Annotated in this window: 86 protein-coding genes and 1 tRNA gene (2 of these 87 cut by a window edge); 45 read left to right on the top strand and 42 right to left on the bottom strand. The window is 30.0% G+C overall.

From position 1 onward, the window contains the following. The 7 genes from MKD41_RS10845 to MKD41_RS10875 form a co-directional block, all read left to right on the top strand. Positions 1-605, top strand: the 3' portion of a protein-coding gene (locus tag MKD41_RS10845; RefSeq protein WP_240225751.1) for a GLPGLI family protein. Its footprint begins 136 nt before the window's first position; the window shows 605 of its 741 coding nt (coding positions 137-741); its start codon lies beyond the left edge, outside the window; the stop codon is at positions 603-605. Positions 606-615: 10 nt separating this feature from the next. Then, on the top strand, positions 616-3,279 hold the full coding sequence (locus tag MKD41_RS10850) for a TonB-dependent receptor (RefSeq protein ID WP_240242316.1): 2,664 nt from the start codon (positions 616-618) through the stop codon (positions 3,277-3,279). A gap of 36 nt (positions 3,280-3,315) precedes the next feature. Next, on the top strand, positions 3,316-4,548 hold the full coding sequence (locus MKD41_RS10855; RefSeq protein WP_240242317.1) for a 3-deoxy-D-manno-octulosonic acid transferase: 1,233 nt from the start codon (positions 3,316-3,318) through the stop codon (positions 4,546-4,548). Beyond that, positions 4,545-5,180 carry a Crp/Fnr family transcriptional regulator gene (locus tag MKD41_RS10860; RefSeq protein ID WP_240225754.1) on the top strand — a complete coding sequence of 212 codons (636 nt, stop codon included), beginning with the start codon at positions 4,545-4,547 and terminating at the stop codon, positions 5,178-5,180. The genes MKD41_RS10855 and MKD41_RS10860 overlap by 4 nt, the downstream gene beginning before the upstream one ends. Before the next feature lie 63 nt (positions 5,181-5,243). Continuing rightward, positions 5,244-5,801: a YeeE/YedE family protein gene (locus MKD41_RS10865; RefSeq protein WP_240228880.1), complete on the top strand. Its 558-nt coding sequence runs from the start codon at positions 5,244-5,246 to the stop codon at positions 5,799-5,801. A gap of 4 nt (positions 5,802-5,805) precedes the next feature. Beyond that, on the top strand, positions 5,806-6,219 hold the full coding sequence (locus MKD41_RS10870; protein WP_240242318.1) for a DUF6691 family protein: 414 nt from the start codon (positions 5,806-5,808) through the stop codon (positions 6,217-6,219). Between the two features lie 181 nt (positions 6,220-6,400). Continuing rightward, the gene (locus MKD41_RS10875; RefSeq protein ID WP_240242319.1) at positions 6,401-8,170 is read left to right on the top strand and encodes a MutS-related protein; all 1,770 of its coding nucleotides are present in this window, start codon (positions 6,401-6,403) and stop codon (positions 8,168-8,170) included. A 72-nt stretch (positions 8,171-8,242) separates the two neighbouring features. Here the strand turns inward: MKD41_RS10875 and MKD41_RS10880 are convergent, their stop codons facing one another. Next, positions 8,243-10,705: a DUF5686 and carboxypeptidase regulatory-like domain-containing protein gene (locus MKD41_RS10880; protein WP_240242320.1), complete on the bottom strand. Its 2,463-nt coding sequence runs from the start codon at positions 10,703-10,705 to the stop codon at positions 8,243-8,245. Between the two features lie 172 nt (positions 10,706-10,877). Here MKD41_RS10880 and MKD41_RS10885 point away from each other — a divergent pair, with 172 nt between their 5' ends. Then, on the top strand, positions 10,878-11,153 hold the full coding sequence (locus MKD41_RS10885) for a DUF3817 domain-containing protein (RefSeq protein WP_240242321.1): 276 nt from the start codon (positions 10,878-10,880) through the stop codon (positions 11,151-11,153). A gap of 49 nt (positions 11,154-11,202) precedes the next feature. On the opposite strand, the gene MKD41_RS10890 is transcribed toward MKD41_RS10885, so the two are convergent. The 5 genes from MKD41_RS10890 to MKD41_RS10910 all read right to left on the bottom strand — a co-directional run bounded on the left by MKD41_RS10890 (position 11,203) and on the right by MKD41_RS10910 (position 14,808). Next, positions 11,203-12,099, bottom strand: a complete 897-nt coding sequence (locus tag MKD41_RS10890) for a DUF3078 domain-containing protein (protein WP_240242322.1) — start codon at positions 12,097-12,099, stop codon at positions 11,203-11,205. Between the two features lie 215 nt (positions 12,100-12,314). After that, positions 12,315-13,409: a CNNM domain-containing protein gene (locus MKD41_RS10895; RefSeq protein ID WP_240242323.1), complete on the bottom strand. Its 1,095-nt coding sequence runs from the start codon at positions 13,407-13,409 to the stop codon at positions 12,315-12,317. Positions 13,410-13,498: 89 nt separating this feature from the next. Beyond that, positions 13,499-14,014 (bottom strand): DUF2480 family protein, encoded by a 516-nt coding sequence (locus tag MKD41_RS10900; protein ID WP_240242324.1) that lies wholly within the window; start codon positions 14,012-14,014, stop codon positions 13,499-13,501. Then, positions 14,014-14,334: a DUF59 domain-containing protein gene (locus tag MKD41_RS10905; RefSeq protein WP_240242325.1), complete on the bottom strand. Its 321-nt coding sequence runs from the start codon at positions 14,332-14,334 to the stop codon at positions 14,014-14,016. Before MKD41_RS10905 ends, MKD41_RS10900 begins: the two co-directional genes overlap by 1 nt. A 51-nt stretch (positions 14,335-14,385) precedes the next feature. Then, positions 14,386-14,808: a SufE family protein gene (locus tag MKD41_RS10910; protein WP_240242326.1), complete on the bottom strand. Its 423-nt coding sequence runs from the start codon at positions 14,806-14,808 to the stop codon at positions 14,386-14,388. 170 nt (positions 14,809-14,978) lie between these two features. Between MKD41_RS10910 and MKD41_RS10915 the strand changes: the two genes are divergently transcribed. The 5 genes from MKD41_RS10915 (at position 14,979) to MKD41_RS10935 (ending at position 22,572) form a co-directional block, all read left to right on the top strand. After that, entirely contained in the window at positions 14,979-15,905 is a 927-nt protein-coding gene (locus MKD41_RS10915) for a PfkB family carbohydrate kinase (RefSeq protein ID WP_240242327.1), read from the top strand. A 68-nt stretch (positions 15,906-15,973) separates the two neighbouring features. Then, a complete protein-coding gene (locus MKD41_RS10920) occupies positions 15,974-17,875 on the top strand; it encodes an amidophosphoribosyltransferase (RefSeq protein WP_240242328.1) in 1,902 nt (633 codons plus the stop codon). Between the two features lie 244 nt (positions 17,876-18,119). Further along, a complete protein-coding gene (locus MKD41_RS10925; RefSeq protein WP_240242329.1) occupies positions 18,120-18,980 on the top strand; it encodes an MBL fold metallo-hydrolase in 861 nt (286 codons plus the stop codon). Between the two features lie 14 nt (positions 18,981-18,994). Then, the gene (locus MKD41_RS10930; protein WP_240242330.1) at positions 18,995-20,635 is read left to right on the top strand and encodes a S8 family peptidase; all 1,641 of its coding nucleotides are present in this window, start codon (positions 18,995-18,997) and stop codon (positions 20,633-20,635) included. 101 nt (positions 20,636-20,736) lie between these two features. Then, positions 20,737-22,572: a M1 family metallopeptidase gene (locus MKD41_RS10935; RefSeq protein ID WP_240242331.1), complete on the top strand. Its 1,836-nt coding sequence runs from the start codon at positions 20,737-20,739 to the stop codon at positions 22,570-22,572. Between the two features lie 91 nt (positions 22,573-22,663). Here the strand turns inward: MKD41_RS10935 and MKD41_RS10940 are convergent, their stop codons facing one another. From MKD41_RS10940 to MKD41_RS10955, 4 genes are all read right to left on the bottom strand, one after another. Then, positions 22,664-22,873, bottom strand: coding sequence for a YwbE family protein (locus MKD41_RS10940; protein ID WP_441328192.1), 210 nt, complete (start codon positions 22,871-22,873; stop codon positions 22,664-22,666). 22 nt (positions 22,874-22,895) lie between these two features. Beyond that, the gene (locus MKD41_RS10945) at positions 22,896-23,612 is read right to left on the bottom strand and encodes a 3'-5' exonuclease (RefSeq protein ID WP_240242332.1); all 717 of its coding nucleotides are present in this window, start codon (positions 23,610-23,612) and stop codon (positions 22,896-22,898) included. 79 nt (positions 23,613-23,691) lie between these two features. Then, positions 23,692-24,411, bottom strand: a complete 720-nt coding sequence (locus MKD41_RS10950) for a T9SS type A sorting domain-containing protein (RefSeq protein ID WP_240242333.1) — start codon at positions 24,409-24,411, stop codon at positions 23,692-23,694. 288 nt (positions 24,412-24,699) lie between these two features. Further along, complete coding sequence (locus MKD41_RS10955) at positions 24,700-26,334, bottom strand: lamin tail domain-containing protein (RefSeq protein ID WP_240242334.1); 1,635 nt, start codon at positions 26,332-26,334, stop codon at positions 24,700-24,702. Between the two features lie 469 nt (positions 26,335-26,803). Here MKD41_RS10955 and MKD41_RS10960 point away from each other — a divergent pair, with 469 nt between their 5' ends. Next, on the top strand, positions 26,804-27,499 hold the full coding sequence (locus MKD41_RS10960) for a response regulator transcription factor (protein WP_240242335.1): 696 nt from the start codon (positions 26,804-26,806) through the stop codon (positions 27,497-27,499). Continuing rightward, positions 27,489-28,535 carry a sensor histidine kinase gene (locus MKD41_RS10965; RefSeq protein WP_240242336.1) on the top strand — a complete coding sequence of 349 codons (1,047 nt, stop codon included), beginning with the start codon at positions 27,489-27,491 and terminating at the stop codon, positions 28,533-28,535. Before MKD41_RS10960 ends, MKD41_RS10965 begins: the two co-directional genes overlap by 11 nt. Before the next feature lie 132 nt (positions 28,536-28,667). Here MKD41_RS10965 and purD read toward each other — a convergent pair whose 3' ends face one another. From purD to rnpA, 4 genes are all read right to left on the bottom strand, one after another. After that, on the bottom strand, positions 28,668-29,939 hold the full coding sequence (purD, locus tag MKD41_RS10970; protein WP_240242337.1) for a phosphoribosylamine--glycine ligase: 1,272 nt from the start codon (positions 29,937-29,939) through the stop codon (positions 28,668-28,670). Positions 29,940-29,974: 35 nt separating this feature from the next. Then, on the bottom strand, positions 29,975-31,663 hold the full coding sequence (locus MKD41_RS10975) for a DUF6909 family protein (protein ID WP_240242338.1): 1,689 nt from the start codon (positions 31,661-31,663) through the stop codon (positions 29,975-29,977). Positions 31,664-31,784: 121 nt separating this feature from the next. Continuing rightward, entirely contained in the window at positions 31,785-33,422 is a 1,638-nt protein-coding gene (locus MKD41_RS10980; RefSeq protein WP_240242339.1) for a S41 family peptidase, read from the bottom strand. A gap of 72 nt (positions 33,423-33,494) precedes the next feature. Continuing rightward, positions 33,495-33,905 carry a ribonuclease P protein component gene (rnpA, locus tag MKD41_RS10985; protein ID WP_240242340.1) on the bottom strand — a complete coding sequence of 137 codons (411 nt, stop codon included), beginning with the start codon at positions 33,903-33,905 and terminating at the stop codon, positions 33,495-33,497. A gap of 152 nt (positions 33,906-34,057) precedes the next feature. Here rnpA and MKD41_RS10990 point away from each other — a divergent pair, with 152 nt between their 5' ends. Next, entirely contained in the window at positions 34,058-35,236 is a 1,179-nt protein-coding gene (locus MKD41_RS10990) for an acyl-CoA dehydrogenase family protein (RefSeq protein ID WP_240242341.1), read from the top strand. Positions 35,237-35,459: 223 nt separating this feature from the next. Here the strand turns inward: MKD41_RS10990 and MKD41_RS10995 are convergent, their stop codons facing one another. Then, positions 35,460-36,437: a LuxE/PaaK family acyltransferase gene (locus MKD41_RS10995; protein WP_240242342.1), complete on the bottom strand. Its 978-nt coding sequence runs from the start codon at positions 36,435-36,437 to the stop codon at positions 35,460-35,462. Between the two features lie 88 nt (positions 36,438-36,525). Between MKD41_RS10995 and MKD41_RS11000 the strand changes: the two genes are divergently transcribed. From MKD41_RS11000 to amaB, 3 genes are all read left to right on the top strand, one after another. Further along, a complete protein-coding gene (locus tag MKD41_RS11000; RefSeq protein WP_240242343.1) occupies positions 36,526-37,062 on the top strand; it encodes an RNA polymerase sigma factor in 537 nt (178 codons plus the stop codon). 14 nt (positions 37,063-37,076) lie between these two features. Continuing rightward, a complete protein-coding gene (locus tag MKD41_RS11005) occupies positions 37,077-38,291 on the top strand; it encodes an outer membrane beta-barrel protein (RefSeq protein WP_240242344.1) in 1,215 nt (404 codons plus the stop codon). A gap of 130 nt (positions 38,292-38,421) precedes the next feature. Continuing rightward, positions 38,422-39,975, top strand: a complete 1,554-nt coding sequence (gene amaB / locus MKD41_RS11010) for an L-piperidine-6-carboxylate dehydrogenase (protein WP_240242345.1) — start codon at positions 38,422-38,424, stop codon at positions 39,973-39,975. Between the two features lie 114 nt (positions 39,976-40,089). Here amaB and MKD41_RS11015 read toward each other — a convergent pair whose 3' ends face one another. Genes MKD41_RS11015 through MKD41_RS11025 form a run of 3 tightly spaced genes read right to left on the bottom strand, consistent with a single transcriptional unit; the run spans position 40,090 to position 43,683 of the window. Continuing rightward, positions 40,090-41,919: a GNAT family N-acyltransferase gene (locus tag MKD41_RS11015; protein WP_240242346.1), complete on the bottom strand. Its 1,830-nt coding sequence runs from the start codon at positions 41,917-41,919 to the stop codon at positions 40,090-40,092. A 38-nt stretch (positions 41,920-41,957) separates the two neighbouring features. Next, positions 41,958-43,205 carry an aspartate kinase gene (locus tag MKD41_RS11020; protein ID WP_240242347.1) on the bottom strand — a complete coding sequence of 416 codons (1,248 nt, stop codon included), beginning with the start codon at positions 43,203-43,205 and terminating at the stop codon, positions 41,958-41,960. Position 43,206: 1 nt separating this feature from the next. Further along, the gene (locus MKD41_RS11025; protein WP_240242348.1) at positions 43,207-43,683 is read right to left on the bottom strand and encodes a GNAT family N-acetyltransferase; all 477 of its coding nucleotides are present in this window, start codon (positions 43,681-43,683) and stop codon (positions 43,207-43,209) included. Between the two features lie 124 nt (positions 43,684-43,807). On the opposite strand from MKD41_RS11025, the gene fbp reads away from it, so the two are divergent. After that, positions 43,808-44,830 carry a class 1 fructose-bisphosphatase gene (gene fbp / locus MKD41_RS11030; RefSeq protein WP_240242349.1) on the top strand — a complete coding sequence of 341 codons (1,023 nt, stop codon included), beginning with the start codon at positions 43,808-43,810 and terminating at the stop codon, positions 44,828-44,830. Between the two features lie 159 nt (positions 44,831-44,989). Next, positions 44,990-45,598, top strand: coding sequence for a superoxide dismutase (locus MKD41_RS11035; RefSeq protein WP_240242350.1), 609 nt, complete (start codon positions 44,990-44,992; stop codon positions 45,596-45,598). 58 nt (positions 45,599-45,656) lie between these two features. Here MKD41_RS11035 and MKD41_RS11040 read toward each other — a convergent pair. Continuing rightward, positions 45,657-45,727: transfer RNA gene (locus tag MKD41_RS11040), tRNA-Cys, on the bottom strand. 285 nt (positions 45,728-46,012) lie between these two features. Further along, the gene (folB, locus tag MKD41_RS11045) at positions 46,013-46,372 is read right to left on the bottom strand and encodes a dihydroneopterin aldolase (RefSeq protein WP_240242351.1); all 360 of its coding nucleotides are present in this window, start codon (positions 46,370-46,372) and stop codon (positions 46,013-46,015) included. 311 nt (positions 46,373-46,683) lie between these two features. On the opposite strand from folB, the gene MKD41_RS11050 reads away from it, so the two are divergent. Continuing rightward, positions 46,684-48,363: a glutamine--tRNA ligase/YqeY domain fusion protein gene (locus MKD41_RS11050; protein WP_240242352.1), complete on the top strand. Its 1,680-nt coding sequence runs from the start codon at positions 46,684-46,686 to the stop codon at positions 48,361-48,363. A 173-nt stretch (positions 48,364-48,536) separates the two neighbouring features. Next, positions 48,537-48,896 carry a YraN family protein gene (locus tag MKD41_RS11055; protein ID WP_240242353.1) on the top strand — a complete coding sequence of 120 codons (360 nt, stop codon included), beginning with the start codon at positions 48,537-48,539 and terminating at the stop codon, positions 48,894-48,896. A gap of 7 nt (positions 48,897-48,903) precedes the next feature. Here MKD41_RS11055 and MKD41_RS11060 read toward each other — a convergent pair whose 3' ends face one another. After that, positions 48,904-49,278 carry an acyl-CoA thioesterase gene (locus tag MKD41_RS11060; protein ID WP_240242354.1) on the bottom strand — a complete coding sequence of 125 codons (375 nt, stop codon included), beginning with the start codon at positions 49,276-49,278 and terminating at the stop codon, positions 48,904-48,906. A gap of 95 nt (positions 49,279-49,373) precedes the next feature. Here MKD41_RS11060 and MKD41_RS11065 point away from each other — a divergent pair, with 95 nt between their 5' ends. Continuing rightward, positions 49,374-49,781 (top strand): DUF134 domain-containing protein, encoded by a 408-nt coding sequence (locus tag MKD41_RS11065; protein WP_240242355.1) that lies wholly within the window; start codon positions 49,374-49,376, stop codon positions 49,779-49,781. A gap of 25 nt (positions 49,782-49,806) precedes the next feature. Then, positions 49,807-50,181: a NifB/NifX family molybdenum-iron cluster-binding protein gene (locus MKD41_RS11070; protein ID WP_240242356.1), complete on the top strand. Its 375-nt coding sequence runs from the start codon at positions 49,807-49,809 to the stop codon at positions 50,179-50,181. A gap of 85 nt (positions 50,182-50,266) precedes the next feature. On the opposite strand, the gene MKD41_RS11075 is transcribed toward MKD41_RS11070, so the two are convergent. Continuing rightward, entirely contained in the window at positions 50,267-51,616 is a 1,350-nt protein-coding gene (locus MKD41_RS11075; protein ID WP_240242357.1) for a TlpA family protein disulfide reductase, read from the bottom strand. 163 nt (positions 51,617-51,779) lie between these two features. Further along, on the bottom strand, positions 51,780-52,139 hold the full coding sequence (locus MKD41_RS11080) for a hypothetical protein (RefSeq protein ID WP_240242358.1): 360 nt from the start codon (positions 52,137-52,139) through the stop codon (positions 51,780-51,782). A 64-nt stretch (positions 52,140-52,203) separates the two neighbouring features. On the opposite strand from MKD41_RS11080, the gene MKD41_RS11085 reads away from it, so the two are divergent. Both MKD41_RS11085 and MKD41_RS11090 read left to right on the top strand, forming a co-directional pair. After that, positions 52,204-52,713, top strand: coding sequence for a CvpA family protein (locus MKD41_RS11085; RefSeq protein ID WP_240242359.1), 510 nt, complete (start codon positions 52,204-52,206; stop codon positions 52,711-52,713). Between the two features lie 59 nt (positions 52,714-52,772). Continuing rightward, positions 52,773-53,891, top strand: a complete 1,119-nt coding sequence (locus tag MKD41_RS11090; protein WP_240242360.1) for a TlpA family protein disulfide reductase — start codon at positions 52,773-52,775, stop codon at positions 53,889-53,891. A gap of 140 nt (positions 53,892-54,031) precedes the next feature. Here MKD41_RS11090 and MKD41_RS11095 read toward each other — a convergent pair whose 3' ends face one another. The 5 genes from MKD41_RS11095 to MKD41_RS11115 form a co-directional block, all read right to left on the bottom strand. After that, positions 54,032-55,630, bottom strand: coding sequence for an OmpA family protein (locus MKD41_RS11095; RefSeq protein ID WP_240242361.1), 1,599 nt, complete (start codon positions 55,628-55,630; stop codon positions 54,032-54,034). 18 nt (positions 55,631-55,648) lie between these two features. Beyond that, positions 55,649-56,551 (bottom strand): PorP/SprF family type IX secretion system membrane protein, encoded by a 903-nt coding sequence (locus MKD41_RS11100; RefSeq protein WP_240242362.1) that lies wholly within the window; start codon positions 56,549-56,551, stop codon positions 55,649-55,651. 68 nt (positions 56,552-56,619) lie between these two features. Further along, complete coding sequence (locus MKD41_RS11105) at positions 56,620-68,946, bottom strand: gliding motility-associated C-terminal domain-containing protein (protein WP_240242363.1); 12,327 nt, start codon at positions 68,944-68,946, stop codon at positions 56,620-56,622. Positions 68,947-69,071: 125 nt separating this feature from the next. Next, on the bottom strand, positions 69,072-69,926 hold the full coding sequence (locus MKD41_RS11110) for a hypothetical protein (protein ID WP_240242364.1): 855 nt from the start codon (positions 69,924-69,926) through the stop codon (positions 69,072-69,074). Positions 69,927-70,377: 451 nt separating this feature from the next. Beyond that, complete coding sequence (locus MKD41_RS11115) at positions 70,378-71,715, bottom strand: serine hydrolase domain-containing protein (protein ID WP_240242365.1); 1,338 nt, start codon at positions 71,713-71,715, stop codon at positions 70,378-70,380. 104 nt (positions 71,716-71,819) lie between these two features. On the opposite strand from MKD41_RS11115, the gene MKD41_RS11120 reads away from it, so the two are divergent. The 7 genes from MKD41_RS11120 (at position 71,820) to MKD41_RS11150 (ending at position 78,681) form a co-directional block, all read left to right on the top strand. Continuing rightward, complete coding sequence (locus MKD41_RS11120) at positions 71,820-72,434, top strand: TetR/AcrR family transcriptional regulator (protein WP_240242366.1); 615 nt, start codon at positions 71,820-71,822, stop codon at positions 72,432-72,434. A gap of 4 nt (positions 72,435-72,438) precedes the next feature. After that, positions 72,439-73,695: a TolC family protein gene (locus MKD41_RS11125; protein WP_240242367.1), complete on the top strand. Its 1,257-nt coding sequence runs from the start codon at positions 72,439-72,441 to the stop codon at positions 73,693-73,695. Between the two features lie 2 nt (positions 73,696-73,697). After that, the gene (locus MKD41_RS11130; protein WP_240242368.1) at positions 73,698-74,585 is read left to right on the top strand and encodes an HlyD family secretion protein; all 888 of its coding nucleotides are present in this window, start codon (positions 73,698-73,700) and stop codon (positions 74,583-74,585) included. A gap of 16 nt (positions 74,586-74,601) precedes the next feature. After that, entirely contained in the window at positions 74,602-75,504 is a 903-nt protein-coding gene (locus MKD41_RS11135; protein WP_240242369.1) for an ABC transporter ATP-binding protein, read from the top strand. Positions 75,505-75,629: 125 nt separating this feature from the next. Further along, on the top strand, positions 75,630-76,355 hold the full coding sequence (locus MKD41_RS11140) for an ABC transporter ATP-binding protein (protein ID WP_240225810.1): 726 nt from the start codon (positions 75,630-75,632) through the stop codon (positions 76,353-76,355). Between the two features lie 22 nt (positions 76,356-76,377). Next, positions 76,378-77,484 carry an ABC transporter permease gene (locus MKD41_RS11145; RefSeq protein WP_240242370.1) on the top strand — a complete coding sequence of 369 codons (1,107 nt, stop codon included), beginning with the start codon at positions 76,378-76,380 and terminating at the stop codon, positions 77,482-77,484. Positions 77,485-77,559: 75 nt separating this feature from the next. Next, complete coding sequence (locus MKD41_RS11150) at positions 77,560-78,681, top strand: ABC transporter permease (RefSeq protein ID WP_240242371.1); 1,122 nt, start codon at positions 77,560-77,562, stop codon at positions 78,679-78,681. On the opposite strand, the gene MKD41_RS11155 is transcribed toward MKD41_RS11150, so the two are convergent. Continuing rightward, a complete protein-coding gene (locus MKD41_RS11155; RefSeq protein ID WP_240242372.1) occupies positions 78,678-79,676 on the bottom strand; it encodes a metal-dependent hydrolase in 999 nt (332 codons plus the stop codon). The two genes, MKD41_RS11150 and MKD41_RS11155, sit on opposite strands and share 4 nt — an antisense overlap. A gap of 295 nt (positions 79,677-79,971) precedes the next feature. Here MKD41_RS11155 and MKD41_RS11160 point away from each other — a divergent pair, with 295 nt between their 5' ends. Next, positions 79,972-81,186, top strand: a complete 1,215-nt coding sequence (locus tag MKD41_RS11160) for an aminotransferase class V-fold PLP-dependent enzyme (protein WP_305852411.1) — start codon at positions 79,972-79,974, stop codon at positions 81,184-81,186. 230 nt (positions 81,187-81,416) lie between these two features. Here the strand turns inward: MKD41_RS11160 and MKD41_RS11165 are convergent, their stop codons facing one another. Both MKD41_RS11165 and purN read right to left on the bottom strand, forming a co-directional pair. Beyond that, on the bottom strand, positions 81,417-82,049 hold the full coding sequence (locus MKD41_RS11165) for a ribonuclease H1 domain-containing protein (protein ID WP_240242373.1): 633 nt from the start codon (positions 82,047-82,049) through the stop codon (positions 81,417-81,419). 4 nt (positions 82,050-82,053) lie between these two features. After that, positions 82,054-82,620: a phosphoribosylglycinamide formyltransferase gene (gene purN, locus MKD41_RS11170; RefSeq protein WP_240242374.1), complete on the bottom strand. Its 567-nt coding sequence runs from the start codon at positions 82,618-82,620 to the stop codon at positions 82,054-82,056. A 223-nt stretch (positions 82,621-82,843) separates the two neighbouring features. On the opposite strand from purN, the gene MKD41_RS11175 reads away from it, so the two are divergent. The 5 genes from MKD41_RS11175 (at position 82,844) to pyk (ending at position 87,099) form a co-directional block, all read left to right on the top strand. Further along, entirely contained in the window at positions 82,844-83,080 is a 237-nt protein-coding gene (locus MKD41_RS11175; RefSeq protein ID WP_134248150.1) for an acyl carrier protein, read from the top strand. A gap of 6 nt (positions 83,081-83,086) precedes the next feature. Further along, positions 83,087-84,337, top strand: a complete 1,251-nt coding sequence (gene fabF, locus MKD41_RS11180) for a beta-ketoacyl-ACP synthase II (protein ID WP_240242375.1) — start codon at positions 83,087-83,089, stop codon at positions 84,335-84,337. A 12-nt stretch (positions 84,338-84,349) separates the two neighbouring features. Then, entirely contained in the window at positions 84,350-85,096 is a 747-nt protein-coding gene (rnc, locus tag MKD41_RS11185) for a ribonuclease III (protein ID WP_240242376.1), read from the top strand. Positions 85,097-85,201: 105 nt separating this feature from the next. Next, positions 85,202-85,657: an IPExxxVDY family protein gene (locus tag MKD41_RS11190; RefSeq protein ID WP_240242377.1), complete on the top strand. Its 456-nt coding sequence runs from the start codon at positions 85,202-85,204 to the stop codon at positions 85,655-85,657. A gap of 2 nt (positions 85,658-85,659) precedes the next feature. Beyond that, on the top strand, positions 85,660-87,099 hold the full coding sequence (gene pyk, locus MKD41_RS11195) for a pyruvate kinase (protein WP_240242378.1): 1,440 nt from the start codon (positions 85,660-85,662) through the stop codon (positions 87,097-87,099). 2 nt (positions 87,100-87,101) lie between these two features. Here pyk and MKD41_RS11200 read toward each other — a convergent pair whose 3' ends face one another. Both MKD41_RS11200 and MKD41_RS11205 read right to left on the bottom strand, forming a co-directional pair. Continuing rightward, positions 87,102-88,220 (bottom strand): DUF2891 domain-containing protein, encoded by a 1,119-nt coding sequence (locus tag MKD41_RS11200; protein WP_240242379.1) that lies wholly within the window; start codon positions 88,218-88,220, stop codon positions 87,102-87,104. A 2-nt stretch (positions 88,221-88,222) separates the two neighbouring features. Next, the gene (locus tag MKD41_RS11205; RefSeq protein WP_240242380.1) at positions 88,223-90,529 is read right to left on the bottom strand and encodes a M28 family peptidase; all 2,307 of its coding nucleotides are present in this window, start codon (positions 90,527-90,529) and stop codon (positions 88,223-88,225) included. A gap of 158 nt (positions 90,530-90,687) precedes the next feature. Here MKD41_RS11205 and MKD41_RS11210 point away from each other — a divergent pair, with 158 nt between their 5' ends. The 3 genes from MKD41_RS11210 to MKD41_RS11220 all read left to right on the top strand — a co-directional run bounded on the left by MKD41_RS11210 (position 90,688) and on the right by MKD41_RS11220 (position 96,672). Beyond that, positions 90,688-92,103, top strand: a complete 1,416-nt coding sequence (locus MKD41_RS11210) for an alkaline phosphatase (protein WP_240242381.1) — start codon at positions 90,688-90,690, stop codon at positions 92,101-92,103. Between the two features lie 257 nt (positions 92,104-92,360). Then, positions 92,361-94,418 carry a methionine--tRNA ligase gene (gene metG / locus MKD41_RS11215; protein WP_240242382.1) on the top strand — a complete coding sequence of 686 codons (2,058 nt, stop codon included), beginning with the start codon at positions 92,361-92,363 and terminating at the stop codon, positions 94,416-94,418. Positions 94,419-94,548: 130 nt separating this feature from the next. Next, positions 94,549-96,672 carry a Tex family protein gene (locus MKD41_RS11220; RefSeq protein ID WP_240242383.1) on the top strand — a complete coding sequence of 708 codons (2,124 nt, stop codon included), beginning with the start codon at positions 94,549-94,551 and terminating at the stop codon, positions 96,670-96,672. A gap of 8 nt (positions 96,673-96,680) precedes the next feature. On the opposite strand, the gene MKD41_RS11225 is transcribed toward MKD41_RS11220, so the two are convergent. The 9 genes from MKD41_RS11225 to MKD41_RS11265 all read right to left on the bottom strand — a co-directional run bounded on the left by MKD41_RS11225 (position 96,681) and on the right by MKD41_RS11265 (position 114,150). Further along, a complete protein-coding gene (locus tag MKD41_RS11225; protein ID WP_240242384.1) occupies positions 96,681-99,134 on the bottom strand; it encodes a TonB-dependent receptor plug domain-containing protein in 2,454 nt (817 codons plus the stop codon). Positions 99,135-99,136: 2 nt separating this feature from the next. Further along, positions 99,137-99,853 (bottom strand): DNA repair protein RecO, encoded by a 717-nt coding sequence (gene recO / locus MKD41_RS11230; RefSeq protein WP_240242385.1) that lies wholly within the window; start codon positions 99,851-99,853, stop codon positions 99,137-99,139. A 2-nt stretch (positions 99,854-99,855) separates the two neighbouring features. Beyond that, positions 99,856-102,132, bottom strand: coding sequence for a type IX secretion system anionic LPS delivery protein PorZ (gene porZ, locus MKD41_RS11235; protein ID WP_240242386.1), 2,277 nt, complete (start codon positions 102,130-102,132; stop codon positions 99,856-99,858). Positions 102,133-102,459: 327 nt separating this feature from the next. Continuing rightward, a complete protein-coding gene (locus tag MKD41_RS11240; protein ID WP_240242387.1) occupies positions 102,460-103,785 on the bottom strand; it encodes a sensor histidine kinase in 1,326 nt (441 codons plus the stop codon). A gap of 3 nt (positions 103,786-103,788) precedes the next feature. Next, positions 103,789-104,526 carry a LytR/AlgR family response regulator transcription factor gene (locus MKD41_RS11245; RefSeq protein WP_240242388.1) on the bottom strand — a complete coding sequence of 246 codons (738 nt, stop codon included), beginning with the start codon at positions 104,524-104,526 and terminating at the stop codon, positions 103,789-103,791. 65 nt (positions 104,527-104,591) lie between these two features. Then, positions 104,592-106,907 (bottom strand): penicillin-binding protein 1C, encoded by a 2,316-nt coding sequence (pbpC, locus tag MKD41_RS11250; protein WP_240242389.1) that lies wholly within the window; start codon positions 106,905-106,907, stop codon positions 104,592-104,594. 179 nt (positions 106,908-107,086) lie between these two features. Beyond that, positions 107,087-112,621 carry an alpha-2-macroglobulin family protein gene (locus MKD41_RS11255; protein WP_240242390.1) on the bottom strand — a complete coding sequence of 1,845 codons (5,535 nt, stop codon included), beginning with the start codon at positions 112,619-112,621 and terminating at the stop codon, positions 107,087-107,089. Between the two features lie 88 nt (positions 112,622-112,709). Next, complete coding sequence (gene trhA / locus MKD41_RS11260; protein WP_240242391.1) at positions 112,710-113,366, bottom strand: PAQR family membrane homeostasis protein TrhA; 657 nt, start codon at positions 113,364-113,366, stop codon at positions 112,710-112,712. 25 nt (positions 113,367-113,391) lie between these two features. Beyond that, positions 113,392-114,150, bottom strand: a complete 759-nt coding sequence (locus MKD41_RS11265) for a lysophospholipid acyltransferase family protein (protein ID WP_240242392.1) — start codon at positions 114,148-114,150, stop codon at positions 113,392-113,394. 139 nt (positions 114,151-114,289) lie between these two features. On the opposite strand from MKD41_RS11265, the gene MKD41_RS11270 reads away from it, so the two are divergent. Together MKD41_RS11270 and trpS are read left to right on the top strand one after the other, a co-directional pair. After that, positions 114,290-114,523, top strand: a complete 234-nt coding sequence (locus tag MKD41_RS11270; protein ID WP_240242393.1) for a GlsB/YeaQ/YmgE family stress response membrane protein — start codon at positions 114,290-114,292, stop codon at positions 114,521-114,523. Between the two features lie 89 nt (positions 114,524-114,612). After that, positions 114,613-115,343, top strand: partial view of a tryptophan--tRNA ligase gene (gene trpS, locus MKD41_RS11275; RefSeq protein ID WP_240242394.1) — the 5' portion only. 238 nt of this gene lie beyond the right edge of the window; 731 of the gene's 969 nt are visible here — the first part of the coding sequence; it begins with the start codon at positions 114,613-114,615; its stop codon lies beyond the right edge, outside the window.

A 115,343-nucleotide genomic window follows, 5' to 3' on the forward strand; every position in this document is an offset into this window, starting at 1 on the left:
ACTATGTAAAAAACCTTGCTAAGCAAATGGCACAAAACATTGCTAAAATTGAAGTTGAATTAAAGTTTTTAAATGAAGAATCTATTTTTAAGGGTATTGAAAATATAGATATATCTGATATTGAATATGAATCAATTATGGGAATGATTTTTTCAAATGGGGTTAAGTATACAAATTTAGAAACTAAAGAAACTTTATGGCAAAAAGAGGCATATGGTCAAAAGGTATTGCTAAAAAGTAGCTTGGATTCTCTAAAATGGGTGCTTGTGAATGAAACAAAACAAATAGGTGAATTCTTTTGCCATAAAGCAACCACTACTAGAACGGTTATTAACTCTAAAGGAACTTTTCATCATCTTATTGTAGCTTGGTATTGCCCTGAATTACCTATTAGATTTGGACCAGCTGGATATGGAAATTTACCAGGATTAATTATTAAGCTAACTGAACAAACTGCTATATTTAATTTAAGAGAATTAGTTTTAAATTCAAAAGAAAAAATTGTAATTAAAAAACCAAGCAAGGGAGAGTTAATGACAGAGAAAGAGCTATTAAATATAGGTTTTGACAGAACAAATAAGTTTAAAAAGTCTTTAAGAAACTAATTTTTACTTTATGAAAAAAGTTTTGCTTTTTCTACTATTTACTCAATTTGTTACAGCACAAGAAATTATAATTAAAGGAGTAGTAACAGATTCAATTGCACCATTAGCTTATGCTAGCATAATAGCAAAACCACTTATAAATAGTATTAATATGTCTTTTGCAATAAGCGACGAAAAGGGCAAATTTAAGTTAACTTTAATTAAAAATATAGATTATGTTATTACAGCTAGTTACTTAGGTTATAAATCTCAAAGTATAGAATTAAATTCAAATGACACTAAGGTTTTAAGTTTTATTTTAAGTGAAACTGAACAAAAACTAAATGAAATTGTAATTGTACAAGAAGTACCAATTGAAGTAAAAGAAGACACAATAACTTACAATGTAAAAAAATTTATAACAGGTAAAGAACGAAAGTTAAAAAATATTTTAAAAAAACTTCCAGGAATTGAAATTGACAAAAACGGAGGTGTTATTGTGAACGGAAAAAAAGTTAGTAAAGTACTTGTAGAGAATAAGAAGTTTTTTGGAGGAAGTAGTACAAAGTTAGCAATAGAAAATATACCAGCAAATGTAATAAATAAAATTGAAATTATTGATAATTATAATGATATTGCATTTTTAAAAGGAGTTGTTGAAAGTAATGAATTAGCAATGAATGTAAAATTAAAAGAAGACAAAAAAAAGTTTGTATTTGGTGATGTAGATGCTGGAAAAGGAAGTGAAAACCACTATTTAACTCATGCTGGTTTGTTTTATTACAGTCCAAAAACCAATATAAACTTTATAGGGGACATTAATAATATTGGAAAAAAGTTTTTTAGTTTTAGAGATTATTTAAGTTTTGAGAATGCTTCATCAAAAGTATTAAGAGATGAAAGTTCCATATATAATACATCAAGCAGTAATTTTTCAACATTTTTAAATAATCAAAAGGCATTTAAAAATGATAACAAGTTTTCAGCATTTAATTTTGTAAAGAGTATTTCAAAAAAAATTGATTTTTTAGGTTATGCTATTTTTTCAAATTCAAAAATACAAGACAAAATTGATAATTTTAATAAATACTTTTATGATAAAAATGTATTTAATGAATCTATAATAAAAAATAAACATCTAAATAATAGTCTAGGAATATTAAAATTTTCAGTTGATTATAGAGTAAATAATTTAGAACAAATTTATATTAATTCACAGTATAAATATTCCAAAAATAAAAGTGATGCTATACTATTATCTATTGTTAATTCCAAAACTCAAAATGTAGAAACCAAAATTAGGGAAGATATTAACTCTATGAATCATGATATTGAATGGCATAAAAAGATAAATAAAAATAATACTTTTTCTTTTGGTTTTAATTATGATTATAATAAAAGTACACCAAAAACTCAATGGATTACTAATAAATCAATTTTTCAACAATTGATTCCGTTATTTGAAGCTGATATTTATAATATTTTTCAAGATAAAATATCTGTTAACAATAAATATACATCTGTTATAAAGCACTATTTATTACTGTCTAAAAGAAGTCAATTAACAACAACTATTGGAAATAAATATTTAAATGAAAAATTTAAAGTTGATGAATATCAGGAAATAGATGGTATTATTAACAGTTTTAATTTAGCAGGATTTGGCAATGATATTTATTTTAGTTTAAATGATTTTTACACAGGTTTACAATTCAAGTATAAAAAAGGAGGTATTCTAGCAAAAATTGAGGTTTATTCACATTTTTACGATTTAAGACTTAACCAAGAAATAAAACAAAAAGAAAATAAAGTAGTACTTTCTCCAAACTTATTGTTGAAATATTCTTTTAACAAATCAGAACATTTAAATTTAAGATATCAAAAACATAGCATATTTTTAAATTCTTCAAAATATGCTAATAATTTTAGTTTATTAAGCTATAACACTGTTTTTAAAGGTAATCCTGATTTGTTACATAACTCTATTTATCATACTGCTCGTCTATGGTATACAAAATTTAGTTTATATAATAATATTATAATGAATGGAAGTATTAGTTATAATAAGAAAGTAAACAATATAAAAAATGAAATTCAGTCTTCTAGTATTGAAAGTTATTTAATGCCTATTATAATAAACACTCCAGAAGAAAGCTGGAATACTTCAATAGATATATACAAAATTATTAAAAAGATAAAAATTAGATCAAAAGGTTATATCAATGTTTCAAATTATCAACAAAAAATTAATGATGCTTTTGTGAAAAATGAGAATATTTCAAAACGATTAGATATTAGTGTTAGTACAATTTTTGATAATTATCCTAATATAGAAATTGGAATAAAAAAATCTATAAATAACTTCAGCATAAGTAAACAAAAAAACTCTTTCCACACTAATAATCTTTATTTTGACTTTGGTTATAATTTTTTGAAAGGGTTTGTTTTTAAAACTGATTATTCAAAAAATATTTATAAAAGTAAAAATAAGGAATTTGAAAACACTAGTGAAGAAGCTAATATTTCATTATTTTATAATAAAGAAGATAGCCCGTTAGGTTTTGAAATTAAAATTTCAAATTTATTTAATGCAAAATATCAATCTAATACCTTCTTTTCTGATTTTTTAATATCTGAGTCAAGAGCATATCTATTACCTAAGATTTATATGTTTACGCTTTCTTATAAAATTTAACCATAGTTTAAGACACTTTTGTACATTTGTTGTCTTATGCATTTTTTATACAACATACTTATTTTTAAAGCCAGTTTAATACTAAAAGTACTGGCGCTTTTCAATAAAAAAATAAAACTTTTTGTTGAAGGACGAAAACAAACTTTTAGCCTTCTTAAAAATAATATTTCACCTTCAGATATCATAATTTGGATGCATTGCGCATCACTTGGAGAATTTGAACAAGGCAGACCAATTTTAGAAAAAATAAAGGAAAAACACCCAACAAAAAAATTGGTATTAACATTTTTTTCGCCATCTGGTTACGAGATTAGAAAAAATTATAACGGAGCAGATGTTGTCTGTTACTTACCTTTAGATTCTAAAAAAAATTCTAAAATATTTTTAGATATTGTGCATCCAGAAACTGCCATTTTTGTGAAATATGAGTTTTGGCCAAACCTATTAAAAGAATTAAAAACTAGAAATATTAATACCATTTTAATTTCAGGTATTTTTAGAGAAAACCAAGCATTTTTTAAATGGTATGGCGGTTTTATGAGAAAAGCATTACAAACGTTCTCATACTTTTTTGTACAAGATAAATTATCTGAAAATTTATTAAAAGGTATACATCTAAACAATGTAATTGCTTGCGGAGATACGCGTTTCGATAGAGTTTACGAAATTACAAAACAAGACAACACACTAGATTTTATTTCAGAATTCAAAAATAACAACTACACTCTAGTTGCCGGTAGTACTTGGAAAGATGATGAGGAGTTCTTAGTTGATTACATAAATAACAAGGCTTCAGAACAAGAAAAATTTATAATTGCACCTCATAATATCAATTCAAAAGACATTGAAGAATTAAAAAATTCTATTTCAAAAAAGGTGGTGTTATTTTCAGAAAAAGAAGGAAAAAACCTACAAGAATATCAAGTTTTTATTATTGACACTATTGGTATTTTAACAAAGGTGTATAGCTATGCTAACATTGCTTATGTTGGTGGAGGATATACCAAATCTGGAGTTCATAATGTATTAGAACCTGCTACTTTTGGTTTACCCATTATTATAGGTCCTAATTATAGTAAATTTATTGAAGTAAAAGAACTAGTTGCAAAAGAGGCTTGTTTTTCAATAAATAATTCTCAAAAATTATCCGTACTTTTAAACAGTTTTTTTATTGAAAAAAATAAAAGATTAGAAGCAAGTTCAAAAGCATTAGAATATGTGATAGACAAAACAGGAGCTTCAGTAAAAATTTTAAATTACTTAAAATGATTAGAGAAAAATTAGAAAACTATTATTCGTTTGTTTTTGAGAAAGAGTTAATAGATGAAATTGAACAGGTAGGCATCTACAAAAAATTACGAGAAAACGAATTATTAGTTGATTTAGGTGATCAAATGAAAGGTGTTCCACTATTGTTAGATGGTGCTATAAAAATTGTACGAGAAGATAAAAAAGGTGAAGAAATATTGTTGTATTTTTTAGAAAAAGGAGACACCTGTGCCAGTTCTTTTGCAAGTGCTATTTCAAACGGTAAATGTGGCATTAGAGCTATTGCCGAAAAAGAATCTGAAATAATTTTTCTTCCTACCCAAAAACTAGATGATTGGTTGGTAAAATACAAAAGTTGGAGGAATTTTGTAATTGATAGCTACAACATCCGTCTAAATGAAATGATGGAAACTATAGACACCTTAGCATTTATGAAAATGGATGAGCGTTTATATAAATACCTAAAAGATAAAGCTCAAATAATGCGTGAAACCACTCTAAATACAACACACCAAGATATTGCTTATGATATGCATACCTCTCGTGTAGTAATTTCTAGATTGTTAAAACAGCTAGAAAATGAAGGAAAAATAAAATTACATAGAAATAAAATTGAAATTTTAGAATTCTAAAACAAAACTTAAATATACCGTATAACTCTTATACTTTTACATTACTAACTAATTAAATTAATGATGGAATTTATTTCACAGCCATGGGCCTGGTATGTTGCTGGGCCTGTTATTGCACTAATAATGTTTTTACTGTACTACTTTGGAGAACGTTTTGGGGTTTCTTCAAATTTAGAAACTTTTTGTTCTATAGGTGGTGCTGGAAAATTTGTTGACTATTTTAAAGTCGACTGGAAAAAAAACTCTTGGAACTTAGTTTTTGTTGCTGGAGGAATTACTGGTGGTTTTATTGCCACACAGTGGCTTACCCCTTCAGATACAGTTAATCTTAACCCACAAACAATACAAGATTTAGCTGATATTGGCATAAAAAATGCAGGCTCCTCCTATTTACCTGATGAGATTTTTAGCATAGACACTTTACTAACTCTTAAAGGCTTTATAATACTACTAATTGCAGGTGTTTTGGTGGGTTTTGGAGCACGTTGGGCTGGCGGTTGTACTTCTGGACATGCAATTGTTGGTTTAAGCAATTTAGAACTACCTTCTTTAATCTCGGTAATCGGATTTTTTATTGGAGGTTTAATTATGACTTGGCTAATTTTACCATTAATATTTTAAAGAAATGAAGTATATAAAGTTTTTTTTAATTGGAATACTATTTGGTATTGTAATGAGTAAAGCAGAAATAATTTCGTGGTATAGAATCTACGAAATGTTTAAATTTCAATCGTTTCATATGTATGGAGTTATTGGATCTGCTATTGTTTTAGGAATGTTATGTATGTTCTTATTCAAAAAGAAAATAATTAAAACATTTGAAGGGAATGAAATTTATATTGCTCCAAAAAAATTAGGAATATATCGTAATTTATTTGGCGGAATATTATTTGGATTAGGCTGGGCATTAGCTGGTGCTTGTCCAGGACCAATGTTTGTTCTTATAGGAAAAGGAGTGGTTTCTATTTTAGTTGTTATTTTTGGAGCTACACTTGGAGCATTTCTTTATGGGTATTTTAAAAATAGACTACCACATTAATCTAAATAAATTCATAAATTTTATAATACTTTAAAAATTACAAGTAAAAACTTTAATATTGAAGATTTTAATCCGAATTTTGAAAAAAGAAATTATAAGTTACACTAGTACCTTTAAACTAAAATATAAATTTCAACAGCTTTCTATTTATAGATTGATTAGCGAAATTAACAATTACTAAATGCAGCATCCTCAAGAATTTTACAACAATCAAAAAGCTATTTTTGAACAGAAATCAAAAAACTTAAAAAAGAAACTTTCAATTTCTAGTTTAATACGATTTATAACTTTTTTAAGTATTATTTTAGGAATTTACCTTTTTTTTGGAAATAGTTCAGCAATTTTATTAGTTGTAGGTATTGGCGTAATTCTATTTATATATTTGGTGCTAAAACACAGCAAACTACAATACAATTATAACTTAAACAAAACCCTAATATCTATTAATAAAACAGAATTAGATGTTTTAAATAGAAATTATTTTGACTTAGATGACGGAACTGAATTTATAAATCCTAAACATGCCTATAGTTACGATATAGATTTATTTGGAAAAGGTTCCTTTTTTCAATATTGTAATAGAACCGTAACAATTGAAGGTAAACATAAATTGTTTTCAGAATTAACTTCAAACAATATTTCAGCAATTGATAAAAAGCAAACTGGAATTAAAGAATTAAGTGAAAAACCAAAGTGGAGACAACACTTTTCTGCAATTGCAAGTTTGGTAAAAGTAGAGCATCCAGCTAAAGAAATTGTAAGTTGGATTCATAATTACAAACCCGTTTTTCCTTCATTTTTAGCATATCTACCCATAGTTTTTTCTTTTTTATCTGTAGCGTTAATTGTTGCCTTGGCACTCCAACTAATTCCTGAAATATTACTTTTATTATGGCTTTTTGTTGGTTTAGGAATTTCTGGTTTTTATGTAAAAAAGGTAAATGAATTATCTAGAAATACAGACAATGCAAAAGATACATTTAAACAATATCATAAATTATTAAATGAAATTGAAAATACCACTTTCACTTCAGAAATTTTAAAATCTAAGCAATTAAAAATTCAAACTGAAACAAAAAAAGCATCTGACATTTTTAAAAAATACTCAAAATTATTAGATGCCTTAGACCAACGAAATAATGTTATTATTGCAGTACTTGGAAATGGGTTTTTCCTAAGAGATTTACATCAAGTTTATAAAATTGAAAAGTGGATTGAAACTTATAAAGATAAAGTAGAACAATGGTTTGATGTAATTGCTTTTTTCGATGCTCAAAACTCATTAGCAAACTTTGCTTTTAACCATCCAAATTATGTGTTTCCTGAAATTAAAAATAACGGTGAAGTTATAAAAGCAACAAATTTAGGACATACTTTATTAAAAGAAAAACAACGAGTTGACAATAATTTCACCATTAAAAATCAACAATTTTTTATAATAACAGGTGCAAATATGGCAGGGAAAAGTACTTTTTTAAGAACGGTTTCCTTATCTATTGTTATGGCAAATATTGGTTTACCTGTTTGTGCTGAACATTTTGAATACAGCCCAATAAAACTAATAACTAGTATGCGTACATCAGATTCTTTAGTTGAAGATGAATCGTATTTCTTTTCAGAATTAAAACGTTTAAAATTTATTGTTGATGAAATTAAAAACGACGATTATTTTATAATTTTAGATGAAATTTTAAAAGGAACAAATAGCACAGATAAAGCTATTGGATCTAAAAAGTTTGTTGAAAAATTAGTAGCTTCAAATTCAACAGGAATTATTGCAACGCACGATTTAAGTTTGTGTGAAATTGAACAAGAATTAACTGAGGTTAAAAACTACTATTTTGATGCCGAAATTATAAATGACGAGCTGAATTTTGATTACCAATTAAAAAACGGCATTTGTAAAAATATGAATGCTTCATTTTTACTAAAAAAGATGCAAATAATTTAATTTTTAAGAATATAAATTCACACAAGCTTCATCATCTTTAAAATATATATTTTACAATTAATAGTAAAAAAACTAAAACGTCAATCCGAAAACAAGTCCGTTTTGAGAAACACCGTTGTAATTAGATTTTACATAATCTAAACGTAGAAAACGTAGTTTTCCAATGCCAATATTACCCAATCCAACGGATAGTTCAGAATATGGTTTTTTGTCTTTTCTAATCAAGGTTTTTGCACCTAAAATAAACTCAAATCTTAATTTATTTAACAAGGGTAATTTATTTAATAAATAGCCACTAAAATTATGTTCTGCGTGAAATTCTGCATACGATTGATTAGTGCTAAAATTATAGTAAGGCATTAAATTAAACGCATTTGTATAATCGTAATTCATGTTTACATGTGTTTGATTTCCATTAAAATGTTTGTAATCTACAAAAGCAATATCATCGGCTTCAAAAAAAGTTCCAGCTTTTATATTGTAGCTAAAAGTACCTTTATTATCAATGTCGAAACGCTGTTGAATTCGTGCACTTATTTCTCCAAAGTTATAAGCATCTTCACTTGAAGCAAAATTCTGATTGTACATTAATGTTAATGAAGGGTAATCTGAATTATACGTATTAATTTTTCTGTTTGGATACGAAATATATTTTTGTCCAAATCTAATTATTGCAGTAGTTGAAAATTGATATACATTATGTTCTTCAAAAGAAGGGATTCCTTTGTTATTTTCATTTAAAGGATCGTTAGAAGTGTATACTTTTTCTTTATCGTTTAGCAACACATAATCTGTTGTATTCACCAAAGGAGATCGTTTTTCGTAACTTAATGTACTTTGCATTCTAATGCCATTTGATAACTCATCAGAAAAAAGAATTTTAACAAAAGTATTATCGTAATATTTAGCATAATTTTCTTCAAAAAATAAGGTACTTACTGAGTTTACAATACCAGAAATAGGCTCACTTTGGTTAAATTGTGTTACTTTTTTCCCTCCAGATATTTGTAAATATGGTTTTGAAATACTGTTAAATAGATAACTAATATTAGCAGTTGCTCGTAGTTTTTCATCAGACAATCCATAATTAACATTGGCTCTTGCCGAAAAACTAGAACCGACTTCTTTATCACTCGTATAATAGGAAATATTCATTGAAGGATTCCAACCTTGAACCGTATTAAAACTTGTACCTAACAATACAGAGGAAAAATTTAAATACTGATTTTTATAGGTGTTTTTATAAGAATAGCCCATTAAAACATCTGCAATTTTAAATTTATTATCCTTTTTATCTATGGAATCTAAGTATGATTTAGATTTTTTCAACACCTGAATGCTGTCTTTTATTTTGTAATCTTTAATTTCTTCTTTAGTTAAAATTATTGGTCTTGCGGTATCCCAATACAGCGAATCTTTTTTATTTGAATTTTCAACAAAAGATAGAATTTCGTTATTAAATTCGTTTTCCTTAAACTGTGGGTTAAAATTATAATTGCTGTATGCTGTACTAATTTGTCCGTCAACATTAATACCTAACATTCCAAATTTAAAATAGATTTGTTGCGAAATTAACGGCCAAAAATTTGTGTTTTTATCGTACGAATAAATGTGTTTTAAATTCAATTCTTCAATCATAGGTTGTCCCATTTGAGCGCCAGTAACGGTTAAATTAATTCCGTATATTGCCCAATCGTCCTCAACAATATATATAATTCCAGAAAATGCATTATCTGTTTTCTTTTTTGGAGTTACTTCAATCTTATTGATTAAATGCGAACCTTCATAAAAAGTTCCAACTAGTTTATACGTGTAATAATTAAGAGCGTATGATGCTATTGGAGAAATTACTTTACTTTCTAAATCAATGGTGTTTTTATAAAAATTAAAATTGACTTCTGAAGCTTGATTAAAACTAAAACCACTATTATTTCCACTAACTTTTGAGGCTAAAATCTTTTCTTTAAACAAATTAGGTTGCTTAAAAGATATTTTTGAAACTGTTTCAGACAAATAAACCACGCCACTTCTAGTTGAATCTAAACCTCCACCTAAATCACCAACTTTTTGTCCAAATATTTTGTCTGGAGCATTTTTAATTCTAAAAATTCCTTTTGAATAAAAATCGCTTGTGTAAGCGGTTATTTTATTTAAATAGCGCTTTCTATTTTCAATGGTATTTTTAATAATTCTAATGGCTGGATTTTCTTTTAAACTAATTGTAACTTCATTTAATTGAATGCTTTCTTCATTTAAAATAACATCTAATTGAAAAGGTAAAGTATTAATTTCAATTTCTTTTTTTAATGTAACATACCCTAAATATTGAAAAACAACCGTGTAATTTCCTTTATCTAAAACTGGAAGCTCGTACAAACCTTGCTCGTTACTCGATGTTCCAATACTTGTATTTTCTAGATATACACTTACAAAAGGGAGCGTTTCATTTTTAATATTTTTAATGGTTCCTTTAACTTGTGCAGAAAGTTGCATAGTAACAAAAGTTAAAAATACAAGTGTAATTTTTTTAGCCATAGTATTGATTTATTTTTCAAACTTAGAGTTTTACATTTGGAGCTCTTAATAAAGGTTTGTTAAATAAATCTTTACAATATGTTAAATAGTAATTTTAGTTTTTTTTAACAAAAAGAGACCTCTATTTTTATTACTAAAGTGTATTTTCGCAGTTACTACTATTTAAAAAATTATGAAAAAAATATTTAGAATTGTAAGTATTTTAGAGGGTGTATCTTATTTATTATTACTTTTTATTGCAACGCCAATAAAATACATATTAGAAAACGAAACATTTGTTAAAATGCTTGGTATGCCACACGGACTTTTATTTATAGCCTATGTTGTATTAGCAATTATGATGAAATATGAATTAAATTGGAAATCTAAGGCATTTATTATTGTGTTAGTTGCTTCAATTATTCCGTTTGGAACATTTTATATTGATAAAAAATATTTAAGAGATTAAAAATATACTACACTATTTTTTTTAATAATAATAAAACAGGGTTATTAGGTTAAAAACCATAATTAAAGCTAAGTCCAAAAACTTCTCTAATTTGAAAACCTTCAAAAGAGTTATCATCATAAATAGTTTGAAAAACTAAATTAGTTGTAAAATAGCTATTTATTTTCATAACTAAATTCATTGAATAATCAATATCAATATTTTCAGGGTTTTCTAAATAATTAGCATATAAATTAAGTAAGTTTTCAATGGTCATATTTTCCATTAAAGTAATTTTTAATCTACCAGAAGCATTAAAACCTAATTCTAAACGTGTATTATCACCTTCTTCTACTCCATAATAAGCTTCATTAGGCAATGTTAAATCTTTATCAACTATCACCAATTTAGTAGTTGCAGGTGCAATATTAAATTTAAAGTTTTTATTTTTTTCCCATAACATCCCTGGACCAATTAAAATTGTAGCTGGTGAGAAAAAGCTGGTATATTTAGTTCTAATTTCCTTACCATTTTCATCTTTACTGTATTTAAACCCTTTAGTAAATTGTGTTTTAAAATTAACTAAAGCTGAATAAAACCAATAACCATCTGCATTTATACCTAATAAAGAATTAAACTCAAGCCTATCATCTGTTTTTTTAGTAAACTCTGTATTTTTACTTTTGGTTAAACCGTAAGAAGTGATGATGTTATTTTTCCAAGAATATTTACCTTTAACGTAATCAAAATTATAATTTATACTTGCATTACCAGCCAATGTATTTTCTCCTTTAGAGACCCAATTAGAAAATGCTGATTGATTAAACATAAAAGATATTTTTCCTTTCTTAGTCCAACTTGGTTCTGGTTCTTTTTCTGAATCTGGGCTAGGTTTCTTTTGTTCTTGAGAAAACAAAAACGAAAGATTAAATACCAGCATTAATATAAGTAAAGGGGCTTTCTTCATAAATTTCTAATTGAAAATTATAATCTAAGCAAACAAAAGTAAATAGAATACTCTACATAAAAAAGTTTGCTAAGATGTTATTTTAAACTTAAAAAAATATAATACCACAAAAAGTATACCTTTTTTAGATGAAAAATTTAATTATATTTTTTAGGGTAAAAGAAACCTCAATAGTTTGAGTATTAACCATTAATTTAAAAATTTACTTTTAAGAACTATAGTTCTTCATTTTTATTTGGATCAATTAAGCCAAATTTCTTAGCTCTTGCTTCCCAACTTTTTCTAGCAAGTAATTGTAAGTCTGCAACAGTATCTCTTTCATCCATTATCTCTAAACCTAACAAAGTTTCAATAACATCTTCCATTGTTACAATACCACTTGTGGTTCCATATTCATCAACAACTAATGCAATATGTTCTTTGTTTGCAATAAATTTTTCGAATAAATCTGGAATTGGAATTGTTCTATTCGTTATTATTAACTCTCTTTTAATTTCAGCTAACTTTTTAGTTCCATTACCTTTAATAATCTCTTCCATTACATCATCTTTCAAAATAAAGCCTGTAATATTATCAGAGTTTGTTTTAAAAATAGGAATTCTAGAAAATCGTAATTTTGGGTGTTTATCAAAAAATTCTTGTATTGTAATCTCTTCAGAAGCCCTAGTCATAACAGTTCTAGGAGTCATTACATCTTTTACTTGTACTAATTTAAAGGTCAGTAAATTTTTAATAATAGCACTTTCACTTTCTTCAAAAACACCATCTTCTTGTGCAATATCCGTCATTGTATGAAAGTCTTCTCTACTTAAAATAGAACCTCCATGTCCGCCACGACCGCCAATTAATTTTGTTGTTAATTGGAGCACCCATAAAATACCTGTATATTTTAAGAAAAAGATAAAAGGCATTAATGTATTTGCCGTAAAACCAGCCAATTGACTCCAATATTTAGCTCCAATTGTTTTAGGTATTATTTCTGAAAAAACCAATATTAAAATAGTCATTATTGCAGAAATAATTCCTACTGCGTTTATACCAAAAATATTGATTTTTAAATCTAATGATTCTGCTTGTACACCAACTAAAATTGCACCTACTGTATGCGCAATAGTATTAACTGTTAAAATTGCAATTAAAGGTTTATCAACATCTTGTTTTAGTTGTTCTAATTTTGTTGCGTATGCTTTTCCTTCTTGTTTTTTTATGGTTATAAATGTTGGAGATATACTTAAAAGTACAGCTTCAAGTATAGAACATAAAAAAGAAAATATAAGTGAAATTGCTGCGTAAAATAAAAGTAACGTCATTTAATTGTATAATTTAATGGCTAAATTAAGTAATATAATGGCAATTTTAAAAAAATGAAAAAATATCTTTTGTAAAATGCCCTCTAAATTTAAATACTATTTCTCTTTTTGTAGAGCGCTACTGTTGAACAAGCTTCGCCAAACATAATGGTTTTTGCTACTGGCTGTAATTTTTCAATCAGCTGAATATAAGCTGTTTCTGGAATTGGTTTATCAGAACATCCTTTTATAATAACAGGCACGTTTTTATACGCTTTAATATTAAGATTTGCTATTATCTCTTGAAAAATTGCAGTTTCTAATTGTTGTAAATCACCTACTATGGTTTTAACTGCAAAGGGATTTGTATATGTTGCAATTAACATATAAGCCCAAGATGGAATTATGGCATCTACCGAACAAGTAAGTGCAATATAATGGTTTTTGTATTGACTCCAATCGTGATTTTTTAAATACTCACGAAAGTCTTTTTCTTTTAAAATAAGTTCGTGAAACAACCAATCTTTTATATCAATAACAGTTCTTGGACCTTTTGGATAAAAATCTTCAAGGTCTAAAGTTTTTAATTTGCTATTGGCAACTCTATTTACAATTTCATCTGCCATTATAAAAAGCCAAGTTCTAATTTAGCTTCTTCACTCATCATATCTTGAGACCACATTGGATCAAAAGTAATTTCAACTTCAGCGTTTTTTACCTCATCAATTGCTTTTACTTTTTCTTCAATTTCTACAGGTAAGGTTTCTGCCACTGGACAGTTAGGTGAAGTAAGTGTCATTAATATTTTAACATCATTGTTTTCACTTACAAAAACATCATAAATTAAACCTAGTTCAAATATATCTACTGGAATTTCTGGATCGTAAATGGTTTTTAAAACCGTTACAATTTTATCTCCTAATTCTTCTACTCTATTACTATTCATACTTAAAATTGCTCTTTATATTCATTCTAAATAAGGGCAAATATACACTAATTAACTTAATTTAGATTGAAAAGCCAATGCGTATAATTTAATTTGCTTAATCATAGAAACCAATCCGTTTGCTCTATTTGGTGAAAGATGTTCTTTTAAACCAATTTCATCTATAAAATACAAATCAGCATTTAAAATATCTTCAGGTGCTTGATTGTTAAAAACACGTAATAATAATGCTATAATTCCCTTTGTTAAAATGGCATCGCTATCGGCAGTAAAATTAATTTTATCAACATCAATTTCAGAGTGTAACCAAACTTTAGATTGGCAGCCAACTATTAAATTTTCATCTTTTTTCTCAATATCAGCTATTAATGGCAACGATTTTCCAAGTTCTATAATATATTCGTAACGTTCCATCCAATCTTCAAACATTGAAAACTCGTCTATAATTTCTTCTTGTATTTCTTTGATAGTCATTTTTTAAACTTATTTTTGCACAATCTTAGATTGTTTCTTTTTAAGAACTGTAAAATTAAGGTAAAAATTTTAGAATGTCATTCTTATAAACATAGGAATCTCATTTAAAAAAATGATTTGTAAATTATTGACCGATTCTTATTTATAAATAAGAATTTAAAAAAGATAACATGAGTAAATTATTAATTGTTGGTACGGTTGCTTTTGATGCTATTGAAACACCGTTTGGTAAAACTGATAAAATTTTAGGTGGTGCTGCAACCTATATCTCACTTTCTGCATCTCAATTTGGAGTAAAATCTGGAATTGTTTCTGTTGTTGGTGGAGATTTTCCAACAGCATATTTAAAAAAATTAAACGGTAAAAACATCAATACAGATGGTATTGAAATTATTGAAAATGGTAAAACCTTTTTTTGGAAAGGAAAATACCATAACGATTTAAACACTAGAGATACCCTAATTACAGATTTAAATGTATTGGCAGATTTTAAACCTATTGTACCTGAAAGTTTTTCTGACACCGACTTTTTAATGTTAGGAAACTTACACCCTTCAGTTCAAATGGGAGTTATAAAACAACTACCTGTAAAACCAAAGTTAATTGTTTTAGATACTATGAATTTTTGGATGGACAATACCCTTCCTGAATTAATGGAAGTAATTGCTGAAATTGATGTAATTACAATTAATGACGAAGAAGCAAGACAATTATCAGGCGAATATTCTTTGGTAAAAGCTGCTAAGAAAATTCAAGAAATGGGTCCAAAATATGTAGTTATTAAAAAAGGAGAACACGGTGCCTTACTATTTAATGATGGCAAAGTATTTTTTGCTCCTGCTTTACCTTTAGAAGAAGTTTTTGACCCAACTGGAGCTGGAGACACTTTTGCTGGTGGATTTATTGGACACATTGCACGTACAGGCGATATTTCTTTTGAAAATATGAAAAGAGCTGTTATTTCTGGATCAAATGTAGCGTCATTTTGTGTTGAAAAATTTGGAACCGAACGCATGGAAAATTTAACTTTTGAAGAAATTCAAGAGCGCTTATTACAATTTAAATTATTAACCCAATTCGATATAGAATTAAGTTAATTACCATCTAAAATTCTGCACGTGTGCAGAATTTTTTGTTTAAAATATTACTTACTAAAACTTAAAAAATGAGTGACGCTATTAAGCATGAATGTGGAATTGCAATGGTTAGATTGTTAAAACCACTACAGTACTATAAAGATAAATATGGTTCTGCTTTTTATGGTTTAAACAAAATGTATTTGTTAATGGAAAAACAGCACAATCGCGGTCAAGATGGCGCTGGTATAGCAAGTATAAAATTTAATGTAGCCCCTGGAACACGCTATATTAGTCGAGTACGCTCAAATGCCGATGCCCCAATACAAGATGTTTTTGCCCAAATTAACAATCGTTTAAACAATTTAAATGAACAATTTCCCGATAAAATCGACGATGTAGAATGGCAAATTAACAATGCACCTCATATTGGTAATTTATTTTTAGGACACGTACGTTATGGAACCTTTGGAAAAAATAGCATAGAAGCTGTACACCCCTTTTTACGCCAAAGCAATTGGATGCATAAAAGTTTAATTGTAGCTGGTAACTTTAATATGACCAACTCTAAACGCTTATTCGACGATTTAGTTGAAATTGGTCAACACCCTAAAGAAATGACCGATACCGTTACAGTTATGGAAAAAATTGGTCATTTTATAGATGATGAAGTTGCTAAATTGTATCAAAAATTAAAAAAAGAAAAAGATATTTCTAAAAAAGAAGCCTCTCCTTTAATTGAAAAACGAATTAATATTAAAAAAATATTAAAACGTTCTGCAAAAAATTGGGATGGTGGTTATACAATGGCTGGTTTACTTGGACATGGAGATGCTTTTGTATTACGTGACCCTGCAGGAATTAGACCCGCATTTTATTATAAAGATGATGAAATTGTAGTAGTAGCTTCTGAACGACCAGTAATTCAAACCGTTTTTAATGTTGCTATTAATGATGTAAAAGAATTAGAACCTGGACGCGCATTAATAATGAAACGCGATGGTAAAGTAACCGTTGAACAAATTAGAAAGCCGTTACCTCAAAAATCATGTTCTTTTGAACGTATTTATTTCTCAAGAGGAAGTGATGCCGACATATATATTGAACGTAAAAATTTAGGAAAATTAGTATTTCCACAAATTTTAAAGAAAATTAATAACAATTTAAAAAATACAGTTTTCTCATACATCCCAAATACAGCAGAAACTTCGTTCTATGGAATGCGAGAAGCAGCTGAAGATTTTTTAAATCAACAAAAAACCGATGCTATTTTACACGGTCAACGTAATTTATCTGCCGAAAAAGTAAAAGAAATTTTAGCTGAAAGACCTCGTATAGAAAAACTAGCAATTAAAGATGCTAAGCTTAGAACTTTTATTGCAGATGATAATAGTAGAGACGATTTGGTAGCACACGTTTATGATGTTACTTACGGTATTGTAAAATCAGACGATAACCTAGTTATTATAGACGATAGTATTGTACGTGGAACCACGCTTAAGAAAAGTATTATTAAAATTTTAGACCGTCTAAATCCAAAAAAAATAATTATAGTTTCTTCTGCACCACAAATTCGTTACCCAGATTGTTATGGTATTGATATGGCAAGAATGGGTGATTTTATTGCCTTTAGAGCTGCTTTAGCCTTATTAAAAGAAAACAATAATTACAATTTGGTTGAAGAAGTTTATAACAAATGTAAAGCACAACAACAGTTAGAAGACACAGAAATTGTAAACGCTGTTAAAGAAATTTATAGTCAGTTTTCAGATGAACAAATTTCAAACAAAATTGCCGAAATGTTAAAAACAGATGCTATAAAAGCCGATGTTGAAATCATTTATCAATCTGTAGAAAACTTACATGTAGCGTGTCCAAATCATTTAGGTGATTGGTATTTTACTGGAGATTATCCTACACCTGGAGGAAATAGAGTTGTAAACGATTCTTTTATTAATTTTTATGAAGGAAATAACAAAAGAGCTTATTAAATAAAAATATACTAACTTATAGACATTCTCTAAACCAAAAGAGACTGTCTATAAGTACCTTTTTAACTATCTTAAAAAGTATATTTTCTTAAAGCATTCTTTTTTCTACCATATCTTTTTAGATTTATTTAACACAATGTTAAATATAAATTAATGTATCTTTGTAAAACTGTATCTAATTCAAAAAAAAATTATTAGCAAGTTTTAAACGCCATTATTATTGCATTAAAATTTAATATAAAGAATGACAATTTACCCAATCGAAACAGGAAACTTTAAGTTAGATGGAGGTGCTATGTTTGGGGTGGTTCCCAAAACCTTATGGCAGAGAACAAATCCAGCAGATAATAACAACTTAATAGACATGAGTATGCGAAGCATGCTTATTGAAGATGGAAACAGACTTATCTTAATTGACACTGGTACAGGCAATAAACAATCAGATAAATTTTTCGGTTATTATTACTTTTTTGGAGATTTTTCTTTAGATACATCATTAACAAAATATGGTTTTCATAGAGATGACATTACCGATGTATTTTTAACACATCTACATTTCGATCATTGTGGCGGTGCTATTCAATGGAACAAAGACAGAACTGGATACGAACCAGCATTTAAAAATGCAAAATTTTGGTCTAACAAAAACCATTGGCAATGGGCAATTGAACCAAACGTTCGAGAAAAAGCTTCATTTTTAAAAGAAAATATAAATCCTATTGAAGCAAGCGGGCAATTAAATTTTATAAACCTGCCTGAAAGTGATTTTGCTACAAATACCGAACTTGGTTTCGATATTCTATTTGCAGACGGACATACCGAAAAACAAATGATTCCACACATTCAATACAAAGAAAAAACACTTGTTTTTATGGCTGATTTATTACCAACCGTAGGGCACATTCCACTGCCTTATGTTATGGGGTACGACACAAGACCTTTACTAACAATAGATGAAAAAGCTAAATTCTTAAACAAAGCAGCAACTAATAATTACTTTTTGTTTTTAGAACACGATGCCTCTAACGAGTTATGCACCTTAAAACATACAGAAAAAGGAGTACGATTAAACCAAACATATAAATTTAACCAAGTATTTAATTAAAATAGTAAATGAAAATGAGAATTTTAAAACCAATGTACGTAATGGCAATTGCAGCTGTTACATTAACTAGTTGTAGTTCTGTAAAAAAAATGACAGTACCAACTATGGATACAGCCGTTTCAATGGCTGAAAAACAAGGAGTGGTTAGTGATGAACAATTTAAACATTGGGCACATGCTGATTTAGTAACAGATACTATACCTGGTATGAGTGTAGACAAAGCATACCAATTTTTAGAAGATAAAAAAGGAGAAACTGTAATTGTAGCTGTTATCGATTCTGGTATCGATATTGAACATGAAGATTTAAAAGATGTACTTTGGACAAATCCTAAAGAAATTCCTGGTAATAATGTAGATGATGATAAAAACGGTTATGTAGATGATATTCACGGATGGAACTTTTTAGGTGGTGACGGTGTTGCTGCTCCAGAACAATTAGAACTTACACGCCTTGTAGCTGAATTAAACACTCGTTTTGAAGGTAAAACTGCTGATGAAATTTCTGATAAAGACAAAGCTGATTTTGAAAAATACCAAAAGTATTTAGAAGATTATAATAAAGCATCTGAAAAACATTTTGCTACTATGGATCGTTTAGCTCAAATTGAAGGAGTTATAACATCTGTAAAAAAATACATTGGAAAAGAAACACTTACTTTAGAAGATTTAAAAGCTGTTGAAACAGACGATTTATCAATAAAAGGTCAAGTAAACGGCTTAATTGGTATGTTTAGTAACGGTTTTGACGAAGCTTCTTTTAACGATTATTACAAAAGTCAAAAATCAAATAAAAGCTACGACCTAGATTTTGACGGCAGAGCTATTGTTGGTGACAACCCAGAAGATATTAAAGACGTTAATTATGGTAATGGAAATGTAATTGGATCTAAAGATGCTGAATCTCACGGAACACACGTTTCAGGTATTATTTTAGCTTCTCGTACTAATGGTCTTGGAATGCGTGGTGTTGCTCACAATGCAAAATTAATGTCTGTTAGAGCAGTACCAGATGGAGATGAACGCGATAAAGATGTTGCTTTAGCAATTAGATACGCTGTAGATAATGGTGCAAAAGTAGTAAATATGAGCTTCGGTAAAAGTTACTCTCCAAACAAAGAATGGGTTATTGACGCAATTAAATATGCTGAAAAACATGATGTTTTATTAGTACACGCTGCTGGTAATTCAAGTGAAGATATAGATGTAAGCGATAACTGGCCAAACGATTCTTTTGATAAAGTTATTGAAGTTGCTGACAATGTATTAACTGTTGGTGCAATGAGTATAAATAACAATGAAAACTTACCAGCAACATTTACAAATTATGGTAAAAAAAATGTAGACGTATTTGCTCCTGGAGTACAAATTTATTCAACAATACCAAAAAACGAATATGCTAAATTTAGCGGTACTTCAATGGCTTCTCCAGAAGTTGCTGGTGTAGCTACATTAGTAAGATCCTATTATCCAGAATTAACTGCAAGTCAGGTAAAACATATAATTATGAATTCTGGAACTAAATTAAACCTTGATGTTTTAGTACCAGGGAAAAAAGGAGAAAAAACTAATTTCTCTAACCTATCTATCTCAGGTAAAGTAGCTAATGCATACAATGCCTTAATTTTAGCAGATAAAATGGTAAACGGAAAGTAATTAAATTATAATATTCTGTTAAAAAAGCACATTCTAAAAGAATGTGCTTTTTTGTTTTCTACACTTATGGTTATATTGCAATTTAATTAAATACACTATACATGAAAAAACTATTAAGCCTGCTATTTTTTATCTCTTCATCACTACTTTTTTCACAAAATAACACCTCATATTGGCAACAACACGCCTCATACACTATGGATGTTGATGTAGATGTTGAAAACTACCAATACAAAGGAACACAAAAACTAGTGTACACTAACAACTCACCAGATACTTTAAATCAGGTTTTTTATCATTTGTATTACAACGCTTTTCAACCAAACAGTGAAATGGACGCACGTTTACAATCTATTGTGGACCCAGATAGAAGAATGGTAAATAACATTGGAACAAAAGAAAACCCTATTTATGAAAGTAGAATAGCCAAACTTAAACCAAATGAAATTGGCTATTTAAAAGTACTTTCGTTAAAACAAAACGGAGAAAATATTACTTATAAAAATGAAGGAACTGTTTTAGAAGTTACCTTAAAAAAAGCCATTAAACCAGGTGAAAAAGTTGTGTTTGATATGACTTTTGAAGGACAAGTACCTGTAATGATTAGAAGAGCCGGTAGAAACAGTGAAGATGGCATAGCACTTTCTATGGCACAATGGTATCCTAAAATGGCTGAATACGATTTTGAAGGCTGGCACGCAGATGCATATATTGCGCGTGAATTTCATGGTGTTTGGGGCGATTTTGATGTAACACTTCATATTAATAAAAACTATACTGTTGGAGGAACTGGTTATCTTCAAAATCCTCAAGAAATTGGACACGGATATGAAGACAAAACAAAACCACTTTCTATTAAAAAAGGCAAAAAACTATCTTGGCATTTTATTGCTCCAAAAGTACACGATTTTACTTGGGCTGCTGATCCAAATTTTACACACGATATTTTAAAAACTAAAAGCGGAACAGACCTACATTTTTTATATAAAAACGATAAAAAATATGCAAAAGCCTGGAAAGAAGCACAAGCACTTACCGAAAAAGCACTTAATTATTTTAATGAAAATATAGGACCTTATCCTTGGAAACAATATTCAGTTATTCAAGGTGGTGATGGAGGAATGGAGTATGCTATGTGCACCTTAATATCTGGAGGAGAAACTCTTGGAAGTATTATTGGTACGGTGTATCACGAATTAGCACATGCTTGGTTTCAACATTTATTAGCTACAAACGAAAGTAAACACTCTTGGATGGATGAAGGTTTTACAACCTATATTTCAACATTGGCTTCTAATAAATTCATTAAAAATGGAGATGATAAACCAAATTCTGATAGCTACAGACGTTATTTCTATTTAGTAAATGCTGAAATTGAAGAACCATTAACAACACATTCCGACAGGTACCACACAAATACAGCCTTTAGTACTGCAAGCTACACAAAAGGAAGTATGTTTTTAACGCAACTAAACTATATCATTGGCGAAGAAAATGTAAAAAAATCATTAAAAAAATATTACAATGATTTTAAATTTAAACATCCTACACCTAACGATTATATAAGAGTTGCAGAAAAAGTATCTGGAATTCAATTAGCTTGGTATTTAAATGAATGGACACAAACTTTACATACTATAGATTATGCTATAGCAAAAATTGAAGGCACTAATATAACCTTAGCTAGAGTCGGTAAAATGCCAATGCCTATAGATGTAAAAGTAACGTATACCGATGGAAGTTCTGAAGACTTCTACATTCCGCTAAGTATGATGCGTGGAGAAAAACCAACAACTGCAACCTTATTAAAAGATTGGGCTTGGGCAACACCAAAATATACTTTTTCAACTTCAAAAGAAATTAAAAAAGTTGAAATCGACACTTCTACTTTAATGGCTGATATAAATAGAGAAAATAATGTATATATAGTAGAATAACAATAATCTATTTTTTTTAAAAGCTCCTTTAAATTAAAATTTATAAGGAGCTTTTATTATTTAATTATTAGTCGATAAAAACAACTGCAAGCTACGCTAAAACCCATTTAACTCTTCCAACTTCTCCGGTTTCTAGTTGCACTTTTATTCCGTGTGGATGCTTTGGAGATTTTGTTAAAATCCGTTTTACAGTTCCTTCGGTTAATTCTCCGCTACGCTGATGATGTTTTTGAACAATTTCAACATCACTTCCAATTTTTATATTGTTTCTAATACTTCCAGTAATTTTATTAGACTCCATAAATTTTTATTAACTTTTTAAATTATACATGTACAATATTAACAGGTTCTATTAACGGTTCATTATTAAAACGAAGCAATAATTGAGCAATTGCAATAGTGTCTTTTTCGCAATAAGTTACAATGCGTTTAATATTTTTTTCTTTATAATAAACATCTCCTACTTCACTTCCACTAATATCATCTTTGGGTGATGGAATATTTAATATTGAAGTCAATAATTTTAATGAAGTATAATGCTTGTAATCTCCAAATTTCCATAATTCCAAGGTGTCTAAATGCGGAATTTCCCAAGGTTTTTTACCAAATAAATTTAGCTTTTCTGGAAGTACTATTTGATGAATTATCATACGACGCGCAATGTATGGAAAATCAAATTCTTTTCCATTATGTGCACATAATACATGTGCTGGTTTATTAAAATGAAGGTTTATTAATTTTTTAAAATCTTCTAAAATTTTCACCTCATCACCAAAAAACGAAGTGACTCTAAATTTGCGTTCTTCCGTTTTAAAATTGGTAAAATATCCTACCGAAATACAAACAATTTTACCAAATTCTGCCCATATCCCAGCCCTTTCGTAAAACTCTTCTAGTGTAAATTCTTCTTTACGTTGATACTGTGTTTTTGAGGCAAACAGCTCTTGCTTTTCTTCAGATAAATCTGAATAAAACTCTGTTTCTGGAACTGTTTCAATATCTAGAAATAGAATATTTTCAAAATTAATTTTAGTATTCATAGCTTTTTTTATATAAATATAACAAAAAAAATCATTCCTGAAATTGGAATGATTTTTTTACTGTATATTTTATTAGCTACTAATTAATTAAAACCTTCCTAACCGACACTTTCTTATCTTCCTCTACCTGAACTAAATACAAACCTGTACTTAAATTTTCTACATTGATTGTTTCGTTAGTTTTAACAGCTTTATTGTAAACTACACTTCCTAAAATAGAGTAGATTACAACATTCTTATCTAATGAATTTTTAGTAGAAATTGAAATTCTTCCATCCTTAACCGGATTTGGATATATATTAAAATCTTCAATTTGATCTTTTACCACTGAAAGCGATTTACTTGAATATGGTGCTTTCGGAGTTGGTTTTGAAGGAATCCAACCTGTTTCTGTTTTTTGCAAAGATATTTCTCCACTTGTACTTCCAATATTATAATATTTATTAAAGTTATTAGAACTTCCGTAACTTAAAGATTCAATGATATTGTTTCCATTTTTTAAAATAACTGCTCCTCCTGTAAAGTCAAAATCAATACCGTCTATAACTAAAAATTCTCCCTCTTTAAGTTTCCCTTGTAAGTCTATTTGTTCTACTGTATTTCCATTACTATTATACAAAACTAAGGTCCAATTTTTTAATTGAATATTTCCGTTTCCGTTTTCTCTATATACAGCTAATTCAATAAATGGGTTACTACCTGTATAATTAATCTCGGAAATGTAAACAGTTTTTTCATTTTTAGCAAAACTTGAAGTTGCTACTAATAAAAAAGTAACTAAAGTGTAAAAATATTTCATGGGGATGAACAATTTATATCTATTACAAAGATCAGGCTTTAAGATGTAGCTTAACGTATTTACCCCTCTAACTTAGCCACTTGCAGTATTAACTAAACAAATGGTTTGTTTTAACCAATAAATTGAAATTAAATTCACCTACTTAAGTAAGGTTTTACCCTACTTTTTGTTGCTAATAGTATAAAACTTCGTAAAAAAACGCCTAGAACAGAGATTTAACACTCTAATTTTCACAGTGATTGATTAACTATAAATATGATGATTATGTTTGTAATGATAAATTCAAAATTAATTTACAACCAATTTACGTGTAGCAATTTTTCCCCCTTCTTCTATTTTAACAATGTAAATTCCCTTATTTAGATTAGAAATATTTAAATACTCTTTGGTTTGTAGGTTTTTACTATACACTTGTTGTCCTGTTAAAGTGTAAATAGTAACATTTCTAGTTAATTTATTATTTGAAGCCATGTATAATTTTCCATTAGAAACTGGATTTGGATACATCGCAAAATTTTCTATTTGGTTTTTTACTACGGAGAGTGTAAAGTTATTTTCAGTGCCAGGTGTCCCATAATCTCCACCACCATAAGTAGTTGTTGCCTCACCCCAATTTAAAGCAATAAGATTGTCAGCACTGTTATAATTCTCTAAACTTAACTCCATACTTTTTCCAGCTACTAAAGGATACCCTAAAACATCACTATAAACAACCCTATCAATTTCTGTGACACCACTTGTCAAAATAATTTCATCAATATCATTTGTCAAAATAAATCCAGAATACTCATAATTAGCAGTAAACCCACCATTTGCTCCACTATTCGAATTTCTTGCAAAAACTGCATATCCATTTGCTGGCACTATAACAGACGAAGCTATAATATGCGAATCTGAATCAACATCTGAAATAACCCAACCTTCCATATCAATAGCTGAAGCTGTGGTATTATAAACTTCAAAATATTCGCCTTCATCATCATCAACAGCACTTGGATCAGACATAATTTCAGTAATTATTATGGAACCTGTAATTGGGGAAACAATACCAGCCAATAAACTGATTTTATCTGTAGCACCAGAACTTAAACAAGTAATATTTTGACTGTAACTTCCAATAATTAAACCCAATTTTAAACGTACGTAAATTGTAGTTGGAGTAATTGTTCCTAATCCTTTTGGCAATGTAATAGATGCTCCAAAACCAACACCAGAAGTTGTTGAAATTTCAAAATCTGTAGGAGCTGTTATAATAATATCATCGGTTAAATTTGTACCTGAAACAACAAAACTACCTTCAGTTGCTGTAGGTGAACCAACTTCATAATCTAAACCAGCAACTCTGTATGTATTACTTATAATTGCAGGAGCTGTATTAAATGTTTGCCCACTATTTATTGCATCTGCAGTTGCAGTTGTTGGTGAATTCCACGTAAAATCATCATAATAAACTCCAGAACCAGACAATTGTAGAGAATGACCAATTAAAGTATCTGGATCAGTTTCAAACACCCCAATATCTGTAGATACCATACCTTTTGCTGCACCATCTGCAGCGGTTATAATACCTCCATAACTTAAAAACTGTACAACAATACCTAATGGATTAATTAAAGCCAATCCATCAGGATTACCATTTTGAATACCTGGTTGAGGAAACCAAAGTGTTCCTCTATTATTTTGTTGATTTGGGATTACACCAGTCAAAGACATTGTAGTCCCATAAATCATAGAACTACTACCATTGTAAAGTTCAATACTCCAACCTGCTAAATCTGTTCCGGCAGGACCCGCAATTTCGATTCCTTCATCAACATCTCCCCCTTTATTATCATAATGAATTTCATTTATAAAAACTTCTGTTTGTCCAAAAGAAAGTGTAACCACAAAAATAGTTACAAGCAAAAAATAAAATTTCTTCATAGCTATATTTTTTTAGTTGCACTTAAATATATAAAAATAATTGAATTAAAAAAATATAAACAGCTAAACTATAGTGTTTTAACTGATTTTTTTTTAAAAATACTTTAATATCAGATCTCATTATTCTAACTTTAACTTTAAAAAAACAAATTAAATAGTAACAACTATTACTTCTTTAAATACCTACACATTTAAATTTAATTATAAAATAATATCTTTTTATTTTTAACATTTAGCACAAAAACCAACTTAAAATTAATATTATGTAATTTTAATGTTACGTTAATGTTATAACTTTAAATTACTTTAGTTCTAATGTTTTCTAATTGTAATTAATGCTTACTTTTGAATGTTTTTACTTTTAATCAGTGTAAAAATTATGAAACGTGAATGCTAAAAAAAGTATCGCTAGCTAAAAAATAGTAGAGAACGAACTGCAATTATCGTTAAATAAAACAAAAGGAAAATTATGAAAAAAACAGCTATTAAAATACTCTTAGTTGATGATGAACCAGACATTCTAGAAATTGTATCATACAATTTAAAAAATGAAGGTTATAAAGTTTATACCGCTAAAAATGGGATTGAAGCTATCGCTTCTGCCAAATTAAACAATCCGCATTTAATAATCTTAGATATAATGATGCCAGAAATGGACGGTATAGAAGCTTGTGAAAAAATAAGAGCCACTAAAGGGTTAGAAAATGTACTTATTACATTTTTTACAGCTAGAGGTGAAGACTATTCTCAAGTAGCTGGATTTGATGTTGGAGCAGATGATTATATTACAAAACCGATAAAACCAAAAGTATTAGTAAGTAAAATTAAAGCACTACTTAGAAGGGTAAATGAAGTTCAAAATATTTCTTCTAACAATGTAAAAGTTGGGGAAATTGTTATAGATAGAGAAGAATATGTTATTATAAAAGAAGGAGAAAAACTATCTTTACCTAAAAAAGAGTTTGAATTGTTTGCTTTACTTGCATCTAAACCAGACAAAGTTTTTAAACGCGATGACATTTTAGACAAAGTTTGGGGTAATGAAGTTGTAGTAGGCGGTAGAACTATAGATGTTCATATTAGAAAGTTACGTGAAAAAATTGGCGATAAATATTTTAAAACTGTAAAAGGTGTAGGTTACAAATTTGTTATTAATGAAGATTAAAAGAACATATTCATTTGCTTATTGGACAGCCTCATTTATTACATTATTTATTATTGGAACACTATTAATTTCAGCATATCTTTTTTTAGATGTAACCCTTAATATAACTTATTTACTAACATTTACTGCTGTTATTTTTTGTTTTACATTTATAATTATTCAATACCGATTAGAAAAATTTATTTATAAACGTATAAAGAAAATATACGATAGAGTTTCAATTTTAGACCGATCTGATTTTAACAAAACTGCTATAACTTCAGACATTGACGCGCTTTCTAGAGAAGTTCAAAAATTTGCTGAATTTAATCAAGAACAAATTGCCAGTTTAAATTTACGAGAAAACTATAGAAGAGAATTTCTAGGAAACGTATCTCACGAATTAAAAACTCCTCTTTTTACAGTTCAAGGCTATCTATTAACTTTAGCCGACGGGGCAATAAATGACAAGAAAATCACTAAAAAATACCTTAAACGCGCTAATAAAGGTGTAGAGAGACTTATTTCTATTGTTAAAGACCTAGATTTAATTTCTAAACTAGAATCTGCCGATTTATCTATAAATAAAAAACCAATAAACATTCTAGAATTAACACAAGATGTATTTGAATTATTGGAAATGAAAGCCAAAAAAAGGAATATTTCAATGCATTTTAATAAACACTATATCTACCCGATAATGGTAATTGCTGATGGTGAAAAAATACAACAGGTACTTATTAACTTAATTGTAAATGCCATAAAATATTCCAAAAAAAATGGTACTATAATGGTAAGTTTCGAAAAAAAGGAAACCAAAGTTCTAGTAAAAGTTATTGATGATGGTGAAGGGATAAAAAAAGAATATTTACCGCGACTTTTTGAACGTTTTTATAGAGTGGACCAAAGTAGATCTAGAGACCAAGGTGGTTCTGGCCTAGGACTTTCTATTGTTAAACATATTTTAGAATCACATCACGAACAAATTTTTGTAAAAAGTGAATACGGTAAAGGCTCTGAATTTTCATTCACTTTAGAAAAAATGAAAGTTCTTTAAAACCAAACTATTAGCACAAACATTTTACTATAGCTTTATACAATTTCATCAAAAAAGAAAAAGTTTTGCACATAAAAAACCTAACAGGTTCTAAAATCTGTTAGGTTTTTTACACTTATATAATGCGTTATACTACAAATCGAAACCGATATCTTTTCTGAAATTTATTCCATCAAAACATACTTTATCTATATTTTTATAAGATTGCTTTAACGCTTCGTTAAAATTAGCACCGTAAGATGTTATTGCAATTACTCTACCACCATTTGTTACAAGCTTACCATCTTTAATGGTTGTACCTGCATGAAACGGAATAGAATTTTCTATAGCATTTAAACCTATTATTTCTTTTCCTTTTTCATAAGCTTCTGGATATCCACCAGAAACTAACATAACTGTACAAGCGCTTTCTTTTTTTAATTCTATAGTTTTGGTATGCAACTCTTTATTTCCTGTAGCAATTAAAAGTTCTAGAAAATCACTTTCAATGCGTGGTATTACAACTTCTGTTTCTGGATCTCCCATACGGCAATTGTACTCAATTACTTTAACTTCGCCTTTATCTAAAATTAACCCAATAAACACAAACCCTACATAACTAATATTGTCTTTTTGAAACCCTTCAATTGTTGGTTTAATAACCTGAGTTTCTATTTTTCCCATTATAGCATCTGTTAAAAATGGCACAGGTGATACAGCTCCCATTCCTCCAGTATTTAAACCTTTATCGCCTTCGCCAATTCTTTTGTAATCTTTTGCGCTAGGTAAAGTAACATAACTTTTCCCATCGGTTAGCACAAAACAGCTAAGTTCTATTCCAGTTAAAAACTCTTCAATAACAACTTTACTACTTGCCTCACCAAACTTTTTATTGGCTAACATTTCGGTTAGTTCGTCTTTTGCTTCTTGTAGATCACTTAAAATTAATACTCCTTTTCCAGCAGCCAAACCATCAGCTTTTAAAACATACGGAGCGGTTAATGTTTCTAAAAACTTGTAACCTTCTTCTAAATTTTCTGAAGTAAAACTTTTGTACGCTGCTGTTGGAATGTTATGTCTAAACATAAATTCTTTAGCAAACTCTTTACTACCTTCTAACTGTGCAGCATATTTTTGAGGTCCAATTACAGGTATATTTTTTAATGCAGCATCGTTTAAAAAGAAATCGTGAATTCCTTTAACCAAAGGATCTTCTGGACCAACAACAACCAATTTAATTTGATGCTCTAAAACAGCTTGTTTTACCTCTTTAAAATTGGTTTGATTAATATTTAAATTAGTACCTACTTCTTGTGTCCCAGCATTTCCAGGAGCAATAAATAACTTATTTAACAAGTTACTTTGTGCAATTTTCCAAGCTATTGCGTGTTCTCTTCCTCCTGATCCAAGTATTAATACATTCATTTGTAAATTTATTTTAAGCTATTTATAGTTTTGAATTAAAAAATTTGTTCTAATATTTTTTGAGTAATAACATAGGTTGGTAGTACACCTGACGTTCCTAAACCTCCAGAAGCTAAAGTACTTCCTGTTTTTAAAGGATTATCTGAAGCATAATAAGCATATCTTACTTTTACTTTTTTAGAGATATTCCCCCTAATTTTTGAAGCTGCCTGTATGGCTTTTTGATAATGTGCACCTTCCATTTCTAGACCCGTAACTTTCCAAGTTGAATTATGGAAGAATTTTAAAATATCTTTATTTTGAAGCGATGTACCTAAAACAGTAACCATTGCTCCTGTATAAACATTTACTCCGCACCCTTCAAATTGATTTTTTTTAAGTTGATTTTTAAACGGATAATTATCTGCTGTTCCTTCAAAAATATGCGAAGAAGGAATCATAATATCTCCTTTTCCTCCATCTAAAATACCAGCTTTACCCATTATTGAAACAGAATCTACGTTTAAATGGTACTTTTTCCCCTCTTCATCTGTATAAGGTTTTAAAAGTTCATCCATAGTTTCATAAGCTTGTTCACCAAAAGCATAATCCATAACAATAATTACGGGTTTTTCTTCTTCACTTAAACTATTTTCTAGCTTATATTGTGTTTTAGAAATTGCTATTTTTTCGGTATCAATTACCTGAACATTAATATTGGTTCCTGAATTATCTTTTATATAAATTAGTCCGTTTTCACCTGCAAACTCTTTTACTTGGTGACGTAAATCTTCGTTTTCGTCTTTACTTAATAATTGAAATAAAGAAATTAAATTTTTATCTTTTATTTGTTGTGGCAATACAATTGGCGCGTAAATAGAATTCATAACACTATGCATATTTGCACTTATAATATGAATTGGTCTGTTTAACAAATTATTTTCTTCTAATACACGTTTAATATTAGTTGCCCAAATTTCACCAAAAATATGATGTCCAATACGCTCTCTCAATACCGGACTAAAGTTAATTTCTCTTTTTAAGTTGTGTACTTTTTCATTAATAGCCAATTTACCTAACCAATAAATAATTTGAAAAAATCGGTCTTTATTATTTTCTAAACTTAAAGCTAAATATACGTCTAAAGCTTCTTCAAAAGTACGTCCTAAAATGCTTGCTAAATGCGCCAACATAATGTCGCGTTCGTCTCTCGATATTTTTCTATTATGAAGTACTAAATCTTCTAATTTACTCCATTCTCGTATTGTTTTAGTTCCGTCTTCTATTAGAACTTTATTTGCAATTTTATGAGATTCGACAAATAGAAATGTTAAATGTGTAAGAATATCATAGATTTCAGATCTTCCTCTGGTAACTTCAATATTCATTTGATCTTTATCTATTCTATAGCAATTTCTTCTTCTTTTTGGAGGTACAATAGCTTTAAAATGTGATTTAGAATAACCTTCATCTGAAGTTAAATTAACAAATCTACACTCTTCAATTCCTATTGGCAATCGCTCAATAACGTAAATTAATCCATTTAATTCAACTTTTTCATCGGCAATAGAACCATAAATTTCTGGACGCAATAATAATAAAGATTCTCTTAACGCATCACCCGAAATACCCATTGGTTTATAAAACCCTCTACTAAATAAATGGCGCATAGTAATATATAAGCGTTCTATAGCATTAGAAGACTCTTGCGCTCTAGTTCTATCTTGAATTTTAGATTGTGTCATACTTCTTTTTTTGAAATGTAAAGATACTATTTAGTAATTAGTTATTGAAAAATTAAAAAATTGAATTATATATTAGCTTAATGGTTAAATCTTTGAATTATTTAATATTTTAATTTTTCAATTATTTCAATAAACCACTATACTCTGCTTGGTTATTTAAAATTGTTGTTGCTTTTAAAATTGTTGAATCAAATACAGCTTTTTGTTGATAAACACCTTCAATATAAAAATAACGTTTTACAATTTCTTCAGTTAATTTATCTATAATTTCTTCTTTATTTTTTTCTAATTCGTTTAGTTTTTCAATCTGAATAGCTGCTAACAAATCTTCATATTTTCTTTCAATATTTTTTCCTAAATTTTCTGAAGTAGCTTTTTCAAGTGCCTTTTTAAACTCTGCTTCAGTTTCAGTTTCAAAATCTAATTGATTTTTACTTAAATATTGTAATAAATCCTTAAAATCTGTTTCGTTTAAATTAAATTTTGAAGGCTCTAAAATAGTTGAATTATCATAAAAATAAGTGGTTGCATAATTAAAAAACGCATCCGATTTTAACAATACTTCAGTAGTTTTAGTAGTTGTTGGTTTTTCAATTTCAAAATCAGGTAAAATACCTCCACCACCATACACAATTCTTCCATTTTCAGTTGTATAAGCTTCTCTTCCAGCATCAGAAAACTTAGGAACATTTCCTTTCTCATCTCTATTTGTATAATCTAACTCTTGAATACATCTTCCGCTTGGTGTATAATATTTAGAGATGGTTAATTTCATTTGGGTTCCATAAGAAAGCGGTTTGTAACGCTGTACTAAACCTTTCCCAAAAGAGCGTTCACCAAGTACCACTGCCCTATCATAATCTTGCAATGCTCCGGCTAAAATTTCTGAAGCCGATGCCGATCTATTATTAATTAAAATGGTTAACGGAATATCTAAATCTATAGGTTCGTTTTTGGTTTTATAAGTAGCACTTTCTTTTTTAGTTTTTGCTTTTGTAGTAACTACAATCTTGTCTTTTGGTATAAAAAAATTAACAATTGATACCGCTTCATTTAATAAACCTCCAGGATTACTTCTTACGTCGATAACAAGCTTTTTCATGCCTTCTTCTTTTAGTTCTAAAAAGGCTTCCTTTACCTCTTTTGCAGCTTTTTGATTAAACTTTACAAAAGATATATAGCCAACTTCCGCATCAAGCATTGTATAATAAGGCACTGCTTTTTCTGTAATTTTTTTTCGTGTTACTTCAACGTCTAATTCTTTATTCTGACGTTCAATTTTAAGTGTTACTTTAGTATTTGGCAAACCGTTTAACACACTAGAAATACCAATTTCTTCAAAATCTTTAACCTCAAGATTGCCAACTTTTAATAGTTTATCACCAACTTTTAAGCCTGCTTTTTCCGCAGGAGAATTTTTTAAAATTTCTCGAATAACCGCAGTTTTATTTTTAAATTGTGAAATTGCTCCAATACCTCCATATTCTCCAGTGGCTCTAATTCTGGCATCTTCTACACCTTGCTCGTCGTAAAAACGTGTATAAGGGTCTAAATTACTAAGCATATAATTTATAGACTTATTGGTTAATTCTCCAGGATTTACCTCATCTATATAATACATATTTAACTCTTTAAACATGCTTGTATAGATATCTATTTGTTTTGCTATTTCAAAAAAATCTGATTGAAATCCTGCAGAAATTGCAACTGAAATAGTTACAAAAACAGCAAGCATCCATTTTTTAATTTTAGTTTTCATATGTCTTTTTTTATATTTTTAATGGTCATATGCTAGTCTCAGTTTCGTTAAAACGAAACTTTTTTACATGTGCTAATCATCTTCTTTAATTTTTGTATGAAATCTTACAGCTAATTTTTTTAGTGACGACTCTAAATCAATATAATTTGGAGCTTCTTTTGCCATATAAATAAACATAAAAATATATGGTTCACTTAAATTTTCAGTAAAAGAATGTTTATTTTTTCTATAAACTTCGCGCATTAATCTTTTTATTCTATTTCTATTAACAGCAAGTTTTACATTTCTTTTTGGCACAGTAACCCCTGCCTTTATAAGAGATTCTCCTCCATGATTTATTGGTAAATATATCAATCTAAAAGGAAATGCTTTTACGTGTTTTCCTTCAGCAAATAATTGCTCTATTAATTTTTTACTTTTTAATTTTTCTTTTTTTCCTAATGTGTATTGCATATATACAGTGACTAAAATAACTAAACGCATTGTTTAAAGTTTAAATAACTTTAATAAACTACAAACGCTAACTAGTTTAAGTCTTTTATTAATACGACAAATGTAAGGAATAAAAGATTTTAAAAAATTAAATTGAAAAGACTTTAATTAGTAAATTTGTGTAAAACCAAAATATTAACCACATGTCTCAAGATTTATTTCAAGCTCCAGATTACTATCAGTTAGATGATTTATTAACTGAAGAACATTTATTAGTTAGAGATACAGCCAGAGCATGGGTAAAACGCTCGGTTTCTCCAATTATTGAAGAAGCTGCTCAAAAAGCTAAGTTTCCAACATCAATTATTAGTGGTTTAGCCGAAATTGGCGCTTTTGGACCTTATATTCCATCAACATATGGCGGAGCAGGTTTAGATCAAATAAGTTACGGCTTAATTATGCAAGAAATTGAACGTGGCGATTCTGGAGTTCGGTCAACTGCTTCTGTACAATCTTCTTTAGTTATGTATCCAATTTGGAAATATGGAAACGAAGCACAACGTAAAAAATACTTGCCAAAATTAGCTACTGGAGAATTTATGGGTTGTTTTGGTTTAACGGAACCCAACCACGGATCTAATCCGAGTGGTATGGAAACTAAAATTAAAGATATGGGCGACCATTTTTTATTGAATGGAGCAAAAATGTGGATTTCAAATGCGCCGTTTGCAGACATTGCAGTCGTTTGGGCTAAAAATGAAGAAGGTCGTATAAAGGGATTAATTGTTGAACGTGGCATGGAAGGATTTACAACTCCAGAAACACATAATAAATGGAGTTTAAGAGCTTCGGCAACTGGTGAGTTAATTTTTGACAATGTTAAAATTCCAAAAGAGAATATTTTACCAAATAAAGATGGCTTGGGCGCTCCACTTGGCTGTTTAGACTCTGCTCGTTACGGAATAGCTTGGGGCGCCATTGGTGCCGCAATGGATTGTTACGCTACTGCTTTACGCTATGCTAAAGAACGTATCCAGTTTAATAAACCAATTGCAGCAACACAATTACAACAAAAAAAACTGGCAGAAATGATTACCGAAATCACCAAAGCACAATTGTTAACTTGGCGCTTGGGGACTTTAAAAAACGAAAATAAAGCAACCTCTGCGCAAATATCAATGGCAAAGCGAAATAATGTAGCTATGGCTTTAAAAATAGCTAGAGAAGCGCGTCAGGTTTTAGGTGCAATGGGTATTTCTGGTGAATTTTCTATAATGCGACACATGATGAATTTAGAAAGTGTAATTACATATGAAGGTACACATGACATTCATTTATTAATAACTGGATTAGATATTACAGGCTTATCGGCTTTTAAGTAAAACCAACCGATTTGTAATACCTACTCTGTATAAAAAAGTACTTTGTTTTAATAACAAAACCTATAAAGTTAAACCTAACAGGTTTTAGAAACTTGTTAGATTTTTATATTGTGTGAAATGGATTCCTCCTTCGTAGGAATGACAATGTGTTTTACAACACCAATAAGTTTCCAGCCATTGTTGGTGTTTTTCACCATCAATTTCACTCCCCAAACCTCTTAATTTACAACACTAACAAATTGCAACCTCTAATATCAGAATTATCAAAACGACCTAATACTTCAAAAGTGTCATTTTTATAGGTTTTCCCTAAATCTTGCGTTGCAATAAACGAACACGAATTTAAATTCGCTAAATCTATTATGTTAATGCCTCCCGATTTTCCTTCTGGCAAAATAGTTAAAGCATCTTCGGTATCTCTAGTTAAAATTTTCATCCACGGTGGGCACTCAAAAATTCCATCTCCTTTAGAATATCCTTGACTTAGTAATTCAGTCATACCATATTCTGAATGAATTTTAGAAACGCCAAAACCATCACATAAAATACTATGCAACTCTTCTCTAATAAGTTCTTTTCGTTTTCCTTTCATTCCTCCTGTTTCCATAATAATGGTATTATTTAGGTTGAATTTATACGTATCAAGCAAATCTAACAAGGCAAAAGAAACTCCAATTAAAAGCACTTTTTCACCTTTTTTATCTAATTCTTGTAAATTTTCAGCCAACTCATCTAAATTATTTAAATAAAAACCACTTTTTGGGTTTTTAGATTTTTTAATAAAATTATCGGCCATATAAATTAACGATGAGCCTGTACGCTCTAGATAAGAAGGCAATAAGGCTAAAACCGTATAATTTTCTATAGCTCCATAAAAATATTGAAAGGTTTTGGTAAAACTTTCTTCATAAATAGAGATATCGGTAACATAGTGCTTACTTTGCTGCATACCTGTAGTACCACTACTTAAAAAAATTTGTTCAACAGCTTCATTAGAAGCAACAATTTTATGTGTTTTAAAAAATTGAATAGGCAAAAAAGGAATATCTTCAATTTTTTGAATGGAATCTATATCAACCTTTAAATGTTTTAAAAAGGTTTTATATACAATATTATTAATAGCTTGAAACCTGAAAATATCCAAAGCTATTTCATTAAAATTGTTTGTATTATGTAACTTAAACAGTGTATTTCTTTTCATAAAAATTGGGAAACTCCACAAAAGTAATGTAAATTTACGCAACCTATTATCTTTTTAGGCATCTTATTAACAATTAAAACGCTTGTATTTGGGTTTAGAAAAGCTCATAAAAAAATGTGCAAATAATGATCGAAAGGCACAAAAAGAGATTTACCAGCTTTTTGCAGGTAAATTGTTCTCTATTTGTCTTAAATACTCTAAAAATAAACAAGAGGCTCAAGACAATTTTCAAGACGGCTTTGTAGCCATTTTTGATAAAATTGGGCAGTTTAGTTTTAAAGGATCATTTGAAGGCTGGATTAAGCGCGTTATGATTAACACGATTTTATTAAAATACAGAAAAAAAACCGTGTTAAGTATTGTTACCGAAGAAATTCCTGATGAGGTAGTTGTTGACATCGACGATGATGAAATTTCTTTGGATTATTTGTTAAATCTCATTCAAGAGTTGCCAGAAAGATACAGAATGGTATTCAACCTTTATGTATTAGATGGTCATTCTCATAAAGAGATTGCAAAAATGTTAAAAATTGCTGAAGGCACATCTAAATCTAATTTAGCTAGAGCGAGAGGTATTTTAAAACAAAAAATAGAGAGACATCAAGAAAGTCAACAGTCTGTTTAAGATAAAAGGTTAAAGTGAGAGATTATAAGAATATAGATAGGATTTTTCAAGAAAAGCTAAAGGATTTAGAGGTCTCACCTCCAAGTCAATCTTGGAATTCAATTCAAAAGAAATTAGCCCCGGTTTCTAAAAAGAAGCAATTTCCTTTATGGCTTAAATTTTCTAGCGTAGCTGCACTACTTTTATTGTTCTTTAGTCTTGGAACAATTTATTTTATACCAAACAACAATTTCTCAAACAACTTCTTAAATGAATCTAACCCTGAAAGTATAGCCACAGATAAAGGTGATAGTACACTAACAACAACTTCAAACAATAATATTGTTACTAAAAAAAACTTAGCACAACCTAAAGTAAATGAACTTATTAATACTAAAAGTAGCACTAAAATAACCGCTATAAACGGTAATGATGAAAATTCTAATAGTAAAAATACTGGCTTAAAAGAAAATAATTCTATTTTAACAGATGCACTTAGTTTACCATTACCAGATAACAATGAAACAAAAATGGCTAAACCTTCTCTAATGTCAAGTGGAAGAATAACCATTGCAACTATTTTTGCGCCAATTTATATAAGCTCATTTGGAGATGGATCAGGTATAGATAGTCAGTTTAAAAATAATCCAGCTTCTGGAAACTCATCTTACTCTTACGGTGTAAAATTTGCCTATAAATTAAATAACAAATTTAGCATTCAATCTGGTGTAAACCTTATCAACTTAGGGTATACCACCAATGATATTTATGTAACGCCTGGTGTTTCTGTTGTAGAATATTCAAATATTTCTACAAATCCGATAAGTTTAGGAAAACCAGAAAAATTTGCGACTTCAAAATTAAGAGAACTTAATGCTGTTGATCCAAATAAAGGAAGTCTAAACCAAGTTTTTGGTTATGTTGAAATACCTGTTGAATTAAAATACAGTGTTACAGATGGTAAATTAGGAGTAAATTTAGTAGGTGGTTTTAGTACACTTTTATTAAATAAAGACGAAGTTTTTGTAGAAACAAATTCTATTAATCAAAGTTTAGGTTCTTCAAACAATTTAAGAGACATAAACTTTAGTGGAAACCTTGGACTAGATATAGATTACTCTATACGAGAAAATTTATACATTAATATTTCTCCAATGTTTAAAATGCAAACAAATACCTTTTCAAAAAATTCTGGTAGTATACAGCCATATTACCTAGGAATTTATACAGGATTAAATTATAAGTTTTAGTTGGTTTATTATTTGGTTGGTTACCAAATATTGAATGAAGAAAGCCGTTTCAAATTTTGAAATGGCTTTTCTTTTAATACCATTTAATATTCGTAGCTTTGTTAGAAGCAACATTTAAAACCTATTCACTATGAAAGCTAAAACTATAAATAACACAATACAAAAAGCACTAAAAAGTTTAGGTGTTAAAGAACTAAATAACGGAACTTCAACAGGTTCCATATCATTTGGAAATGGTGAAATAATTGAATCGTTTTCTCCGGTTGACGGCGCATTAATTGGAAAAGTAACTACCACTACTAAACAAGATTACGAACAAGTTGTTGAAACTGCTCAAAAAGCATTTAAAAGTTGGAGGCTAAAACCAGCTCCTCAACGTGGAGAAATAGTAAGGCAATTTGGTGATAAATTAAGAGAACTAAAACAACCTTTAGGCGAGCTTGTTTCTTATGAAATGGGTAAATCGCTACAAGAGGGCTTGGGTGAAGTACAAGAAATGATTGACATCTGCGATTTTGCCGTAGGTTTATCAAGACAATTACACGGACTTACCATGCACTCTGAACGCCCTGGACATAGAATGTACGAACAATACCATCCACTAGGAATTGTTGGAATTATTTCAGCATTTAATTTCCCAGTAGCTGTTTGGGCTTGGAATACAGCTTTAGCTTGGATTTCTGGAGATGTTTGTATTTGGAAAGCTTCAGAAAAAACACCTTTATGCAGTATTGCCTGCCAACATATTATTGCCGAAGTTTTAAAGGAAAACAATTTACCTGAAGGAATTTCAACAATTATTAATGGAAATTATGTTGTTGGTGAATTTATGACAACCGATAAAAGAGTTCCACTAATTTCAGCAACAGGCTCAACTAGAATGGGAAAAATAGTAGGTAAAACAGTTGGTGAACGCTTAGGAAAATCGTTATTAGAATTAGGCGGAAATAATGCCATAATTGTAACATCTGATGCCGATTTAAAAATGACTGTTATTGGTGCTGTTTTTGGCGCTGTTGGTACTGCTGGACAACGTTGCACCTCTACACGTAGATTAATAATACACGAGTCTATGTACAATAAAGTGAAAGACGCTTTAATAGCTGCGTACAATCAATTACGCATTGGAAATCCTTTAGATGAAAACAATCATGTAGGTCCTTTAATTGATAAAGATGCTGTTGAGATGTATAAAAATGCTTTAACAAAAGTTGTTGATGAAGGAGGAAAATTAATAGTAGAAGGTGGCGTTTTGACTGGCAAAGGTTTTGAATCTGGTTGTTATGTAAAACCAGCCATTGCAGAAGCAGAAAATCATTTTAAAATTGTACAACACGAAACGTTTGCACCTATTTTATATTTATTAAAATATTCTGGTGATGTTAACAACGCTCTTGAAATTCAGAATGGTGTTAACCAAGGACTTTCATCTGCTATAATGACAAATAATTTGCGTGAAGCTGAATTGTTTTTATCGCAAGCAGGATCCGATTGTGGAATTGCAAATGTAAATATTGGAACTTCTGGCGCCGAAATTGGAGGTGCTTTTGGTGGTGAAAAAGAAACAGGTGGTGGAAGAGAATCTGGGTCTGATGCTTGGAAAATTTATATGCGAAGACAAACAAATACCATAAATTACACAACAGAATTACCGCTTGCACAAGGGATAAAATTTGATTTGTAACAATTTAGTTGTTAGTTCTCGGTTTGGGGAAATGTTAAAATTCAAAACCTTATAATCCGTCATTCTAAAGCAGCACTTCAATTCAGCACAGTGTTCAATTTAGTATGACGGGTTTTATATTTTTTCTACACTAATAGTAGGTTCGGCACTCTCATTTTCTAAGCGACTTTCTAACTCAGCCTGAAATTCTTCCATTACTGGTTTTACGGTACTTTCAGGTATGTCTGCAACTCTAATATACATTAATCCATCTACAGCATTGTTAAATTTTGGATCAACATTAAAAGCAACTAAACGCGCATTTTGTTTTACGTATTTTTTAATTAAAACTGGCATTCTAAGCGCTCCAGGCTCAATTTCATCAATAACTTTATCAAATTTATTCATATCTGATTGCGTTGCATCAAAAACAAAATCTTTATCAGCATCTTTTAACTTTACCTTATATTCTTTTTTTGGATGAATGTATTGCGCAATATACGGGTCGTAATAATGAGATTTCATAAACTCTATCATCAACGATTTTGAAAAATTAGAGAATTGATTGCTAATACTAACACCACCAATTAAATATTTATATTCTGGGTAGCGTAAAGTTACGTGCACAATTCCTTTCCAAAGTAGAAACAATGGCATTGGTTTTTGTTGGTATTCTTTAATTATAAAAGCTCTCCCCATTTCTATAGAATTCTCCATCATAGTGTACAATTCGGGCTCAAACTTAAACAGTGTATGTACATAAAATCCTTCTATTCCATATTTTTTATAAATACCTTTTCCTAAGCCCATCCTATAAGCTCCAACCAATTTTTTTTCGGCATCATCCCATAAAAACAAATGATGATAAAACCCATCGAACTTATCTAAATCTATAGACTCATTTGTACCTTCTCCAACTTCTCTAAAAGTTATTTCACGCAAACGTCCAATCTCAAATTTTAGGTTTGGAATTTTATTACTAGGAGCAAAAAACACTTCGTAATTTTTACTTTTTAACAACCTTCCATTAGATGAACGAAGAGTGTTAACTTCTTCAATAATTTTATCATTATTTTTTTGGCAAACAATAGCTTTTGGCTGTCTTGTTTTTTTTAATGATGATGCATTTATAGTTTTAGAAACCTTTTCAAAAGGGTTTGCTAACATATATGTTTTTCTTCTAATAAACTGACAGAAATCTTGTGTATTTTTATACGTTTCTTGATCTTTAACTGGTATTGCCTTTCCAATTCTAACTTTAATAACACGTTCTTTTTGCGACAATAATTCCGAAGGCAATTTAGCTGTTCTAAGTGTTGGATTTAACTTAGATAAAAAATAAAACAACCTACTATTTTTAGCATGAAAATATATAGGAATTATAGGAACTTGTGCTTTTTTTATTAGTTTAATTGCTCCTTCTTCCCAAGGTTTATCAACAATTAATTTACCTTCTTTATAAGTAGAAACCTCACCTGCCGGAAATATCCCCAAAGGATTCCCTTCTTTAATATGTGTAAGTGCTCTTTTAATACCTGCAATACTAGATTTTACATCTTTTCTATCTTCAAAAGGGTTTACAGGCATTATAAAAGGCTTCATAGGCTCAATTCTATGCAGTAAAAAATTTGCAATTATTTTATAATCTGGCCGCTTTTCAGTCAATAATTTTAATAACAAAATACCATCTATACCCCCTAAAGGATGATTAGAAACCGTAATAAATGCTCCATCTTTTGGAATTCTTTTTAAGTCTTCTTCAGGAATTTCAAATTTTATTTGAAGGTCATCTAAAAGGGCTGTAAAAAACTCTAAATCTTTTAAATGCTTATGCTTATTGTATATTTTATTTATGGTAGAAATTCGAAGAAACTTCATTAATACCCATCCAAAAAACGTACCTATAAATCCATATTTATCTAGATTTATTACTTTTGAAACCTCTTTTGGCGTTACTAAACTCATCTAATTATAATTAAAGATAACTACAAAAATACATAAAATTATTGCATTATAAGTTGCACAGTACCTTTTGTAGATTGTTTTAATAATACCGTTCCTTTTTTTTCTACCAAATCAATGGCTTTTTGATTGGCATGTCTAATAGTGTAAAGTGCAACATTACTTACAAAAGTAACATTATATTTAGATACTATTTGTGATAAAAATGCTTCAAAATTATTGAATTTATCTTCTAAACAAACCGAAAAACTTAATGCAGAATTTTGAATAAGGTTTACTTTTAATTTATAATTATGTAAAATTTTAAAAATATCACTTAAATTATGTTCTACCATAAAAGAAAAATCTAACGCTGTAATAGAAACTAAAATTTGTTTATTTTTTAAAATAAAACAAGGTGTTTCGGGCAATAAGTTAGGCACTTTACCAACTGTAGTTCCTTTATTTTTTAAATTATAAAATGAACGCACATATAAAGGAATATTTTTATTTTCTAACGGTTTTAGTGTTTTTGGATGTATTACAGAAGCCCCATAAAAAGCCATTTCAATTGCTTCATTATAAGAAATTTGATTTAATAAAACGGTTTCTTTAAAATATCTAGGATCTGCATTTAAAACTCCATCAACATCTTTCCATATAGTTACACTTTCTGCCCCTAAGCAATGTGCAAAAATTGCTGCAGTATAATCAGAGCCCTCTCTTCCTAAAGTTGTAGTTTTCCCTTTTGAATCTGCCCCTAAAAAACCTTGAGTAATGTATAAGTTTTGAGAGTCTAATATTTGTATATTAACCTTGGTTTCTTGCCAATTAACAGTTGCATTTCTATAAGACACGTCTGTTTTAATAAAATCTCTAACATCAATCCATTTTGTTAAAATACCAATAGTATTTAAATAACTACTTATAATTTTTGTTGAAAGCAATTCTCCATAACCTACAACTTGATCGTAGATATAATTATAATTGGCAGATTTATTAATGGCTAAAAACCCACTTAATTGTCCGAATAATAATTCAAGTTCAAATAAAATAGGCTGTTTTTTATCTTCAAATAAATTTTCAATTATAGTTATATGAAAATTTCTAACACTATTTATGTTTGTTGCTAAATCTTCAGAATTATTATAATATGCATCTACTATTTTTTCAAACGCATTGGTCATTTTACCCATTGCAGAAATAACAATAAGCGTATTTTTAAAGCCTTCGTTTTTTAAAACTTTAACTACATTTTTTATAGTATCTGCATCTTTAACAGATGCGCCTCCAAACTTAAAGATCTTCACTCTAAACGTTTAAATATTTTTTCATAGAAGCTCTATCTATTTGAACTGAATCCCAATCTCTTAATACTTTTGCACCTGTACTTTCGTAAAATTTAACTGCGGGTTCATTCCAATCTAGCACATTCCACTCAATTCGTTTTACACCTCTATTATAGCCATATTCAATTACTTTTTTATACAAAGCACTTCCTATTTTTTGACCTCTTTTTTGCTCTGTAACAAGCAAATCTTCTAAGTGAATTGTTGGTCCTTTCCAAGTAGAATAACGATGATAAAATAATGCAATTCCAACAATTGCTTCAGCAGTTTCTGCTACAAATACTTTAAATAACGGATTAGCTCCAAAACCATCTTTTTCTAAATCACTTATCGTAACTTCAACGGCATCTGCTTCATTTTCAAAAACAGCTAACTCTTGTATTAAATTTAATATTGAAGGTGCATCTTCAATTTTCGCTTCTCTAATTGTAAAACACATTTTATATTTAGTTTGTAAAATTACGGCTAAAATAAAAAATCTTTATTCAAACTATCTTACAAATTGAGGCCTTTTTCAAATTTAATTTTTCGATATTTGTAATACTAAACTTCAAAAAACAACTATGGAAACCAAGAACTTAACACTAGGTGAATTTATTATTGAAAATCAAAAACATTATAAATCCACTTCTGGAGAATTTTCTAGACTTTTAAGTTCAATGAAATTAGCCGCTAAAATTGTAAATCATAAAGTAAATAAAGCAGGCTTAGTTGACATTATGGGCAATGCTGGTGAAACAAATATTCAAGGTGAAGATCAACAAAAATTAGATGTTTATGCTAATAAAGTATTTATGGAAACCTTAATAAACCGAGAAATTGTTTGTGGAATTGCTAGTGAAGAAGAAGAAGATTTTGTTACCATTAGAGGAAAACAAGGCACAAACGAAAATAAATATGTGGTTTTAATTGATCCATTAGACGGCTCATCTAACATAGACGTAAATGTTTCTGTCGGCACCATTTTTTCTATTTATAAACGTGTAACACCTATTGGAACTCCGGTTAAAATAGAAGACTTTTTACAACCAGGAAACCTACAAGTAGCCGCAGGATATGTAGTTTATGGAACTTCAACAATGTTAGTTTATACATCTGGACATGGTGTAAATGGATTTACGTTAAATCCTGCAATTGGTTCATTTTATTTATCTCATCCTAATTTTAAATTTCCAGAAGAAGGTAAAATTTACTCCATAAACGAAGGAAATTATGTTCATTTTCCACAAGGTGTAAAAGATTATTTAAAATATTGTCAAGAAGAAAAAGATAACCGACCATATACTTCTCGTTATATCGGCTCTTTAGTTTCTGATTTTCATAGAAATATGATAAAAGGTGGAATTTATATGTATCCAACTAGTGCTATTGGTCCAAAAGGAAAATTACGCTTGTTATACGAATGCAACCCTATGGCTTTTTTAGCTGAACAAGCAAATGGTAAAGCAACCGATGGGTACAGAAGAATTATGGATATTAAACCAACAGAATTACACCAACGCGTTCCATTTTTCTGCGGAAGTAAAAAAATGGTAGAAAAAGCTGAAGAGTTTATGGCAAAATACCCAAACGATGCTAATTATTAAAAAAATAAAAATTAATAATTTCATCAAATATAACAAATGCTAATACCACTATAAGAACATTTGATTTTTAAGATTTTTTAAAGTGAAAATGGTTCATTACCTTTGAAAAAAGGCAGAAAAAGAAATAATTTTAAGTTTAACTAAAAAAAATATACAACTATGTCATTTGAATTACCAAAATTACCATACGCTTATGATGCGTTAGAACCACATATTGATGCAAAAACTATGGAAATTCACCATACAAAACACCATCAAGGTTACACAAACAACTTAAATAACGCAATTGCTGGAACAGACCTAGAAGGAAAATCTATTGAAACTATTTTAGAAGGATTAGATATGAATAATGCTGCTGTTAGAAATAACGGTGGAGGTTTTTACAATCACAGTTTATTTTGGGATGTAATGAATCCTGAAGGAAAAGGATATTTATCTGGAGAATTAAAAGATGCTATTATTGCTGAATTTGGTTCTGTAGATGCTTTTAAAGATGCTTTTGCTAAAGCTGCAGCAACTCGTTTTGGATCTGGATGGGCTTGGTTATGCGTTCATAAAGGAGGAAAAGTTGAAATTTGTTCAACACCAAATCAAGACAACCCATTAATGCCTGGTGTTAGCTGTGGAGGTTTTCCGATTTTAGCTTTAGATGTTTGGGAACACGCTTACTATTTAAATTACCAAAACAGAAGACCAGATTATATTAATGCGTTTTTTAACGTAATTAACTGGAATCATGTTGAAAAATTATATGCTGAAAATAAATAAGATTTTTAATAAAAAAGCATAAAAAAACTCGCCAAATTGGCGAGTTTTTTGTTTAGTGAGGCGACGAGCGGATTCGAACCGCTGTAGGAGCTTTTGCAGAGCCCAGCCTAGCCACTCGGCCACGACGCCTTAATTGGATTGCAAATTTAAGCAATTTTAATAAGTTAGCAACTTTTTTTAACAATTATTCTACAACTGCCTTATTCGAGCTTTTTAAAGTACTTTAAAATAAACTACTACAGATTTAAAATCCAACATTTTATCAATATCAGGTTTTACATTGTGAAACTAGAAATGACAATTGAATTATAAATAATAATGCTGAGATGCTAAAATAAATTCAGCATGACGATTACTTATATACAAATCAACAACCAAACGATTAAACAAATAATTATGGATTTTAGAGATAAGCTACTTTCTTCGTTTACTCATTTCAATAGTAACCATTGCAACATTACCACCAATTGGCGGATTTAATTTAGAAACCTCAACCTTAACAGATTTTACAATATCAATTTCAGCCAAAATACGATCTAAAATACGTTTGGCTACTTGTTCTAAAAGCTTAGACCTAATTGCCATTTCTTGCTTTACAATTTTATTTAAATGTACATAATCTACTGTATCTGCTAAATTATCTGTAATAGCCGATTTAGATAAATTTGCTTTTACAGTTAAATCTACTCTATAATCTGAACCTATTTTACCTTCTTCAACCAAACAACCGTGGTAGGCATATACTCGAATATTTTTTACTTTTATAACTCCCATCTCTATTGAATTATGAATTACAAATTTAGAATTATGAATTTAGAATTACGAATTACGAGTACTAAATTATAATTTATGAATTCAAATTTTGATAAATAACTGTATTTCAGTTATAAAACAAAAACTACGTTAGGGATTGAACGACATGTTTGAGCTCTTTTTTGTTGTTTTTTACAACAAAAAAAGCGAGTAGTGAAAGCCCGACCTGAAAGGGAACGCCCAAAATATACTTTTTAAACTTAGGTACTATTAATTATTTATAGCTATTGCCAAAAAAAATCGATAATTTTGTAACTTATTATTTTAGAATTATGAGTGAAGAAAAAAAGTCGCTGAATTTTATTGAACAAATTATTGAGGAAGATTTAGCAAACGGATTATCAAAAGATAAATTACGATTTAGATTTCCGCCAGAACCAAATGGATATTTACATATTGGACATGCAGCTTCTATTTGTTTAAATTTTGGATTAGGTTTGCGCTATAATGCACCTGTAAATTTACGTTTTGATGATACAAACCCTGCAAAGGAAGAGCAAGAATATGTAGATTCTATAAAACAAGACATTGAATGGCTTGGTTTTAAATGGGATAAAGAATTGTATTCATCTGACTATTTTCAGCAATTATTTGATTGGACAATTACCTTAATAAAAGAAGGTAAGGCGTATGTAGACAATCAAACTTCAGAACAAATGGCGGTACAAAAAGGAACGCCAACAGAACCCGGAACTAATAGTCCAAACAGAGATAGAAGTGTTGAAGAAAACTTAGAACTTTTTCTTAAAATGAAAAATGGAGAATTTGAAGAAGGTTCTCATGTTTTACGCGCAAAAATTGATATGAAACATACCAATATGCACATGCGCGACCCTATTATGTATCGTATTTTAAAGAAACATCATCATAGAACTGCAAACGATTGGTGTATTTACCCAATGTATGATTGGACACACGGTGAAAGTGATTATATTGAACAAATCTCACATTCTATTTGTACTCTAGAATTTAAAAGCCACAGAGATTTATACGATTGGTATGTAGATCAAGTATACGATCCAGCCAAATTACGTCCAAAACAACGAGAATTTGCGCGTAGAAATTTAAGTTATACTGTTATGAGTAAACGTAAATTACTGCAATTGGTTGAAGAAAAAATTGTTTCTGGCTGGAATGATCCTCGTATGCCTACAATTTCTGGTTTAAGAAGACGTGGTTACACACCAAGCGCTATTAGAAAATTTAGCGATACTGCAGGAATTTCTAAAAGAGACAATGTTACAGACGTGGCATTATTAGAACACTGTATTAAAGACGATTTAAACAAAACAGCACCACGTGTAATGGCTGTTTTAGACCCTGTTAAAGTGGTTATTACAAATTATCCTGAAGATAAAGAGGAATTTTTAGATGCTAATTATAACGATTATGCTGAAGGTTTTGGTAGTAGATCAGTACCTTTTAGTCGTGAAATTTATATTGAAAAAGAAGATTTTAGAGAACAAGCAAATAAAAAGTTTTTCCGTTTAAAATTAGGAAAAGAAGTGCGTTTAAAAAATGCATATATAATTAAAGCTGAAAGCTGCATTAAAAATGAAAACGGTGACGTTACCGAAATTCACTGTACTTATGACGAAGATTCTTTAAGCGGAAGCGGAACAGAAGCTAGTAAACGTAAAGTAAAAGGTACATTGCACTGGGTTTCTATAAAACACGCCGTTAAAGCAGAAGTAAGAGTGTATGATCGTTTGTTTACAGATGAAGCTCCTGACGGACATAAAGACAAAGATTTTAAAGAATTTATAAATCCAGATTCTTTAAATATTATTGAAGCTTTTGTAGAACCAAGTTTAAAAACCGCTAAGATTTTAGATAGGTTTCAATTTCAACGCTTAGGATATTTTTGTGTTGATACAGATGCTACAGAAAATCACCTAATTTTTAACAGAACTGTTCCTTTACGTGATAGTTGGGCTAAAATGGGTGAATAATAATTTATTTTACAAAATAAAAGGCTGTTTAAAAAATAGATAAATCAAACTGAAACAAATTCAGCGTGGTGGATTTAGACTTTTTAAACAGTCTTTTCTATTTATATATCTCAAAAAATGTATGTTATTTATAGTTTCTTTATATTTAGAACTACTAATCTAAAATCAAAAAAATGGCTACACACAACGAATTAGGTAAAAAAGGAGAAGAACTTGCCGCTGAATATCTTTTAAAAAACGGCTATCAAATTCTAGAAAAAAATTGGTTTTACAAAAAAGCAGAAGTTGATATTATTGCCTTAAAAGGTGAAACTTTAGCTGTTATAGAAGTTAAAACACGCTCTAGCGATTATTTTGGAAATCCACAAGATTTTGTAAATCAGAAAAAAATTAGACTATTGGTAGAAGCTATTAACCAATACATTACCACAAAAGATTTAGATGTAGAAGTCCGATTTGATATTATTGCAATCTTAAAAAATCAATACACCTTTAAAATTGAACATCTAGAAGATGCTTTTTTACACTTTTAAAATTTTTTTAAATTCTAATTGGCTTGTTATTTTTATCAACTGCAGCAAACACAAAAAAAGCTTCAATTGCTTTTTGCTTTGTTTCTGAATCTAATTGCTCGGAAAATAATTCTAGTTTAATTGTAATTTTAGCCAAGCCAACTTTAATAACTTTTCCAACTAATTGTACTATTTCACCTGATTTTACAGGTTTTAAAAACTTAATTTTATCCGTTGATACCGTTACCATTTTCTTTCTAGTAAAACGCATTGCAGTAATATACGCAACTTCGTCCATCCATTTCATTGCTATACCGCCAAACAAATTATTTTGATCGTTTAACATCTTAGAAAAAACAACTTTGTATTGTGTTGTTATTGAATTATTAATTTTTGTTTCCATTTAAATAAAAAATTTATCAAATATAACTAATAATGTTATAATTATGAACCTACGTTCATTATATTTGTATTTTATTTTAAACTTTAGATATAAATATGGCAAGACCAGAAAAAAACAGAAGAGTTTCCAAACCTCCGAAAATGAGAGGGTATAAACCTTTTGGAATTCCAAAATGCAAACTTGAAGTTGTACAATTAACTATGGAAGAATACGAAAGTATTCGCTTGGTTAATTATGAAATGTTACAACAAAAAGAAGCAGCTGTATTAATGAATATCTCTAGGCCAACACTAACCAGAATTTATAATAAAGCACTAAAAAATATTACCAAAGCATTTGTTGAAGGGAAAGCAATTGTAATTGATGGTGGCAACTACGAGTTTAAAAAAGAATGGCACAGATGTAAAAAGTGTTTTAAACTAGTTGAAGATAAAAGAAGTCATAAAAAATGCATTAAAAACAACGAAAATAGCTTTGAAGAGTTTATTCAATTAAATAATTAACAAGTCTTTTAAAATTTAAATAAAAATGAAAATAATTGCAATACCAGTAACTGAAAACAACCAAATAGAAGATCATTTTGGTAAATGTGAATTTTATGAAATCTATACTATTTCAGAAGAAAACGAAATAATTGCGACTAAAATATTAGAATCTAATCAAGGTTGTGGTTGTAAATCTAATATTGCTCAAGTTTTAGCAGAGCACGGCGTTACAACTATGTTAGCCGGAGGAATTGGACAAGGAGCAATAAACGTATTAAATAAATTTAATATTGAAGTAATACGTGGGTGTAGTGGAAACACAAAAGAAATTGTAACAAACTTTTTAAAAGGAGAAATTTTAGATAATGGTATTACGTGTTCTCATACACATGAAGAAGACCACCAATGTAGCCATTAAATTAAAAATTTAGGCTGTGTAAAATAGTAATATTGTGTTATTTTAAACTTTCAAAATATTTTAGACAGCCTAAATATAATTTATTTTAATCTTTTTTAAAATAATTCTGAACATCACTTAAAGCATAAGGTTTAGAAATTATTTTTTTATTAGCATCTAAAATAAAATAACTTGGTGTAGATGTAATATTATATGCATTTCCAATAGGGTTTTCCCATTTATTTAAACCAAGAACATTTGTCCATTTTTCAAATTTTTCAGAATAATGATTGAAACCTAATTCATCATTTTCTAGAGCAATAGCAATAACTTTTACATCTTCATCATCTTTCAGTAAATCGTACAATTGAGGAACTTCATTTAAACAATGAGAACAAGTTGTACTCCAAAAAATCAACATATAAGTTGTAGCTTCATTTTCATTATATAAACTTTTTTGTATGCCCTTTTCATCCCAAGTAAAATCAGGTGCTGGTCTACCAACAGCCAATTTAACACTTTCTAATATTTGATCAATATCGGTTTGATTTTGATTTTCTACTGGAAGTTTATTATAAAGGTTTTCAATAATATAATCTATAAGTGTAATATTTTCTAACTGAGAAAAATTATACATTAATGTTATTAACATTTCGCTTTTTAATGCTGTATTATCCCCTATTTTTTCTGAAATTTCATTTACTGCATTTATATACAATGTATTTTGAACATCAATTTCATCTGACCTATTTAAATAAAATACATAATCTACAATTTTCTCAGTGTAAAAAATTGAATTTTGTAATACGATATCATTAAAATCAACTGCATCAAAATAATGTAATTTTTCACTATTTAAATATAATTGTGGAGAAGAAAATACTTCAGGAGCATAGTACCTTTCACTTGCTTTTATAAAATTATATGCTAGTTTGTTTTTAGATTTATTTATAAAATCCGCTTGTGTTTCTTTATAATTCTTAAGCGTTTTATTATAATTTTCACTTGTAAGTTTAAGTGCCGATTCATTTTGCAATCTAAAATATACTAACTGTAAAGAATCTAATTGCTGCTTTAAATTATCTGTTTTAGATTTATAATTTTCATAGAGTTTATTTTCTTCGGAAGTTATAAATTCAGTAGTTCCAGAAGGGAAACTTGGATTAAATTTTAATTCAACACTTTCTTTTGAATATAAAAAATCTACATATCCTCCATTGTTTATATCGTACATTAATCGATAGACTCCTTTGGGCGAATTTTCTGGAAAACCTATTTTAAACTCCCCATTATCTATATCAACATTAGTAATATATAACTGTTTTGCTCCTTTTAGTTGATATAAAATTACATATTCTAAATCGCTAATTACAGGACTCATAGTTCCTTTAACAAAAGTTTGACTTTGAGCTGCTGCACTAATAAACAGCAGTATTAATACTATTTTTTTTAACATTTTATTTTTTGTTACAATTATTCAAAAATTAGACCAAATATAAGTGATTCTATTATTTGAAATAAAATCACTTATTATTAGTTAAACAAATTAAACGTATTTTGGATTTCAAACTGCTCTAAAATTATACACTTCCATGTATCAATTTAAAACAATAACTAAATTAATCTGGTATTAATTTTTGTTCTTTAAAATATAAGACTATGGCTTCTTTCATAAGCACAGTTTGTTCGCCAGATTTTAATGGTGGTAATTCTTCTAAAGTTTTATAATGTGGCCAACCATCATCATCAAAAAAGTCAAATTCGTAGTAACCAAAAGGCTCTAATAACCTACAAATTGCAATATGCATTAAATTAACTTTGTCATCTTTTTTAAATTCTATAGCACCTTTTCCTAATTCTTGCACACCTATTAAATAAATAATTGCATCTAAGTTTAACTGCTCACCATCTCCAAACCTGCTTGCTAAGATTTCGAGAATTCGCTCGTAATCTTCCTTTAATTTTTCATCTCTTGCCATTTGATATTTTTTGTTAGGTTACAAATATACAAATCGATTCATGTATATTTACAAAAACATTAATATGAATACTTTTGACATTATTATAGCAGCACTCTTATTATTTGGTTTTATCAGAGGTTTGTTTAAAGGCTTATTTGTTGAAGTAGCTTCACTACTTGCGCTAATTGCTGGTGTTTATGGAGCAATTCACTTTTCTTATTTTGTTGCAGATTTTTTATCTGATAAATTAACTTGGGAAGAAAGATATATTACAATTATTTCTTTTGCAATTACCTTTGGAATAATTGTTTTAACAATTGGTTTATTGGGTAAATTATTCACAAAAATTGCCGATTTTGCAGCTCTTGGAATGTTGAATAAACTACTTGGCGGTGTTTTTGGTGTTTTAAAAATTGGACTTATTTTAAGTATTGTACTTTTAGTTTTCACCAAATTAAACAACACTATTCCGTTTATTTCTGAAGAACAAAAAGAAGCTTCTATTTTATATGAACCTATAAAAAATTTAGCTCCTAGTCTATTTCCAAACTTTTTAACTGTAGTTAAAGAAGAAACAGATTTAGATATATAAAAAATAATTTTGTTAGTTAAAACAGTTACTTACGTCAAAGAAATTAAACCTTTTAAATAATGAAACTTATTAACTATCTAAACTTTTTAACCATACTATCTTTAACTCTAGTATTAAATGGATGTACAACTGAAAAAAACAATTCATTTATTATTTCTGGAAGTATTTCTAATTTAGAGACCAATTATATATTACTATCTCAAGTAGAAGATATTCAAACTAAAAAAGCACAAATAATCGACACTTTAAAAGTTGATAAACGCGGAAAATTTAATGCTGTCTATTTTTTAGAACCTAATATTTACAATTTAACTTTTAATAGCAAAAAAACTCTTCAGCTTGCAATAAACAAGGGGCAACACATTAAGATTAATGGAAATTTGAACGATGATTTAATAGTTTCTGGATCTAAAGACACACAATTACTAACCGATTATGAAACGTTTAGAAAAGCATCTTTAAAGAGATTGGTTACCTCTGTAAGAGACAGTATAAAAGGCTTAAACCAAGAAAAAAATAAACAATTAATAACAGAATTAAGAACCCTTGAAGTTGAAAATTACAAAATTCATCTTAAAGAATTGGTGCAATTTGTAAAAGATACTATGGCAACTTCAATTGCTATTTACCCAACATCTACACGCTGGAATAACGAAAATTTAGAAACTCTTAATGAAATTGTTACAAATTTTAAAGATGTATATCCTAATTTAGAAATTACAAAAAAACTTATACAAAAAATTGAACTTCTTAATAGAACAAGTATCGGTAGTAAAATTTCAACCATTAAAATGCCTAATCAAACAAATAAACTAATCTCTTTAGATTCTATAAAAGGTGATTATACATTAATAGATTTTTGGGCAAGCTGGTGTCCACCTTGTAGAGCAGAAAGCGCTTTATTAAACAACCTTTATAAAAGCTACAATGCTAATGGTTTCGAAATTTATGGAATCTCTCTAGACTCTAACAAAGAACGCTGGTTAAAAGCACTTAAAACAGATAATAGAACTTGGGTAAATGTTTCTACTGTTGAAGGATTTAAAACTCCAGTGGCTGTTGAATATGGAATCACCTCTTTACCAACAAACTATATAATTGATAAAGAAGGAAAAATTATTGCAAGCAATCTTCACGGAGAAAAATTAAGGGATTTTATAAAAAAACTATACAATTAACGTAAATTCTATGCTCGCGATAAATTTCAAAAAGACTTTAATTACAAAAAGATGCTTTTTTAAAAAAAAACTACATTAAATAATAAAATGCCACAAATTGTGGCATTTTATTGTTTTTAAAGATGTTTATTTACCTTTTATTATTCTTCTATTGGTTGATTGATTACCTCAGGGTTTACAATCACAAATTCTGTTCTTCTGTTTAATTGGTGTTCTACTTCTGAACATTTAACGCCATCAGAACATCTGTTTACCAATTGTGTTTCTCCATAACCTTGTCCTGTTATTCTTGAAGGATCTATACCTTGTGAGATTATCCATTCTACAGATGATTTTGCTCTTCTGTTTGATAATGCCCAGTTGTATTGGTCTGATGCTCGACTGTCTGTATGAGATCCTGAAGCTATTTTTATATTCGGGTATTTTTTCATTATTTGTACCACTTTTGCTAATTCTATTGCAGCATCTGGACGTATAAATGACTTGTCTAAATCAAAGTATATTGGATCTATTTTTACTAATAATCTACCATCTACATTTACAAACTCATTAGAATCTAAACTTAAGCCTAATTCCAATTCTAAATCGCGTTCATCTGTGGTTGTAAACACCTCACTATCTTCACTGTAACTTTCTTTTGTTCCAACAACTTTATATGCTGTTTCACAATCTACTTTAAAACTAAAAGTGGCAAACTTATCGGCTATTACACTTTCTAGTTTTTCTCCTTCTGCATCATATAATGTTACTAAAGCTCCTGGTAATAATGCTCCTGATTGTTTTTCACGTACTTGACCTGCTACTAACTGCTCACAAGGTAAAACGCTTTCTGTTGCTTCAAAATAATAAATATCATCATCTCCGTTTCCTCCGTCTCTATTTGATGAAAAATGTCCCCAATTTTGGCCTGGCTTCTTTACAAATGAAAAATCATCGCCTACACTATTTATTGGATATCCTAAGTTTTTTGATGCTGTTAAGGCTCCTTCTTCTTCTATTTGAACTGCATATACATCTAATCCTCCATTGCCTTCAAAATAACCATCTGATGAGTAATAAAGCACATTATGCTCGTCTATAAATGGAAACATCTCTTTTCCTGAGGTATTTACATTTGGCCCTAAATTTTGTGGTGTTCCATAACTTCCATCTTCATTTATTGCCACTACAAATATATCTGTAGAACCTAATGTGCCTGGCATATCTGATGTAAAATACAACTTGTCTTCTTCTGCATTTAACGATGGATGTCCTGTTTGGTAATTATCACTATTAAATGGCATAGGGGTAATATCAGTCCATTCGCCATCTTCACCTACAGTTGCTTTGTATAATTGGATTAAAACCCAACCTTCTTCGTCTTTTGTTATCGATTTATTTATATAGTTATTTCTTGAGAAATAAACCGTTTTTAAATCTTTGGTAAAGGCTACGTTAGATTCGTGATATTTTGTATTGATTACTTCTGAAAAACGCTCTACATCTATTAATTCTCCTTCTTCGCCTATGGTTCCTTTAAATAATTCTAAATAAGGTTGATGGTTGTAATACCAGTTTCTTTTTCTTATTGATTTATCTTTTCGTGATGATGCAAATACGGCTTCATTTTCTCCATAATAGGTTACTCCAAAATCTGCCAATTTTGTGTTCTCAGAAATGTTTTTTATGCTATAACTTACTTCTTGTGCATTGATAAACCCTGCACAAAATAATAGTATAAGTAGTGTAATTTTTTTCATATTTCTGTTTTTTTATTTTTAAAAGAATCTTGGACTCTTCAGTTTTTTTCTATTAAAATCAAATAATAAAAGTATTTCATGTGAGCCTGAATTGAAATCTCCGAATTTTGAAGTTGTATAATCGTAGGCATAACCAACTCTAAAATCGTTATTTACCTGAAAGCCAATCATTCCACTTATAGAATCATCAAACCTATGAGACAATCCTAATTCGACACGTTCATCTATTAATAGATTTAGTGATAAATCTACAGATAATGGTGCTCCTGCTGTGGCTTTTAGCATAGTAGATGGCTTTAATTTTAAATTGTCTGCAATATCAAACACATAACCTGAAGTCAAGAAATAGTGCATCTTTTCTGAGGCTGTACTTACAATTCCTCCATCTTTTTCTAAGTGACGTGTCTCTAAAAAATTTGGTACTGATAATCCTGCATAAAACCTATCTGTATAATAATACACACCGGCTCCAAAATTCGGTGAGGTTTCATGAACTGGTATATTTAATGGGTCTGGATCTATCATTAACAATTCACGTACATCCATAAAAGTAACTCCGGCTTTTAATCCAAACGCCAACCTTCCTGTGCTTGAGGTGAAAATTGTATATGAAAAATCTGCATAAACATTATCTTCCTTTACTGGTCCTATTTCATCGTGAATTACGGATAATCCTAATCCTACAGCGCGACCTACTGGAGAATGCATAGCTAAAGTAAAGGTTTGTGGTGCTCCTTCTACTCCAACCCACTGTGTTCTTCCTAATAATCCTATACTTGTTACTCCTTTTGAGCCTGCATAGGCCGGGTTTAGTATATTCATATTATACATATACTGAGTATATTGTGGATCTTGCTGTCCAAAAACCGTTGTTAGTGACATTAAGGCGAAAACCCCTAAAATTAATCTGAATTTTTTCATAAACATGCTTTATAAAATATGAAAGGAAAGAGAGTTTTATTAACCCTCTCTTTCCTAAAATTAGTGTTTTATTTTCTTAAATAAATCCAACCTGTTTGTGGAGCTCTCTTCTTATCATTATCTCCAAAATAAATTGTATAAAAATAAGTTCCTGTTGGAAGTATATCATCAGAGAAGTTCCATCTTCCTGTTGAGTATCCATCCCACCATGTTGGTACTGTATTAGGGTTGCCATCATGTTTATATTCATAAACTTTATTACCATATCTATTTACAATTTCCATAGAGAAATTAGGATATAATATCGGTAAAAATGGTATTTCAAATACATCGTTTACTCCATCTCCGTTAGGCGTAAATCCTTCTGGTAATATGTATGATATTGGCTCTGTACCAATACAACTTGTATTGTTACTTAAGTCTGGATCTGTTTGATGCATTTCAGTAATTGTTGCACAGTTTAAATACTCTCCTGTTGCATTTACTATAACATCAATTAATAATATTTCTGTTTCACCATTCATTATACTTCCAACATTCCATATTCCAGTATTAGGCTCATAAGTACCTTTTGAAGAACTATATGTTACAAACTCGTAACCTGAAGGCAATAGATCTTCTACTTCTACTTCAGTACCTTCTATATTACCATCATTAATCAATCTAATTTCAAAAGTAATAACTGACTCTTCTAAAGGAGTTATATCATCAGAAACGATTGTTTTTTCAAGTCTTAAATCAAGTTCTTGATATGGTGGTGCAGAAGCACAATCATAATCATCTTCAGTAGCATCTCCATTTCCAGGCGTAGAATCGATATCTATTTCATTGGCTGCTGTTATTTCAGCACAATTCACATACTCTCCTGATTCTAATACCTCAACTTCAATTGATAAAACAGCTGTATTACCAACTTCAATAAAGCCTATATTCCAAATACCAGTGTCTTTATCATAAGTTCCAATTGTCGCGTTCCAAATTCCATAATAAGCATATCCAGAAGGAATCACATCAGTAACCTGAACTCCGGTTGCTTCAGTTGGACCTTCATTCGCTACATGTATTTCGAACGTAATCATATCTCCAACTTCAAGAAATTCTAAATCTCCAACTACATCTTTTGTTAAACTTAAGTCGATATATGCTGTTGGTACAATTGAAGCACTACCTACGTTATTAGTAGTATCAGAATCTGTTTGATCTGCAATTAATTCACTTGTTGTGTTTGTAATTGTTTGTCCTAATGTTCCATCATTAACTGTTGCAGTAATGTTTAATGTTACAGTTGCTCCATTTGCTATAGTTCCAATATTCCATAATCCTGAACCATAATTATAAGCGTCTGTTGAACTACTTACATAAGTAACTCCTACTGGTAACTTATCAACTAAACTTACACCAGTTGCATCACTTGGTCCGTTATTAGTAACTGTTATCGTATAAGTAATTGTATCTCCCTCATTTGGTGTTGCATTACTTACTGTTTTTACAGTTGCTAAATCTGAACTTGTTACTACAATTGTAGCATTATCATCATCTTCTGTTAAGTTTGCATCTACTTGGTCTTGTGTATTTGACACTACATTTGTCAATGTCGTACCTCCTTGATCCATTCCTACAAGTACTTCTAACACAATGCTTTCTTCTTCTCCTGACTCTAGTAAATCTATATTCCAAGTTGGTGCTGTCCAAACTCCATCACTTGGCATAACATTCGCTGTATAAGTCAAGCCTGCTGGTAAAACATCCGTTACTACTAAGTTGGTAACTTTTGCTGGTCCATTATTTCTAACGGTTACGGTATAGGTTACTATATCTCCAGCATTTGGTGTTTCATTGTCTACAACCTTAGTTAATACAATATCTGAATAATTTTCAACTTTAATAATAGCTTCTAAATCATCTCCTTCTGTTGTTGGGTCAGATTGATCTCCTGTTGCTGCAGTAGTTATATTAGTTATTGTTTCTCCTGTGGTATCTACATTAACAGTTGCTGTAATATTTAAGGTTGCTGTTGCCCCATTTGCAATGGCACCAACTGTCCATATTCCTGAACCACTATTATATGCTCCAGATTGATCATCACTTACGTAAGTAACTCCTGCTGGCAATAAGTCTGTTAAACTTACACCCGTTGCATCACTTGGTCCATTATTTGTAACTGCTATACTATAAGTAATTGTATCTCCTTCATTTGGTGTAGGATCACTTACTGTTTTTACGGTTACAAGATCTGAACTTGTTACTACAATTGTAGCGTTATCATCATCTTCTGTTAAGTCTGAATCTACTTGGTCTTGTGTATTTGACACGATGTTTGTTAATGTCATACCGCCTTGATCCATTCCTACTAGAGCTTTTATAATTAATGTTTCAAATTCTCCAGACTCTAATAAATCTACATTCCAATTTGGTGCAGTCCATGTTCCATCACTTGGCATTGCTCCATTTGACACATAAGTCAATCCTGTTGGTAAAGCATCAGTTACTACTAAGTTGGTAACTTTTGCTGGTCCATTATTGGTAACTGTAATTTCATAGGTTACAATGTCTCCAACATTTGGTGTTGCATTGTCTACTACTTTAGTTAAAACAATGTCTGCATAATTCTCAACTTCAATAGTAGCTTCTAAATCATCTCCTTCTGTTGTTGGATCTGACTGATCTCCTGTTGCTGCTGTAGTTATATTCGTTATTGTTTCTCCTGCAGTATCAATATCAACTGTAGCTGTAATATTTAAGGTTGCTGTTGCTCCATTTGCAATGGCTCCTATTGTCCATATTCCTGAACCACTATTATATGCTCCAGATTGATCATCACTTACATAAGTAACTCCTGCTGGTAATAAGTCTGTTAAACTTACACCCGTTGCATCACTTGGTCCGTTATTAGTAACTGCTATACTATAAGTAATTGTATCTCCTTCGCTTGGCGTAGCATCACTTACTGTTTTTACTGTTACTAAGTCTGAGCTTGTTACTACAATTGTTTCGCTAGCATCATCTTCTGTTAAGTCTGAATCTACTTGATCTTGTGTGTTTGACACTACATTTGTTAATGTCATTCCTCCTTGATCCATTCCTACAACAGCTTCAATTACTATTGTTTCTTCTTCTCCTGATTCTAATAAATCAATGCTCCAGTTTGGTGCTGTCCAAGTTCCATCACTCGGTGAAACAATACCATAAGTTAATCCTGTAGGTAAAGCATCTGTTACAACTAAATTGGTAACTTTTGCAGGTCCGTTATTAGTAACTGTTACCGTATAAGTTACGGTATCTCCAACATTTGGTGTAGCATTGTCTACTACTTTAGTTAAAACAATGTCTGCATAATTCTCAACTTCAATAGTAGCTTCTAAATCATCTCCTTCTGTTGTTGGGTCAGATTGATCTCCTGTTGCTGCTGTAGTTATATTCGTTATTGTTTCTCCTGCAGTATCAATATCAACTGTAGCTGTAATATTTAAGGTTACTGTTGCTCCATTTGCAATGGCACCAACTGTCCATATTCCTGAACCACTATTATATGCTCCAGATTGATCATCACTTACGTAAGTAACTCCTGCTGGTAATAAGTCTGTTAAACTTACACCCGTCGCATCACTTGGTCCGTTATTTGTAACTGCTATACTATAAATAATGGTATCTCCTTCACTTGGCGTAGCATCACTTACTGTTTTTACTGTTACTAAGTCTGAACTTGTTACTACAATTGTTTCTCTATCATCATCTTCTGTTAAGTCTGAATCTACTTGGTCTTGTGTATTTGACACGATGTTTGTTAATGTCATACCGCCTTGATCCATTCCTACTAGAGCTTTTATAATTAATGTTTCAAATTCTCCAGACTCTAATAAATCTACATTCCAATTTGGTGCAGTCCATGTTCCATCACTTGGCATTGCTCCATTTGACACATAAGTCAATCCTGCTGGTAAAGCATCAGTTACTACTAAATTGGTAACTTTTGCTGGTCCATTATTGGTAACTGTAATTTCATAGGTTACAATATCTCCAACATTTGGTGTTGCATTGTCTACTACTTTAGTTAAAACAATGTCTGCATAATTCTCAACGTCAATAAAAGCGTCTAAATCATCTTCAGGAAACCCTTCAGTTGTTGTATCTGGATCTGTTTGATCACCTGATGCTGCAGTTGTTACATTAGTTATTCTTTGTCCTGAGGTATCTTCATCAACTGTTGCTACAATATTTAAAGTTACCGTTTCATCAACATTAATACTTCCAATCATCCAGTTTCCGTCACCACTATTGTACGCACCTGACTGATTATCTTCCACATAGGTAACACCTGCTGGTAATAAATCTACAAGGCTCACATTTGTCGCAATACTTGGTCCATAATTAGTAACTGCTATTGAGTAAGTAATGGTCTCTCCTTCTACTGGAGTTAGATTACTTACCGTTTTTATTGTTACTAAATCTGAACTAGTTACTGTTATAGCTTCTTCTAAATCATCTCCTACATCTGTAGGATCAATTTCAGTTAATGAAATATCTGTAATTCTATTTGTAATTGCTGTTTGATCATAAGTTCCAGTAGCTACTACTAAAGCATCAATCTCTATTGATACCGATGTAGCATTTTCTATAGCTCCTATATTCCATATTCCTGTTCCAGCATCATAAGTATTAACTGAACCTCCTATTGGTCTAGCTTCAACAAATGTTAATCCTGCTGGTAATATATCCGTAATTACAACATTAGATGCATCACTTGGACCATTATTTATAACATTAATAGTATATGTGATAGTATCTCCCTGATTAGGATTGTTATCATTAACTACTTTTGTTGTTACTAAATCTGCAATTGCTTGTGGTACTGGTGTTACTTCATCAAAATCATCTTCTTCTGGGTTATTATTACCAGGAATAGATGTTGGATCATTTTGATCTAATGCAGTTACTTCTGCTGTATTTCTATAATCTCCCGTTGCATTTACAAGAGCTTCAAGCGTTAAAATAACACTATCACCACTTGTTACTATATCTATATTCCAAGATCCAGAACCTTCGTCATAAGTAACTCCAGAAGGTAGTGGTCCTACATCAACAAATGTATATCCTGTTGGTAAATAATCTACAACATTTACTGTTGTAGCGTCATTTAAACCTTCATTTTCTAATGTAATAGTAAATATTACATTATCTCCTACATTAGGAGTTGGATTATCAACTGTTTTTTCTAAAATTAAATCTGCAAACTCTTCAACCTCTACAGTTACAACAGCAATATCACAATTTGCTGGGTTTAACACCTCACATATTTGATATTCTATTGTATAAACTCCACCTGTTGTACCTGCTGGCACACTAATATTTCCAGTTGTTGGATCTACTACAGGAATATTTCCACCATTAATTGAAGTTGCAGGCGTAAGTACTGTTATAGTAACTTCATTTTCTAATGCTGCTACCCCGTTAATTGTATCTGGCCCTTCTCCATTATCCAATAATACATTTCCAGCATATGGGTTTCCATTATAACCATCTACATTTCCAATAGTATCATCTATTGCAACTATTGGTGATGGTACAACCTTAACAATTACGTTTGCGTCATCACAATTACTAGGATTTAACTCCTCACAAATTGTATATGGTATTGTGTAAACCGCTGCTGGTGTTCCTTCAGGTACAATTACTGTTCCTGTTGTTTCATCAATATAAGGAAGTGGTCCTGCCACGACTGCTACATCTGGCACTGCTGGTGAAGCTGTTATATTTACAGCATCAACATCTACCGCAACTCCATTTAAAGTATCTGGTCCTGCTCCATTATCTTCAAGAATATTTCCAACATTAGGATTTCCATCTAAACTATTTACATCATTTAAAGGGTCTGCTGAAAAATCATCAACTACAGCATCAATTTCAGGAACTATAACATCTACTGTTACAACTGCATTATCACAATTGGTTGGATTTAATACTTCACAAATTTTGTATTCTAAAGTATACTGTCCAGCTGGTGTTCCTGGCGCTACATCTACCGTTCCATCTCCATTTAAGGTAAGTGCACCTTGTGGATCTGCTGTTACTAATGTTAACGTAATTTCTGAAGGATCAGAATCAGCTAAAATAGCAACCGTATTTAAGGTGTCTTCGCCATTTTCATTATCATTAAAAACATTCAATACTCCTACTTCACCTTCTAATCCATTTACTGAATTTCCATCTGCTAATATATAATCATCATTATTAGCAACAATTGGTGGTGCTTCTACTCGTACTCGAATAAAGTCTGTATCACAATTTGTTGGGTTTAAAACCTCACAAATGCTATATTCAATTTCATAATCATCTGCTGGTGTTCCTGGCAGAACACTAATAGATCCAGTTAAAGGATCTAATACTGGCACTGGTGCTCCTGCTATTGGTGTTGCTGGTGTTATTACACTAATTATTACATCTCCTATATCAGTTCCAACAGTTGCTGAAGATCCATTTAATTGATCTTCACCTGCTCCATTATCAGCTAATACATTTCCAACATTTGTATTTCCATCTGCTCCATTCACTGGACTTGCTAAGAAATCATCTAACTGAGCATCAATTGTGGTTGCACCAACTTGGATTGTAGCGACTGCTGAATCACAATTTGTTAATGGATTTAAAGCATCACATATAGTATATGGGAAATAATAAGTTCCTTCTGGTGTTTCTGGATCTACTGTAATAATCCCTGTTTCATCATCCATGGTAAATCCACCTGATGTAGTTGTTGGCGCTGTTCCAGGTGTTAAAACAACATTTCCTGTAGTAGGTGTTGCATCTGCTGGATTACCATTTAAAGTATCCAAACCAGCTCCATTATCAACCAATACACTTACTGTATCACCTCCTACAGCACCATTAATTACGGTATCTGTAAAATCATCATCAACAGCGTTAATTACTGGCGGGTCAACTGTTATTGTTACAACAGCTGTATCACAATTTCCTGGTGTTGGAGGTGCTGTTGTATTTAAATTTTCACATATTGTATAACTAACCGTATAAACCCCTGCTGGTGTATTTGCAGGAATTGATACATCTCCTGTGGCTTCATCTATTACTGGAACTATTCCTGTTGCTGGTACTGATGTGCCAGTTCCAGGATCAAACATCATACCCGGAATTAGATCTATGGTAACTTCTGAAACATCAGTAGCTAAGCCATCTAAGGTATCATAACCATCATCATTATCTTCTAATATATTTCCAGCATTTGGATTTCCATCTAAGCCATTTCCACCTACAATTAGATCATCTTGTGCTATTATAGAAACCTCTCCTACAAGTACCGTTACTATTGCTGTATCGCAATTTCCTGGTGTTGGAGGTGTTGTTGTATTTAGATTATCACAAATTGAATATGTTATTTCATAAGTTCCTGCTGGTGTTCCTGGTGGTACACTTACATTACCTGTAGTTGGATCTACTTCAGGAACTAGTCCTCCTAACGATACGGCTGGCGTTACTACTGTTATAGTAACATCTCCAGTTAAGGCTTGACCTCCATTTAAAGTATCAACACCTGAACCTGTATTACTTGTTAAAACATTACCTACTAAAGGATCTCCTTCAGCTCCATTAACTTTTGCTGTTCCTCCTAAACTAAAATCATCATCTTGTGCTAATATGAATGGTAAAGCAACCTTAACTTTTATTGTTGCCTCATCACTACAGTTACCAGGGTTTAATTCCTCACAAATATTATAAACAATTTCATAATCACCTGCAGGTGTTCCTGGTGGTACACTTACAATTCCAGTTGTTGGATCAACTTCTGGAACTGGTGCCCCTCCTATTGATGTTGCTTCTGTAACTATTGTTATATCAACCTCATCTATTTCTGCGGGTTCTCCGTTTAAAGTATCTGCTCCAGATCCATTATCGCTAAAAATATTTCCAAGGTTTGGATTTCCTTCAAAACCATTTACTGGAGTTGCTGAAAAATCATCATCTTGATCTAAAATTGGGGCTTCTACTACCTCTACAGTAACAGTTGCTGATTCACAATTTGTTGGATTTAATACTTCACAAATTTTATATACCAATGTATATGTTCCTGCTGGTGTATTTGGCGCAACATCTACCGTTCCATCTCCATTTAAAGTTATTGCATTTTCTGAATCTTCAGCTACTAATGTTAATGTAACTTCTGATGGATCTGCATCATCTAAAATACCAATACCATTTAAGGTGTCTGGACCATCTTCATTATCATTGAAAACATTCAATACTCCTGCAGCACCTTCTAAACCATTTATACCTCCTACAGCATCATCTTCAGCAATTATCTCTGCTGCTGGAACTGTTATTAAAACAAAGTCTGTATCACAATTTGTTGGGTTTAACACCTCGCAAATTCTATACTCAATTTCGTAATCACCTGCTGGTGTAAATGGAGACACCGTAACTTCTCCTGTAGCTGTATCTACAGTTGGGACTAATCCTCCTCCTATAGATGTTGCAGGTGTTACAATACTTATTTTTACATCTCCTAAATCGGTACCTACAGTTGCTTGAGTTCCATTTAAAGTATCTTCTGCTCCTGGCGTAGAATCAGTTAATACATTTCCTAAATTTGCTCCAACATAACCATCAATAACAACAGTTGTGTAATCATCAACTTGTGCATCTATAACGGCAGGTTCAACTACTATTGTTGCTATTGCTGAATCACAATTTGTTGGATTACCATTTTCACATATAGTATAAGGATAATAATAGGTTCCTGCAGTAGTATTTGATGCTACCACAATTTCACCTGTAGTAGTATTCATTGTTATACTACCATTATCTGGTGTTGGTGCTGTACCTGGTGTAAGAACAACATTTCCTGATGGTGTTGCATCTACTAGACCAAAATTAAATGAATCTTCTCCTGGTGTATAAGTTAGCACACTTGGTGTTGTACCTCCATCTGTACTATTAATAGGTGTTACTGAAAAATCATCATCAACAGCATCAATTACTGGTGCTGCAAATTCTATATTTACCGATGCTTCATCAGTATTACCTTCACTATCCGCTATTGTATATTCAATATCTGTAGGGTCTCCTAAAAATGTTGATAATGCTGTAAACGTTAATGATCCTGCTCCATCATACTCCCAAGTTCCTTCACCTGGAATAAAAACTGAGTAACCATTTGTTCCTGGTGTTCCTGAAATATCCACTGATGGATACGTAATTCCTGAAGAACCAAACACAAAAGTGTCATCCTCTACTACATCTCCTAAGGTATCGTTTGAAGTTATATCTAAAATTACAGGACTTCCCACTGGGTTTCCTAAACTTTCATCATCTGCAGCTTCTGGTGCATAATCTATTATTACTGTGGCATCATTTGAAACATTACCATCATTATCTTTTATATTATATTCTATTGGTGTTGGATCTTCCGTAAAACCTGTTAATGGTGTAAAGGTTATTTCTCCTGTTGTTCCATCAACATGCCAGTTTCCTTCTCCGGTTACATCAAAGTTTATAAGCTCTCCTGCAGGATCATAGCTAGCACCTGTTATTGAGACAGATGGTATTACTAAACTTACTGTTGTGGCATCTAATGTGCCATCTGAATCTGAATCTGCTGTAGTTGGATTTGCAATTAATGGGTTTACATCTACAGCTCCCTGTGCATGACCTAATCCTCCATTATCACTTAAATCATCTACTGCAACTGGTGGTATTGGAGTATAAATAATTGTAACCAGTGATGCATTTGAAATATTTAAGTCATTATCATATACCGTATAACTAATTGGTGTTGGATTTGCTGTGAAATTATCCGCAAATCCTCCTGAAATTGTTTTTGGTGTAAAAGTAATAGCTCCTGTTGTAGCATTCACTATCCAAACACCTTCTCCCGGAACTGTAACTTCAACACAGTCTCCATCAGTATCTGTATCAGTACACGTTGAACCGCTTGGTAAACCAGTAGTATATAATGAAACTCTTTCAGGTAATAAAGAGCCATCTGGATCATAATCTGCTGTTCCAGTTCCTGCTAACACATCTACTTCAACATCTAAAAGTGTTGTATTTCCAGTACTTTCATCATCATAAGTGATAGGTGGGTTATTAATAGATGTACTAGAAGATGCTGCTGCCAATACGTTACCATTTGGGTCATCTGCTTCAAAAGTAGCTTCGTTATCTCCAGGACACGGACTAGCCAGTTCTACTAAAATTTGAACAATTATTTGTTCTCCTGGTTTTAATATTCCGGAATTATTATCAAAAATATCTGTATCTCCGGTAGATAAACCATTATAATTTAAATTAATATTTGGATTTTGAGTTGCAGATGACGAAACTATTTGAGGAGTCCCAACATGTATTACATTTGATGCACCACAAATAGCACTAAGTTCATCTGAAACTTTCAAATTCTCTACTTCAACAGTAGATAAAAATAAATTTCTTAATTCTAATTGAAAAAGAACATCTCTATTACCTTCAGTACCACTAGCTGCAGGTACATCGCTTATAGTAGTTTTGTCTAAAGTAAGGAAAACACTGTAATCAAAAGACATACTTTGTGAATCACAAAGACATTGATCAGTAGAAGATGTTACATCTGTAGGAGAATTTATTATACTACCCTCACTTCCATTGTAATACCTATCTACATGTACACCTTTAGAATCTTCCCATTCAACATATGTAAGTGCATTAGGTGTCGCAGAATTTCCTTCATCAACACCATCAGCTGCTCCTTTTGACATAGCAGTACCGATAGTTTCAAAACCTCTTGAAACACCAAGATCTTGTGTTGGTCCTACATTATAATCTATTCTTAAGACTACATTTTCACCTGCTGGCAATATTGTATTTGGTGCTAAAATTCCTTTTTGAGTACCATCACCATTATACGATGTATTTAATTTTCCTGCTATAGGTGCATAACCAGATATAAAATTAACAACAGCAGTATTTATTGTATTTGGATCAGCAACAGATGCATGGATAAATTGTTCCCACGGCAAGTAATATTGAACATTAGTTGCATCTGCACCTGCAACTGGCGTAGGATAACCTTGATTACTATCATTAGTTAATGTTACATAAATACTAAAATCATAAGTTCCATCAGCTTTTACTGGAGGCGAAGTAACTGGTATAAACATTTTTGCAGCAACATTTGCTTCAGTTGAATGGAAATCCTTAATTTCAACACTAGATGTTATTCCTGTATTAATATTAGAATCTACACTAATTAAATTTGTAAAATTTACATCACCAGAATTTGCAAGTGATGTTATACCCTCTCCTATTCCACCTCCATCATCAGCATAACGTGGATCTATATAAACACAATACGAAAAATCAATTACCTGTCGTGGTCGTAATATATTACTTGCTACTGAAGCTGGAAGAAAAACCCCACTTGCACCAGGTGTTGTGTTTACATTACCAGTTGGAGATGTACCTAATAGATCTTCTTGAGGCACAAAACCAGAAGATGTAAAATCCACATCTGAATTATCCCAATCTAAGTTTGCATGGTCCCAAATTCCTGCAGTTCCCCCTAAATTAGAAGTGTCACCAACTCTATTTCTAGTAGAAAAAATTACATTTTCTATACCAACAATTGCATTGTTAGCTGTGGAACCATTTGCAAAAATTGCAACTAAATCATTTGTTAATTGGATATTTGTAATAGCATCTTCATAACTTGGGTTAGCAATAGAACCTGTATATTCTATTTTATATAATCCATTTGGATATTCTGTTGATGGTGGTATATTACCTGCATTACAACTAGTAAGAGTTGTTATTTGATCTTTAGCAGCATCTTTTATATCTACTATTATATCAAAACTAGCAGTATCTATTAAATCTCCATCTGTAATTGTATATGTAATAGTAACTTTAGTTCCTGGAGCTACACCTGTAACATTTAATTCTATATTTCCAGCGTTATATATTACTGTACCTGCTGAAGCATATAGTTCTGAAGGATTAGTTAGCAATGTAATAGGATCTCCATCAGGATCAGAATCATTAACTAACAAAGTAGCTTCTGTTGTTATTATACCATTAAAATCTTCTTCAACATAAATTAAAGCATCGTCTTCAGCAACTGGAGCAATATTTGTAATATTAATAGTTGCTGTTGCTTCTCCTAATATGGTTACTGGTGTTACAGAATCATCAATTTCATAAGTAAACGTTAACGGTGTACTTAAATTTCCAGATGTTAACATTGTAACTACTCCAAATTCGTTAATTTCATATGTATTCCCCCCTGCATCTATAAGAGGTATTATACCACCTGAAACTATTGGAGTACCATTTACACTTTTTAAAACAGGTGTATTAGCCGAATCATCATTAGTTAAAATATTACCAATAACAACAGGAGAAGCAGCCACATGACTTACATTAAATATTTCGTCATTTGCAGCAATTTCTACAACATTTATTTCAACTGTAGGTGTACCGTTGCTATTTGCTGCACCATCATTTGCATTATAAGTAAAGGTAATGACATCTCCAACTACATTACTAATAGCATCATAAGTAAACTACCATTTGAAGCTAAAGATACACTTCCAGAAGCTAAAACAGCTGTAAGCGCATCTAAATCCGTATCAGTGTCATTTATTAAAACACCATCTGAAGCCGCTACATTTAAAGTTTTACCTTCAACAACATAATAGGGCCCATCTATATTTGCAACAGGTCTAATATTTGTAAATCTTACCCTTAATCTAGCCGTATCGGTATTTGTACCATCTGAAATATTATAATTATAATCAACTCTACCATTTACTGCATTATTTAATCCAGAAGCCTGAACCGTAACATCTCCATTACTGGTAATTGTAATTAAATTACCATTACCATCATCTAGTAAGTTAACAGGGTTTGTTACCGTAGTAGAAGCCGCAAAAGAATCATTATCAAGTACATTCCCTAAATATATAGGATCAGTTTGAGTATGACTAATACTATATGTATCATTATTAGCTAAAATACCCGCAACAACGTCAAAAGTTAAAACAGCAATGTCAAACTCCCCTGCTGGATTCACTGCTACATAGTCAATTGTTACAGTAGTACCTGGAGCTACTCCTGTTGCATCATAAGTATAAACTCCATTAGAATTCATAGTAATAACTCCTTCCGAAGCTATTGCATTAGGCACTATAAGTGAAGAACCAATATCATTACCTAAAACATTTCCGGACATACTTGCATTTTCAGCAATTGAAATAGGACCATCATCATTTGCCGTCACCTGAGCATGTGCCTTATTATTAACAAGACAAATTACCGCTAACAATAATATAACTATTGTCCTTTTTAATTTGTTTCCGGATTTTTTTTTTGCAGCGTAATTTTTTTCCATATATAATTTATTTTAAATCATTTAAAAACATTAAACACCACCTTATTGAGGTACCCATTAAATGCATTAACTACTATAATTAAAACTTGCTTATTCCTAAAATATGAATCTCGTATATTTTTTTTAAAAAAATTATAAATAAACGCAACTCAATGTTTTAAGAATTTACAAATCTTTATGTTAACATAAATTTATGTTAATTTTTTGACATAACAAATTAATAATTTTTTTTTATTAATCACACGCTTATTAATGATATATAAATAAATAACCATTTTTTTATAATAAACTACCTGTTTTCAACAATAAACAGTCGCTAAATAAAATTAACACTCTAAGCTTGAAAAAAACAACAACAATTTCACAAATTGAATCAAGTAAAATAAATTAACACCGAATATTTTACTTCAAGACGTCAAAGTCAACTATAATTTTGAGATTTGATGAATTACTATTCAATTGCCACTAAAATTTCACTTAAAAAAGTATCTAAATTAAAATCTGGATGCTCAGTCAAACCAAACTTAACAACAACAACATCTTTTGAAGGAATTATAAACACATGCTGCCCTTGATAACCGTTACAAGAAAACAAATCTTTTGGTACATTCGAATATACACCTCCAGCATTTAACCAAAATTGCGCTCCATATCTCCCATTTGAAGTATTAGTAGGAGTTTTGGTATAATCTACCCAAGATTTATTTAATATCTGCTCCCCATTCCAATTCCCTTCATTTAAATATAAAAGTCCAAATTTTGCCCAATCGCGCGCAGTAGCCCAACCATAAGAAGAAGCAATATAATTTCCTGAAATATCGGTTTCAATTACCATAGAATTCATTCCAATTTTATCTATTAGTTCTGCATACCAGAAATCTAAATATTCTTGGTGTGTTTTAAACTGATTTCTAATAAATCCAGAAAGTAAGTTTGTAGTTCCAGAAGAATAATTCCAACTTTCGTTAGGTTTACTTTTTAAAGGTTTTTCAAGTTGTATTTTAGTCATATCTTCAGCTAAAAACAACATCTTTGTAACATCTGAAATAGTATTGTAATCTTCAACCCACTCCAAACCACTATTCATTTGCAATAAATTATTTAACGAAATCTTTGAACGTTCGTCATTTTCCCATTCCGGAAATAAATTGGTAGTATTTACATTAATTTTACCTTGTTTTTCCAAAATACCTAAAACAGCACTTGCAATACTTTTTGTCATAGACCAACCCAATAATTTTGTTTCATTTGTAAATCCAGGTGCATATTTTTCTGCAATTATCTGGTTTTTATAAATTACTACAACCGCACGTGTTCTTTTAATGGTATCCTCTGGTTTATCAAAAGCATTAGCTACAGCAGTATTTAAAGCCTTATAATTTACATTATTAAATAAAGTATCTTTTTGAGGTAAATTTCCATAAGGATATGGTAAATTTTTAGTTGTAATTTTTCTATTAGGCTTAAATTTCACATTTTCATTTCCCTTTGGAAGCAATACACAACCAACACCCTCTTTATATATTGCCTTTCTTGGTTTTAACCCAAACACTGTTGACGTAACTGATTTCTCTTCATTATTAATAGTATTTTTAGCCAAATTTATTGGGCTAAATCCGTTATCCCCAACCTCAATTGAAGCTAAATCTCTACCAGCTTCAAACGTACAAGAACAAACGCTTTTTGCTGAAAAACCAGTAATTATATTTAAACGCGAATAATTAAAAATTATAACAGCAATAATTATAATTAGCAAAGGAAGTATTCCAAATTTTAGTATTTTTTTCATTTAATAGCATTAAAAATGTGAGTCTAAAATACTATTTATTTTGCCAACTAAAAAAAAGGTTATAAATTTGTTAACCATTTAGTTAAACTATATAGTTAATTTTAATGAAAAAAGAAAAAGATACAACCACAGAAGCTACAATTTTAAATGCTGCAAAAGTAATTTTTGAACGTAAAGGAATGGATGGTGCACGTATGCAAGAAATTGCCGATGAAGCTGGCATAAACAAAGCCTTGCTGCATTATTACTATAGAAGTAAACAATTGCTTTTTGAAGCCGTTTTTAAAAATGCTTTTTTAATGCTAGCGCCACAATTAAATAAAATTTTAAATAGCAATGATAGTTTAAATGATAAAATAAAAGGATTTACAAAAAATTACATTTCATTTATAATTAAGCATCCTTATTTACCTAATTTTATAATAAATGAATTAAATAGAAGTCCGGAATTTGTTCAAAAATTTATTTCAGAAAAACATTTTCCTAATATTCAAAAATTCAAACAACAGGTTACAGAAAATGTAAATGATGGAAAAATAAGACCTATTAAAGCCGAACAACTTTTTATAAATATTATGGCATTAAATATTTTCCCATTTGTTGCAGCTCCTCTACTAAAAGGCTTTTTATCAATAGACAATAACGATGACTATAGGCAACTTATGGAAGAACGAACTACCGAAGTTTCTAATTTTATAATTAATGCTTTAAAAGTTTAAAAAAATGAAAAAAACACTTTTTTTACTCATCCTATTCTTTTCTCAAATACTATTTTCTCAAGAAAAATTAAACTTAGAAACCTGTTATTCTCTATTGAATAAAAATTATCCTTTAGCAAAACAATTAGATATTTTTACTAAACAAAACAACATAGATTTAGCAACTATTTCAACCAATAAATTACCTAAGTTGGAGTTGGGCGCACAATCAACCTACCAGTCTGATGTTACAAAAATGCCGATTTCAATTCCAAATATCACAGTTGAACCACCAAATAAAGACCAATACAAAGCAACACTTTCAATTAATCAACTTATTTATAACGGAGGCAAAATAGATGCTACAAAAAAAGTGAGTGAAGCTACTTTAAAAGAACAAAAAAAAAATATTGAAGTAAGTTTATACCAACTAAAAAACAGTGTAAATGCATACTATTTTTCTATATTACTTTTTAATGAAAAAATTGAATTATTACACGCTAAAAAAAAGCTTTTAGAGAGCAAATTAACAGAGGTTAAAGCAGGAATTAAATTTGGAGCATTATTACCAAGTTCAGACAGTGTTATAGAAGTAGAACTATTAAAAATTAAACAACAATTAGAAGAAATTAATTTAAATAAAAACAGCTTAATTACTTCTTTATCGCAGCTTATTGGCACTTCAATTTCAACAACAACAGCATTTGAAAACCCAACTATTTCAACAGATTTTAATTCCGAATTAAAAAGACCTGAATTAACACTATTTCAACTTCAAAAAGAAAAAATTGAGTCTTCAGAAAAGCTTCTTTCAAAACAAAACGCACCCAATTTAATAGGTTTTGCTACAGGAGGTTATGGAAATCCTGGTTTAAACATGCTAGATAATTCTTTTCAAACTTATTACCAAGTTGGTATTAAATTAAATTGGACAGTTTTTGATTGGAATGCAACAAAAAAACAACAAGAATCTTTATTAATAAACAAAGAAATTGTTGATAATAAAAAACAAGTTTTTGAATTAAACACAAACATCCAATTACAACAAAAACAAACAGACATTAACAAGCTTTCTAGCCTTATAAATTCAGACAAAGAAATTATTGAATTACGAAAACAGGTAGTAGATGCTGCGGCATCTCAACTAAAAAATGGCGTTATAACTTCATCTGCATTTATTACAGAAGTAACCAATCTATTTGAAGCCGAAAACAGCTTACGCACACATAAAATTGAAATGCTTTTAGAAAAAGCAAACTACAACATTTTAAAAGGAAATTAATTATGAATAATTACAAAATACTACTCTTAATTTTAGCCGTAACAAGCAGCTTACTCTCTTGCAATAATAACGAGAGAGCAGATGGTTACGGTAATTTTGAAGCTACAGAAATTACAATTTCAGCTGAAAATAATGGAAAATTATTACACTTTGAAATTGAAGAAGGCACAACTCTAAAAAAAGGAGATTTTATTGGTTATATAGATACCATATCTTTAGCTTTAAAAAAACAACAATTACTTATTTCTAAAGAAATTGTTTATTCAAAATCCAAAGGAGTTCTATCTCAAATAAACGTGTTAAATGCCGAATTAAAAACTGCTAAAATCTCAAAAAACAGAATCGAAAATCTACTTAAAGAAAATGCCGCAACAAAACAACAATTAGATGCCATAGATGGTAAAATTGATGTTTTAAACCAACAAATAAGAAGTATTGAAATCCAAAATGCACCTATAGTTAACGAATTAAAAAATTTAGATATTCAATTAGAACAAATCCAAGATCAACTTAAAAAAAGTAACATTATAAATCCTGTTACAGGAACTGTTTTAGTAAAATATGCAGAACCAAACGAACTAGTTTCTTTTGGAAAACCACTTTATAAAATTGCAGATTTAAACACTATGCAATTACGAGTTTATGTTAATGAAACTCAATTATCAAACATTAAAATAGGACAAGAAGTAACCATAAAAATTGATGAAGGAGACACCATGAAAAATTATACAGGAACAATTTCATGGATTGCTTCTGAAGCAGAATTCACACCAAAAATAATTCAAACAAAAGAAGAACGCGTAGCATTGGTATATGCAGTAAAAATTAATGTTGTAAACGATGGAAGCTTAAAAATAGGAATGCCTGCAGAAATGTGGATTTCAGAATAATTGCTTTATATTAAAAATGAGTATTTCTGTAAAAAATATTAGCAAATCGTACAAAAAAGTAAATGCTTTACAAAACATTACTTTCAATATAAAAGAAGGTGAATTATTTGGACTAATTGGACCAGATGGAGCAGGCAAAACAACCTTATTCAGAATTTTAACCACACTTTTAATTCCAAATCAAGGAAAAGCTACAGTCGCCAATTTTGACATTCTTAAAGATTACAAAAAAATCAGAAATAATGTAGGATATATGCCTGGACGGTTTTCGCTGTATCAAGATTTAACTGTTGAAGAAAATTTAGAATTTTTCGCTACAATTTTTGGAACTACCATTCAGCAAAATTACGATTTAATAAAAGATATTTACATTCAAATTGAACCTTTTAAAACCCGAAGAGCAGGAAAACTATCTGGCGGAATGAAACAAAAATTAGCGCTTTGTTGCGCTTTAATTCATAAACCTAAAGTACTATTTTTAGATGAACCAACCACTGGTGTTGATCCTGTTTCACGAAAAGAATTTTGGGAAATGTTAAAACGTTTACAAACTAAGGGAATTACCATTTTAGTTTCTACACCTTATATGGATGAGGCCGCTTTATGCGATAGAATTGCGCTTATTCAAGACGGAAAAATTCTAGAAATTGACACACCAAAAGCTATTGTAAAACACTATCCAAATCCAATATATAATATTCGTTCCAATAATATGTATCAATTAATAAACAGTTTAAATGAGTATAAATATAAGCACAGTGTCTATCCTTTTGGTGAATTTGTACACTATACAGATAGCAGAACAGATTTTAACCCAAAAGAGATAAAAACATATTTAGAATCTAAAAACTTTTATAATATAGAAATTGAAGAAACACAACCAACCATAGAAGATACTTTTATGGAATTGGCAAAGTAAATAAAGACCAATATAGAGCGAATTTGCGTCGACCTGAACCTGTTTAAGGTTCTCATAATAATTGAAAAACTATATAGTGAGATTCTGAAACAAATTTAGAATGACGAGTTTAATAATGAAGAAAAATGAAACAAGAAAATGTAATACACGTTGAAAACCTTACCAAAAAATTTGGAGATTTTACGGCTGTAAATAACATTACTTTCGAAGTTAAAAAAGGTGAAATATTTGGTTTTTTAGGAGCCAATGGAGCAGGAAAAACCACCGCAATGAAAATGTTGATTGGAATCTCCACACCAACATCTGGAGCAGCAAATGTAGCCGGTTTTAATGTGTTTACAAATGCCGAAGCAATTAAAAAAAATATTGGCTATATGAGTCAGAAATTTGCTTTGTATGATGATTTAACTGTAAAAGAAAATATTACATTTTTTGGAGGTATTTATGGCTTAAATCGTAAACAAATAAATGAAAAAAGATGCCAGTTAGTTGAAGAATTAGGCTTGCAAAACATTACAAACAAACTTGTAGGCTCGTTACCACTAGGTTGGAAACAAAAAATATCTTTTTCGGTAGCTCTTTTACACAATCCAAAAATTGTGTTTTTAGATGAACCAACTGGTGGTGTAGATCCAATTACTAGACGTCAATTTTGGGAAATGATTTATAAAGCGGCTCACCAAGGCACTACCATTTTTGTAACAACGCATTATATGGACGAGGCGGAATATTGCGATAGAGTATCTATAATGGTAAACGGTAAAATTGAAGCTTTAGATACACCTAAAAAATTAAAAGAACAATTTAATGTAAATAATATGAATGATGTGTTTTTAAAATTAGCAAGGTAAACCAACTAACAGTAAGTAAATTATGAAACGTTTTATAGGATTTATAAAAAAAGAATTTTACCATATTATTAGAGATAAACGTTCGTTGTTTATTCTTTTTGGTATGCCAATTGCACAAATAATGTTATTTGGTTTCGCCATTACCAACGAAATCAACAATGTAGATATTGCTATTTTAGACCATTCAAAAGATGTAACAACCAAAGAAATTATTAATAAAATTTCAGCTTCAAAATATTTCAGCATTAAGCAAATGCTAGAAAAAGAAGAAGATATTGCTTCAGTCTTTAAAAAGGGCCACGTTAAAGCAGTTTTAAATTTTGAACAAAACTTTAGTGAGAATTTAATTAAAGAAAATAAAGCTAACATACAAATTGTTACAGATGCTACAAACCCAAACACAGCCAATACAATTAGTAATTATATTAATGCTATTGTAATTCAATATCAAAAAGAATTAAATAAAAATAGTGTCTCTAATTACCAAATAAACACCAAAACACGCTTGGTTTACAATCCAGAATTAAAAAGCGTATATATGTTTGTACCTGGTGTAATGACAATGATTCTTATGCTAGTATCTGCTATGATGACATCTATTTCCATAACCAGAGAAAAAGAATTAGGAACAATGGAAATTCTATTAGTATCACCTCTAAAACCTTTTCAGGTTATTATTGGTAAAGTTTTTCCGTATATTTTTCTATCTATAATTAATGCAATCATTATTATTTTATTAAGCATTTTTATTTTTAAAATGCCTGTTCAAGGAAGTTTATTTTTATTAGGATTAGAAAGCGTGTTATTCATTATAACATCACTAGCATTAGGTATTTTAATTTCAACAATTTCTGCCACACAACAAACCGCTATGATGATTTCTTTAATGGGATTAATGCTCCCTGTTATTTTGTTATCTGGCTTTATTTTTCCTATTTCAAGTATGCCTTTACCAATGCAAGTAATAAGTAATATTGTTCCTGCCAAATGGTTTATAATTATTATAAAAGGCATTATGTTAAAGGGTGTTGGGTTGCAATATATCTGGAAAGAAACGCTGATTTTAGCAGGAATGACTGTTTTTTTTATTGGATTAAGTGTAAAGAAATATAAAATAAGATTAGAATAAGTTTTATAATTTTTGAAGGAACATAAAAATATTAAAAACACCTGATACAGAATACTAGTTACCAGATACTACAAAATGAAAACAATACTATACATAATACAAAAGGAATTCAAACAAATCTTTAGAAATAAAGGAATGCTTCCTATTATTTTTATTATGCCTATAATGCAGCTTTTAATATTAGCAAATGCAGCTACTTTTGATATTAAAAATATTAAGTTTGGATATATTGATAATGATCGCACATCAACCTCAAGAGAATTAATTGAAAAATTTAATGCTTCAACATATTTTAATGTACTAACAGATTTTCCTTCAGAAAAATTAGCTAGTTCAGAAATGTTAAACGGAAAAGTAGATGTTGTTTTAGAAATTCCACAATATTTTGAACGCGACTTACAAGCAGAAAAATACAATAGTTTAGGTGTAACCATTAATGCAATTGATGGTGCAGCAGCAGGAGTAGAAAATGTTTATGTTTCTCAAATTATACAACGTTTTAATCAAAAAATAAAAGTGGAGTTATCTCATATTTCAGACACACAAATTAAACCCGTATACATTGAGACCATTCCCCTATTTTGGTACAACAAAACCCTAAACTATAAAACGTTTATGGTACCAGGAATATTGGTTTTACTTGTAACTATGATTATTTTATTTTTATCTGGAATGAACATTGTAAGAGAAAAAGAAATTGGAACATTAGAGCAAATAAATGTTACACCAATAAAGAAAAGTCAATTTATAATAGGTAAACTTTTCCCATTTTGGATAATAGGATTAGGTCTATTATCCGTTGGATTAATTATAACAAAACTTGTATTTAATGTTCCAATGGTTGGTAGCTTAGCACTTATGTATTTATACACTTCCGTTTATATTTTAGTAATTTTAGGTATTGGCCTATTTATTTCAAATTTTACAGACACACAGCAACAAGCTATGTTTATCTCTTGGTTTTTTATGGTTATTTTTATTCTAATGAGTGGTTTATTTACACCTATAGAAAGTATGCCTAAATGGGCTCAAGTAATAACAGAATTTAATCCAATAAGATACTTTGTAGAAATTATGCGAATGGTAATGTTAAAAGGATCTGGACTTAACGACATACTTCCTCAACTAATAAAAACAACTATTTACGCAGTTATTATGAATGGTTTGGCTGTTTGGAGCTATAAAAAAACAAATTAATTTCCCTTTAAACGAACCCACAAATCTGACAATAACTTTTTGCCATCACGTCTATCTTTTGGTTCCTCTATAAATGTTAATCCTCCTAAATTATCAACTGCTATTTTATATTTAAAAACAAAATTTTGAGATGCTGGCTCTAAACTTAAAAGTCCAAAACGTAAATCGTTGAAATACAGATTCCCTTTATCTTGAGATATAATATACCATCCTTTAGAAATTGAAATCATACGTTTTACTTTGTTATTTTCAACAAGATTTCCTAATAAATGATGATTTTTAGGATAACTTTCAAAATTGATTGGTTTTGAATCAAAAAATGAATAATTGGCTAATAAATATGAGTCCTCAGTTTCTACATTAGCACTCCAAAGTATTGTATTTAAAAGTGAAGGCCGTGTATCTAATTGTATATAATTTATATCTTGTTTATCCAATGCAGATTCAAATTGGTTAAAAGCTATCCACTTTAATAAAAATGTAAGCACTAAATAGGATGAACTTATTATTAAACCAATATTATTATAGAATCTTCTTTTTTTTGCTAATCGTTTTTGAAACATAGCTAAAATTAAAAACACTAAAAAAGGTACTGTATACAAAGGGTCGATTACAAAAACTGTTTTTAAAGCTAATCTAAAATCAATAGGCCAAAACACCTGTGTACCCCAAGTGGTGTGTGCATCTAAAATGGAATGTGTAAAAAATGCCCAGAAAAATAACCAAAACCAACCTTTAAAATTTTTATACATCTCATATTTGGAAACAATCCAACCAAAAATAAAAGCAAAAAGCACTGCAAACACAATAGAATGTGTAAATCCGCGATGTATAGAAATTGCAGTTACAGTATCTGTAAAATACGAAGAAATTATATCTAAATCAGGAATAGTACCAGCAATTGCACCATAAAGCATTGCTTTATTTCCAACTTTTTTACCTAAAACAGCCTCTCCAACGGCAGCTCCTAATACTATTTGAGTTAATGAATCCATAAAGTTTTCAAAAGTAAGTCTTGTAATTCAGATAACATAAAATATTTAATTTTTGGCAGTAATAAGTTTATTAAACAATTACAGAACTTACTAAAACCAAACAAAAAGTATAGAATATTATCACAAAAAGAATGGCTTCTCTAAACACCTCCTAAAGTTGAAGCCCTCAAAATTCAAATATTAGCAAGCATACAACCCTTAAAATAATAATTTCTTAAGAAAAGATTTTAAGAACTTCAATTAAAACAATCTCAATTTTGTAATTTTGTATTTAGAATCATTCTAAAAAACAAAAATGATAGATATTGATAAAATTAGAGCTGATTTTCCTATTCTAAAAGAAACAGTAAATGGAAAACCATTAGTTTATTTAGACAATGCCGCAACTACTCAAAAACCACAAGTTGTAATAGATTCCATTGTAAATTATTATACCACTATAAATTCAAATATTCATAGAGGTGTTCATACTTTAAGTCAAAAAGCAACAGATGCATATGAACAAGCTCGTATAAAATTACAACAGCACTTTAATGCAAAAAAAAGTTACGAAATTATACTTACTTCCGGTACAACACACAGTATCAATATTGTTGCTACGGGTTTTACTTCATTATTAAATAAAGGTGATGAAATTATAGTTTCTGCCTTAGAGCATCATTCAAATATAGTTCCTTGGCAAATGTTATGTGAACGTACTGGAGCTATTTTAAAAGTAATTCCAATGAATTTAGATGGTGATTTAGTACTTTCTGAATACGACAAATTACTTTCAGATAAAACAAAACTAGTTTTTGTAAATCACGTTTCAAATGCATTAGGTACCATAAATCCTATTGAAGAAATTATTAAAAAAGCACACAACGTAGGTGCAGCCGTTTTAATTGATGGTGCACAAAGTTGCCCACATATAAAACCAGATGTACAAACCTTAGATGTTGATTTTTATGTAGCATCTGCACACAAATTATGTGGCCCAACAGGCGTTGGAATTTTATACGGAAAAGAGGAGTGGCTAAACAAATTACCGCCATACCAAGGTGGTGGTGAAATGATAAAACAGGTGACTTTTGAAAAGACTACTTATGCCGATTTACCTCATAAATTTGAAGCCGGAACTCCAAATATTGCTGGCGGAATAGCCTTTGGAACTGCTATTGATTATATGAACAATATTGGCTTTGATAATATTACCGCATATGAAGATAAATTATTAAAGTATGCAACCAAAAAACTACTTGAAATTGAAGGTTTAAAAATTTATGGAACTTCAAAACATAAAACTGCCGTAATTTCATTTAATATTGGAAACATTCATCCGTATGATATTGGTTCAATTATAGATAAATTAGGAATTGCAGTAAGAACAGGACACCATTGCGCACAGCCAATTATGGACTTTTATAAAATTCCTGGCACCGTAAGAGCATCGTTCTCTTTTTACAATACTTTTGAAGAAGTAGATATGCTATGTGATGCTTTATTAAAGGCTAAAATGATGTTATCGTAAGTTTGAAAGTTGCAAAGTAAAAAGTTTTAAAATTATTCAAAAATAGCAAACCTAACAGGTTTTAAAAACTTGTTAGGTTTTTTTTAAGTTATAATTTGTCATTCCTATGAAAACAAGAATCTAAAACAGACCTAAATATGAATTTCTACCTTCGCAGCAATGACAAAAAAATTGAAAGAAAACAACTCCAAACCAACTTTCAATTGCTAATTTACAACTATCAATTGCAACTACTTTCTTCCAAAATCCGCAGGAATTTCACCCCAAGCTTTGGTTTCCCACTTTAATATTTTAGTAGTATAAGTGTTCTCTTTCAGCCATTTTTCGGCACGTTTCACAAAATCGAATAACACTTTATTTTTTGAAGTTATTTGTAAATTGGTTCTACATTGTCCTTTTTTAACCCAAGAAATGGCAATTTTAGAATCTGAATAAATTGGAACATCTAAATTTCGTTGCTTTAAATAACCCAACCCGTGAACCAAAGCTAAAAACTCACCAATATTATTAGTTCCTTGTTCAAAAGGCCCTTGAATAAACAACTGCTTTTTATCTTTTGTTGTAACACCACGATATTCCATTTTGCCTGGGTTTCCAGCACAAGCGGCGTCTACAGCAATTGAATTAAGTATTGGTTTTCCGTATTTTTTTAATTCCTCTGCAGAAAGTTTTACGGTTTTGGTATCCTTACCAACATAATCTTTATAATTCCCTTTAAAAGCACTTTCAGCAGCCTCTTTTGAAGCAAAAGATTTGTATTGTGCACCCGTAAAATTTGAAATTTGTTTTTTACACATATCCCAAGAAGAATAAACACCCTTTTTATGCCCATTCCAAACTACATAAAACTTTTTTTTAGCCATAAAACTATAAGTCTAATACTACTTTTTCAATAATTTTTGGAAAAAACTCATATTCTAATTTATGTATTTTTTGAGCAACATCTTCAGCTGTATCGGTAGCTAAAACTTTAAAACGCTCTTGAAAAACAATAGCACCTTCATCATAATTTTCATTAACATAGTGTATTGTAATTCCAGATTCAGTTTCTTTATTTTTAACTACAGCTTCGTGCACATGCATTCCGTACATTCCTTTACCACCATATTTTGGCAACAATGAAGGATGAATATTTAGAATTTTATTTGGAAAAGCTTCAATAATTTCAGTAGGAATTTTCCATAAAAAACCCGCTAAAACAATAAAATCTGCTTTTTCCTTTAAAATAGTTAAAATTTTATCCGAAGTAAAAAAATCACTTTTATTAAAGTTTATACTACTAACATTTAATCTTTTAGCACGTTCTAAAACTTTGGCATCTTTCTTGTTTGAAAGCACCTGAACAACAGAGATTAATTTATTATTTTTAAAATATTTAATAATATTTTCAGCATTAGTACCTGAACCTGAGGCAAATATAACAATTCGTTTCATTTAGAAATCTATAGTTTTTGTAATTTATAAGAATAAAACAAACTAAAAAATTACTTGATATTGTATCACAAAATAAACAAATAATTAGTAACTTTCACTGCTTAAATAAAAAAACTTTTATTAATTTTAATATCATAATAAGTACTTTTATTAATTAAAAGATTTTCTTTTAAAGAAAGTTTTATATTTTTGCCGAGTAATTAAATTTAAAAATTAAAGAATTATGTCAGACATTGCATCAAGAGTAAAAGCCATTATCGTAGATAAATTAGGCGTTGACGAAAATGAAGTAACAATAGAAGCTAGCTTTACTAACGATTTAGGAGCAGACTCACTTGATACTGTTGAGTTAATTATGGAATTCGAAAAAGAATTCGATATTCAAATTCCAGACGATCAGGCTGAAAACATCGGTACTGTTGGTCAAGCAATTAGCTATATAGAAGACGCAAAAAAGTAATTTTATATGGAAATTAAGCGAGTTGTAGTAACTGGACTTGGTGCATTAACACCAATTGGAAACACTGTTGAACAATTTTGGAATGGGCTAACTAATGGAATTAGTGGTTCCGCTCCAATCACGTATTTTGATGCGTCCAAGTTCAAAACTCGTTTTGCTTGTGAGCTTAAAAACTTTGATGTTAAGGATTATCTTGATAGAAAAGAAGCTCGAAAAATGGATAGATTTACGCAGTATGCCATGGTGTCTACTGATGAGGCTATTCTAGATTCTAAACTAGATTTAGAAACAATTGATAAAAATAGAGTCGGCGTAATATGGGGAGCTGGAATTGGTGGATTAGAAACATTCCAAAATGAATGTATTAATTTTGCCAATGGTGATGGTACTCCTAGATTTAACCCTTTCTTTATACCTAAAATGATTGCTGATATTGCACCTGGTCAAATTTCTATAAAATATGGATTTAGAGGACCAAATTTTGCAACAGTTTCAGCTTGTGCATCATCATCAAATGCGATTATTGATGCCTTAAATTATATTCGTTTAGGATATGCAGATTTAATGGTTTCTGGAGGTTCAGAAGCAGCAGTTACAATTGCAGGTATGGGAGGATTTAATTCGTTACAAGCACTTTCTACAAGAAATGACGACCCTGAAACAGCTTCAAGACCTTTTGATAAAGACAGAGATGGTTTTGTTTTAGGTGAAGGTGCAGGAACATTAATTCTTGAAGAATATGAACACGCTATCGCTAGAGGGGCAAATATTTATGCCGAAATTGGTGGTGGTGGATTATCAGCCGATGCATATCATATCACAGCTCCACACCCAGACGGTTTAGGAGCGCATAATGTTATGGTAAATTGCCTAAAAGATGCTGGATTAAAACCTGAAGATGTTGATGCTATTAACATGCACGGTACCTCTACTCCACTTGGAGATATTGCAGAATCTAAAGCAATTATAGAAGTTTTTGGTGAGCATGCATATAAGCTTAACATTAACTCAACTAAGTCAATGACAGGTCATTTATTAGGTGCTGCTGGAGCAGTTGAAGCAATTGCCTCAATACTTGCTATTAAAAACGGTATTGTACCACCTACAATCAATCACTTTAATGATGATGATCAAATTGACAGTAAATTAAACTTTACGTTTAATAAACCACAAAAACGTACTGTAAACGTTGCCATGAGTAATACTTTTGGCTTTGGAGGACACAATGCTTGTGTACTCTTTAAAAAATTTGAATAACAAAACATCTGAATGAACTTCATTCGAAAAATTATTGATACTCGTACAGAAAATGACGAAGTATTTTATAAAGATTTAAAACAAATAATAGGGTTTAAACCTAAAAATTTAGCATACTACAAGAAAGCTTTTATTCATCGCTCTATAAAAGAAGTTGATGAAAAAACAGGGCTTCCTGTTAACTATGAACGTCTAGAGTTTTTAGGAGATGCAATGCTGAGTTCTATTATTGCAGCATATCTATTTGAAGAAGTACCTTCTGGAGATGAAGGATATCTTACCAAAATGCGCTCTAAAATTGTTAGCAGAGATCATTTAAATGAACTAGGAAAAGACTTAGATTTATTTAGATTTGTTAGAAGTAATGTAGCAAAATCTAAATTTGGAGAAAACGTACACGGAAACATTTTTGAAGCATTAGTTGGTGCTATTTATTTAGATAGAGGCTATAATTATTGCAGAAAATTTATTTTTAAAAGAGTTGTTGTTCCCTATGTAGATGTACCAAAATTAGAAGGAAAAATAACTAGTTACAAAAGTTTATTTATTGAATGGTGTCAAAAAGTAAAAAACGATTTTGTTTTTGAAGTTTATGAAGATTCAGGCAATGATATAACAAAACACTTTAGCGTAAAACTATTTTTAGATGGTAAAATAATTGCAAAAGGAAGAGCAACATCTAAAAAGAAAGCCGAAGAAACAGCCGCAAAAAGAGCTTATTACGCATTTCAACAAGAAATTTCAGACATTTCATTATAACTAAAATTTTGTCTTAATTTACAAATCACGAATACGATTTCGTAAAATAATTAGTTACTGTTATTAAACAGTAGTACTTTTACAAAATTAATATTCATTCTTTATATGCAGGTATTTACATTTGATTTAGAAGATGATTATTTATTAATTGGAATTCATTCAACCGAAGAAGACTATAGATTGGCATATTTAATAAATAAACATTTAAACACTAAATTTGTTAGATATAAAGACAATTTAGATTTTAAAGATTCTACAGTAGAATTTCCATTATTTGAGTATAAAGATGAAAAAACATACCTAAATTATTATTTAATTAACAACAAATCTTTACAAGTTGTTAACGAACAATATAAAGATGGTTTATTTGGAGGAAATTATAGTACAACTTCTTATTTACTACCAGAAAAAAAGAAAGTCGATTTCTTATTAAAAATTGAAGGATGTACACCAGAATTTATTTTAGAAATGGTAGAAAAATTAAATAAATTAGACCAAATAATTACTTCATATCAAATTAAAACAAACACATTAAAATCAAAATATAATCTAATTTTTTAACAATGGCAGAAAACAGAAAACGCACCAAAATCGTAGCTACATTAGGTCCCGCCTGTGGAACTAAAGAAATAATAGAACGCATGATGGAATCAGGTGTAAATGTGTTCAGAATAAATTTTTCACATGCTGACTACTCAGATGTAGAAGAACGCGTTAAAATAATAAGAGAAATTAACGAAAAACGAGACTTTCATGTTGCCGTTTTAGCAGATTTACAAGGTCCAAAATTACGCGTAGGTGTTATGGCTGAAGGTGTAGAGCTTGAAGTAGGAGACACATTTACTTTTACTACTGAAAAATGTGAAGGTACCGACAAAAAAGCGTTTATGACCTATCAAAACTTTCCAAAAGATGTTAAAAAAGGTGAACACATTTTGGTAGATGATGGAAAATTATTATTTGAAGTAATTGACACTGACCGCGAATTAAATGTTACAACTAAAGTACTTAGAGGTGGTCCATTAAAATCTAAAAAAGGAGTTAACTTACCAAATACAAAAATTTCTTTACCAGCTCTTACAGATAAGGACAAGAAAGATGTAGTTTTTGCAATTGGTTTAGATGTTGACTGGATTGCATTATCTTTTGTTAGAACACCTGAAGACTTAATACAATTACAAGAAATTATTAATGAGAATTCAGATCATAATATTCCTATAATTGCAAAAATTGAAAAGCCTGAAGCTGTATCTAATATAGATAAGTTAACACCACACTGCGATGCCTTAATGGTTGCACGTGGAGATTTAGGTGTTGAGGTTCCAATGGAAAAAGTTCCATTAATTCAAAAACGTTTGGTTTTAAAAGCTAAAAAAGCGCACATTCCAGTTATAATTGCTACACAAATGATGGAAACTATGATTGATAATCAAGTTCCAACTAGAGCTGAAGTTAATGATGTAGCTAACTCAATTATGGATGGTGCAGATGCTGTTATGCTTTCTGGTGAAACATCTGTAGGTGCTTTTCCTTTAGAGGTAATTAAACAAATGCGTAAAATTATTGAAAGTGTAGAAAATTCTCCACTAATTTCAATGCCAGAAACATATGTACAATGTATTAACGAACGTTTTATTTCTAAAACTATTTGTCACCAAGCTGCTTTAATGGCAAACTCTATTAATGCTGAAGTTATTACAACATTAACAGATTCTGGATTTACCGCTTTCCATATTTCATCTTGGAGACCAAAATCTAACATTCTTGTATTCTCTTCTAACAGAAGAATTTTAGCTATGTTAAATTTACTTTGGGGTGTTAAAGGTGTTTATTATGATCGTTTTGTTAGCACAGATCAAACAATTGAAGATATTAATAATTTAGCTGCCGAAAGAGGTTATTTACACGAAGGTGACTATGCTATTAACATTACCTCTATGCCTGTAAAGAAAAGAGGTATGGCTAATACAATGCGTATTACTGAATATAAAAAAAATAGCTAAATTTAGTTACTTTTTAAAGTAGCATATAAAGCAAAAGAAGCTAACCAATGGGCTCCGGCATATTCTCCAGAGTCCATTTTTTCATAACTATACTCAAAGTGTTTATTAGCTAATTGAAGCATTTTATCATTCTTTAATTTATGTCCAATTTCATATAAGCACCAAGCTCTACTAAAGTTTAAACCATCTAAATGCGCTAATTTACCATCTGACCTGTCTGTAACTTCTGCAACTTCTAAATAACTTTCTGGTTGCGCTCTAAAGTTTGGTAAAAAGGCATCTAACCAAGTTATATATTCGCTTTTAGGAAGTACTTTTAGCATTAAAGCAGCTTCTTGTAAACAAGGTGATAAAAAATCAAATCCTCCAGGCTCCCAAGTAATTGGACAGTTAACATCATTTAAATAATATTCTTTAGATTTTGCTATAATAATGGCTTCTAATTGAGGCGCATATTTTTTGGCATAATCTAACGCAAAAGACATTCCAAAAGCAGTATTTGGGTGTTCTCCTACCCTAATTGGATATTTTAATTTTGGCAAAAACTCAATATATTTTTGTTCAATTAAATCTACTAATGGTTTTAAATTTTCATTTAATTGTATAGCTTCTGGAGTTTTCCAATCTTGCAAAGTTTCCGATACTTTTAAAAGCCAAGCCCATCCATACGTACGTTCAAAACTTTTATTATGAGTATCATCAAAATAAGCGACTTCTTTTAAAATATTCTCTTTTGTTATTGTGGAATTTAACTTTTTCCAAATAGCCTCTTTATGTTCAAAATTTGGTAATTTTTGCAAAATGTTTAACAACGTCCAATGTCCGTGAACAGAAGAATGCCAATCGAAACATCCATAAAAAGCTGGGTGTAACTCCGATGGTTCTTTTAAATAAGTTGCATCTCCTAAAACTTGACCTAATTTATTAGGATACTCTTGGTCGATACAATCAAAAGCAAAATGATATAAATAATTAGCACTTTTGGTATCTAAAACAGGTTTTGTATATACGGACTCTTGTTGTGTTTTAGTTTCAGGTTCTTTTTGTAATTTTTCTTTTAATGGTTCTTTACAACTAAACACAAAAATTGCTAAAAGTGTAATTATTAAAATTTTCTTCATTCTTAAAGTTTTATATTCGATTTTATTATTGTAGCATCATTTAATACAAATGGCATTGGCATCATAGTACTAGGCCTTGGCTCAATTTTAAAAAGCGGATTTGTTAGTAAATCGTATTTAGATTCAAAAATATCAAATTCTAATTGTTGATTTTCAGAAACAACCAATTCTAAATCTATAATTTCGTTTTCTGAAGTTCTATAATAACTTAAAACAGTACCAGGTTTAAGTTTAAGAACGTCTTTTGTTATAGCTTTTTTTAATGGAACTTCATTTACTTTAAATTGCATAAATTCCATTGAAAAGGCAGTTCTTAATTCTATTTTATTTGCATTTCTGTTAGAATAAATACTTAAACAAACTCTTCTATTTGAATTAATAATAGTATCTGAAACAATGGTAATTGTTGGTTGCTTTAACGGTACTATTTCTGTCTGCTTATGTAAGTTAATTTTTGTATTGTATTTACTAGCAGATGAATTTTCTTTATAACTTCCTTTTATAGGATTTTCACCTAAAAATTGTGTTGTAAAACTATCAATGTTGGTATTATAACTTCCCCAATAAGCTTCATTAATAGTAGTATCATAAACATATACAATGCTATTAGGTTGTTTGCGCTCTTCAGAATAACCTGAATTTACACTTGCGGAAATTAATGCCATAAAACCTATAAATAAAAATAAATAATATGCTTTTTTCTGGTTTTTATACTGTTGAAAAATTGGGATTAGCAATCCAAAAAGCAATACGGTAAAAACAGTACTTATCACCAACATTTTTAAACCTAAACCTACAGGGAACATTTTAATTAGAGGTGAAAAAATAACAAGTATTGGCAATACTGCAATTGAAAACAAGATTAAATTATTTTGCTGTTTACCAAATAATAAAATTGCCAATATTAATAATAGTATAAATACTGGAATTATAAAAAAGGCTGCGCCTGGCAAATAAAAAGCAATTCCAAAATTAATAAGAATCCAACTAAAAATTGGAGCAATTACTAGATCTTGTGCTGTTCTTTTTTTAAAAAAACCTTTATAAAACCAAAAGCATATTGCTATAGTTAAAGCTACAAAGGCAGCAATATAATAATAACCATTATAAGTAAATCCGTGTAAAATATTTGTGTAATTTGGATGTATTTTCAATAAAAACTTCCATCCATAAAAAGCACCTAAACTAGTAATTAATAAAGAGCCTATAAAAGGAATAAGCCCTTTTAAAACACCAATAATTGTAAGTTTTTTGTTTGAAAACCCAACTCCTAATAAAACTAAAAATAACAATGTACAAATTAACACCATTGGTAATACCCAAGAAAATGGATAAAATACCATTCCAAAATAAGGAAAATTGAAATACACAAAATCTTCTTCAGCTTTTAAATTTTCTAAGTCAGAATTTGAAAAATAATTTAATCCAGCCATTAAATACGAAGCTTGATGTTGTAAAGTATTTAAATCTAACCGATTAAATATATCTTGCGCAGTATGATAATCAAAAAAATCATCAATAAATGCAAAATTAAAACCATCAATATTTTTATTTTCTCTAAAAACGGTTAAATCCGTATCGTTTGGCAACATTTTATAAACGCTATACATTAAAGAATTTGCAACCGGATACGGTGTGTTTGCCTTTTTAAAAGCTTCAATTAAATTTTTATTTCCACCATTAGTTTCAACTAACATATAACTCGGTCCTCCACTACCACGAGCTTCAAAATTTAAAACAAGTCCAATATCTTTTGCCCACGGATGGTAATTAACAAATGCATTTGCACCTAACAGCCCTAATTCTTCAGCATCTGAAATACAAATAATTATATCGTTTTTAGGAACCTTATTTTGAGTTAAAAAAGCACGAACTCCTTCTAAAATAACAACAACACCACTTCCTGCATCACTTGCACCAAAAGAAGAATGTGGACTCGAATCGTAATGTGTAAGTAGCAACAATGCCTTACCGCTTTCAGAACCTTTAATTCTTGTTAAAATATTTTTTGTAGCTGTAGCTGTTCTTCTACTATTTATAGCTAATTGTTCTTGAATTTCTACTTTCAAACCAAGCTTCTCGAATTCCTCAACTATATAATTTCTAACAACTGCATGTTCTTTAGAACCCGTATAATGTGGTTTTTTCGAAATGTTTTTTAAATGAACGAGTGCTTTTTCTGTAGAAAATTCTGTATCTGTTACATTAGTTTCAGCACCTAAATTTGGAAATAAGGTGTAAAAACTAAAATAAATTCCGGCAATCAATATTAAAATTGAAACTGCATTACTATATTTTTTTAAAACCATTGCTAAAACTTAAATCATTTAAAAATAGTTGAATTATTTATTTTTATATCTTAAAAACAAAATAATTTACATTAAAATTACAATTTTTTAGCAATACTAGGCACATAATTTCACTATAAATAAAGTATATTTGAAGCTACTTATTGATGTGAAAAATTATGAATAGAAGAAAATTTTTTAAAAACGGATCATTATTTGCTATTGGGTCAACTTTATTAAATCCTTTTGATTTAAATGCTACAACGCTAGAACCCGACTTAATAGACAAAAACAAAAAAGCAAAAAATATAATTATACTTGTAAGTGATGGTATGAGTACCGGAACTTTAAATATGGCCGATTTATACCTTTCTAGAAAAACTGGAAAAGGAAGTAATTGGCTTCAATTATATAAAGACAATAAAGTAAATAGAGCTTTAATGGATATGGCTTCTGCAAGTTCTATTGTTACAGATTCTGCTGCTGCAAGTTCTTCTTGGGGAGGCGGTTTTAGAATAAATAATGGAAGTTTAAATGTTGGGCCTAATGGTGAAGAACATTTACCTATTTGGCAAAAATTTAAAAAAGCAGGAAAAATGGCTGGGTGCGTTACAACCGTACCAATTACACATGCTACACCAGCTGGTTTTTGTGTAAACAGTAAAAGCAGAAACGATCAAGAAGGTATTGCTAAAAAGTATTTAGCCCAAAAATTTGATGTTATGATGGGTGGTGGAAATAATTATTTTTCTGCCGAATCTAGAAAAGATAAAGTAGATATGTACCAAAAATTTAAATTAGGTGGATATCAAGTGGTTAAAACTAGAAATGAAATGTTAAATGCAACTAATAACCAACCAATTTTAGGTGTTTTCAATAATGATGGATTGCCATATACAGCTGATAGAAATAACAATAAAGAACTTGCTCAAAAAATTCCTACATTGGGTGAAATGACACAAAAAGCTATTGATGTTATGAAAAACAATAAAGAAGGCTTTGTGTTACAAGTAGAAGCAGGAAAAGTGGATTGGGCAGCTCATGGTAATGATATTGCCGGGTTAATATACGACCAAACAGCACATGATGAAGCCGTTAAAGTTGCAATAGATTTTGCAGAAAAAGATAAAAATACACTCGTTATAATTACTACAGATCACGGAAACGCAAATCCAGGAGTAATTTACGGTAAAAATGCTAATAAACAGTTTGACAGTATTCAAAACTATAAACATACCAATGATTGGATTTTAAACGGTTTTGGAAATGAAACTTCTATCTCTCAAATAAAAGAAAGAATTGAATATGCTAATAATTTTGAAGTGACAGATGATGAAGCTAAATTACTTTTAAGTTATTATACTTCTATTAAAGCTGAAAACGGCTTATATAATTATAAACATTTACCATTTAATGAATTAGCCAAAATTCAAAAAAAACACAACTCTGTTGGGTGGATAAGTATGCAACACTCTGCCGATTATGTGGAACTTGCAATGTATGGTCCTGGTAGTGAATTATTAAAACCTTATATTAAAAATACAGACCTACATTATTTAATGTTAGAAGCTGCAGAGGTAGAAAATAACTTTTAACTAATTTCAAAATACTTTTTTTTGCACATCTCATTCTTAAATTAGCTTAAGAATGAGATGTTTTTGTATACAGTTTTAGCTTATTGAAAGACTTTTATACTACTCCTAAAAAATAACAACTGTACTGTTTTAACGTATTTTTTATATACAAACCTATAAAAATCAATTAAATTGAACAGTAAATCGCGAAAACCGAAACAACTTTTCATTTTTCTAATAAACAATCCTTATTTTTGCACTTTCTTAAAACAATTTTGATGAGCAATTCAAAAAGATATACAATTACAGCCGCATTACCATATACTAATGGTCCAGTTCATATTGGACATTTAGCAGGAGTATATGTACCCGCTGATATTTATGCGCGTTATTTACGTAATACAGCAAACGATGTTTTATTCGTTTGTGGATCAGATGAACACGGTGTTCCAATTACATTAAAGGCAAAAAAAGAAGGTGTTACACCACAAGATATTGTAGATAAATACAATGCAATAATTAAAACTTCTTTTAAAGATTTTGGTATTTCTTTTGATAATTATTCTAGAACCTCAGCAAAAGTTCACCACGAAACAGCTTCAGAATTTTTTAAAAAATTATATACTGAAGGTAAATTTATTGAAGAAGCTAGCGAACAGTTATACGACGAAGAAGCTAAGCAATTTTTAGCTGATAGATTTGTTGTTGGAACCTGTCCTAAATGTGGAAATGAAGAAAGTTATGGAGATCAATGCGAAAATTGTGGTACAAGTCATAACGCTACAGATTTAATAAATCCAAAATCTGCAATTACAGGAAATACACCAACTACAAAATTAACAAAACACTGGTATTTACCATTAGATAAATACGAGCAATGGTTACGCGAATGGATTGTTGAAGGACATAAAAATGACTGGAAAACAAATGTATTAGGCCAAGTAAAATCGTGGTTAGATGATGGTTTAAAACCTAGAGCTGTAACCCGCGATTTAGATTGGGGAATTCCAGTTCCTGTTGAAGGTGGAGAAGGAAAAGTATTGTACGTATGGTTTGATGCGCCAATTGGTTATATTTCTTCAACCAAAGAATGGGCAGCACGTGAAGGAAAAAATTGGGAACCTTACTGGAAAGATAAAGACACAAAATTAATTCACTTTATTGGAAAAGATAATATTGTATTTCACTGTATTATTTTCCCAACAATGTTAAAAGCTGAAGGAAGTTATATTTTACCTGAAAATGTACCAGCAAACGAATTTTTAAATTTAGAAGGCGATAAAATTTCAACTTCAAAAAATTGGGCTGTTTGGTTACACGAATATTTAGAAGATTTTCCAAATCAGCAAGATGTTTTGCGTTATACATTAACGGCAAATGCTCCTGAAACAAAAGATAACGATTTTACTTGGAAAGATTTTCAAGCACGTAATAATAACGAATTAGTAGCCATTTTTGGAAATTTTATAAACCGTGTAGTTGTGTTAACTAACAAATATTACGAAGGCGTTGTTCCAGAACCTAACGAATTTACAGATGTAGATAATGAAACGCTAGAAAAATTACAAAAATACCCATCTATAATAGCAAGCTCTATTGAGCGTTACCGCTTTAGAGAAGCATCTCAAGAGTTAATGAATTTAGCGCGTTTAGGTAATAAGTATTTAGCTGATGAAGAACCATGGAAACTAATTAAAACAGATCCAGAACGCGTAAAAACTGTTATGTATGTTGCGCTTCAAATTGCCACAGGATTGTCTGTTGTTTCCGAACCTTTTTTACCATTTTCTGCTGAAAAACTAAGACAAATTTTAAATATTTCTAATGAATTAAAATGGAGTGATGTTGAAGAACACACTGAATTAATTGCAGCAAATCATACCATTGGAAAAGCTGAATTATTATTCGCTAAAATTGAAGATGCAGCTATACAAATTCAACTAGAAAAATTAGAAGCAACAAAATTAGCTAATGAGGCTGAAAACAAAATTGTAGAACCACAAAAAGAAACTATCGAATTTGATGATTTTACAAAGCTAGATATGCGTGTAGGAACAATTATTGAAGCCATAAAAGTACCAAAAACTAAAAAATTATTACAACTTAAGGTCGATGTTGGTATTGATACAAGAACTATTGTTTCTGGTATTGCAGAAAGTTTTAAACCAGAAGATATTATTGGACAAAAAGTAACTGTTTTAGTCAATTTAGCACCAAGAAAACTACGCGGTGTTGAAAGCCAAGGTATGATTTTAATGACAGATACACCAGATGGAAAACTTGCTTTTATTGAACCAGAAAACGATTCAGTAAAAAACGGAGAGCAAGTAAGCTAGTATTGATGTTACATGATGCTAAACTTGTTTCAGCATCTTAATCATATATGTATAAATTATAATGTCACCCTGAATTTTTAGACTCATAAATTCAGGGCGACGTTTATACTTCTTTAATTATAATTTCAAAATGCAAATTCTAAACTTTATACAATCAAAAACAAATCTTCCAACAAAAGGTATTGAAAACACCATACAATTATTAAATGAAGATTGTACCGTTCCTTTTATTGCTCGTTATAGAAAAGAATTAACAGGAAATTTAGATGAAGTTGAAATTGGAGAAATTGTAAAGTTTAAAACACAGTTTGAAGAATTAAAGAAACGAAAAGTAGCCATTTTAAAAGCTTTAGAAGAACAAGATGTTTTAACTACAGAATTAAAGGAAAAAATTGAGGCTACAACCAGTTTAACTGTTTTAGAGGATATTTACCTACCTTTTAAGAAAAAACGCAAGACAAAGGCTGAAACTGCGCGAAAAAACGGTTTAGAACCCTTAGCTAAAATGATAATGAGTCAGCGTGTAAACGATTTGGAATATACAGCTTCAAAATATATAAATAATGAAGTTGATACTCTTGAAAAAGCATTAGAAGGAGCACGTTTTATAATTGCTGAATGGATTAATGAACGCACTGATATAAGAAATAACATTCGTTATCAATTAGAACGTTTTGCAACCATTAATACTAAAGTTGTAAAAAAGGAAGAAGGAAATGAAAAAGCACAAAAATTTAGAGATTATTTCGACTGGTCTGAAAGCTTAAATAGAATTCCTTCACATAGATTATTAGCTATTTTACGAGCCGAAAAAGAAGGATTTATTCGTGTAAAAATTGTAATAGATAACGAGCGTACATTAGCTAAAATGGAAGATAGAATTATTCGCTCAAATAACGAATGTTCTACACAAATTAGTTTAGCTATAGCAGATTCTTATAAACGATTATTGTTTCCATCATTAGCAAACGAGGCATTAAGTATTGCTAAAGAAAAAGCAGATAATAATGCCATAGAAGTATTTGCTAAAAATTTAAAACAACTATTATTAGGTGCTCCCTTAGGTGAAAAAACCATATTAGCCATAGATCCTGGTTTTAGAACTGGTTGTAAAGTAGTGTGTTTAAATGAACAAGGAGGACTAGAATATAACGAAACTATTTACCCGCACGCTCCAAAAAACGATACTATTGGAGCTATGAAAAAAATAAATTCATTAGTTGATGCTTATAAAATTGAAGCCATAGCTATTGGAAATGGAACTGCCTCGCGTGAAACCGAGCATTTCATACGTAAAATGCGATTTAATAAGGATGTTGAAGTTTACGTTGTAAGTGAAGCTGGCGCAAGTATTTATTCCGCTTCAAAAATTGCGAGAGACGAATTTCCAAATTACGATGTTACTGTACGTGGTTCTGTGTCAATAGGTAGAAGATTAGCCGATCCACTTGCAGAATTAGTTAAAATTGATGCTAAATCAATTGGTGTTGGACAATATCAACACGATGTTGATCAAACTAAATTAAAAACTTCGTTAGATACTGTTGTAGAAAGCTGTGTAAATTCAGTGGGTGTAAATATTAATACTGCTAGTGTTTCTTTATTAAGTTATGTTTCTGGAATTGGTCCAAAATTGGCTGAAAATATTGTAAATTATAGAGATGAAAATGGAGCTTTTACATCTAGAGCAGATATAAAAAAAGTACCTCGTTTAGGAAATAAAGCTTTTGAACAAGGCGCAGGTTTTTTACGTATTAAAAATGCAACAAATCCTTTAGACGATTCTGCAGTACATCCAGAAAGTTATACTATAATTACAAAAATGGCTAAGGATGCAAAATGTACGGTTTCCGATTTAATTGGAAATAAGGCCATTCTTCAAAAAATAGATTTAGAAAAATATTGTACCTCTACAATTGGAGTTCCAACATTAAAAGACATTATTTCAGAATTAGAAAAACCAGGATTGGATCCACGTTCAAAAGCCAAAGTATTCACTTTTAATCAAAACATACGCACTATTACTGATTTACATGAAGGTCAATTATTACCCGGAATAGTTAATAACATTACAAATTTTGGGTGCTTTGTAGATATTGGAATTAAAGAAAGTGGCTTGGTACACGTTTCTAATTTAGCCGATAAATTTGTAAGTGATGTTAATGCTATTGTTACTTTAAATCAACAGATAATTGTAAAAGTTTTAGAAGTTGATGTTGCTAGAAAGCGTATTCAGCTTGCTTTAGTAAAATAAATTTAATATTAAATAGTTAAGTTAACCGAAATAGAAATATTACGACCTGGAGCACTAATAGAAGAAGCAAACTCTTTATAATGCACGTCAAAAATATTATCTAAATTCACAAAAAAGGTAAGCTTATTATTTAGTTTATAATTTGAATTTATTCCAAAAGTACTCCACTCTGGTGTACCGTAATAACTGTCGGTTAAAACATTGTATGGCGTTTGTTCAACATTATCTATTCCTTCAATTAAATTATAATCTTTTAATCTTTTTTTAGCATTAAATCTCCAATTTAAATTTGCCTGAAAACGGTCTTTTTCAAATCCGAATTCTAAATTACCAAACATAGGTGGTATAGAAGATAAAGGCTCATCTGTATCGTATGTTTCACCTTTTGTATAAGTTAAAGAACCTTTTGTATACCAAGTATCATCTATATTTCCTTTAAAGCTAAAAGTACCTCCTACAATATAAGCATTATCTTTATTTAGATTTGCCACAACTGTACCTTCTTCCCCATCATACATAATAGTTGAAGCGTTGTTAACTTCAAAATAATCTCTTGTTATATAATTATCTAAAAGGGTATAATAAATATTTAAACCTGTATGAAATTTTTTATCATTAAAATATTTTAAAACACTTGTTTCAAAACTATAAGCATATTCTGGTTTTAGAGCTGCATTTGGCACTGTAACATTTCCAGATTTTTCTCTTATTTTACCAACATCGTCAATATTTGGAGATCTAAACCCTGATGAAATTACACTATTTAATTGCCATTCTTCTGAAGGTTTATGAGCAAAGCCTATTGTTGCAGTAACTGCAGAGTTATTTAACGAAATATCAAAATCAGGTAATTGAATAAAGGTATCATCTATCCAAGTAGCTTTTAAATGCGTATTAACAAATCTTAATCCGGTATTTAGTGTCGTTTTTTTATTAATATTCTGTCTGTAGTTAATATATGAAGCTAAACTTGTGTAACTGCTCCCTCCATCAGGATAGCGAGATTGTACGGTAAAATCATCAGCAAAACCAATAATAGTATTGTTATTAACCTCTAAGGTTTTTCCAAAGGCATTAGAATTTACTTTGTTATAAGTAGTTTCAAATCCGTAAGATAAAATTCTATCATTTCCTTTAGTTAATGGTACAAAAAAGTCTCCATTTAAACTAAATACGTCTACATTTTCTTTTCTATAAGAACGTTCTAAACTTGTAAATTTTCGTTGAACTCTAGATTCTTTAATATTTTGAAAAGCTGCAGTAATAGTTCCATTTTCAATCCATTTTTTTTCAGGATTTATTTTTAATTGTGAAGAAACTAATAAACGTTTTTGTGGCCCGTAATACCATTCTGCAAATTTTAACGCTCCATCCGAATATTCTGTTAATTTATCAAATCTATTAATATTTGAAGATTCTGAATATTGAAAATTAAACGTTACATCTGTTTTTTCTGAAATAGGAATTGCTACTTTTTGCAACAAATCTAACTGATTAAAGCTTGTATTTTTTAGAATTAAATTATCTGAATTTACAATAGGAATCTCGCTATAATAACTATTTGTATTGTTAGAGTACTCATTTACTTTCCCCCAATCATCAAATCCGTGATTTCTATTTTTCCCCATTTTTAAATCTCCAAAATCACTATAAGAAACACTGGTAAAAGAAGCCCATTTTTTATTTCTAATTTCAACATTTCCTTGTGTTGTAAATTCATTATTTATAGAGCTAAAACGAGAATATAAGTCAGCATTTATTTGTTTTTCTTCACTTATTTTAGGTGTTTTTGTATAGTAATGAATTACACCTCCCAAAGCGTCTGAACCATACACTACAGATGATGGTCCAAAAACCACCTCTGTTCTATCAATTATATTTGGAGACACGGTAATTGAGTTTTGTAAATGTCCCATTCTATAGATAGCATTGTTCATTCTAACGCCATCAACAACTAACAGCACTCTATTTGCTTCCATACCCCTCAACACAGGACTTCCTCCTCCAAATTGAGATTTTTGTACGCGAACACCAGGTAAATTAGCCAATAAATCTGCCGAGGTTTGCGGTGCCAATCTTTTAATTTCTTCTTTTGAGGTTATTGCTACTTGCTCGGCAATTCTGCTTCTTTTTTCTTCTCCTTTTGAAGCTGATAAAACTATTTCATCTAACATTTCAGCTTTTTTAGATAAAGAAACAATAAACTCAACTTTACTAAGTTCGCGTTTTAGAATTTCATATTCAATATAAGAAATGTGTTTAAAAAATAGAATATCAGAGCTTTTAAATGAGGATAAATCTGCAATACCATTTTTATTGGTTGTTACAAAATCATTATTACGATCGTTATAAATTGTTACATTTTCTATTGGAAAGTTCGAGCCTCTTTCAATAATTTTCACCTGCTGAGCTGTGGTTTTTACAGCTCCTAAAATAATTAAAATTATAGTTATAACTCTCATAATTAACTAAATACTGATTTTAAGACATTTAAAGACTTAGGTTTTCTAAAACCACTTACATGTAATTCGAAATACTGTATTAAAATTGACAATACATCATACCTATTAGAAGCACTAAAATTTACTGTATGCAATACATCAAAATTTATGCCTAACAACTTTTTAAATTGAGTAATTTTTTCTCCAGAAACTGTGTTTACACTAGTTGAATTGGTAAAATTGCCTTCTAATAAATTAAAATAGGGGAAATCGGCATTTTTTGTTACTGGGTAAAAGCCTAAATGCTTGGTTAAATTTAATAAAAAAAGCAAATGAAAATTTGAAACTGTTTCGTGCGTATCTAACCATAATAAAGAAGCTTCTAAATATCTAAAAAGCAATGAGTTCTCTTCTTCTTCTTTTATAACATAATACAAAATTTCGGACAAAAATAAAGCGATAGATTGTTTTTTTATATCTGTATAAATAGAATTATAAAAATTTATAACCTCCACTTCTTTTATAGAATTTAAGGTTCCTTTTGTATTATGGTTTGCTGTTAAATTTAGCTGCATAAGTGGTTGAAAATAGGCTGCTTTAACTTTTGCTTTTTTAGCTTTTAAAACCCCTCTTAACATATATGTTTTTAAACCACTTTTTTCGGTATAGCAGGTTACAATTAAGCTAGTGTCACCATATTTAATTGTATTAATAACAATTGCTTTAGTAGTTTCAATCATTTTTAATTAATAATTGCAATTTTTGTTATAGCTGTTTCTTGTGTATCATTATCAATTAGCAAAACTATGTAAATTCCCGAAGCAACCTTTGTACCTGCTAAATTTGTTTTATCCCACAAAACAGTTCCTCCATTTAATTCTTGACTTTCAATTAAATTAGTTTCATATACTAAATTACCTGCAGTATCTAAAATTTTTATATTTGTTCCTTCAGGTAAATGTGTTCCATTTCTACCATCAATAGTTATATATTCGTTGTTTTTTGTTGAAGGATTTGGATATGCATAAACTTCTGGTAATGAGTCTCCATACTCAGAAACTTTACTATTATATGCAACAATACCTTTTGAAGTGGCAAAATAAACTTTACCAGATGTTTTATCAATTTCAATAGTTGAAATTGTATTTGAAGGTAATGGAGAATTACTTGTATTAAAATTATGAATTGTAGTAGTACCGTCTGGGTTTGTTTTTAATACACCTCCACTATTTGTTCCAAACCATTTGTTATTTGCACCATCAACTGCTATTGAGTTTACCGCTTGATCTCCCAACAATTTTTTTGCAATACCATCATCATCTAAAATAATTACGGGTTCTGTTTCAACTATAGACTCTGTAAAAACTGTTGCCGGATTATATAATACAACCAATCCCTTTTGTGTTCCAATCCATATTCTATTATTATCATCAACTTCTATAGCTCGTACATTTGGGTCGGGTAAAGCACCGTTAGAAATTTCGGTTGTTAAAGCTCTTTTTTGATTTCCATTTTCGTTAAAAATTAAGGCTCCGTTTCTCCTTGTTCCAATCCAAATATTAGATGTTTTATCTATAACAAGCTCATTAAGTCCCAAAGCACCGCTAGTCATTACAGAAGTCATATCAAAACCTGTCCAATTCCCTTCTGTATCAAATTTTTTAATTTTATTATCAACCCATCCATTAGCAATCCACAAGTTTCCATCAGTATCAAAAGCAGATCCATTTATTCTAGTACGCCATTCTAAACCACTGTTTAAATATGTCCAATGGGTTATAACTTCATTATTTTCAACAATTATCATTCCGCCACCCCAAGAACTTATATATACTTTTTCAATATTGTTTGGATCAAAAGTAACACGTACCAAATCACTAACACCAATATTGCTATAAGGTATGCTAAACCAATTTTCTCCATTAAAATGATCTACTCCATAACGTCCATTTCTAGGTGCATAAGCAGTATCATGCCAACCGTAAACAACCCATAAATGACCTTCTTTTATTGAAATTGAAAAGGGTAAGTTAGAGATAGGACCATCTGGGTGAATTTCTTCAAAGTTTGGAATATTTTCAGAGGTACTTTTTAAAATACCAAATTCTTTTGTTCCTAAATAAAGTATATTATCTTCAAAATAAGCAGCGTTTAAATTGTAATAAAATGGTTGATTTGTATTGCTTACATAATTTAGTTTTTCTGTATCATTTACATCTATAACATAAACATACCTTTGAGTTGCTAATGCTAAATATTCTTCTGAAGCCTTTAAAGCAGCAATAGTTTGTGGATAATTTTTTTGAAGTTGTAAATTATTATCTACAATCTTATATAAACTTCTATTGTTTGAAACATATACTTGATTATTAAATATTTCAATTGTAGAAAAATTACCCGAAAAATAATGTGTCCAGTTATTAAAATCTATTAGGTTTGGATTGTCTATAGCAGCTGTATAAATTCCGTTTTCAGTTGCTGCATAAATAGTATTATTAGCTATTTTAATTTGATTTATAATTAATTCTGATGACTGATCTCCAATAAAAAAAGTATCACCAAACTGTAATTTATCTATATTGTAAACAATAATAGCAAAAGAAGTTGAAAGGTATAGTTTACCGTTATATTCTGTAATATTATTTATTTGTTTGTTTCCAGAATAATTAAAATTTACTATATCTTTTAAAATAGTAATATTGCCATCTTCATCAATAATTTCAATTAAACCTGTTTCGTAACCGATAATTAATTTATTATAAGTATTGCTGTAATATAAACTAGAGGTTGTTTCTCCTGAAAGTCCATTTACCGAAGAAATTTTAGTTAGTTCTCCAGAAACAATATCATATCTAAAAATTGCATTATCTACAATTGCGTGTATTTGATTTTCTGTTTTTATAAAATCTTTTACATTATTATAAGAATAGAAATCTTCCCAATTATTTGAAAAATCTACTTGAGACCAAACTGCTGTGGTTATTAGGTAAAAAAACAGTATTTGAATTTTTTTTTTCATAATTATTTCAAATATATCTATTAAAACTTAAAAGAAAAGCTATTTTATATAATAAATTTAAAACAAAAAAAACCTTGAACATTATAATATATTATAATGTTCAAGGAATAAATAAATCAACCCCAAAGACTTATTTAATGTTTTAATGTAAAATGTCAAAACCCCTCTTGACATAAATACACTTCAAATATACATCAGAAATTACATTCATTAATAAATTGTTAATAAAAAACCATAAAAAAACTGTAAACGGTTTGTTTTAAAACATAAATGGTAATTTACGCTTACTAAAAATTAGAAAAAAGACTGTTTAAAACCAGGTTTTGGCTAAATTAAAGGGAATTTTATTGACACCTGTGTGCCTGTTTTAGTATTTGATGAAATGTCTTTTGTTAAAATACGTACATCTTTATTTTGATGTAACATTCTAATTCTATTCTCTGTTGCTTCTGCTCCAAAAAATTTACGTTTTTGACTCATATGAGATAATTCTTTAGCTTTGTTAATACCAATACCATTATCTTCTACAATACAAACCACATTTCCATCTTCTTCTTTTATTGTTAATTCTATTTTTTTTTCACCTTCTAACTTCATAATACCGTGCCAAATAGCATTTTCAATAAAAGGTTGTAAAAACAATGTAGGCACTTTAATATTTTGTAGACTTAGTTTATCATCAACATTAACAATATAATTAAAGCCTCCGTTTACTCTCATTTTTTCTAACTTAACATATAAGGCTAAAATTTCTAATTCTTCAGAAAGTGTAGAAGTTGGACTAGATGAACTATTTAAAATTACACGAATTAATTTTGAAAATTTAGTTATATAATCCGAAGCTTTTTCTACTTCGCTTTTTATTACAAAGTTATTTATAGAGTTTAAAGAGTTAAATACAAAATGTGGATTCATTTGACTTTGTAGTGCAGCCATTTTTAATTCCTCCATTTCTTTTAATTTAATAGCTAACCGTACCTCTGCATTTTTACTTTTATCTTCAATTTTCTTTATTATTGAACCAATAATCACTGAAAAAATTATAGCTTGTAATATTAAGCCTATGTAAATAAATAACTTAGATTCTACACCTATTCTATGAAATGGCTCAGCACCAATAAAAAGTTCTATATAAGTAATATTTGCAAATACAATATGTATTGAAGTTGCTATTACAAAATACATTGCTGAATCGCTTTTTATTTTAGTAATGATAATATAAAATGCAAATAATCCAAATATTGATAAAAAAGGTGCGACAAGTGTAAATGCTTTAATTTGAAACTGATATCCAAATAAATATTGAATACACAAAAATGTTAAGCCTAATACAACAAGTACCCGAGCTGATAATACATAAAATTTATCCCATTTTAATAATTGAGATCTAGAGTCTAATAATTCTCTAGCAAATAAGACATAAGCAGCATATGCAAAAATTTGTATTGGAAAATTTAAATATTCTACAAGAGTTACATGCTCTGTAGCAATAATATCTTTTATTAAATAAATACTAAACCCTAAAAGGTATAAGCTATAATATAGGTATAATTTAGATCTATTTTGAAAAAAAATTAAGATATGGTATATAAACAAGATAAAAAGCCCCCCCCTTATCCATGCGTATATTTCAGAATGATAATCTAATAACATTCTCTAATCCAAATAAAGTTTCTTAAATAACTCTGCTTTTCTATTTCTACTAATACTTGCAGTTAAACCATTAGTCATAATCAACTCACCTCCTAAACCTTTCAAATACTCTTTAACATGGTTTAAGTTTATTAAATAAGAATTATGTACTCTAAAAAAGTTTGAAAATAAAAACTTCTTCTCAACTTCCTTAAGAGTTTTAGAAACTACAATTTGTTGTTCAGATTTTAAGTAAATGGTAGTATAACTTTTATCAGATTTCAACATTACAACATCATCTTTATCTAATAAATACACTTTTCCATCAGCAGAAATATTTATTTTATCATTACTATCATTTAAATTACTTAATAAAACCTGAAGTTTATTCTCTAATAAATCTCCTTTTTTAATAGTATTAATTTTCTCCATTGAGACAATTAATTCATCTTTATCAACGGGTTTTAATAAATAGTCAATTGCAGAAACCTTTATTGCTTTTAAAGCAAACTCATCATGAGCAGTAGTGAAAATAAGATTAAAATCTCTATTTTCTAACTTCTCAATCATAGTGAAACCATCCATTTCTGGCATTTGAATATCTAAAAATACTACATCTGGCTTTTCTTCATTTATAATATCTATAGCTTTAATAGGTGAATTACATTTAGTAACTTCAACATTTTCTATATAATTATTCAATTTCCACTCTAATGCTTCTAAAGCATCGTTTTCATCATCAACTAATAAAATTTGTAACATTGCTGTGGGTGATGTTGGGTTAATTTAATCTGCAAGATACAACATTTGAATATACCTTCAAAAAGTTAATCTTTTATTTCGAATTTTCGTACAATTTCATTTCCCAAAGTATCAACAACCGTAATTGTATGTTTTCCTTTTTTAGGTGAAATTTCCATTTCATGAATATTTGTTGTTTCACCTATGTATTTATTATTTAAATACCAAAATACTTTTGCTTCCATATTAGAATGTATCAATTTTAAAACCAATCCATTTGACCTTTCTTCAAAATCTTTTGTCAAATAAATTAATTCATTTTCTTCTGGAGAAACAAAAGCCATTTTTAATGAATTTTCATTTAAGCAATCAGCTCTAAAACTTGGTAATTTTTTATAATTTGGATGCTTTTTTTGAAAATAAAATTGTTGCAAAGGTGGTAAAACAAACCAGCTTTTGTGTACCATATTATTTAAGGTTTCACATGATGAGTTTACTTGAAATTCTTCATTTTTATCTAAATGCACCCAAATATGATACGGGCAAGGAGCTGTTTTTAATCCTGCTTGTTGTACAAAAACAGTATCTTTTTCTTCACAATATTCACCTGCTCTATAACCACTTTTACTACAAACTGGTATTTTTACCAATTCATCAAAAGGCTTTTCAAACCAGGTAGAGACATGATTAATTGCGTCTCTACTTGATGCCAATTGATTAAAAACGTTAAACAATATTGGTGCCGCTGTTGAAACTCCAATCAAACCTGGCCTACCTTCTCCATCGGCATTTCCAACCCAAACACCAACAACATATTTTTTAGTTAATCCAATTGCCCAAGCATCTCTAAAACCAAAACTTGTACCTGTTTTCCATGCAATTTTGGTTGAAGTATCAAAAAACTCCCAATTCTCTTCTCCTTCTGGCCTATTTACTTTACTTAATGCTTCAAAAGTTAAATAGGTTGATCCTGCATCAAAAATGGTTTTTTCAACTGAAATTTCTCCAAAATTTGGTTTAAAATCGTTTAAATAAGATGGTTCTAAAAATTCATTTTTATAATATTTCCCTTGAGTTGTATCATAGTGATTTACAGTTGAAGCCATACTTGCATAACTTTTACATAAATCCCATAAATTACTTTCGGCTCCTCCTAAAATTAACGACAAACCATAATGATTTACCCCATATTTTAAGTCTTTTAAATGCAAGCCTTTTAAATAATGGTAAAACCTATCCAATCCAAAACTATGTAACATTCTAACCGAAGGAACATTTAAAGACCTGTACAACGCTTCACTTGCTGCAACTGCGCCATCAAATTGTTTGTTAAAATTTTCTGGTCTATAACTACCAATTTGTGTTGGAATATCCGCAACTAATGTATTTGGTAAAATAGCGCCAGCATCTAACATCGCAGCATATAAAAATGGTTTTAAAATACTACCTGTACTTCGTGGTTTATTAATAATATCAACATTTTTTTGATGCTCTTTTGTTGTTGGTGAATTACCAACATAGGCTAAAACCTTTCGGGTATTTACATCTAAAACCAATACTGCAATATTGTTAATCTGATTTTGACTTAACTCGTTATAATGATTTTTAACTATGGCATTTACATTATTTTGTAAATTATATTTTACAGAAGTTTTAATGCGTTTCCCTTTTTGATTTTCTACAACACGCTGTAACAAATGAGGTGCTATTTGAGGAATTGCATACGGCTTTTTAGGTAATTCTTCTTGCAATGCTAAATTATACGTTAGCGTATCAATTATTTTTTTATCAGCTAATTTTTTTAATAATCTATTTCTTTTAACTAGTAACTTTTGTTGATTTTTTCCAGGATAAATTAAACTCGGCGCATTTGGTAATACGGCTAAAGTTGCGCTTTCTGCCCACGAAAGTTGATCTGGTAAACGTCCAAAATACCGCCAAGAAGCAACATCTAACCCAACAACATTTCCACCAAAAGGTGCGTTTGAAGCATATAATGAAAGTATTTTTTCTTTAGAATATCTTAGCTCCAATCTGGTAGCCAAAATAATTTCTTTTAGTTTTTCAAAATAGGTTCTTTTTTGATTTTTTCGCGACAATCTAATAACTTGTTGTGTTAAAGTGCTACCTCCTCTTTTTATTGAATTCGATTTAAAATTTTGAACAGCTGCCTTTACAATTGAAACTGGGTTAAAACCTGGATGTTTATAAAAATAAGCATCTTCAAACTCAATTATGCATTGTTTAAATTTTGTTGAAATACCATCGTTTTGAGGAAACCGCCATTGACCATCTTCAGCAATTTTTGCACCTAATAATTCACCTTCAGCACTTTCTATAACTGTTGAAGTAGGATTTTTAAACAAATTTTTTGGCAATGAAAAATAATAAGCCGTTAACATTATAACGGCTATTATTAGTTTAATTTTATGTTTTTTGATAAAATTCACTGCTATTTATATTCTTTTTTTGAATTTTGATAATTTTTGATAAAAACACCAACAATGGCAGGTGAAATCCGTCATTCCGAACTTGTTTCGGAATCTCACACTGAGAAACTGAATGACGTAAACATCTAAAATTATTTTATCACCTCAATCCATTGCCCTTTAGTTCTCGTAAAATAATCGTTATCGTACATTGCTTCAGCTTGTATACCGTATAAATAATAGCTTCCTAAATAAGATGCATTCAACAATACTTTAAAAGTTTTAGACTGACTCTTATTTAAATCAAAATAAAAATTAACACGGTCGTCTCTAACATCTGTATAGTTTGTATTTTCTGAAGCTGAACTACCAAAATCAGTAAAACGCGTATTTACAATTTCCCAACCCGAAGGGAAAATCTGAGTAAGTGCAATATCACGCACTTCCTCTTGTTTTAAATTGCTAACTGTTACGTGCGCTTCAAACTCTGTACCTTGTGGTAATTTAGAAACATTCACCGCATTCCCTTGAGTATCTTTATAAGTTACGCTTACACCTAAACCTCTTTTTTCTGAAATTTCTTGTCCTATTGGTAAAATTCCACCAGTTGAAATAGTAACAAATACCACATTTTCTTGATTATTGGTAATTGAAACTGAATTTTTTCCCACTTCAACACCTAAATTTCGTTGTGCAATAGCGAATTTAGAATCTATTTTTTCAGTTTTCCCACTATTTAAACTATAACTTAATTTAACCGATTTCCCTCCATTAATTTCAACCATTTTAGCCATAGCTAATAAACTATAGGCAGTAGTTTGCGTACTCATCCAACTATTAGAAGACAAACGTTTTGCTATATATTTTGCCAATTCTTTAGATTCATTGTTTCCAATTAACAACATTGTTTCCATTGCCATTGCTCTGTTTCTATCAACTGAACCGTAATTATAATAATCGTAATTACTACTTTCAAAATTTATATTTGCTACGTTAGAAATTTTAATAGCTGCTTCTTTTTGACCTGCCAACGCATACGCAGCAGCCAATCGCCATTTTGCATTATTAGAAAGCTCTGTAAACTCACGTAATCTATTCATTGAAGATAAATCTGGATGCCCAGCCAACGCCAACGTATACAATCTATACGCTTGTGCTAAATCTGAATTGTAATTATTATAACTTGGTCGCCAATTACGAGCTTCTTGTTTTTGGTAACGCAACCAATTTGTTAAAAAAGTTAATGGCAATACAAAACCTTTTTTCTCGGCTTCTATCATAAAATGCCCAGCATAACTTGTTCCCCAATCGTTTGTAGCACTCTGTCCCATCCAATAACTTAAACCTCCACTTGGTGTTTGAAAATCTCCTAATTTTTCGATTCCTTTTTTAATATTCTCTGTTATTTTTTGTTTTTGTTGCTTCGGAAGATCAAAAATATCACTTAAAAATAACTGCGGAAAAACACCAGAAGTAACTTGCTCTACACAACCGTGCGGATATTGAATTAAGTACTGTAATCTTCTTGTAAAATCCATTGAAGGTAATGTTGAAAATTCTACCTCTGCAAAATTACTTCCTAAAACACCAAACGTTTCAAAATCTATAGTTTTTGTTTCATTTGCTGCCAATTCAAAAGCATTCTTTTTTATTGAAATAGGATTTGGGTTTACCACATCAATTTCAACTTCATAAGAAGATTTTTCTCCATTTCCACTAGCAATAACTTCAATATTACCAATGCCTTTTGCTTCGGAAACATCTAGCTGAAAATAAGCCATTTTTTCATCAGGACTTTCAAAAGTTATATTTTGAGAACTTGCTCCAATAACTTTAATCCCTTCAGATAATTTTAATTTTACTTCAACATTTTTAACCTTATTTTCCATAGCAAAAATAGTAACAGGAAGTGTTACTTTTTCACCAGGACTTAATTTACGAGGTAATGAAGCCAACACCATTAATGGTTTTCTAACAGGAGTAGTTTCATCAACTTTTCCATAAGCGCCAATTGCATTATCTGCAGCAATTACCATTGTACGCACAGAACCAATATATTTTGGCAACTGAATTGTATGCGTAGCTATTTTGCCTTTGTTTAGGGTAAACGGGCCTAAATAACGCACAACAGGTTTAAATCTATTTGCTTTTTTAGCATTTCCGGCAGCCAATGCTGCATCACCACCAACAGCAAAAACCTGTTCAATACTTCCACCAAAAGCACCAATTACATCGTCAAAAATATCCCAAGTTTTAACACCTAGAGCTTCTTTTGTATAAAAGGAATTCCAAATTTCTGGAGTTCTAAATCGTGTTAAATCAAGCAATCCTTCTTCAACAACTGCAATGGTGTACGACATTCTTTTGCCATTTTTCTCACTTACTTTTAGCTTAAATTTCTCTTCAGGTTTTAGCACCTTTGGCATTGTTATTTCTGGTTCTAAACGTGTATTTGCATCTTCAACCAATAAAGGAATAATTCCGTATAAACGCAATGGTAAATCGTTAGCAGTACTTGCATGTGGTTGTAATAATGATATGTTTACAAAAACATTTGGCGCCATTTTTTTAGTAATCGGAATTTCTATTGTAGTTTCTCCTTTTTGTGTTTTTTGCCACACCGTTTCCAATACTTCTGTTCCATTTTCAATACTAATTAATGCACGACCATCTGCTCCAGAAGGAAATGTTATTTTAGCAGTTTCTCCAACATTATAAGTATCTTTATCTGAAGAAAAAACTAGCATTTTTGAAGCTTCAGGATTGTTAGTTGGACGTTTCCACCAATTTTTATAAAAATAAGTTGTAGCTCCTGTTGCATGACCACTTTTAGCATCAATAACACGAATTAAATAACGACCACCATCTTCGTTTTTAATATTTAACTTAAATGATCCTTTACCGCTTGTATTTGTATTAATTTTTAGTTTTTTATAAGGTTTATGAAAACTGCTTCCGCTGTATGAAGATAAGTTTTCATAAGAAGAACTCCACCACCAACGCCATTCAATTTTATAAACTTCAATTTCAACATTATTTTGTTGTATTGGTTTTCCTCCCGCAGCAATTGAAACTACATCAAAAGTTACGTTTTCATCGGTATCGTATGAATTGTAAGCTTTTGTTTCTGGTAATTTCAGCCCCACAAAAGAGTTATACGGCGCGTAATTTTTAGAAATTACATCCATAGAAAAATCACCTCCATTTTCAAAAGCTTTGGTTAAAAAAGCTACTCTTAACATTCCAGGTGCCGTGTTTTCTAAACTAGTTTTTTTATTTATAACTGCTTTTCCGGTGGCATCTACTTTTCCTTCAAAAACTTTAAATTCTTCAGAATAAAAATTTCTAGCAGGGTCGTTAAAAATATAGTTTGGAAACTCCTTACTAAAAGCACTTGCATTTGAAGTAAATTTTGCAATTACCTCTGCTTTTATATTTTTTGCTGGTGCGCCGTGCAACCAATTAACTTGTAAATTTCCTTTTATAGGTTTGGTATTTGTAAGCACCTCATCATCAAAATCTATATTAATTTTTAAACGATTTGGTTTTACCGTTTCAACTTTTAATTGTTTTGTAAATTTTGCACCACCAACCGAAACTGTACTGTTCCAACTCCCAGTTGGATCGGTATCTGATGTTGGAATTGTAAATTTGTAAAATCCGTTTACATTTTCTGTTGTAATATGGTTAAATATTAATTTTCCACGCGCATCTGTAACTTCTAATTTTATCGGATGTTCTTTTGGTAATTTGTTAGCATTATCATTTAAAACAAACGTTAAATGAATAGAATCTCCAGGACGCCAAACACCACGTTCTCCATATAAAAATCCTTTTAAACCTTTTTGTAATTTTTTTCCTGAAACATTAAATTCACTTAAAGACAGTGAACGACCATCATCTAATTTTAAGTAGGTTTTATGGTTCCCTTTTGAAACAATTGCAAAATAAGCATTGCGGTCTATATCCAACTTAACAATTCCCTGATTATCTGTTGCTTTTTGAGCGATTTCTTGTTGTTGATAATTATACAATGTAACTTTAGCTTCCGCAATTGGATTGGTAGTTAAAATGTCTGTAACTGCAAAAAAGTAGCTATTATTTTCACCTTTTTTAGCAATTACACCAATGTTTGAAGCTAAAATATTGGTTGCAACAGTTCTATCATCATTTAAATAGTAAGCTATTTTACACGGATTTTCTCTATCGTTCCAATTGTAATATGTATTGTTATAGCTATAAATCAAATTATCCCAATATTGTTCTTCATGCGCATCTATATCTTCAGATTCTGTTGCTGAATAATCTTCATTAGTAGCTTCAGCTAATTCCATTCCTTCGCATTTATACAAAGAATATTCTGGTTTTATATCTAGTTCAACTCTATAAATTGCACCTGGATCAGCTTGTAACATTTTAGACAAATCTATAGCATATGCTTTCCATTTCCCCGTATTTTCAAGCTCGTTAGAAACTAAAGAAATTGTTTTTTTAGCAACGCGTCTTCCAACTCTTTTAATTTGATAACGGTTGGTGTTTCCTAAGGTATTGTCTTGTAAAAATTGCAAAACATTATCTTCAAAAATTTTAATAATACGTACATCTACTGCTTTTAAATTAACAGCTTCAAAATTTAATTTTAAATCGTTAGAGTTTGGCAAAATAACACCGTTTGAAATTAACCTAACCTCTGGTTTTAACTGTTCAAAAGCAATAGTTTCTGAAAATTGTTTTTTTAATTTATAGCCATCTACACTTGTAATTCCTTGAAAAACATCAACTAAAACATTACCAACAACACGTGTATCTGCATACACTTTTAATATATTTCCATCAACTACATATTTTAAGTTTTTTGTGTTTTTTATAACTACTAAACCATTAAAATTCTGTTGCTTTTTTAAAGGATCGGAAAAATTAATATTTAAATGTTGCTCTGGAGATTGAACAACATCAATATTTAAAATTGAAAAATTATTTTTCCCTGGAATTATAAGTGAATTTTCTCCGCTATTTTTAACATCAATACTTTTTCCATTCCAAGAAATTAATACTTCAGAGTTGTCTTCAAAACGCTGTACACTATCAATTATAAACATAAACTGTTTACTTACCGAGTCTAAACCTTGCCATTTAATCGATAAATTGTTGCTATTTTGCTTTGCAGAAATTAAGTTTTTTGCTTTTTCTAAAGTTAACATATCTGCTGTTTTTAAAACACCTTCTACATATTGCCATTCTTTAGAATAAGATTGAACACCTGTAGTTGTAACACTAAAATTTTGTTCAATGGTTTTAAATTTAAAGGTATACGTTTTAAATTCTGAAGGGATATTATTGTAGATTTTTCCTAAATTTACTGTAACTGTATATTCTTTATTTGGTTCTAAATTACTAGCTGGTTGAAACAGTAAACTTCGTGAATTCAACGCTGACAATTTTCCTTCAATAGCTGGAGAAATATCTATAAATTTTTCTGAAACTTCTTTATTTGAAACCCAATCTTCAACTTCTTTGGCCAGTTCAATTTTAATAGGTTCAGAAATAGAAACTAGTCCAGATGTAGTATAATTTATATATTCTTTAAATTTAAAAATATTATCTGTTTCACTTTGTGGATTTTTATCTTTACAGGCTATAAAAGCAAGACAAAATATAGTGGAAAAAAGTAAGTGTTTAAGTTTCATCTAGAAGGTATTTAAGTGTTTAGCAAATTTAGTATGAAGTTACTAAAAAAGGAATGAGATAAAATTTTAATTTCAAATTTTTATTGTATTATTTTTTTATTGGTAATACATAAAAAAATACTGCTATAAAATGGCAAAAACTACCTAACAAAACAAAAATATGAAATATAAAATGGCTGTATTTAATACGCTTTATACTGTATAGAATAGCACCAACTGTATATGAAATTCCACCTCCTAGCAACCACATTAATCCTTCAATTGGTAAATTTTGAATTAAAGGTTTTATTGCAAAAACAATAAGCCACCCCATTAAAACATAAGCTATAGTTGAAATTTTATCGTATTTACCAATATAAAAAAGTTTTAAAATTACACCTGTTAGTGCCAGCCCCCAAGAAATACCAAAAATAGTCCAACCAACCCAACCATCTAAAACCACCAAGGTAAAAGGGGTATAAGTACCCGCAATTAAAACATAGATTGATGCGTGATCGAAAATATTTAAACGATAACGTAATTTTGGCTTTTTAGAATTATGATAAAAAGTTGATGCGGCATACAGTACAATTAAGCTTGCTCCATAAATACTAAAACTAACAATATGCCAAACAGAACCCTCTAAACTTGCAAAAACCACCAGTAATACCAACGCAACTATACTTAAAACCAAACCAAATGCATGAGAAATTACATTTAATTTTTCTTCCTTTGGGCTGTAATATGTTATGTTATTTAAATCCATTTATACTCAACGAAATTAACAATATTTAAGTATTTTTTAGTTGCTTTTTTACATCAGAAATTAGTTCGTTATAAATTAAATCAAACGTTTTATTTTTTACAATAGCACTTTCTTTTACAGTAAGACCTTCTGTTTTAATAAAATGATGAATTTTTACACGTAATTTACCTGGGCTTCCACTAAAAAACGTGTATGAAAATCGTTTTTTACAATCGTACATGGTAATTGGAACAATTGGTATTTGATGTTCAATAGCTAAACGAAAAGCACCGTTTTTAAAATCTGCCAACACTACACTTTCATCATCAGGAACCAACCCTTCAGGAAAAATACATACATCTAAACCGTTACATAATTTTTTTCTAGCTTCATCAAACACCGCCTTTCTACTTCTAGAATCACTTCTATCAACAATTATACAGGTTCGTTTATAAAAATAACCAAAAATTGGAATTTTGGTAAGCTCTTTTTTACCAACAAAAACAAAGGGATTTTTTGCCAAAGCCAACATTACCATAACGTCAATCATTGAAGTATGGTTTGGACATAACATATAGCTTTTTGTACCGTCTTGTATTTCTTCTTTTTGTAACTCAATTTTAAAACCCATAACAAAAAGCAAGGTTCTACCCCAAGCTTGGGCAATTTTAAAAAAAGTTGGATAAAATTTCTCTGAAGAAGTAACTACAAGAAGTACTGGAAAAATAGCAATTATGCTAAATAACACCCAACCATAAAACCAACAACGCCAAAAAATATAAAATATGTATTTAAATATCTTCATAAGGTTCAAAAGTAAATATTTAAACTAAAAAAGCATTAAAAATTATTATAAACAACAAAATCTTTTTGCTTACAGTAATTTAAGTATGCTACTGACAAAATAAATTGATATCTTCTTTTTAATTTTAAAAAACCTTAATATGAATTTTTTAATTATTGGTGCAATAGCTGGATGGTTAGCAGGTAAAATTATGAAGGGCGGTGGATTTGGATTATTTATAAACATTATTTTAGGAATTATCGGTGGAATTGTTGGCTGTTGGTTTTTTGGATTTTTAGGAATTGACTTTGGAGGAGGAATTCTCCCTTCAATTGGTACTTCCGTTGTTGGTGCGGTTATAGTACTATATATTGCTGGCTTATTTAAAAAATAATTTATTTCAATTTTTTTTTAAAGCGACTCTATAAGTCGCTTTTTTTATGCAATTGAAATACTTACTTTTGCTACTTAAATAAAATAAAAATGGCAAGAATTTTAACAGGAGTTCAAAGTACAGGAACTCCACACTTAGGAAACTTATTAGGTGCAATTATTCCAGCAATTAAAATGGCAAATAATTCTAAAGAAGAATCTTTTTTGTTTATTGCAGATATGCATTCACTTACCCAAATAAAAAACGGGGAAGAATTACGTAATAACACTTATAATGTTGCAGCAACTTGGCTTGCTTTTGGACTAGATGTTGAAAAAAATGTTTTTTATAGACAAAGTGACATTCCTGAAACAACAGAACTTTCTTGGTATTTAAGTTGTTTTTTTCCCTACCAACGGTTAACTCTAGCACACAGTTTTAAAGACAAAGCAGGAAGGTTAGATGATGTAAATGCAGGTTTATTTGAATACCCAATGCTAATGGCTGCAGATATTTTATTATACGATGCTGAAATTGTACCTGTTGGAAAAGATCAGTTACAACATTTAGAAATTACCAGAGATGTAGCAAACAGATTTAATCATCAAATGGGAGACACTTTAATTCCGCCAGAAGCTAAAATTCAGGAAGGATCTATGTGGGTACCAGGAACTGACGGTGGGAAAATGAGCAAATCTAATGGAAATATTATTAATTTATTTTTACCAGATAAACAGCTTCGTAAACAAATTATGAAGATTAAAACAGACTCTACACCATTAGAAGAACCTAAAAACCCAGATACGTGTAATTTATTTGCATTGTACAAATTATTAGCCTC

Origin of the sequence: Lutibacter sp. A64 (assembly GCF_022429565.1) — a bacterium.
Taxonomy (GTDB): domain Bacteria; phylum Bacteroidota; class Bacteroidia; order Flavobacteriales; family Flavobacteriaceae; genus Lutibacter.

Bases quoted from the DNA above. Each gene is read 5' to 3' on its own strand.
- MKD41_RS10850 (WP_240242316.1), top strand. From the start codon at position 616: ATGAAAAAAGTTTTGCTTTTTCTACTATTTACTCAATTTGTTACAGCA.
- MKD41_RS10855 (WP_240242317.1), top strand. From the start codon at position 3,316: ATGCATTTTTTATACAACATACTTATTTTTAAAGCCAGTTTAATACTA.
- MKD41_RS10860 (WP_240225754.1), top strand. From the start codon at position 4,545: ATGATTAGAGAAAAATTAGAAAACTATTATTCGTTTGTTTTTGAGAAA.
- MKD41_RS10865 (WP_240228880.1), top strand. From the start codon at position 5,244: ATGGAATTTATTTCACAGCCATGGGCCTGGTATGTTGCTGGGCCTGTT.
- MKD41_RS10870 (WP_240242318.1), top strand. From the start codon at position 5,806: ATGAAGTATATAAAGTTTTTTTTAATTGGAATACTATTTGGTATTGTA.
- MKD41_RS10875 (WP_240242319.1), top strand. From the start codon at position 6,401: ATGCAGCATCCTCAAGAATTTTACAACAATCAAAAAGCTATTTTTGAA.
- MKD41_RS10880 (WP_240242320.1), bottom strand. From the start codon at position 10,705: ATGGCTAAAAAAATTACACTTGTATTTTTAACTTTTGTTACTATGCAA.
- MKD41_RS10885 (WP_240242321.1), top strand. From the start codon at position 10,878: ATGAAAAAAATATTTAGAATTGTAAGTATTTTAGAGGGTGTATCTTAT.
- MKD41_RS10890 (WP_240242322.1), bottom strand. From the start codon at position 12,099: ATGAAGAAAGCCCCTTTACTTATATTAATGCTGGTATTTAATCTTTCG.
- MKD41_RS10895 (WP_240242323.1), bottom strand. From the start codon at position 13,409: ATGACGTTACTTTTATTTTACGCAGCAATTTCACTTATATTTTCTTTT.
- MKD41_RS10900 (WP_240242324.1), bottom strand. From the start codon at position 14,014: ATGGCAGATGAAATTGTAAATAGAGTTGCCAATAGCAAATTAAAAACT.
- MKD41_RS10905 (WP_240242325.1), bottom strand. From the start codon at position 14,334: ATGAATAGTAATAGAGTAGAAGAATTAGGAGATAAAATTGTAACGGTT.
- MKD41_RS10910 (WP_240242326.1), bottom strand. From the start codon at position 14,808: ATGACTATCAAAGAAATACAAGAAGAAATTATAGACGAGTTTTCAATG.
- MKD41_RS10915 (WP_240242327.1), top strand. From the start codon at position 14,979: ATGAGTAAATTATTAATTGTTGGTACGGTTGCTTTTGATGCTATTGAA.
- MKD41_RS10920 (WP_240242328.1), top strand. From the start codon at position 15,974: ATGAGTGACGCTATTAAGCATGAATGTGGAATTGCAATGGTTAGATTG.
- MKD41_RS10925 (WP_240242329.1), top strand. From the start codon at position 18,120: ATGACAATTTACCCAATCGAAACAGGAAACTTTAAGTTAGATGGAGGT.
- MKD41_RS10930 (WP_240242330.1), top strand. From the start codon at position 18,995: ATGAGAATTTTAAAACCAATGTACGTAATGGCAATTGCAGCTGTTACA.
- MKD41_RS10935 (WP_240242331.1), top strand. From the start codon at position 20,737: ATGAAAAAACTATTAAGCCTGCTATTTTTTATCTCTTCATCACTACTT.
- MKD41_RS10940 (WP_441328192.1), bottom strand. From the start codon at position 22,873: ATGGAGTCTAATAAAATTACTGGAAGTATTAGAAACAATATAAAAATT.
- MKD41_RS10945 (WP_240242332.1), bottom strand. From the start codon at position 23,612: ATGAATACTAAAATTAATTTTGAAAATATTCTATTTCTAGATATTGAA.
- MKD41_RS10950 (WP_240242333.1), bottom strand. From the start codon at position 24,411: ATGAAATATTTTTACACTTTAGTTACTTTTTTATTAGTAGCAACTTCA.
- MKD41_RS10955 (WP_240242334.1), bottom strand. From the start codon at position 26,334: ATGAAGAAATTTTATTTTTTGCTTGTAACTATTTTTGTGGTTACACTT.
- MKD41_RS10960 (WP_240242335.1), top strand. From the start codon at position 26,804: ATGAAAAAAACAGCTATTAAAATACTCTTAGTTGATGATGAACCAGAC.
- MKD41_RS10965 (WP_240242336.1), top strand. From the start codon at position 27,489: ATGAAGATTAAAAGAACATATTCATTTGCTTATTGGACAGCCTCATTT.
- purD (WP_240242337.1), bottom strand. From the start codon at position 29,939: ATGAATGTATTAATACTTGGATCAGGAGGAAGAGAACACGCAATAGCT.
- MKD41_RS10975 (WP_240242338.1), bottom strand. From the start codon at position 31,663: ATGACACAATCTAAAATTCAAGATAGAACTAGAGCGCAAGAGTCTTCT.
- MKD41_RS10980 (WP_240242339.1), bottom strand. From the start codon at position 33,422: ATGAAAACTAAAATTAAAAAATGGATGCTTGCTGTTTTTGTAACTATT.
- rnpA (WP_240242340.1), bottom strand. From the start codon at position 33,905: ATGCGTTTAGTTATTTTAGTCACTGTATATATGCAATACACATTAGGA.
- MKD41_RS10990 (WP_240242341.1), top strand. From the start codon at position 34,058: ATGTCTCAAGATTTATTTCAAGCTCCAGATTACTATCAGTTAGATGAT.
- MKD41_RS10995 (WP_240242342.1), bottom strand. From the start codon at position 36,437: ATGAAAAGAAATACACTGTTTAAGTTACATAATACAAACAATTTTAAT.
- amaB (WP_240242345.1), top strand. From the start codon at position 38,422: ATGAAAGCTAAAACTATAAATAACACAATACAAAAAGCACTAAAAAGT.
- MKD41_RS11015 (WP_240242346.1), bottom strand. From the start codon at position 41,919: ATGAGTTTAGTAACGCCAAAAGAGGTTTCAAAAGTAATAAATCTAGAT.
- MKD41_RS11025 (WP_240242348.1), bottom strand. From the start codon at position 43,683: ATGTGTTTTACAATTAGAGAAGCGAAAATTGAAGATGCACCTTCAATA.
- fbp (WP_240242349.1), top strand. From the start codon at position 43,808: ATGGAAACCAAGAACTTAACACTAGGTGAATTTATTATTGAAAATCAA.
- MKD41_RS11035 (WP_240242350.1), top strand. From the start codon at position 44,990: ATGTCATTTGAATTACCAAAATTACCATACGCTTATGATGCGTTAGAA.
- folB (WP_240242351.1), bottom strand. From the start codon at position 46,372: ATGGGAGTTATAAAAGTAAAAAATATTCGAGTATATGCCTACCACGGT.
- MKD41_RS11050 (WP_240242352.1), top strand. From the start codon at position 46,684: ATGAGTGAAGAAAAAAAGTCGCTGAATTTTATTGAACAAATTATTGAG.
- MKD41_RS11055 (WP_240242353.1), top strand. From the start codon at position 48,537: ATGGCTACACACAACGAATTAGGTAAAAAAGGAGAAGAACTTGCCGCT.
- MKD41_RS11060 (WP_240242354.1), bottom strand. From the start codon at position 49,278: ATGGAAACAAAAATTAATAATTCAATAACAACACAATACAAAGTTGTT.
- MKD41_RS11065 (WP_240242355.1), top strand. From the start codon at position 49,374: ATGGCAAGACCAGAAAAAAACAGAAGAGTTTCCAAACCTCCGAAAATG.
- MKD41_RS11070 (WP_240242356.1), top strand. From the start codon at position 49,807: ATGAAAATAATTGCAATACCAGTAACTGAAAACAACCAAATAGAAGAT.
- MKD41_RS11075 (WP_240242357.1), bottom strand. From the start codon at position 51,616: ATGTTAAAAAAAATAGTATTAATACTGCTGTTTATTAGTGCAGCAGCT.
- MKD41_RS11080 (WP_240242358.1), bottom strand. From the start codon at position 52,139: ATGGCAAGAGATGAAAAATTAAAGGAAGATTACGAGCGAATTCTCGAA.
- MKD41_RS11085 (WP_240242359.1), top strand. From the start codon at position 52,204: ATGAATACTTTTGACATTATTATAGCAGCACTCTTATTATTTGGTTTT.
- MKD41_RS11090 (WP_240242360.1), top strand. From the start codon at position 52,773: ATGAAACTTATTAACTATCTAAACTTTTTAACCATACTATCTTTAACT.
- MKD41_RS11095 (WP_240242361.1), bottom strand. From the start codon at position 55,630: ATGAAAAAAATTACACTACTTATACTATTATTTTGTGCAGGGTTTATC.
- MKD41_RS11100 (WP_240242362.1), bottom strand. From the start codon at position 56,551: ATGAAAAAATTCAGATTAATTTTAGGGGTTTTCGCCTTAATGTCACTA.
- MKD41_RS11110 (WP_240242364.1), bottom strand. From the start codon at position 69,926: ATGGAAAAAAATTACGCTGCAAAAAAAAAATCCGGAAACAAATTAAAA.
- MKD41_RS11115 (WP_240242365.1), bottom strand. From the start codon at position 71,715: ATGAAAAAAATACTAAAATTTGGAATACTTCCTTTGCTAATTATAATT.
- MKD41_RS11120 (WP_240242366.1), top strand. From the start codon at position 71,820: ATGAAAAAAGAAAAAGATACAACCACAGAAGCTACAATTTTAAATGCT.
- MKD41_RS11125 (WP_240242367.1), top strand. From the start codon at position 72,439: ATGAAAAAAACACTTTTTTTACTCATCCTATTCTTTTCTCAAATACTA.
- MKD41_RS11130 (WP_240242368.1), top strand. From the start codon at position 73,698: ATGAATAATTACAAAATACTACTCTTAATTTTAGCCGTAACAAGCAGC.
- MKD41_RS11135 (WP_240242369.1), top strand. From the start codon at position 74,602: ATGAGTATTTCTGTAAAAAATATTAGCAAATCGTACAAAAAAGTAAAT.
- MKD41_RS11140 (WP_240225810.1), top strand. From the start codon at position 75,630: ATGAAACAAGAAAATGTAATACACGTTGAAAACCTTACCAAAAAATTT.
- MKD41_RS11145 (WP_240242370.1), top strand. From the start codon at position 76,378: ATGAAACGTTTTATAGGATTTATAAAAAAAGAATTTTACCATATTATT.
- MKD41_RS11150 (WP_240242371.1), top strand. From the start codon at position 77,560: ATGAAAACAATACTATACATAATACAAAAGGAATTCAAACAAATCTTT.
- MKD41_RS11155 (WP_240242372.1), bottom strand. From the start codon at position 79,676: ATGGATTCATTAACTCAAATAGTATTAGGAGCTGCCGTTGGAGAGGCT.
- MKD41_RS11160 (WP_305852411.1), top strand. From the start codon at position 79,972: ATGATAGATATTGATAAAATTAGAGCTGATTTTCCTATTCTAAAAGAA.
- MKD41_RS11165 (WP_240242373.1), bottom strand. From the start codon at position 82,049: ATGGCTAAAAAAAAGTTTTATGTAGTTTGGAATGGGCATAAAAAGGGT.
- purN (WP_240242374.1), bottom strand. From the start codon at position 82,620: ATGAAACGAATTGTTATATTTGCCTCAGGTTCAGGTACTAATGCTGAA.
- MKD41_RS11175 (WP_134248150.1), top strand. From the start codon at position 82,844: ATGTCAGACATTGCATCAAGAGTAAAAGCCATTATCGTAGATAAATTA.
- fabF (WP_240242375.1), top strand. From the start codon at position 83,087: ATGGAAATTAAGCGAGTTGTAGTAACTGGACTTGGTGCATTAACACCA.
- rnc (WP_240242376.1), top strand. From the start codon at position 84,350: ATGAACTTCATTCGAAAAATTATTGATACTCGTACAGAAAATGACGAA.
- MKD41_RS11190 (WP_240242377.1), top strand. From the start codon at position 85,202: ATGCAGGTATTTACATTTGATTTAGAAGATGATTATTTATTAATTGGA.
- pyk (WP_240242378.1), top strand. From the start codon at position 85,660: ATGGCAGAAAACAGAAAACGCACCAAAATCGTAGCTACATTAGGTCCC.
- MKD41_RS11200 (WP_240242379.1), bottom strand. From the start codon at position 88,220: ATGAAGAAAATTTTAATAATTACACTTTTAGCAATTTTTGTGTTTAGT.
- MKD41_RS11205 (WP_240242380.1), bottom strand. From the start codon at position 90,529: ATGGTTTTAAAAAAATATAGTAATGCAGTTTCAATTTTAATATTGATT.
- MKD41_RS11210 (WP_240242381.1), top strand. From the start codon at position 90,688: ATGAATAGAAGAAAATTTTTTAAAAACGGATCATTATTTGCTATTGGG.
- metG (WP_240242382.1), top strand. From the start codon at position 92,361: ATGAGCAATTCAAAAAGATATACAATTACAGCCGCATTACCATATACT.
- MKD41_RS11220 (WP_240242383.1), top strand. From the start codon at position 94,549: ATGCAAATTCTAAACTTTATACAATCAAAAACAAATCTTCCAACAAAA.
- MKD41_RS11225 (WP_240242384.1), bottom strand. From the start codon at position 99,134: ATGAGAGTTATAACTATAATTTTAATTATTTTAGGAGCTGTAAAAACC.
- recO (WP_240242385.1), bottom strand. From the start codon at position 99,853: ATGATTGAAACTACTAAAGCAATTGTTATTAATACAATTAAATATGGT.
- porZ (WP_240242386.1), bottom strand. From the start codon at position 102,132: ATGAAAAAAAAAATTCAAATACTGTTTTTTTACCTAATAACCACAGCA.
- MKD41_RS11240 (WP_240242387.1), bottom strand. From the start codon at position 103,785: ATGTTATTAGATTATCATTCTGAAATATACGCATGGATAAGGGGGGGG.
- MKD41_RS11245 (WP_240242388.1), bottom strand. From the start codon at position 104,526: ATGTTACAAATTTTATTAGTTGATGATGAAAACGATGCTTTAGAAGCA.
- pbpC (WP_240242389.1), bottom strand. From the start codon at position 106,907: ATGTTAACGGCTTATTATTTTTCATTGCCAAAAAATTTGTTTAAAAAT.
- MKD41_RS11255 (WP_240242390.1), bottom strand. From the start codon at position 112,621: ATGAAACTTAAACACTTACTTTTTTCCACTATATTTTGTCTTGCTTTT.
- trhA (WP_240242391.1), bottom strand. From the start codon at position 113,366: ATGGATTTAAATAACATAACATATTACAGCCCAAAGGAAGAAAAATTA.
- MKD41_RS11265 (WP_240242392.1), bottom strand. From the start codon at position 114,150: ATGAAGATATTTAAATACATATTTTATATTTTTTGGCGTTGTTGGTTT.
- MKD41_RS11270 (WP_240242393.1), top strand. From the start codon at position 114,290: ATGAATTTTTTAATTATTGGTGCAATAGCTGGATGGTTAGCAGGTAAA.